The 114,092-nt window shown below is 65.5% G+C and carries 102 protein-coding genes, 1 tRNA gene, 1 other RNA gene and 11 pseudogenes (1 of these 115 running past the window's edge); 53 read left to right on the top strand and 62 right to left on the bottom strand.

All coding sequences use genetic code 11. The features are described from left to right. Positions 1-119: 119 nt before the first annotated feature. The 3 genes and pseudogenes from lpqS to AWC07_RS28785 all read left to right on the top strand — a co-directional run. On the top strand, positions 120-653 hold the full coding sequence (gene lpqS / locus AWC07_RS30020; RefSeq protein WP_482805312.1) for a putative copper homeostasis (lipo)protein LpqS: 534 nt from the start codon (positions 120-122) through the stop codon (positions 651-653). A gap of 243 nt (positions 654-896) precedes the next feature. After that, positions 897-1,925, top strand: coding sequence for a PLP-dependent cysteine synthase family protein (locus AWC07_RS14880; protein ID WP_244187596.1), 1,029 nt, complete (start codon positions 897-899; stop codon positions 1,923-1,925). A 44-nt stretch (positions 1,926-1,969) separates the two neighbouring features. Continuing rightward, a pseudogene (locus AWC07_RS28785) lies at positions 1,970-2,598 on the top strand (MFS transporter); the annotation flags it as partial. 108 nt (positions 2,599-2,706) lie between these two features. Here the strand turns inward: AWC07_RS28785 and nrdE are convergent. The 6 genes and pseudogenes from nrdE to AWC07_RS14905 form a co-directional block, all read right to left on the bottom strand. Further along, positions 2,707-4,323: pseudogene (gene nrdE, locus AWC07_RS29555) on the bottom strand (class 1b ribonucleoside-diphosphate reductase subunit alpha); the annotation flags it as partial. Positions 4,324-4,347: 24 nt separating this feature from the next. Continuing rightward, positions 4,348-5,553: pseudogene (locus AWC07_RS29560) on the bottom strand (LAGLIDADG family homing endonuclease); the annotation flags it as partial. Beyond that, positions 5,542-6,111, bottom strand: a pseudogene (locus AWC07_RS29565) (ribonucleotide reductase N-terminal alpha domain-containing protein); the annotation flags it as partial. The pseudogenes AWC07_RS29565 and AWC07_RS29560, both read right to left, overlap by 12 nt. After that, complete coding sequence (nrdI, locus tag AWC07_RS14895; protein WP_036410911.1) at positions 6,081-6,533, bottom strand: class Ib ribonucleoside-diphosphate reductase assembly flavoprotein NrdI; 453 nt, start codon at positions 6,531-6,533, stop codon at positions 6,081-6,083. The pseudogene AWC07_RS29565 and the gene nrdI, both read right to left, overlap by 31 nt. 35 nt (positions 6,534-6,568) lie before the next feature. Beyond that, entirely contained in the window at positions 6,569-6,808 is a 240-nt protein-coding gene (locus AWC07_RS14900; protein WP_036410909.1) for a redoxin NrdH, read from the bottom strand. Between the two features lie 487 nt (positions 6,809-7,295). After that, positions 7,296-7,877 (bottom strand): NAD(P)H-dependent oxidoreductase, encoded by a 582-nt coding sequence (locus tag AWC07_RS14905; RefSeq protein WP_084293392.1) that lies wholly within the window; start codon positions 7,875-7,877, stop codon positions 7,296-7,298. Between the two features lie 85 nt (positions 7,878-7,962). Between AWC07_RS14905 and AWC07_RS14910 the strand changes: the two genes are divergently transcribed. The 3 genes from AWC07_RS14910 to AWC07_RS14920 all read left to right on the top strand — a co-directional run bounded on the left by AWC07_RS14910 (position 7,963) and on the right by AWC07_RS14920 (position 13,317). Further along, positions 7,963-8,550, top strand: coding sequence for a TetR/AcrR family transcriptional regulator (locus AWC07_RS14910; protein ID WP_036410908.1), 588 nt, complete (start codon positions 7,963-7,965; stop codon positions 8,548-8,550). A gap of 9 nt (positions 8,551-8,559) precedes the next feature. Further along, positions 8,560-9,591, top strand: a complete 1,032-nt coding sequence (locus AWC07_RS14915) for a DNA polymerase IV (protein ID WP_036410906.1) — start codon at positions 8,560-8,562, stop codon at positions 9,589-9,591. Between the two features lie 342 nt (positions 9,592-9,933). Next, positions 9,934-13,317: a PPE family protein gene (locus AWC07_RS14920; protein ID WP_051507858.1), complete on the top strand. Its 3,384-nt coding sequence runs from the start codon at positions 9,934-9,936 to the stop codon at positions 13,315-13,317. 5 nt (positions 13,318-13,322) lie between these two features. On the opposite strand, the gene AWC07_RS14925 is transcribed toward AWC07_RS14920, so the two are convergent. Beyond that, the gene (locus AWC07_RS14925; protein ID WP_036410904.1) at positions 13,323-14,186 is read right to left on the bottom strand and encodes an SDR family oxidoreductase; all 864 of its coding nucleotides are present in this window, start codon (positions 14,184-14,186) and stop codon (positions 13,323-13,325) included. Positions 14,187-14,207: 21 nt separating this feature from the next. Beyond that, positions 14,208-14,855 (bottom strand): TetR/AcrR family transcriptional regulator, encoded by a 648-nt coding sequence (locus AWC07_RS14930; RefSeq protein WP_036410901.1) that lies wholly within the window; start codon positions 14,853-14,855, stop codon positions 14,208-14,210. 107 nt (positions 14,856-14,962) lie between these two features. On the opposite strand from AWC07_RS14930, the gene AWC07_RS14935 reads away from it, so the two are divergent. Then, positions 14,963-16,453, top strand: coding sequence for a cytochrome P450 (locus tag AWC07_RS14935; RefSeq protein WP_036410900.1), 1,491 nt, complete (start codon positions 14,963-14,965; stop codon positions 16,451-16,453). A gap of 272 nt (positions 16,454-16,725) precedes the next feature. After that, a complete protein-coding gene (locus AWC07_RS27625) occupies positions 16,726-16,881 on the top strand; it encodes a hypothetical protein (protein WP_167380080.1) in 156 nt (51 codons plus the stop codon). Positions 16,882-17,440: 559 nt separating this feature from the next. Here AWC07_RS27625 and AWC07_RS14950 read toward each other — a convergent pair. The 3 genes from AWC07_RS14950 to AWC07_RS14960 all read right to left on the bottom strand — a co-directional run bounded on the left by AWC07_RS14950 (position 17,441) and on the right by AWC07_RS14960 (position 21,193). Continuing rightward, complete coding sequence (locus tag AWC07_RS14950; protein ID WP_036410897.1) at positions 17,441-18,409, bottom strand: sensor histidine kinase; 969 nt, start codon at positions 18,407-18,409, stop codon at positions 17,441-17,443. Positions 18,410-18,519: 110 nt separating this feature from the next. Further along, entirely contained in the window at positions 18,520-19,977 is a 1,458-nt protein-coding gene (locus tag AWC07_RS14955) for a FadR/GntR family transcriptional regulator (RefSeq protein WP_036410895.1), read from the bottom strand. Positions 19,978-19,999: 22 nt separating this feature from the next. Next, entirely contained in the window at positions 20,000-21,193 is a 1,194-nt protein-coding gene (locus tag AWC07_RS14960; RefSeq protein WP_036410894.1) for a thiolase family protein, read from the bottom strand. A gap of 55 nt (positions 21,194-21,248) precedes the next feature. Between AWC07_RS14960 and AWC07_RS14965 the strand changes: the two genes are divergently transcribed. Beyond that, complete coding sequence (locus AWC07_RS14965; RefSeq protein WP_036410917.1) at positions 21,249-21,584, top strand: Zn-ribbon domain-containing OB-fold protein; 336 nt, start codon at positions 21,249-21,251, stop codon at positions 21,582-21,584. Between the two features lie 15 nt (positions 21,585-21,599). Here the strand turns inward: AWC07_RS14965 and AWC07_RS14970 are convergent, their stop codons facing one another. Both AWC07_RS14970 and AWC07_RS14975 read right to left on the bottom strand, forming a co-directional pair. Further along, on the bottom strand, positions 21,600-23,765 hold the full coding sequence (locus AWC07_RS14970) for an acyl-CoA dehydrogenase family protein (protein ID WP_085105126.1): 2,166 nt from the start codon (positions 23,763-23,765) through the stop codon (positions 21,600-21,602). A gap of 102 nt (positions 23,766-23,867) precedes the next feature. Beyond that, on the bottom strand, positions 23,868-24,638 hold the full coding sequence (locus AWC07_RS14975) for an SDR family NAD(P)-dependent oxidoreductase (protein WP_036420290.1): 771 nt from the start codon (positions 24,636-24,638) through the stop codon (positions 23,868-23,870). 110 nt (positions 24,639-24,748) lie between these two features. Here AWC07_RS14975 and AWC07_RS14980 point away from each other — a divergent pair, with 110 nt between their 5' ends. Then, complete coding sequence (locus AWC07_RS14980; RefSeq protein ID WP_036420287.1) at positions 24,749-26,278, top strand: ATP-dependent DNA ligase; 1,530 nt, start codon at positions 24,749-24,751, stop codon at positions 26,276-26,278. A 53-nt stretch (positions 26,279-26,331) separates the two neighbouring features. Here AWC07_RS14980 and AWC07_RS14985 read toward each other — a convergent pair whose 3' ends face one another. Beyond that, a complete protein-coding gene (locus AWC07_RS14985) occupies positions 26,332-27,609 on the bottom strand; it encodes an ATP-binding protein (RefSeq protein ID WP_036420285.1) in 1,278 nt (425 codons plus the stop codon). Between the two features lie 96 nt (positions 27,610-27,705). Between AWC07_RS14985 and AWC07_RS14990 the strand changes: the two genes are divergently transcribed. The 3 genes from AWC07_RS14990 to AWC07_RS15000 all read left to right on the top strand — a co-directional run bounded on the left by AWC07_RS14990 (position 27,706) and on the right by AWC07_RS15000 (position 32,280). Then, entirely contained in the window at positions 27,706-29,949 is a 2,244-nt protein-coding gene (locus tag AWC07_RS14990) for a carbon starvation CstA family protein (protein ID WP_036420282.1), read from the top strand. 130 nt (positions 29,950-30,079) lie between these two features. Continuing rightward, positions 30,080-31,606, top strand: coding sequence for an Hsp70 family protein (locus AWC07_RS14995; protein WP_036420280.1), 1,527 nt, complete (start codon positions 30,080-30,082; stop codon positions 31,604-31,606). An 8-nt stretch (positions 31,607-31,614) separates the two neighbouring features. Continuing rightward, on the top strand, positions 31,615-32,280 hold the full coding sequence (locus AWC07_RS15000; RefSeq protein WP_036420277.1) for a nitroreductase family protein: 666 nt from the start codon (positions 31,615-31,617) through the stop codon (positions 32,278-32,280). An 18-nt stretch (positions 32,281-32,298) separates the two neighbouring features. On the opposite strand, the gene AWC07_RS15005 is transcribed toward AWC07_RS15000, so the two are convergent. Then, entirely contained in the window at positions 32,299-32,763 is a 465-nt protein-coding gene (locus tag AWC07_RS15005) for a cyclic nucleotide-binding domain-containing protein (RefSeq protein WP_036418083.1), read from the bottom strand. 27 nt (positions 32,764-32,790) lie between these two features. Further along, positions 32,791-34,173 (bottom strand): WS/DGAT/MGAT family O-acyltransferase, encoded by a 1,383-nt coding sequence (locus AWC07_RS15010; RefSeq protein WP_036418085.1) that lies wholly within the window; start codon positions 34,171-34,173, stop codon positions 32,791-32,793. 419 nt (positions 34,174-34,592) lie between these two features. On the opposite strand from AWC07_RS15010, the gene AWC07_RS15015 reads away from it, so the two are divergent. Beyond that, the gene (locus tag AWC07_RS15015) at positions 34,593-35,423 is read left to right on the top strand and encodes an oxidoreductase (protein ID WP_085105127.1); all 831 of its coding nucleotides are present in this window, start codon (positions 34,593-34,595) and stop codon (positions 35,421-35,423) included. A 138-nt stretch (positions 35,424-35,561) separates the two neighbouring features. Here the strand turns inward: AWC07_RS15015 and AWC07_RS29370 are convergent. Beyond that, positions 35,562-35,921 (bottom strand): annotated as a pseudogene (locus AWC07_RS29370) (adenylate cyclase regulatory domain-containing protein); the annotation flags it as partial. Positions 35,922-36,038: 117 nt separating this feature from the next. Here AWC07_RS29370 and adhE point away from each other — a divergent pair. Together adhE and AWC07_RS27630 are read left to right on the top strand one after the other, a co-directional pair. Beyond that, positions 36,039-38,672: a bifunctional acetaldehyde-CoA/alcohol dehydrogenase gene (gene adhE / locus AWC07_RS15025; protein WP_036416375.1), complete on the top strand. Its 2,634-nt coding sequence runs from the start codon at positions 36,039-36,041 to the stop codon at positions 38,670-38,672. Positions 38,673-38,757: 85 nt separating this feature from the next. Then, positions 38,758-39,510 (top strand): LppU/SCO3897 family protein, encoded by a 753-nt coding sequence (locus AWC07_RS27630; RefSeq protein ID WP_036416377.1) that lies wholly within the window; start codon positions 38,758-38,760, stop codon positions 39,508-39,510. Between the two features lie 183 nt (positions 39,511-39,693). Here the strand turns inward: AWC07_RS27630 and AWC07_RS28795 are convergent. Further along, positions 39,694-39,928: pseudogene (locus AWC07_RS28795) on the bottom strand (MFS transporter); the annotation flags it as partial. Between the two features lie 234 nt (positions 39,929-40,162). Between AWC07_RS28795 and AWC07_RS15040 the strand changes: the two are divergent. From AWC07_RS15040 to AWC07_RS28800, 7 genes and pseudogenes are all read left to right on the top strand, one after another. Further along, a complete protein-coding gene (locus AWC07_RS15040; protein ID WP_036416378.1) occupies positions 40,163-40,486 on the top strand; it encodes a DMT family transporter in 324 nt (107 codons plus the stop codon). Then, positions 40,483-41,040 carry a TetR/AcrR family transcriptional regulator gene (locus AWC07_RS15045; RefSeq protein ID WP_036416380.1) on the top strand — a complete coding sequence of 186 codons (558 nt, stop codon included), beginning with the start codon at positions 40,483-40,485 and terminating at the stop codon, positions 41,038-41,040. The genes AWC07_RS15040 and AWC07_RS15045 overlap by 4 nt, the downstream gene beginning before the upstream one ends. Before the next feature lie 172 nt (positions 41,041-41,212). Further along, a complete protein-coding gene (locus AWC07_RS15050) occupies positions 41,213-41,461 on the top strand; it encodes a hypothetical protein (RefSeq protein WP_084293640.1) in 249 nt (82 codons plus the stop codon). A gap of 150 nt (positions 41,462-41,611) precedes the next feature. Next, positions 41,612-42,541 (top strand): 3-hydroxyacyl-CoA dehydrogenase family protein, encoded by a 930-nt coding sequence (locus tag AWC07_RS15055; RefSeq protein WP_051508131.1) that lies wholly within the window; start codon positions 41,612-41,614, stop codon positions 42,539-42,541. Between the two features lie 276 nt (positions 42,542-42,817). Next, the gene (locus AWC07_RS15060) at positions 42,818-44,062 is read left to right on the top strand and encodes a phytanoyl-CoA dioxygenase family protein (RefSeq protein ID WP_036416382.1); all 1,245 of its coding nucleotides are present in this window, start codon (positions 42,818-42,820) and stop codon (positions 44,060-44,062) included. 1 nt (position 44,063) lies between these two features. Continuing rightward, a pseudogene (locus AWC07_RS15065) lies at positions 44,064-44,870 on the top strand (enoyl-CoA hydratase/isomerase family protein); the annotation flags it as partial. 18 nt (positions 44,871-44,888) lie between these two features. Further along, positions 44,889-45,254, top strand: coding sequence for a PaaI family thioesterase (locus AWC07_RS28800; RefSeq protein ID WP_244187597.1), 366 nt, complete (start codon positions 44,889-44,891; stop codon positions 45,252-45,254). A 183-nt stretch (positions 45,255-45,437) separates the two neighbouring features. Here the strand turns inward: AWC07_RS28800 and AWC07_RS15070 are convergent, their stop codons facing one another. Further along, a complete protein-coding gene (locus tag AWC07_RS15070; RefSeq protein ID WP_036416384.1) occupies positions 45,438-45,758 on the bottom strand; it encodes a type II toxin-antitoxin system RelE/ParE family toxin in 321 nt (106 codons plus the stop codon). Then, entirely contained in the window at positions 45,755-45,982 is a 228-nt protein-coding gene (locus tag AWC07_RS15075) for a ribbon-helix-helix domain-containing protein (protein WP_244187594.1), read from the bottom strand. The genes AWC07_RS15070 and AWC07_RS15075 overlap by 4 nt, the downstream gene beginning before the upstream one ends. 578 nt (positions 45,983-46,560) lie before the next feature. On the opposite strand from AWC07_RS15075, the gene AWC07_RS15080 reads away from it, so the two are divergent. Together AWC07_RS15080 and AWC07_RS15085 are read left to right on the top strand one after the other, a co-directional pair. Next, positions 46,561-46,779 (top strand): antitoxin MazE-like protein, encoded by a 219-nt coding sequence (locus tag AWC07_RS15080; protein ID WP_036416298.1) that lies wholly within the window; start codon positions 46,561-46,563, stop codon positions 46,777-46,779. After that, complete coding sequence (locus tag AWC07_RS15085) at positions 46,776-47,102, top strand: type II toxin-antitoxin system PemK/MazF family toxin (protein WP_036416300.1); 327 nt, start codon at positions 46,776-46,778, stop codon at positions 47,100-47,102. Before AWC07_RS15080 ends, AWC07_RS15085 begins: the two co-directional genes overlap by 4 nt. 324 nt (positions 47,103-47,426) lie before the next feature. On the opposite strand, the gene AWC07_RS15090 is transcribed toward AWC07_RS15085, so the two are convergent. The 4 genes from AWC07_RS15090 to pgm form a co-directional block, all read right to left on the bottom strand. Further along, entirely contained in the window at positions 47,427-48,689 is a 1,263-nt protein-coding gene (locus tag AWC07_RS15090) for an ATP-binding protein (RefSeq protein WP_036416302.1), read from the bottom strand. A 487-nt stretch (positions 48,690-49,176) separates the two neighbouring features. Next, entirely contained in the window at positions 49,177-50,448 is a 1,272-nt protein-coding gene (locus AWC07_RS15095; protein ID WP_036416303.1) for an ATP-binding protein, read from the bottom strand. Positions 50,449-50,778: 330 nt separating this feature from the next. Then, positions 50,779-50,851: transfer RNA gene (locus tag AWC07_RS15100), tRNA-Ala, on the bottom strand. 65 nt (positions 50,852-50,916) lie between these two features. Beyond that, complete coding sequence (pgm, locus tag AWC07_RS15105; protein WP_036416318.1) at positions 50,917-52,563, bottom strand: phosphoglucomutase (alpha-D-glucose-1,6-bisphosphate-dependent); 1,647 nt, start codon at positions 52,561-52,563, stop codon at positions 50,917-50,919. A gap of 91 nt (positions 52,564-52,654) precedes the next feature. Between pgm and crcB (AWC07_RS15110) the strand changes: the two genes are divergently transcribed. Genes crcB (AWC07_RS15110) through AWC07_RS15120 form a run of 3 tightly spaced genes read left to right on the top strand, consistent with a single transcriptional unit; the run spans position 52,655 to position 54,518 of the window. Beyond that, on the top strand, positions 52,655-53,053 hold the full coding sequence (gene crcB, locus AWC07_RS15110) for a fluoride efflux transporter CrcB (protein WP_036416304.1): 399 nt from the start codon (positions 52,655-52,657) through the stop codon (positions 53,051-53,053). After that, complete coding sequence (crcB, locus tag AWC07_RS15115) at positions 53,050-53,418, top strand: fluoride efflux transporter CrcB (RefSeq protein ID WP_036416305.1); 369 nt, start codon at positions 53,050-53,052, stop codon at positions 53,416-53,418. The genes crcB (AWC07_RS15110) and crcB (AWC07_RS15115) overlap by 4 nt, the downstream gene beginning before the upstream one ends. After that, a complete protein-coding gene (locus AWC07_RS15120) occupies positions 53,415-54,518 on the top strand; it encodes a DUF190 domain-containing protein (protein ID WP_036416306.1) in 1,104 nt (367 codons plus the stop codon). Before crcB (AWC07_RS15115) ends, AWC07_RS15120 begins: the two co-directional genes overlap by 4 nt. Positions 54,519-54,528: 10 nt before the next feature. Here the strand turns inward: AWC07_RS15120 and AWC07_RS15125 are convergent, their stop codons facing one another. The 6 genes from AWC07_RS15125 to AWC07_RS15150 all read right to left on the bottom strand — a co-directional run bounded on the left by AWC07_RS15125 (position 54,529) and on the right by AWC07_RS15150 (position 58,618). Beyond that, positions 54,529-55,155 (bottom strand): GNAT family N-acetyltransferase, encoded by a 627-nt coding sequence (locus AWC07_RS15125; protein WP_036416307.1) that lies wholly within the window; start codon positions 55,153-55,155, stop codon positions 54,529-54,531. A 1-nt stretch (position 55,156) separates the two neighbouring features. Continuing rightward, positions 55,157-56,050 carry an LLM class F420-dependent oxidoreductase gene (locus tag AWC07_RS15130; protein WP_036416308.1) on the bottom strand — a complete coding sequence of 298 codons (894 nt, stop codon included), beginning with the start codon at positions 56,048-56,050 and terminating at the stop codon, positions 55,157-55,159. Between the two features lie 21 nt (positions 56,051-56,071). After that, entirely contained in the window at positions 56,072-56,428 is a 357-nt protein-coding gene (locus AWC07_RS15135) for a DUF488 domain-containing protein (RefSeq protein WP_036416310.1), read from the bottom strand. A 4-nt stretch (positions 56,429-56,432) separates the two neighbouring features. Further along, entirely contained in the window at positions 56,433-56,777 is a 345-nt protein-coding gene (locus tag AWC07_RS15140) for a DUF732 domain-containing protein (protein WP_084293632.1), read from the bottom strand. Between the two features lie 216 nt (positions 56,778-56,993). Next, a complete protein-coding gene (locus tag AWC07_RS15145) occupies positions 56,994-57,911 on the bottom strand; it encodes an HpcH/HpaI aldolase/citrate lyase family protein (RefSeq protein WP_036416319.1) in 918 nt (305 codons plus the stop codon). A 95-nt stretch (positions 57,912-58,006) separates the two neighbouring features. Further along, entirely contained in the window at positions 58,007-58,618 is a 612-nt protein-coding gene (locus AWC07_RS15150; RefSeq protein WP_425271251.1) for a TetR/AcrR family transcriptional regulator, read from the bottom strand. Positions 58,619-58,692: 74 nt separating this feature from the next. On the opposite strand from AWC07_RS15150, the gene AWC07_RS15155 reads away from it, so the two are divergent. The 4 genes from AWC07_RS15155 to AWC07_RS15170 are packed head-to-tail and all read left to right on the top strand — an operon-like array spanning position 58,693 to position 63,059. Further along, positions 58,693-59,520, top strand: coding sequence for a mycofactocin-coupled SDR family oxidoreductase (locus AWC07_RS15155; RefSeq protein WP_085105128.1), 828 nt, complete (start codon positions 58,693-58,695; stop codon positions 59,518-59,520). Positions 59,521-59,531: 11 nt separating this feature from the next. Then, entirely contained in the window at positions 59,532-60,722 is a 1,191-nt protein-coding gene (locus AWC07_RS15160; protein WP_036416980.1) for a cytochrome P450, read from the top strand. A gap of 47 nt (positions 60,723-60,769) precedes the next feature. After that, on the top strand, positions 60,770-61,246 hold the full coding sequence (locus AWC07_RS15165; RefSeq protein ID WP_051508150.1) for an SRPBCC family protein: 477 nt from the start codon (positions 60,770-60,772) through the stop codon (positions 61,244-61,246). Next, positions 61,239-63,059, top strand: coding sequence for a sulfatase-like hydrolase/transferase (locus tag AWC07_RS15170; protein WP_036416978.1), 1,821 nt, complete (start codon positions 61,239-61,241; stop codon positions 63,057-63,059). Before AWC07_RS15165 ends, AWC07_RS15170 begins: the two co-directional genes overlap by 8 nt. A gap of 300 nt (positions 63,060-63,359) precedes the next feature. On the opposite strand, the gene AWC07_RS15180 is transcribed toward AWC07_RS15170, so the two are convergent. Then, positions 63,360-64,187 carry an LLM class F420-dependent oxidoreductase gene (locus AWC07_RS15180; protein ID WP_036416974.1) on the bottom strand — a complete coding sequence of 276 codons (828 nt, stop codon included), beginning with the start codon at positions 64,185-64,187 and terminating at the stop codon, positions 63,360-63,362. Positions 64,188-64,337: 150 nt separating this feature from the next. After that, complete coding sequence (locus AWC07_RS15185; RefSeq protein WP_036416972.1) at positions 64,338-65,195, bottom strand: oxidoreductase; 858 nt, start codon at positions 65,193-65,195, stop codon at positions 64,338-64,340. A gap of 92 nt (positions 65,196-65,287) precedes the next feature. Here AWC07_RS15185 and AWC07_RS15190 point away from each other — a divergent pair, with 92 nt between their 5' ends. The 7 genes and pseudogenes from AWC07_RS15190 to AWC07_RS15220 all read left to right on the top strand — a co-directional run bounded on the left by AWC07_RS15190 (position 65,288) and on the right by AWC07_RS15220 (position 72,132). Next, positions 65,288-65,875 carry a TetR/AcrR family transcriptional regulator gene (locus AWC07_RS15190; protein WP_036416970.1) on the top strand — a complete coding sequence of 196 codons (588 nt, stop codon included), beginning with the start codon at positions 65,288-65,290 and terminating at the stop codon, positions 65,873-65,875. A 57-nt stretch (positions 65,876-65,932) separates the two neighbouring features. Further along, positions 65,933-67,363 carry a protein adenylyltransferase SelO gene (locus tag AWC07_RS15195; protein WP_208622425.1) on the top strand — a complete coding sequence of 477 codons (1,431 nt, stop codon included), beginning with the start codon at positions 65,933-65,935 and terminating at the stop codon, positions 67,361-67,363. 51 nt (positions 67,364-67,414) lie between these two features. Beyond that, complete coding sequence (locus AWC07_RS15200; protein WP_036416965.1) at positions 67,415-68,302, top strand: Rv3090 family protease; 888 nt, start codon at positions 67,415-67,417, stop codon at positions 68,300-68,302. Between the two features lie 37 nt (positions 68,303-68,339). Continuing rightward, complete coding sequence (locus AWC07_RS15205) at positions 68,340-70,040, top strand: patatin-like phospholipase family protein (protein WP_036416962.1); 1,701 nt, start codon at positions 68,340-68,342, stop codon at positions 70,038-70,040. Positions 70,041-70,079: 39 nt separating this feature from the next. Next, positions 70,080-70,712 carry a DUF732 domain-containing protein gene (locus AWC07_RS15210; protein WP_244187595.1) on the top strand — a complete coding sequence of 211 codons (633 nt, stop codon included), beginning with the start codon at positions 70,080-70,082 and terminating at the stop codon, positions 70,710-70,712. 51 nt (positions 70,713-70,763) lie between these two features. After that, positions 70,764-71,459: a TetR family transcriptional regulator gene (locus AWC07_RS15215; protein WP_084293659.1), complete on the top strand. Its 696-nt coding sequence runs from the start codon at positions 70,764-70,766 to the stop codon at positions 71,457-71,459. A gap of 21 nt (positions 71,460-71,480) precedes the next feature. After that, a pseudogene (locus AWC07_RS15220) lies at positions 71,481-72,132 on the top strand (SDR family NAD(P)-dependent oxidoreductase). Here AWC07_RS15220 and AWC07_RS15225 read toward each other — a convergent pair. Then, on the bottom strand, positions 72,129-73,031 hold the full coding sequence (locus tag AWC07_RS15225) for a DUF808 domain-containing protein (protein ID WP_036416951.1): 903 nt from the start codon (positions 73,029-73,031) through the stop codon (positions 72,129-72,131). The pseudogene AWC07_RS15220 and the gene AWC07_RS15225 sit on opposite strands and share 4 nt — an antisense overlap. A gap of 279 nt (positions 73,032-73,310) precedes the next feature. Here AWC07_RS15225 and AWC07_RS15230 point away from each other — a divergent pair, with 279 nt between their 5' ends. Continuing rightward, positions 73,311-73,985, top strand: coding sequence for a lycopene cyclase domain-containing protein (locus tag AWC07_RS15230; RefSeq protein ID WP_051508149.1), 675 nt, complete (start codon positions 73,311-73,313; stop codon positions 73,983-73,985). 239 nt (positions 73,986-74,224) lie between these two features. On the opposite strand, the gene AWC07_RS15235 is transcribed toward AWC07_RS15230, so the two are convergent. The 4 genes from AWC07_RS15235 to AWC07_RS15250 form a co-directional block, all read right to left on the bottom strand. Beyond that, positions 74,225-75,640 carry a cytochrome P450 gene (locus AWC07_RS15235; RefSeq protein ID WP_084293657.1) on the bottom strand — a complete coding sequence of 472 codons (1,416 nt, stop codon included), beginning with the start codon at positions 75,638-75,640 and terminating at the stop codon, positions 74,225-74,227. Between the two features lie 159 nt (positions 75,641-75,799). After that, positions 75,800-76,828 (bottom strand): IS3 family transposase, encoded by a 1,029-nt coding sequence (locus AWC07_RS15240; RefSeq protein WP_084293656.1) that lies wholly within the window; start codon positions 76,826-76,828, stop codon positions 75,800-75,802. A 78-nt stretch (positions 76,829-76,906) separates the two neighbouring features. Further along, positions 76,907-77,695: a DUF5995 family protein gene (locus AWC07_RS15245; protein WP_208622424.1), complete on the bottom strand. Its 789-nt coding sequence runs from the start codon at positions 77,693-77,695 to the stop codon at positions 76,907-76,909. Between the two features lie 91 nt (positions 77,696-77,786). After that, the gene (locus AWC07_RS15250) at positions 77,787-78,926 is read right to left on the bottom strand and encodes an acyl-CoA dehydrogenase family protein (protein ID WP_036416948.1); all 1,140 of its coding nucleotides are present in this window, start codon (positions 78,924-78,926) and stop codon (positions 77,787-77,789) included. A 79-nt stretch (positions 78,927-79,005) separates the two neighbouring features. Between AWC07_RS15250 and AWC07_RS15255 the strand changes: the two genes are divergently transcribed. Next, positions 79,006-79,473 (top strand): winged helix-turn-helix transcriptional regulator, encoded by a 468-nt coding sequence (locus tag AWC07_RS15255; RefSeq protein ID WP_036416946.1) that lies wholly within the window; start codon positions 79,006-79,008, stop codon positions 79,471-79,473. Positions 79,474-79,590: 117 nt separating this feature from the next. Next, positions 79,591-80,724: a cellulase family glycosylhydrolase gene (locus tag AWC07_RS15260; RefSeq protein ID WP_036416944.1), complete on the top strand. Its 1,134-nt coding sequence runs from the start codon at positions 79,591-79,593 to the stop codon at positions 80,722-80,724. 86 nt (positions 80,725-80,810) lie between these two features. On the opposite strand, the gene AWC07_RS15265 is transcribed toward AWC07_RS15260, so the two are convergent. Further along, the gene (locus tag AWC07_RS15265; RefSeq protein ID WP_036416942.1) at positions 80,811-82,013 is read right to left on the bottom strand and encodes a cytochrome P450; all 1,203 of its coding nucleotides are present in this window, start codon (positions 82,011-82,013) and stop codon (positions 80,811-80,813) included. Continuing rightward, entirely contained in the window at positions 82,014-82,808 is a 795-nt protein-coding gene (locus tag AWC07_RS15270) for a spirocyclase AveC family protein (RefSeq protein ID WP_036416939.1), read from the bottom strand. Positions 82,809-83,024: 216 nt separating this feature from the next. Between AWC07_RS15270 and AWC07_RS15275 the strand changes: the two genes are divergently transcribed. Further along, on the top strand, positions 83,025-83,696 hold the full coding sequence (locus tag AWC07_RS15275) for a TetR/AcrR family transcriptional regulator (protein ID WP_036415395.1): 672 nt from the start codon (positions 83,025-83,027) through the stop codon (positions 83,694-83,696). A gap of 18 nt (positions 83,697-83,714) precedes the next feature. Here AWC07_RS15275 and lipY (AWC07_RS15280) read toward each other — a convergent pair whose 3' ends face one another. The 3 genes from lipY (AWC07_RS15280) to AWC07_RS27635 form a co-directional block, all read right to left on the bottom strand. Further along, positions 83,715-85,361 (bottom strand): triacylglycerol lipase LipY, encoded by a 1,647-nt coding sequence (gene lipY, locus AWC07_RS15280; RefSeq protein ID WP_139829716.1) that lies wholly within the window; start codon positions 85,359-85,361, stop codon positions 83,715-83,717. Between the two features lie 225 nt (positions 85,362-85,586). Then, a complete protein-coding gene (locus AWC07_RS15285; protein ID WP_084293598.1) occupies positions 85,587-86,285 on the bottom strand; it encodes an MspA family porin in 699 nt (232 codons plus the stop codon). A gap of 246 nt (positions 86,286-86,531) precedes the next feature. Beyond that, the gene (locus tag AWC07_RS27635) at positions 86,532-86,795 is read right to left on the bottom strand and encodes a hypothetical protein (RefSeq protein ID WP_167380082.1); all 264 of its coding nucleotides are present in this window, start codon (positions 86,793-86,795) and stop codon (positions 86,532-86,534) included. A 92-nt stretch (positions 86,796-86,887) separates the two neighbouring features. On the opposite strand from AWC07_RS27635, the pseudogene AWC07_RS15295 reads away from it, so the two are divergent. The 3 genes and pseudogenes from AWC07_RS15295 to AWC07_RS26965 form a co-directional block, all read left to right on the top strand. Beyond that, positions 86,888-87,202, top strand: a pseudogene (locus AWC07_RS15295) (phytanoyl-CoA dioxygenase family protein); the annotation flags it as partial. A gap of 101 nt (positions 87,203-87,303) precedes the next feature. After that, positions 87,304-89,094: a serine/threonine-protein kinase gene (locus AWC07_RS15300; RefSeq protein WP_036415398.1), complete on the top strand. Its 1,791-nt coding sequence runs from the start codon at positions 87,304-87,306 to the stop codon at positions 89,092-89,094. Next, positions 89,095-89,217: pseudogene (locus tag AWC07_RS26965) on the top strand (universal stress protein); the annotation flags it as partial. 24 nt (positions 89,218-89,241) lie between these two features. On the opposite strand, the gene lipY (AWC07_RS15310) reads toward AWC07_RS26965, so the two are convergent. Then, entirely contained in the window at positions 89,242-90,426 is a 1,185-nt protein-coding gene (lipY, locus tag AWC07_RS15310) for a triacylglycerol lipase LipY (protein WP_084293599.1), read from the bottom strand. A 198-nt stretch (positions 90,427-90,624) separates the two neighbouring features. After that, a pseudogene (locus AWC07_RS26970) lies at positions 90,625-90,961 on the bottom strand (hypothetical protein); the annotation flags it as partial. Between AWC07_RS26970 and AWC07_RS15320 the strand changes: the two are divergent. Further along, positions 90,905-91,225, top strand: coding sequence for a type II toxin-antitoxin system PemK/MazF family toxin (locus AWC07_RS15320; RefSeq protein WP_036415401.1), 321 nt, complete (start codon positions 90,905-90,907; stop codon positions 91,223-91,225). The pseudogene AWC07_RS26970 and the gene AWC07_RS15320 overlap by 57 nt on opposite strands. A gap of 44 nt (positions 91,226-91,269) precedes the next feature. On the opposite strand, the gene ssrA is transcribed toward AWC07_RS15320, so the two are convergent. The 10 genes from ssrA to prfB all read right to left on the bottom strand — a co-directional run bounded on the left by ssrA (position 91,270) and on the right by prfB (position 99,562). After that, positions 91,270-91,637: a transfer-messenger RNA gene (ssrA, locus tag AWC07_RS15325) on the bottom strand. 86 nt (positions 91,638-91,723) lie between these two features. Beyond that, positions 91,724-92,569: a maleylpyruvate isomerase family mycothiol-dependent enzyme gene (locus AWC07_RS15330; protein ID WP_036415403.1), complete on the bottom strand. Its 846-nt coding sequence runs from the start codon at positions 92,567-92,569 to the stop codon at positions 91,724-91,726. A gap of 18 nt (positions 92,570-92,587) precedes the next feature. Then, positions 92,588-93,622, bottom strand: coding sequence for a tetratricopeptide repeat protein (locus tag AWC07_RS15335; RefSeq protein WP_036415410.1), 1,035 nt, complete (start codon positions 93,620-93,622; stop codon positions 92,588-92,590). Then, positions 93,622-94,842, bottom strand: a complete 1,221-nt coding sequence (locus tag AWC07_RS15340; protein WP_167380083.1) for an AAA family ATPase — start codon at positions 94,840-94,842, stop codon at positions 93,622-93,624. The genes AWC07_RS15335 and AWC07_RS15340 overlap by 1 nt, the downstream gene beginning before the upstream one ends. 42 nt (positions 94,843-94,884) lie before the next feature. Next, positions 94,885-95,376, bottom strand: coding sequence for an SsrA-binding protein SmpB (smpB, locus tag AWC07_RS15345; RefSeq protein ID WP_036415415.1), 492 nt, complete (start codon positions 95,374-95,376; stop codon positions 94,885-94,887). Between the two features lie 2 nt (positions 95,377-95,378). Further along, positions 95,379-96,272 carry a permease-like cell division protein FtsX gene (gene ftsX / locus AWC07_RS15350; protein WP_036415417.1) on the bottom strand — a complete coding sequence of 298 codons (894 nt, stop codon included), beginning with the start codon at positions 96,270-96,272 and terminating at the stop codon, positions 95,379-95,381. Further along, complete coding sequence (ftsE, locus tag AWC07_RS15355; RefSeq protein ID WP_036415449.1) at positions 96,273-96,962, bottom strand: cell division ATP-binding protein FtsE; 690 nt, start codon at positions 96,960-96,962, stop codon at positions 96,273-96,275. 44 nt (positions 96,963-97,006) lie between these two features. Further along, positions 97,007-97,456 carry an Rv3103c family proline-rich protein gene (locus AWC07_RS27640; protein WP_084293600.1) on the bottom strand — a complete coding sequence of 150 codons (450 nt, stop codon included), beginning with the start codon at positions 97,454-97,456 and terminating at the stop codon, positions 97,007-97,009. Positions 97,457-97,458: 2 nt separating this feature from the next. Further along, positions 97,459-98,445, bottom strand: a complete 987-nt coding sequence (locus tag AWC07_RS15365; RefSeq protein WP_036415419.1) for a mechanosensitive ion channel family protein — start codon at positions 98,443-98,445, stop codon at positions 97,459-97,461. Further along, positions 98,432-99,562 (bottom strand): peptide chain release factor 2, encoded by a 1,131-nt coding sequence (gene prfB, locus AWC07_RS15370; RefSeq protein ID WP_036415420.1) that lies wholly within the window; start codon positions 99,560-99,562, stop codon positions 98,432-98,434. Before prfB ends, AWC07_RS15365 begins: the two co-directional genes overlap by 14 nt. 109 nt (positions 99,563-99,671) lie before the next feature. On the opposite strand from prfB, the gene AWC07_RS15375 reads away from it, so the two are divergent. Then, positions 99,672-101,045, top strand: a complete 1,374-nt coding sequence (locus AWC07_RS15375; protein ID WP_036415422.1) for an FAD-dependent oxidoreductase — start codon at positions 99,672-99,674, stop codon at positions 101,043-101,045. Here the strand turns inward: AWC07_RS15375 and AWC07_RS15380 are convergent, their stop codons facing one another. The 3 genes from AWC07_RS15380 to AWC07_RS15390 all read right to left on the bottom strand — a co-directional run bounded on the left by AWC07_RS15380 (position 101,046) and on the right by AWC07_RS15390 (position 103,457). Next, positions 101,046-102,629 (bottom strand): FAD-binding oxidoreductase, encoded by a 1,584-nt coding sequence (locus AWC07_RS15380; protein WP_036415424.1) that lies wholly within the window; start codon positions 102,627-102,629, stop codon positions 101,046-101,048. Between the two features lie 9 nt (positions 102,630-102,638). Next, the gene (locus AWC07_RS15385) at positions 102,639-102,842 is read right to left on the bottom strand and encodes a hypothetical protein (protein WP_036415425.1); all 204 of its coding nucleotides are present in this window, start codon (positions 102,840-102,842) and stop codon (positions 102,639-102,641) included. 111 nt (positions 102,843-102,953) lie between these two features. Beyond that, a complete protein-coding gene (locus tag AWC07_RS15390; RefSeq protein WP_139829717.1) occupies positions 102,954-103,457 on the bottom strand; it encodes a hypothetical protein in 504 nt (167 codons plus the stop codon). Positions 103,458-103,906: 449 nt separating this feature from the next. On the opposite strand from AWC07_RS15390, the gene AWC07_RS15395 reads away from it, so the two are divergent. From AWC07_RS15395 to AWC07_RS15405, 3 genes are all read left to right on the top strand, one after another. Next, positions 103,907-105,271 (top strand): HNH endonuclease signature motif containing protein, encoded by a 1,365-nt coding sequence (locus tag AWC07_RS15395; protein ID WP_036415427.1) that lies wholly within the window; start codon positions 103,907-103,909, stop codon positions 105,269-105,271. Positions 105,272-105,547: 276 nt separating this feature from the next. Further along, entirely contained in the window at positions 105,548-106,531 is a 984-nt protein-coding gene (locus tag AWC07_RS15400) for an Acg family FMN-binding oxidoreductase (RefSeq protein WP_036415451.1), read from the top strand. Positions 106,532-106,535: 4 nt separating this feature from the next. Continuing rightward, entirely contained in the window at positions 106,536-106,964 is a 429-nt protein-coding gene (locus AWC07_RS15405) for a pyridoxamine 5'-phosphate oxidase family protein (RefSeq protein WP_036415429.1), read from the top strand. A gap of 7 nt (positions 106,965-106,971) precedes the next feature. Here the strand turns inward: AWC07_RS15405 and AWC07_RS15410 are convergent, their stop codons facing one another. Further along, positions 106,972-107,382 carry a group III truncated hemoglobin gene (locus tag AWC07_RS15410; protein WP_036415431.1) on the bottom strand — a complete coding sequence of 137 codons (411 nt, stop codon included), beginning with the start codon at positions 107,380-107,382 and terminating at the stop codon, positions 106,972-106,974. A 2-nt stretch (positions 107,383-107,384) separates the two neighbouring features. Further along, positions 107,385-108,776 (bottom strand): WS/DGAT/MGAT family O-acyltransferase, encoded by a 1,392-nt coding sequence (locus AWC07_RS15415; protein WP_036415433.1) that lies wholly within the window; start codon positions 108,774-108,776, stop codon positions 107,385-107,387. Positions 108,777-108,961: 185 nt separating this feature from the next. Here AWC07_RS15415 and AWC07_RS15420 point away from each other — a divergent pair, with 185 nt between their 5' ends. Next, the gene (locus tag AWC07_RS15420) at positions 108,962-109,960 is read left to right on the top strand and encodes an Acg family FMN-binding oxidoreductase (protein WP_085105129.1); all 999 of its coding nucleotides are present in this window, start codon (positions 108,962-108,964) and stop codon (positions 109,958-109,960) included. Here AWC07_RS15420 and AWC07_RS15425 read toward each other — a convergent pair. Genes AWC07_RS15425 through AWC07_RS15435 form a run of 3 tightly spaced genes read right to left on the bottom strand, consistent with a single transcriptional unit; the run spans position 109,940 to position 113,158 of the window. Beyond that, complete coding sequence (locus AWC07_RS15425) at positions 109,940-111,664, bottom strand: sensor histidine kinase (protein ID WP_036411239.1); 1,725 nt, start codon at positions 111,662-111,664, stop codon at positions 109,940-109,942. The genes AWC07_RS15420 and AWC07_RS15425 overlap by 21 nt on opposite strands. A gap of 9 nt (positions 111,665-111,673) precedes the next feature. Then, entirely contained in the window at positions 111,674-112,321 is a 648-nt protein-coding gene (gene dosR / locus AWC07_RS15430; RefSeq protein ID WP_036411237.1) for a hypoxia response regulator transcription factor DosR/DevR, read from the bottom strand. A 36-nt stretch (positions 112,322-112,357) separates the two neighbouring features. Beyond that, positions 112,358-113,158, bottom strand: a complete 801-nt coding sequence (locus AWC07_RS15435; RefSeq protein ID WP_036411235.1) for a universal stress protein — start codon at positions 113,156-113,158, stop codon at positions 112,358-112,360. Positions 113,159-113,395: 237 nt separating this feature from the next. Here AWC07_RS15435 and AWC07_RS15440 point away from each other — a divergent pair, with 237 nt between their 5' ends. After that, positions 113,396-114,092: the start of a nitric-oxide reductase large subunit gene (locus AWC07_RS15440; RefSeq protein WP_036411233.1), read on the top strand. The gene runs 1,646 nt beyond the window's last position; only the first 697 of its 2,343 coding nucleotides appear in the window; it begins with the start codon at positions 113,396-113,398; its stop codon lies beyond the right edge, outside the window.

Consider the following 114,092-nt stretch of genomic DNA (forward strand, 5'->3'; position numbering starts at 1 on the left):
GAGGATCAACCATTTCGCGGGCATTCTTAAGTGATGCACCGAGGGCGTTTCGCGGGCACTTTTCGTGATGCTTGCCGCTCAGTTGTCAGCAGCGATTGATGGCACTACCCTGTACGGGTATGAGGCATGGGGGCCCGGGGACGGTTATCCGTCTTGTACCGCCTCATGTCCCGCTGCTTCGGCTGGGCCGTGCACCCTCGGCGGCGCAATCGGGTCCAAGTCGGACGCACCGGACGGGAATTCAGCCGCCAAGCGATCGGTTCGGGCCACCGCGAAGGCGAGCGGTGATCGCCGCCGCAGTTGTGGCGGGACTGATTGCTCTGCTGGGTCACTCAGCCATGATGCATTCGGAGCCTCATAGGCCGCATCAACCACATGCGTTGTTGTCGTCGGTGGGTGGTGAGTTCGCTGTCAACATCGACCATGCGCACCTGATCGACGGCTCGTTGACCGAATGCCACGACGTGTTCGCGACCGCGATATTGCCACGGTCGGCCGCCGCGTTGGTCGGATTAGGAGTCGTGGCGACCGTTGTGGCGATCACCGCTAGCTTGGCCGATGTTGTCAGGCCTGCCGGACGGGGCCCGCCACCACTTGGCCCTGCCGACACCGGTCGGGGTCTCTTGACGCGATTCTGCCAGTTGCGTCGCTGATCGGTCAGCCTCAGGTCGTTGTGCCATGCACACGGCCGGTGAGCGTCGACCCATATCCCATGCCGCCGTTTGCGGCGCATATGCGAAAGCAACGATCACATGAGCAATTTGTTGTATCTAGAATCCTGTGAGCGTTTTGAGCTGCCCGGGTTCGGGAGCTCGATCCCCAAGCCGGATTCCTTGCGGCAACTGACTTCTGTTGCCTGCAGCGTCACCGCCGGTCGCCATCGTGGGCCACGCACCATGGTGGGTAACACGCCGGTGTTATGGGTTTCGGAGCCCTTTGGCAGCGGAGATCGTGGCTTTTGGGCGAAGCTGGAAGGGGCTAACCCGGGTGGGATGAAGGATCGCCCAGCCCTACATATGGTGGAATGCGCCCGAGCGCGCGGTGAATTGCGGCCAGGTGCTCAGATCGTCGAATCCACCAGCGGCACCTTGGGATTGGCGCTGGGCTTGGCGGGCCAGGTATACGGCCATCCGGTGACCTTGGTCACCGATCCCGGGATGGAACCCATCGTGCAACGAATGTTGACCGCGTACGGGGTTCGAGTCGACGTGGTCACCGAACCGCATCCCACCGGGGGATGGCAACAGGCCCGCAAAGACCGGGTTGCCCACTTAATGGCCGCCGATCCCCACGCCTGGAACCCCGACCAGTACAACAACCCGGACAACGCCGATGGCTACCGATCGCTGGCACTGGAACTGCTCGACCAACTTGGGCCCATTGACGTGTTGGTGTGCTCAGTGGGCACCGGAGGCCATTCAGCAGGCATAGCGCGCGTGCTGCACCGAGTCAATCCTGACCTGAAGTTGATCGGCGTGGACACCATCGGATCGACGATCTTCGGGCAGCCCGCTGCGGCTAAGCGGTTGATGCGCGGCCTGGGATCGAGCATTTATCCCCGCAATGTCGACTACCCGGCGTTCGCTGAAGTGCACTGGGTGGCCCCGGCCGAAGCGGTGTGGGCATGCCGCGCCCTGGCGAACACCTACTATGCCAGCGGCGGATGGAGCGTAGGAGCAGTGGCGCTGGTTGCCGGCTGGGCAGCGCGCACTCATCAACCCGGCACCAAGATCGCCACGGTCTTTCCCGATGGCCCGCTGCGCTACTTCGACACTGTCTACAACGACGACTACTGCCGCCAACACGACCTGCTCGATGCTGCCCCGCCGGTGGAACCTGCCGTCATCGATGACCCGACTGAACAGGTGGTGCAGTCCTGGACTCGATGCACCAAGGTAGTCGACCCAGCCCTGGTTAAGCAGTAAGGCCGTTCCTGGCACAGTTTGGCAGCTTCGACGGGCCCAACCGGATGCTGCTGGTCAACCAGTTCGGGATCAACGTCGCCTTTGCATGCTGATGCCCTACCCGACTATCTGGCCGGACCACCTGGGCTGTCGGGCTGGTTCTCGGGGTACGCAACTTCTCCCAACAGGACATGTTCGTCCTAGGCGGCACGCTGGCCGACCGCCTGGGCTACAAGCCTGGCCGGCTGCCTGCTGCGCACCGGCGGGTTCGCCTTGCTGGTTGTGGCTCATTCGCTGAGCGCGGCGCTCATCGCCTCAGCGGTCGCCGGTTTGCCGGGGCCCTGTTCAATCCGGCGGTACGCGCCTAGCTGGCCGCCGAAACCGGCGATCGAAGCATCGATGCTTTCGCGATGTTCGACATCTTCTGCCAGGCCGGGATCCTGCTGGGCCCCCTAATCGGACTTGTGTTGGCCGCCATCGACTTTCGGGTCACCGCCGCCGTCTTCGCCGTCCTCACCGTAGCCCAACTTTGGCGCTCCCTCAAACACAGCATCGACCCTGCACCAGAAAAACGCCCATCCTCGACGACTGGCGGGTAGTCCTTGGCAACCGGGTCTTTCCTCTTGCCGCCGCGATGATTGGGTCCTACGTATTGTCTTTCCAGGTCTATCTCGCCCTGCCACTGTACGCGACGACAGCGGGATTTCGTCAATTGAGCCAACGGAAGAACAGGTTGTTCGCCTGCAGTGATCCCAGTGCGCGAGAACGCACCCAACCAGACGACTGATCGGCAAAGGTGGCCCTACAGCATGCAGGACACGCAGCCCTCCACTTCGGTTCCTTCCAGCGCCATCTGCCGCAACCGGATGTAGTAGAGCGTCTTGATCCCTTTGCGCCAGGCATAGATCTGCGCCTTGTTCACGTCACGGGTGGTGGCGGTGTCCATGAAGAACAACGTCAGCGAAAGCCCTTGATCCACATGCTGGGTCGCCGCGGCATAGGTGTCGATGATCTTTTCGTAGCCGATCTCGTAGGCGTCCTGGTAGTACTCCAGGTTGTCGTTGGTCATATAGGGCGCCGGGTAGTAGACCCGGCCGATCTTGCCTTCCTTGCGGATCTCGACCTTGGACACGATCGGGTGGATCGACGACGTCGAGTGGTTGATGTAGGAAATTGACCCGGTGGGTGGCACCGCTTGCAGGTTCTGGTTGTAGATGCCGTGCGTCTGCACCGATTCCTTGAGCCGCCGCCAGTCGTCCTGAGTCGGGATGTGAATGTTGGCGTCGGCGAACAGCCGGCGCACCTTCTCAGTTTTCGGCTCCCAAATCTGCTCGGTGTACTTGTCGAAGAACTCCCCCGACGCGTACTTGGACCGCTCGAAACCCTTGAAGTGCGTGCCACGTTCGATCGCGATCCGATTCGACGCCCGCAGCGCGTGATACAGCACCGTATAGAAGTAGATGTTGGTGAAGTCGATGCCTTCTTCGGATCCGTAGAAGACCCGCTCACGCGCCAGGTAGCCGTGCAGGTTCATCTGCCCCAGCCCGATGGCGTGGGAGTCGTTGTTGCCCTGCTCAATTGAGGGCACCGACGTGATGTGCGTCTGGTCGCTCACCGCGGTCAGCGCGCGGATGGCCACCTCGATGGTCTGGGCGAAGTTCGGCGAATCCATCGCCTTGGCGATGTTGAGCGAACCCAGGTTGCACGAAATATCTTTGCCCACTTTGGCGTACGACAAGTCTTCGTTGAAGTATGACGGTGTGGACACCTGCAGGATCTCCGAGCACAGATTCGAGTGGGTGATCTTGCCCTCGATGGGGTTGGCCCGGTTCACCGTGTCTTCGAACATGATGTAGGGATAGCCGGACTCGAACTGCAACTCGGCCAACGTCTGGAAAAACTCCCGTGCCTTGATCTTGGTCTTGCGGATACGCGGGTTGTCGACCATCTCGTAGTACTTCTCGGTCACTGAGATGTCGGCGAACGGCACTCCGTAGACCCGCTCGACGTCGTAGGGCGAGAACAGGTACATGTCATCGTTGCGCTTGGCCAACTCGAAGGTGATGTCGGGGATCACCACGCCCAGGCTCAGCGTCTTGATGCGGATCTTCTCGTCGGCGTTCTCCCGCTTGGTGTCCAGGAAGCGGTAGATGTCGGGGTGATGCGCATGCAGGTACACCGCCCCAGCACCCTGGCGCGCGCCCAGCTGGTTGGCATAAGAGAACGAATCCTCGAGCAGCTTCATGATCGGGATGACGCCCGAGCTCTGGTTCTCGATGTTCTTGATCGGCGCGCCGTGCTCGCGAATGTTGGTCAGCAGCAACGCAACTCCGCCGCCGCGCTTGGACAGCTGCAGTGCGGAGTTGATCGATCGCCCGATTGACTCCATGTTGTCCTCGATGCGCAAAAGAAAACAATTGTGCACGACCGTGCCCCGAATCGTGTACGTGCGCGTGTCCTCGACGTGGAGGTTGTACACCTTCTCCGGAACTTGCTGCGTGCGCTTCAGCTCGCGAATTCCGTACACGTGCCGCCCGTGTACGACCTGATAGATCTTGCGCGACGTTCCTTTTTGGCCCACGTAGTTGTGCAGGTTCTTGCCGACTTCGAAGATGAACTCTTCATTGGTGCCGGGCAGTCCGGGGACGAACAACTGCCCCGTCACATTGCCTACTTGATTGACGTACTGACGCACTCTGGACACAACTCCCAATCGGCGCGCAATGAGCTGCACCTGATCAATCAACTCCGGATTCACCAGGTCGAGCGCCACGCCGCCCGTGGTACTGCAACCGTCGCCGCGGAACAACCCGGCGAGCAAACCACGCTGAAACTCTTCATCGGCCGTTAAGACATCGTGGGACAACCGCTTCGAACGATATCCTGTGCCGACCAGAGAGAGGAACAGCGACGAAACAACCTTGCTGTTGCACACCATGCGCACCGACTGGTCCGACACACTCTGGTGTACGGCGAGGTCCGCGGCGAACACTCGCTTGAATGCCGCCGCCAACTCCTGCTGGTACTCGAGTTCGTGTGTGCCGATCGTAAAGTGGATGCCATTGGGCGCAGGGCCCGCGAGTCCCGATCGCTTGGAGATATGGCCTTCGGCGACGTACCAGCCGAGAATAAGGCCAAGGTCATACGACTCTTCCACGTAGCGATTCACCGATATGAAGCTCATGTGGTGGCGCTGCTTGTTGCGATGCTTCCGATCAGACTTGACTTTGCGTATAAGACCGTCGACCTCTTCGTACTCGCCCTCCCCGACATACTCCATCAGGTCGTAGACGCGCCGCGACCGTCCCTCCAGCGGTGCTGCCGTCACTATGAAGTCGGTGGGACGGATGTCTTTGGCAGCCAACCAGACGAACCCGTTGAAGGGGTCGGCACCGTCACCGTCGATAAGCGTCTGCACATCTCGCGTGGTCCACACCAGGATCGGATGCTCGGGAGTGCACAGGATTGGCTCTCCGTGCCCGAAATGTGAGATCGACAGGAGGGCTTGGTCGTTGGAATTCTCGACGACGGACTCGACGACGGAGAAGGACCCGTCGTGCGATAGCACCCGGTCACCTGCCCGAAGAGCCTCGATCGCCTTCGGACCTTCAGCTGTATCCACCGGCGTTCCAGCCGGAAAGCAGCTCACCGGCTCGCCGCGCTGCTTCTTGCCCGAGTTCAAAAACGTCGGCGTGGCCGGCTGGAAGCGGCCTTCGATGATCTCGTCGACCAGCTGCTCGGCCAGCGTGGTGTCACCGCCCGCCAACGTGAGCGAAACCATGACCACCCGGTCCTCGAAGCGCTCCAGATACCGCTTCCCGTCGAAAGTCTTCAGGGTGTAGGAGGTGTAGTACTTGAAGGCGCCCAAAAACGTCGGGAACCGGAACTTCTTGGCGTAGGCACGGTCCAGCAGCGACTTGACGAAGTTACGGGAGTACTGGTCGAGAACCTCACGCTCGTAATAGTTCTCGCGGATCAGGTAGTCGAGCTTCTCGTCCTGGTTGTGGAAGAAGACGGTGTTCTGGTTGACGTGCTGCAGGAAGTACTGGCGCGCCGCGAGCACGTCCTTGTCGAACTGGATCTTGCCGTCCGCGTCGTACAGGTTCAGCATCGCGTTCAGCGCGTGATAATCCAGTTCCGCCTGGCCCCCCGAAAGGTGCGAGTGCGCGCCGGAGGTTACAGGCTCTGCAGTGACGGTTGGTGACACGTCTGCTCCTTCCAAAATTCAGCCAGACCCGCACGGACGGCGGCCACGTCGTCCTCGGTGCCCATCAATTCGAAGCGGTAAAGGTAGGGAACGCCGCATTTGCGCGCGACAACGTCACCGGCGTAGCCGAACTCCGGACCGAAGTTGGTGTTGCCGGCCGCGATGACCCCGCGCAGCAGTGCTCGATTGTGCTCGTTGTTCAAAAAGGCGATGACCTGTTTGGGGACATAGCCGCCGGCATTCAGTTTGGGTGTGACCCGGCCGCCGCCGTAGGTGGGCAGTATCAGTACGTAGGGCTCGTCGACCTCGATGCTGCCGTGCAGCGGTATCCGCGTGGCGGGCAGACCCAGCTTCTGCACGAAGCGGTGGGTGTTCTCCGACACGCTGGAGAAGTAGACCAGGTTGCACGGCCTGATATCCATGGCACCGCTGTCTCCTTACCTAGCGCCTGCCCGTGTTATGCGCTCAGCGCAGCCAGGGCGAGCGCCTTGATGCGGTCGGGCCGGAAGCCGGACCAGTGGTCGTCCCCGGCCACCACAACCGGTGCCTGCAGATAGCCCAACGCCATCACGTAGTCCCGCGCCTCGGAATCCAGACTGATGTCGACCTTCTGGTAGGCGATGCCGTTCTTGTCCAGCGCCTTGTAGGTGGCGCTGCACTGCACGCATGCGGGCTTGGTGTAGACGGTGATGGTCATGGGCGTACCGCTCCTTTGCGGGAATCGGGGAACAGGAACTGGCAACGACTCAGGTGGTGCATCTTCGCTATGTTCAGCGGCCCGGCATGCCCCCAGATTCCCGTCGTGGCCACCATGTTGATCGGACATGGCGATGCCGATTCCGGGAAGTTCAGCGGGCCCCGTGAACCTGGTGGGAGCCGGTGAACCTGGGATCTGCCGGTGCCCGAAACACTACACCTAGGGGGTCGGGACGAGAAGAGATACAAGATGTTCTGAATGACATTCTTGAAATTCGCAGGTCGTGGGCGTGTGTTCGAGCCGGTGTCGGCGTGTCGCAGATCACACAACCCGGCGGTGGTACCCATGTCGCCCGGTATATCACCGACCACCGACAGGCTCGTGGTTCGTCGTCCGGCAAGCCGGGCCCAGCAAAGGCGCCGTTGGGGCCCGGCGAGGGCCGTCGGGATTGGCGGAGCGGCGTGCCGGCCCGCCCGCGGTAGCCGGGTCAGCCCACTTCGGCGGCCAGCTTGCCGACGATGTCTCGTAGATTGGCCGACATCTCGGAGCTGTCCGCGGGGGTCTTGCCCGCCAGGGACTGGAACGGAACCGACAGCTTGATCGCGTCGATCACCCGCGCGCCGGCGATGGCGAACGACTTGCGGGTCTCATCGTGGGCCCATACTCCGCCGTATCGGCCCACGGACCCGCCGATGACGGCCAGCGGCTTGGCTTTCAATGCGCCGTCGCCGAACGGGCGTGACAGCCAGTCGATCGCGTTCTTGATGACAGCGGGGATGGTGCCGTTGTATTCGGGGGTGACCACCAGAGCCGCATCCGCTTGCGCCGCGGCCTGTCGCAACGCGATCACCGCCCCGGGAACGCCATCGGGGGTATCGATGTCCTCGTTGTAGAACGGCAACTCCGCCAGCCCTTCGAACACCGTCACGCTGACGCCGTCGGGCGCAACGGCGGCCGCAAGCTCGGCGATCTGGCGGTTGACCGAACCCGTGCGCAGGCTTCCCACCAGCGCCAAAACTCTGATGCCGGAGATGCCGGAGAAATCGGAGACGTCGGAGACATCGGACATATTGCTTCCCTTCGCGTTGGCCTCATCTTTGCACGGCTCAACCGGACTATGGTCCGATTTATTCCATCCGCGTTACTGTGCAGGTATGAGTGACGAGTTGCCGGCGTCGACTCGGCCAGAGCGCGGTGACGCGGCGCGCAATCGCGCCCTGCTGCTGGACGCGGCGCGCCGCCTGGTCGCCAACCGTGGCGCCGATGCGATCACCATGGACGACGTCGCCGCCGCGGCCGGTGTCGGCAAGGGCACGCTGTTCCGCCGGTTCGGCAGCCGGGCCGGTCTGATGACGGTATTGCTCGACGAAGACGAGCGGGCCAGTCAGCAGGCATTTCTGTTCGGCCCGCCGCCGCTGGGCCCCGATGCCCCGCCGCTGGAACGCCTGGTCGCGTTCGGCCGGGAGCGGATCTGCTTCGTCCATGCCCACCGGGAGCTGCTGTCGCAGGCCAACCGGGACCCGAAGACCCGTTACAGCGCGGCGGCGTCGGTGCACCGCACGCATGTGCGGGTGCTGTTGCGCTCGGCTCACACGACCGGCGACCTCGATGTCCAGACCGATGCCCTGCTGGCCCTGCTCGACGTCGACTACGTCGAGCACCAGCTCAACGACCACGGTCACAGCCTGCAAACGTTGGGCGACGCGTGGGAAGGCCTGGCGCGCAAGCTCTGCGGGCGGTGACCGATCCCGATGCCGCGATGGATACTGCATGTCGACCTCGACCAGTTTCAGGCGTCGGTGGAGCGGCGCCGCCATCCCGAACTGGCCGGGCTGCCGCTCATCATCGGCGGCAACGGCGATCCCACCGAAGCTCGCAAGGTGGTCACCTGCGCTTCCTATGAGGCTCGCGACTTCGGCGTGCGGGCCGGAATGCCGTTACGTGCGGCCGCCCGCCGCTGCCCCGGCGCCGTATTTCTGGCGTCGGATCCGCCCGCCTATGACGCGGCCTCCGACCAGGTGATGGCGTTGTTGCGCGACCTGGGGCATCCGGTCGAGGTGTGGGGCTGGGACGAGGCGTATGTCGGTGTGGCCGCCGGGGATCCCACCGAAGTCGCCGAACAGATCCGTGCTGTGGTCTTCTCCGAGACCCAACTGTCCTGCTCGATCGGCATCAGCGACAACAAACAACGCGCCAAGGTCGCCACCGGCTTCGCGAAACCGGCCGGCATCTTTGCGCTCACCGACACCAACTGGATGGCACTGATGGCCGACCGCTCGGTCGACGCGCTCTGGGGCGTGGGTCCGAAGACGGCGAAAAAGCTTGCGGTCCTTGACATCACTACGGTCAGAGAACTAACGAACGCCGACGCCGAGGAGCTGACGTCGGCGTTCGGCCCGAGAACGGGGCTGTGGCTGCTGCTGCTCGCCAAGGGCGGGGGCGACACCGACGTCAGCGCGACCCCCTGGATCCCGCGCTCCCGCAGCCACGTCGTCACCTTTCCGGAAGACCTCACCGAGCGAACCGAAATGGAGTCAGCGGTAAGGGAATTGGCCCGTAAGGCACTCGACGAAGTGGTGGCCTCGCGGCGGCTCGTCACCCGGGTGGCCGTTGTCGTACGCACCTCGACGTTCTATACCCGCACCAAAGTCCGCAAGCTCGATGCGCCGACCACCGACGCCGACGTCGTCATCGCCGCCGCCCTGCGGGTCCTGAACTTGTTCGAGCTGGACCGCCCGGTACGGCTTCTCGGCGTGCGCCTCGAACTCCAGATGCCCGCCTAACCCCCGCCTACCCCAATGCCGGGGCGGGCATCTGGAGTTCGAGGTGCGCGCGTCAGATCCGGCATTGAATGCACGCCGCGCTCGGCGCCGATACAAGCGACCGCGAACTGGGCATTTCACGATTCGCGAAGTCTTGCCGAAGCATGGCCGGGCACAGTCGGTCGTGACAACACGCTGCTCACGAGTGGACAACCTCGCCCGACGGGTCCTCATGGTCCGCGGTTCTCCATGGGGTGAACGTCACGGCCGGTCGCGGATGCGGCTGGGGCTTGGCCTGGGCAGCCCGACGGCGCCCGTTCTCAAGGGCGCACGAAGAAACACTGCTTGACGAAGGACGGCCGCATGAATTTCTTGGTACTGCCACCGGAGATCAATTCCGCGCGGATCTTCGCCGGTGCCGGTGCGGGCCCGATGCTGCAGGCGGCGACGGCCTGGGACGGGCTGGCCGCGGAGTTGCGCGTAGCGGCGGCGTCGTTCGGGTCGGTGGCGTCTGGTCTGGCGCATGGGTCGTGGCAAGGTGCGGCCTCGGCGGCGATGGCTGCCGCCGCGGCGCCCTATTTGGCGTGGCTGCAGTCAGCGGCGGCCCAAGCCGAGCAAGCGGCCGGACACGCGAAAATCGCAGTCGACGTCTACGAGGCAGTGCGCACCGAGATGGTGCATCCGGCATTCGTCGCAGCCAACCGTTCTTCACTGCTGCGGCTGGTGTGGTCGAACCTCTTCGGCCAGAATGCCCCGGCAATCGCCACAGCCGAGGCCCAATACGAAGAGATGTGGGCGCAAGACGTCGCCGCGATGCTTGGCTACCATTCCACGGCTTCCACGGTCGCCACCGCATTGAGGCCTTTCGCTCGCCCGCTGCAGAGCCTGGCGGGCCAGGCTCTGGGCCTGGTAAACGTTGGCAACTCGATAGCTGCCGGCGTGAGCGCGGCCCCGGCGGCAGCCGTTGCCGCGCCTGCCGGGTTGCTTCCATCCGGCGTGTCGAGCATCTTCAATATCGGCTTCGCCAACTTCGGCAGCCTGAATTTCGGAAACGCCAACCTCGGCGATCTCAACCAGGGCAACGGCAACGTCGGCAACCTCAACGTCGGCTCGGGCAACCTGGGCAGCTTCAACCTGGGCTCGGGCAACCTGGGCAGCTTCAACGTCGGCCTCGGCAATATGGGCAGCAACAACTTCGGCTTCGGCAACAGCGGCAGCTTCAACATCGGCTTCGGCAACACCGGCAGCGGCAACATCGGAATCGGCAACACCGGCAACGGCAACATCGGCTTCGGAAACGGCGGGTTCGGGGGCGACAACAACATCGGGATCGGGCTGGGCGGCAGCAACCAGCTGGGCTTCGGCGGGCTCAACTCCGGCACGGGCAACACCGGCCTGTTCAACTCGGGTAGCGGCAACACCGGCTTCGGAAACTCCGGGACCGGAAACTTCGGCCTCGGCAACTCGGGTTCGTTCAACACGGGCTTCGGCAATTCCGGCACGGCTAACACTGGTTTCTTCAATGCCGGCATCGTCAACACCGGCACCGGCAACGTCGGCAACTACAACACCGGGAACTACAACGTCGGCAACTTCAACACGGGCGAGTTCAACCCGGGCGACACCAACACCGGGTTCTACAACACCGGCAACATCAACACCGGCTGGGCCAACACCGGCGATCTCAACACCGGAGCCTTCAACGTCGGCGACATGAACAACGGCTTTTTCGCGCGGGGTAGTGGTGCGGGAACTGCCGGCCTTTCGTATGCCCTGACGATCCCGGAAATCCCGATAAATCTGCCATTGAGTATTCCGTTGAATATTCCTGTCAAGGGCGGCACCACCGACATTTCCCTAGTGCCGTTCACAATTCCCGCAATCGCTTTGAACTTCCCCGCCTTGAGCGGTACTATCGGGCCAATAGAAGTGCCTTCCATCACGGTGACCGGCCCTTTCATCTCCATTAATGTGGGAAGTCCTGAAACGGCTTTGGGCGTTTTCGTTGCCGGGGGTGTCGGACCTATCAACATCCCGATCTTCAATATTCCGGCTGCGCCTGGTTTCGGAAATTCGACCGACGCGCCCTCGTCGGGCTTTTTCAATAGTGGCCGAGGGGGCACTTCGGGATTCGGCAACTTCGGGCCCGACACCTCGGGCTTCTTCAACTTCACCCGCAAGCTCGGCAGTTCAGGCTTCTTGAACGCCGGCCTGCTGCAATCGGGCATCCACAACTTCGGCAACTCCATCTCGGGCTTCGAGAACACCAGCAATCTCGACCTGGAATTTGAGGCCTTGAATTCGGGATTGGGCAATGTCGGCAGCCACCTTTCGGGCATGTTCCATAACAGCGCGGGCGCATCGACGTTCAACTTCGGCTCCGCCAACGGAGGTGGCCTTAATTTCGGCAGCGCGAATCTCGGCAGCTTCAACCTGGGCAACGGAAACATCGGCGGCTTCAACATCGGCGACGCAAATCATGGCAGCTCAAACTTCGGTTTCGCCAACTTTGGGGACAACAACTTCGGTTTCGGCAACCTAGGCGATTTCAACCTGGGTTTCGGCAATACCGGCGTCGGTAACATCGGCTTCGGCAACACTGGGGACTACAACATCGGGTTGGGCAACACCGGCAGCGGAAACATCGGCTTGGCCAACACCGGAAACGGAAACTGGGGTGTCGGGTTCACCGGCAGCAACCTGTTCGGCTTTGGTGGGCTGAATTCGGGATCCAACAATACCGGGCTGTTCAACTCGGGCGACGGCAACACCGGCTTCTTCAATTCCGGTAACGGCAATTTCGGCATCGGCAACACAGGCAGCTACAACACCGGTGTCGGCAATACCAGCAGCACCAGCACCGGCATCGGCAACACCGGCTCGTTCAACACCGGCCTGTTCAACTCCGGCAACCTGAACACCGGGCTGTCCAACGCCGGCAGCCTCAATACCGGTAATCTCAACACCGGCGGGCTCAACACTGGTGATTTCAACACCGGAAGTGGTAATACCGGCTACTACAATAATGGCAACCTGAACACCGGCTCGTTCAACTCCGGAAACCGCAACAACGGGTATTTCTGGCGCGGTGACAACCGGGGACAATTCGGCTTCGACTTTGGTATCACCATGCCCGGGATCCCGTTGAATATCGGCGTTGACGTCCAACTTCAGATACCCGTGACGGGCTTTATAGATGGCATAGCGATCCAGCCGTTCAGCTTGGATGTTCCGATAGACCTCAATCTATTTATAAATTTACCCAATCCTATTCCAAACGTGACCATCCCGCTGGGCTCCGGCGAGTCAATCACCGTCGATATCCCCAAGATTGTCATAAACCGTATCGACCTAGAGAATTTGAACGTCGGCCCCACGGTGATGCACATAGAAATCGTCAACAGCGTCGGCCCCGTCTCGATCCCGGTCATCAACATTCCGGCGACACCAGGCATCGGCAACTCCACCACTTCCCCCTCCTCGGGCTTCTTCAACACCGGCCCGGGCGGCGGCTCGGGATTCTTCAACGCGGGTCAATTCTTTTCCGGGTTCTCCAACGAAGGTGGGCGCTTTCTCTCCGGGTTCGAAAACATCGGCCAACTGACCTCGGGCATCGGAAACATCGGCACTATCGTCACCGGCTGGTACAACACCAGCACCGCAGGGTTGACCGGCGCGTTCCTCTCCGGCATCGGCAATGTCGGCAGCAGACTCGCCGGCTCCTTGCTCAGCGGCACCGGCCAGTAACCAGGTCAGCGCGGCGCCGGGCGGGGCCGCAGCGCGCGGGTGAAGATCGCGTTGACCTGGCGCATCACCACGCTGTAGGGCCACCACGCCAGCCGCTTGAACGCGTACAGCGCACGGATATCCGGCGACGTGTAGATCAGGTACCGGTTCTTCGCCACCCCGGCCAGGATCTTTTCGGCAGCCCTTTCCGGCGAGATGGCGTGGCCGCTGAAGCGGTCGACCCAACGCTTGACCTGTGGGTCGTCGCGGTCCACGCCGGTGATCTCGACCGTGTTGACCAGTGGTGTCCGCACCGCGCCCGGCACCACGACCGACACCCCGATGCGATGTCGTGCGAGATCGAAGCGCAGCACCTCCGAAAGCCCGCGCAGGCCGAACTTGCTCGCGCTGTACGCCGCATGCCAGGGCAGCGCGACCAGCCCGGCCGCCGAGGACACGTTGACCAGATGTCCGCCCCGGCCGGCTGCGACCATCGGCGGAACGAATGTCTCGATCACGTGGATGGGACCCATCAGGTTGATCGCGACCATCCTGCTCCACTGGTCGTGGGTCAGCCGGTCGACAGTCCCCCACGCCGAGACGCCGGCGACGTTGAGCACGACGTCCATGCTGGGGTGACCGGCATGGACGTCCGCCGCGAACGCGGCCACCTGGGCGTAGTCGGAGATATCGAGAACCCGATGCTCGGGCACCTGCGCGCCGAGCGCACCCGCATCGGACACGGTCTGCGCCAAGCCGTCGGCGTCGCGGTCAGTCAGATAGAGTTCGGCACCCTGCGCCGCGAGCCGCAATGCGGTGGCACGGCCGATGCCGCTGGCCGCACCGGTGACCAGGCACCGTTTCCCTGCGTAATACCGCGGTTGCGCCATGGCGGTGACGATACCGGCGGGTCAGGCCTTGGGGGCGCCGCCCCAGAGCGCGTTGAGCCACATCTGTTCGAGCACCCGCACCCGGCGGTCGGGGTCGCTGTCACGGCTGACAAGCAGCGGGTCGCCGGTCAACACGAGCGCGGTGGTGCCCGCCAGGGTACGAATCAGCGTCGGCAGGTCGTCACTGATCGGGTTGGCGGTGCCGGCTCGCATTTCGGCATCGACGACGCCGACGATCTCGCGCAGCACCACCTCGAACTGTCGCTCGAGGATCTCGCGGATCTCGATGTCGGTGTGGCGGGCGGCATTACAGGCCATCATCACCGGGTCGTTGTGCGCATACACAATGGCGGCGCTGCCCACCATCCGTTTGGCGAACTGCTGCGGCGACTCGCCCGGCTGGCGGGGGGCGAAATACTGGGTGAGTTCTTCGAGTTCTTCGGCTGCCTCCGCCAGTATCTGGGCGAGCACTGCGTATTTGGAGTCGAAGTAGAAGTAGAACCCGGAGCGGGCTACCCCGGCCCGGTTGCTGATGGTGCTGACCGACAGTTCCGCAAACGGCCGCTCCTGCAGTAGTTCCCGTACCGCCTGCAGGATCGCCTGCCGATGCTTGTCGCCACGCCGCCGCAATGCCGGCACAGCTTGCTGGTCGGGGGCGTACTCACTCACATGCTGACCATGCACCAAGCCGGGCGAAAAGAAAACTTGACAGCCGTCAAGTTCATTCGAAGGATGGATTTACGTAGTGATGGCCGCCACAACCGGTAAGGAGCGTCATGGCCACGAGCAGGGCGACGATCAGCACCCCGGCATATCTCCTTGCCCAAGCCGAGCGCCGGCTGACCCCGTCGTTCAACAACTTTCCCGGTATGGGGCTGGTGGAGCGTTGGCTGCTGAACACGCAATTTCCGGAGAAGAAGCTGGCCGACCCGCCGCCGGGCAGCGGGCTCAAGCCGGTCGTGGGTGACGCTGGGCTGCCGATCATCGGACACATGATCGAGATGCTGCGCGGCGGACCGGACTATCTGATGTTCCTGTACAACACCAAGGGTCCCGTCATCTACGGGGACTCGCCAGTTTTGCCCTTCGTTGCGGCATTGGGCCCGGACGCCGCTCAGGTCATCTATTCCAACCGCAACAAGGACTACTCGCAGCAGGGCTGGGTCCCGGTGATCGGGCCGTTCTTTCGGCGCGGGCTGATGCTGCTCGACTTCGAGGAGCACATGTTTCACCGGCGGATCATGCAAGAGGCGTTCGTCCGGTCCCGGTTGGTCGGTTACGTCGAGCAGATGGACCAGGTGGTGTCGCAGGTGATCGCCGAGGACTGGGTGATCAACGATGCACGCTTCCTTCTTTATCCGGCGATGAAGGAGCTCACCCTCAACATCGCCTCGATGGTGTTCATGGGCCACGAACCCGGCACCGACCATGAGCTGGTCACCAAGGTGAACAAGGCGTTCACGACGACGACCCGCGCCGGCAACGCCGTCATCCGTGCCAGCGTGCCGCCGTTCACCTGGTGGCGGGGACTCAAGGCCCGGGAACTGCTCGAGCACTATTTCGCCGAACGGGTCAAGGAACGCCGCGGCCAGGAGGGCAACGACCTGCTGACGGTGTTGTGTCAGACCGAGGACGAGGACGGCAACCGGTTCTCCGACGAGGACATCGTCAACCACATGATCTTTTTGATGATGGCCGCCCACGACACCTCGACATCGACGGCCACCACGATGGCCTATCACCTGGCGGCTCACCCGCAGTGGCAGCAGCGCTGCCGCGATGAATCGGACCGCCTCGGCGACGGGCCGCTGGGCATCGAATCGCTGGAGAAGCTGGAGTCCCTCGATCTGGTGATGAACGAGTCGATCCGGTTGGTGACGCCGGTCCAGTGGGCGATGCGGCAGACCGTTCGCGATGCCGAATTGCTGGGCTACTACCTGCCCAAGGGCACCAACGTCATCGCGTTTCCCGGCTTGAATCACCGCCTGCCTGAATTCTGGACCGAGCCAATGACATTCGACCCGGAGCGATTCACCGAGCCACGCAACGAGCACAAGCGACACCGCTACGCGTTCACGCCCTTCGGCGGCGGCGCCCACAAGTGCCTTGGAATGGTGTTCGGCCAATTGGAGATCAAGACGATCCTGCACCGGTTGCTGCGCCGCTACCGGCTGGAGCTGCCGCGGCCGGATTACCACGCGAGCTGGGACTACGGCGGTATGCCGGTCCCCAAGGACGGCATGCCCATAGTCCTGCGCCCGCTGTGATCGCCCGAGGCCGGCGAGCAGCCTGTCGACGCGGGCACGCCGACTCCCCGGGGTGGCCGTGAGCGACCGGGCGCTGCGCAGTCGCGTCGAAGCCTCTCTACGCCAATAATGCCGGGCTGAGTCGCGGCCTTGCCGCACGCTTTGCGCATCAAGCGCACCCCGCAAGCTCAACGTCGCAAAACACCGCACTGTTCGGCCAGTTGGCGATAGCATCTGATGCGGGCGGAATCGCCAAACTACGGGTGCGGTCCAGCAAACGAAAGGCACGGTCGATGAGCGCAAAAGAGACCAGCAGGACGGTGCAGGCGGTCAAGACGGTGGTGGTAGTGCTGGCCGCGGCATTCGCGGTGGTAGCGGCCGGGTGCGCCGCTCAACGCGAGCCTTCCAACCCCATTACGAGCGTCATTACGAGCGTGGTGCCAGAGTAGGGGTTGGCCCGCGCCGGGGTTTCGATCACACCGCCACGCGCACCGGCAATTACAGATTTCGACCTTCGGAAACCAGGACTGCGGCTACAGATTGCGCCATGTGCCCGGTAGGGCACTTCGCGTTCGGACCAGCTGCATTGTCGGCTCGCCGCATCGGACGAAAGTAAGCCACCGGACACTTTCCCCGGCCCATATCCCGCAGGGTCGCTCCGGGTGGGTTTGATTTGCGGCAGGTCAGAACCATTAGGGCAAAACAGCCCGCCGCGCGCAGCGACGGCATAACATCTGCAGACAGTCATCGTCGGAATTCACATAAATCTGCACAGCAGCAATTGAAAGGCACGGCCGATGAGTGCAAAAAGTAAAGGGTCCCGGGCAGTTCGGATAGTCGTCGCGGCCCTGATCGCGGCGTTTGCAGCCACCGCGGCGGTGAGCTGCAACAGCTCCGATAACTGCAAGACCACCACATGTACGATTCCGTCGGTGCCATCGCCGAGCGGGTCGCTGGGGTAAGTTCGACGCCCGATCGCTGCGGTCGTAACGCCGCCGACGGACCTCGCTAGCATCCGGAAGCCGCCGACGGCTTGAGCCGAAGGTATGCCTGAATGGTGGTGCCGTTTGCCGTGGTGTAGGTACGCACCAAATCCGCCATGGCGTTGACCAAAAACAGCCCGCGGCTGGCGGTTGCGCAGGTGCTCGGGAGTTGACGTCCGACGAGCGGCTGATCGAACCGTCCGCTGTCGCGCGCCTCACAGACCAGATGCTCATCGTGCCGCCAGAAGGCAAGCTGGCATTCCCCGTCGGCGTATTGCAGGCTGTTGGTGGCCAGCTCGGTGGTGATCAAACGCAGATCTTCCAGGCTGTCCTGCGCCAAGCCGACCCATTCGGCGTAATCGACCGCGAACGAACGCGCGGGCCGCAGGTCTGTGCTATCGCGCACCAAGTAGGTCACAGCGCCCGGGTTAGGGGGTAGCGGCTGATTGCAGCGCACCAGCGTCGTTTCCGGGGCGTAATCGGCATTGTGATAGGCCGACCCGCACTTCCACAACAACGGATGGGTAGCGCGGGCATCCGCCAGCAATTCGTCGTCGAGCCGCTCGGCGTCGTAGAGACACAACCCCATCACGCTGTGCGGTGCCAACGCCCGGTTGACCAACGCCTCATGCTGCATACACGCCACACACTCGTCCGCGGTGCGGCCGGGCCAGACTAGTTGGCTGACGATCCGCACCCGCCGATCGGCGTATTTGGCCGCGAAGGAACTCGCTACGGCCAGGAATCGGCCCGGATTGTGTGCGACACGGGCGATGTCGATCATTTGCAGCTCGGCTGTAGCGGTACCGCGGGCACCCAGTTCGGTGCGCAGCGATGCCAGCCAGTCCGCCGGTACCGCGACCAGAACCGGTTCGCCCAGCGCCACCCCGTCGGACACGAAGCGTCCGACGACGTCGAGATACTCCCGCTGGGAGTGATACAGCAGCGCGGAATGGACGAAGCCTCGTCGCTCGGTTTTCGTGCTCATCGTCATATCAGCGCTCCTGCCCTGCGCCGGCACCCATGCTGGACCGGGCTCGTTATCCGGGTAAGCATGTACCCAACATGGGCGTTCGTTATGCGCGAACCTGGCTCGACCGAGTTCTACAGCCACCAAGACGCCGCCGCGTCGAGATGGCGACGGATGCGGTAGCGAGCCAGGCTGTCGTCGCCGGCGCGGATCGCCTGCAGAATCCGCAGGTGAGCGTGTTCGACGGCGACGACGTCCGCTGCGGTCGGTGGCTGCGCTCCGGTGCTGGACCAGTGCCGGCGAAAGAGTTCGGCGATTATCCGGAGAAACAGCTCCAGCAGCGCATTGCCGGCCAGCTGAGCCAGGCCGATATGGAACCGGAATTCCTCGACCGCGGCCTTACGCATTTCGCCTGCTGCCTCGTCGGCGGCGAAATCCGTGGACGGGTCCAGCGTGTCGAGCATGGCCGCCACCTCGGGCTCGTTACGAAGCTGCACGACTTTCGCCACGTTGGCGATCTCGATCGCATCCCCCACGCAGCGTAGGTCTTCGCGACTTGGCTTGCGGTACTGCAGGTACAGCGCGATGGTGTCGATGCAGGCCTGCGCCTGGGGCCGGGTGACGACCAGCCCACCGCCGGGCCCCCGGCGCATGTGGGCGATCGTGTGGTATTCCAGCAGCCGCACCGCCTCCCGCAGCACCGCGCGGCTCACGCGATAACGCTCCAGCAGCGCGGCCTCGGTTCCGAAAACCGAGTCGACCTGCCAACCGGTGGCGGCGATATCGTCGGCGATCGTGGCGGCCAGCACTTCGGCGAGCTTGCCGCGGGGCGCTTCGAGGTCCAGCCGCCGTACCTGCCGGGGCGGTGCCCCTGACCTATCACCGCGCTGATGCCGCTGCAGCCAGGCGGTCACCGCTTGCACGTGCCGCTCGCTGAGCGCCTTGGCGCGCGCGGAATCTCCGGCGGTGACTGCCGCGGCGATACCCGAATGGTCGTGGTGCAGCCGGTCCAGCGCCTCCAGCGCCTCGGTCGCCGAGTCGGTCCGCGAGGACAGCGCATAGCGTCTGGTCAGTCGCATCGAGACTTCGATAAACAGCTGTAGGACAGGGTTTTTCGATTGCCGTGCAAGCGCCACATGGAACTCGTCGCGCGCGGCGGGCAATCCCGGCTGCTGCTGCTCCGCACCCAACACCGCCCGCAGCCGCTCGATTCCGGCTTCGTCGATCTGTTCGGCGGCAAGAGCAGCAGCCAGCGGCTCGAGCACCAGGCGCGCGTCTAGCAGGTCATCCAGGGTGGTGCCCCGGTATTCGAGATAGATGACGACGGCGCGGGTCGCCGGTCCGGCATCGGGTGCGCAGACGAGCAGCCCGCCATTGGGTCCGCGACGCATCCGCGCCACCTGATGGTGCTCGACGAGCCGAACGGCTTCGCGCAGCACCGACCGGCTGGCGCCGTATCGCTTCTGCAGAGCGCCTTCCGAGCCCAGCGACGCCCCGACGGGCCAGCCGCGGCGGACGACCTCGGCCTCGATGCAGCGGGCAATCTGCACAGCTCGCTTGTCGGTCCGGACTGCCTGTGGCTCTACACTCAATTAAGCTGCCCCACAACGAGATTCAGCAAGTCAGCAGCATGCATCCGGCCACCGGACCGCCGCCCACCGACACCACGCCGACCTCCGGGCGCTGAGCCACCTGCCGCTCCCCCGCCTCGCCGCGCAACTGCAGACACCCTTCGTGCAACGCCCAGTAGCCGTGCATGCGCCCCGCCGAAAGTTGGCCTCCGTAGGTGTTCAATGGCAGTTCGCCGTCACGGGCGATCCGCGCCCCGCCCTCGACGAACGGGCCGGCATCGCCGTCGGCGCAGATACCCAGGGCCTCCAACCAGGCGATGGTCAGGAACGTAAAGCCGTCGTACAGCTGGGCGACGTTCAGGTCGGCCGGTGTCAGTTCGGTCCGTGACCACATCTGGGCCGCCGCGTCCGACATCGCCATCTTGGGGTAGTCGTCGCGATGAAACCACCCGCCGGCGCCGTCGGATCCCCCGATCGCCTCGACTGCCACGGCGCGGTGCGGGCAATCGCGGGCATACCCGGCGCTCGAGACCACCACCGCGATGGAACCGTCAATGGGCACATCGCAATCCAGCAGCCCGAATGGCGTCGACACCGGCCGCGCGCCCAGATAGTCGGCCATCGTCATCGGTTCGCGGTAGACCGCCAGCGGATTCAACGCCGCGTTGCGCCGGCCGTTGAGGGCAACCCAGCCCAACTGCTCCTTGGTGGTTCCGTAGAGCTCCATGTGCCGACGGCAATTCAGCGCCAGCCAGTTCGCCGCCGAATAGGCTTGTGCGGCAATCAGATCGGTGATGTCGTCCATCGGCCCGACGACGGGCCGCGGGGCACCCTCGGGTAGGTCCAGCATCCGCGCCAACGGCGGGGCCGGCGCATCGTCTTGCGGTTTCACCGGTACGGTTCCGCCCAGCATCTGGATGGTCCGGTAGACCACCACATGCCGGGCGCGCCGCTCGGCCACCGCCCGGCACGCTGACATCACCGGACTCAGCAACCCGCCTGTGCCGAAGCCGGATCCGCAATCCCCGGCGTCGATCCGCAGCTCGGCGTTGACCTCGGCAGCGGGGGTGTCGCCCAGGGTCGCGATGCCGTCGATGTCGGCGGCGACCAGGCCGGCGTCGTCGATGGCGGCCCGCACTGCTTGCATGGTCAACTCGAGCCCCGGGATGCCGGTGCGCCGGCCGATGCGCGAGATGCCCAGGCCGGACAGGATCGCGTCCTTCTCGAAATACTTCACCTGCGCCGTCCGGTAGCCGCGTGTACACGAATCAATAGAGTGTACTGTATTGGTCGTGTTCGCCCAGCCGCTGCTCATCGAGCACTGTGACCACTGCGCGCGGTGGGTGCATCCGGCCACCGGCGAATGCCGCGACTGCGGCGGGCCACTGGTGGCCCGGCCGGTGTCCGGGCGCGGCACGGTGTTCACCTACACGGTCAACTATCACCCGTACAACCCGGACATCCCGACCCCCTATGTGATTGCCTTGGTGGAACTCAGCGAACAGAGGGGGCTACGTGTTGCCGCCAATATCGTTGGGTGTGAACCGGATTCGGTGACCTGCGGAATGCCCGTCGAGATCCGGCCGGAGCGGGGTTCCGGCGGCGCCCCGCTGTTCGCCCCGGTGTAGTGGCGCCAGCCGGCGTCAGTTGATCAACGGATCGCGCGGCATGCCCAGAATCCGCTCAGCGATCTGGTTGCGGGTCACCTCGGAGGTACCCCCCGCGATCGCCATGCCACGCGCGCCCATGACCATCCGGCCGACCACCGCACCGGGACCGTCGAGCAGCGCGATCTCGGGTCCCAGCAACGCCGCCGAGATGGCAGCGCCTTCGATCATGTGCTCGGCCAGCTTGAGTTTGGTGACATTGCCTTCCGGTCCCGGGCCCGCACCTTCGACGCTGCGTGCGGCACGGCGCAGGTTCAGCAGCCGTAGCGCGTGATCTTCGGCCAGGAAGTACCCGACCCGAACCTCGGCTCCCGCCAACCGATCTGCTCTCCGCTGGGCCAGCTGCACCAGTTTGGCTGCCAGCCCTTCGTACAAGGACCCACTGCCGCCGATGCTGACTCGCTCGTTGCCCAGCGTCGCCCGTGCGACCGTCCACCCGGAGTTGGGCGCTCCGACGACGTCCTCGTCGGGAACGAACACGTCGTTGAAGAACACCTCGTTGAATTCCGAGCCGCCGGTGATCTGTCGCAGCGGACGCACCTCGACGCCGGGCGATTTCATGTCGATGATCACCGTGGTGATGCCGGCGTGCTTGGGGACGTCGGGGTCGGTGCGCACGGTGGCCAGGCCACGGGCGCAATACTGGGCCCCGCTGGTCCACACCTTCTGCCCGTTGATCTTCCAGCCGCCGTCCACCCGGGTGGCGCGGGTCTTGACCGACGCCGCGTCCGAGCCGGCGTCGGGCTCGGAGAACAACTGGCACCAGATTTCTTCCTGCCGCAGCGCCTTCTCCACGAATCTTTCGATTTGCCAAGGTGTTCCATGCTGGATCAGGGTCAGGATCACCCAGCCGGTGATCGAGTAGTCCGGGCGTTTAATGCCGGCCTTGCCGAACTCCTCCTCGATCACCAACTGCTCCACCGCATCCGCGGCGCGGCCCCACGGTCTGGGCCAGTGCGGCATCACGTACCCGGTCTCGATCAGCTTGTCCAGTTGCGCCTTCTTGTCCAGAGCCGCGATCTCGGCGGCGTCGGCGCGGATCCGGGTGCGCAACTCTTCGGCCTCGGGCGGCAGGTCCAGACTGTTGGCGCGGGTGGCCCCGGCCGCGGTGCGAGCGAAAACATCGCGGGCCGGCGCGTCTCCGCCCAGCAATCCCGCGGTCACCAGCGCCCGGCGCAGGTGCAGATGGGCGTCGTGCTCCCAGGTGAACCCGATGCCGCCGTGCACCTGGATGTTGAGCTCGGCATTGCGCGCATAGGCCGGAAACGCCAGCGCCGCCGCCACCGCCGCGATCAGGCGAAACTGTTCTTCATCTTCGGATGCCGCGCGGGCGGCATCCCACACCGCGGCGATGCCGGACTCCACCGCCACCAACATGTTGGCGCAATGATGTTTGACCGCTTGGAAAGTCGCGATGGTGCGGCCGAATTGCTGACGCACCTTGGCGTAGGCGACGGCGGCGTCGACACAGTCGGCCGCGCCGCCGACCGCCTCGGCGGCCAGCAACGTCCGGGCCCGCGCCAGCGCCGATTCGCACGCCCCCGACAGGATGTCGTCGGCGCTGATGCTCACTTGGGTCAGCCGAACCCGCCCGGAACGCCGGGTGGGATCGAGGTTTTCCGGCACGTCTATCGACACACCCGCCCGGCCGCGGTCGAGCACCAGCACGTCGTCGCCGGCCGTGACCAGCAGCAGATCAGCCAGCCCGGCACCCAGGACCACGCCCGCCTCGCCGTCGGCGACGCCATCGGTGACCTGCACCCGGCTGTCGAGACCCACGCCCGCGGTAACGGTTCCGTCGATCAGGCCCGGCAGCAGCCGGGCCTTCTGCTCGGCGGTGCCCTCTTTGGCGATCACCGCCGATGCGATGACGGTGGGCACGAACGGTCCCGGCGCCACCGCGCGGCCGAGTTCTTCGATCACCACCACGAGTTCGGGCAGCCCGTAGCCGGAGCCGCCGTGCTCTTCGTCGATGTGTAGACCCAGCCAGCCGAGTTCGACCAGCTGCGGCCAGAAGGGCGGTCGCTGTTCCTCGGCCGCGTCGAGTGTTGACCGCGCTGCCCAGCGGGCCTTCTGGGCCGTCAGAAACCCGCGGGCTACCTCGGCGAGTTCGCGGTGGTCGTCGGTGAGTGCGATACCCATCAGGGCCTCCTCGCGGCACTGCGCGGCCCGCGCCGTCGCGGGTCCTGCTGATTTTCTAAAGAGTGTACTCAATCCAGGCGCGCGCCCGGCCGACTCGGTCGGTTACTTGGGCGCGAACCGCTGGCCGGCGTCCAGGCGGATGCACTGACCGTTGAGCATCGGGTTGTCCACGATGGCCGCCGCCAGCTTTGCGTACTCGATAGGCCGGCCCATCCGCTTCGGGAAGGCCGCGTCTTTGACCAGCTGGGCCGCCATCTCGTGGGGAACCATGGCGGTCAGCCCGGTCAGGAACAGGCTCGGCGCGATGGCCAGCACCCGGATTCCCATCGACCCGAGGTCACGGGCCATGGTCAGGCACATGCCGGCGATCGCGGCCTTGGCGGCGGTGTAGGCGACCTGCCCGATCTGGCCCTCGAAGGCCGCGATGGATGCGGTGTTGATGATGACGCCGCGCTCTCCGGTCGATTCGGGGTCTTCCGGGTCGTTCTTGGCCATGTGCGCGGCCGCCAGCCGGCTGATGTTGAAGGTGGCGATGAGGTTGAGATCGATGACCGACTGGAAGGATTGGAGGTCGTGGGGGCCGGATTTGGTCAGGGTCCGCTTGGCGATGCCGCCGCCCGCGGTCGTCACCGCGACATGTAGTCCGCCGAGGTTGTCGACCGCCGTTTGCAAGGTCTCTTCGGTTCCGGTGAAGTCGGTGACGTCGACCGGGTAGAACGCGCCGCCGAGCCCCTCGGCGACGGCCTTGCCGTCGGAGTTCTCGCGGTCGAGCACCGCGACGTGCGCGCCACGTTGGGCCAGCAACTCAGCGGTCGCGCGACCCATCCCCGACGCACCGCCGATGACGACGACCTTCTTGCCGCTGATCTCCATCCGGACCTCCCTGCATTGGCTTGTCAGAATTCTGGCAATCTGTAACGTTATCTAGGCACGCTAGCGTGTCGGCCCGCAACGGTTGCCGGCGAGTCATGCCAAGCTGAACCGTGCTCCTTCTCGACGTGGCCACTACCTCACTCGACGTGGGCGCCACCTCGTCGCGGCTGAGCAAGGTCGAACGCATCGCCGACCTGCTGCACCGTGCCGCACCCGACCCCGAGCTGGTGGCGGTCCTCGTGGCGTGGCTCTCCGGCGAACTGCCACAGCGACGCATCGGTGTCGGCTGGGCGTCGTTGCGGTCACTACCGCCGCCGGCTGGGCATGCGACGCTGACCGTCGCGGGCGTCGACGCGGCTTTCTCCGAGATCGGCGCCACCTCGGGTAGCGGCTCGCAGGCACGCCGTGCGCAGTTGGTCTTCGAGTTATTCTCGGCCGCAACCGAATCCGAGCAGACCTTGCTGCTGCGGCTGCTAAGCGGAGAGCTGCGCCAGGGTGCGCTGACCGGGATTATGACCGACGCCGTCGCCAAGGCGGCGGCGATCCCCACTGGCGTGGTGCAGCGCGCCGCCATGCTGGGCGGCGATCTGCCGGCCGTCGCCGCCGCGGGTCTGACCGGCGGGGCGGCGGCGCTGGACGCGTTCACCCTACGGGTGGGCCGGCCGGTGGGCCCGATGCTGGCGCAGACCGCGACCGGTGTGACCGACGCGCTCGAACGTCACGACGGCACAACGATATTCGAGGCAAAGCTGGACGGCGCCCGAGTACAGATTCACCGCGCCGGCGACGACGTCACCGTCTACACCCGAAGCCTCGACGACGTCACCGCCCGGCTGCCGGAAGTGGTGGAGGCAACGCTGGCGCTGCCGGTGCGCGAGCTGGTCGCCGACGGTGAGGCGATCGCGTTGCGACCCGACCACCGTCCGCATCGCTTCCAGGTCACCGCGTCCCGGTTCGGCCGATCGGTCGATGTAGCGGCCGCCCTTGCAACCCAGCCGCTTTCGGTGTTTTTCTTCGACATCTTGCATCGTGACGGCGACGACCTGCTCGACGCGCCGACCACCGAACGGCTAGCCGTCCTGGACGCCGTCGTGCCCGCGAGGCACCGGGTGGACCGGCTGATCACGTCCGATGCGGCCGCCGCGGCCGCCTTTCTGGACGCGACACTGGCCGCCGGTCATGAAGGCGTGATGGCCAAGGCGCCGGGAGCGCCGTACCAGGCCGGGCGTCGCGGCGCGGGATGGCTCAAGGTCAAGCCGGTGCACACGCTGGATCTGGTGGTGCTGGCCGTGGAGTGGGGTTCGGGTCGCCGTCGCGGAAAACTGTCCAACATTCACCTGGGCGCACGGGATCCGGCCAGCGGCAAATGCGTCATGGTGGGCAAGACGTTCAAGGGGATGACCGACGCCATGCTGGACTGGCAGACCGCCCGGTTCACCGAGCTGGCCATCGGTGGCACGGACGGGTATGTCGTCCAGCTGCGCCCCGAGCAGGTGGTCGAGGTGGCGGTGGACGGGGTGCAGGGGTCGTCACGTTATCCAGGCGGAGTCGCGTTGCGGTTTGCCCGCGTGCTGCGTTATCGAGACGACAAGAGCCCCCACGACGCCGACACCATCGACACGGTGCGCGCGCTGTACTGAGCGAGCCGCAACAGCCACGCCGGCGACGCGTCGCCGGATTCACACTCTCCCAGCTATAGCCGGGCGAATTGCGCTCTGTCTTCGGTGAATTCGGCCAGCATCCCCGTCGTCAGCGTCGGGCGGACCTCACCGATCGCGGTGAGGTAGTCCTCGGTGGTCGCCGGCTCCCCGCGGCCGTGCGCCATCTCACGATCGAAGGCCACCTGCGCTCCCTTGCGGGCCGCAAACTCGATGTCGGCCGGGGTGAACAGCTCGGTGGCCGCGACCAGCCGGTCGATGTCGATGCCCGAGTTGGCTTGGCCCAGATAGCGTTTCCATACCGCCATGCGCGCTGGCCGATCCGGTGGGCCGACCGGTATGACGTAGTCGAAGCGTCCGGGCCGCAAGAACGCCGAGTCCAGCGAGTGCACGGAATTGGTGGCGCAGACCAGCAGCCGCCCGTCGTGCTCGCGGAACGACGGGATGAGTTTCAGCAGTTCGTTGGTGACACCGGTTTCGACGGTGCTGGCACCGGCCCGCGCCACCGCGATCTCCTCGACCTCGTCGATGAACAGCACCAGTTCGTCGAGTTCGTCGAGTTCTGCGAACACTTCCCGAAGGGATGCCGCCAGACCGCCCGGTGCCGCGGCAGCCAGCCGCGACGGGAACAGCTCGACGAAGGGCCAGCCCAGCCTCGACGAAATCCCTTTGGCGAAACTGGTTTTCCCTGTCCCCGGTGGCCCGAAGAGGATCACCGCCTTGGGTGGGCGCACGCCGTAGCGGTCGGCGACCTCGGGGTAGGCCAGCGGGGCGATGATCCGCTGCTCGATGATCTGTTTCTCCTGTTCCATCCCGGCCAGGTCCTGCCACAACCCCGGCGGCAGCAGCCGCCCGCCCAGCTCGGCGAGCACATTGGCCTGGTCCGGCCGCAGAAGTTCAACCGTCTCGTAGTACACCAAACCGTCGCGACGGGTATAGCCGGAGTTGTCCAGCGCCGCCGATCCCGTCGCCCCCGCGGGCAGCACCGTGCAGATCTTGCGCACCCCGGCCGACCGCAGCCGGCGCTCCAGATCGGCCAGCAGCGCGCTGCCGATACCTCGCTGCCGCCAGCGTGCTGCCAGCGCGATCAGCAGGATCCAGGCCCGCTCACCGTCGGTCCGCGCAACGGCCATACCGACCACCTCGTCACCGACCTCGGCGACGACCGCGGGCTGGCCTGCCCGAGCGGCCGCCATCACCTCGGCGACAGTGAAAACCGGCTCCGGGGACCCGGGAGTACGGCTTTGATCCCATACCTGGATCGCCTGGTCCAGGTCGTCGTCGTCGTAGTCACGCAATCGCCACAACGGCATCACCCAACGGTATGCCTGTTGCCAGGCTGCGCACAGCACCGTGGTAATGCAAGGATCACCGGGAACACCCGAGCGTGCGCCAAAGAGGGAGGGCCGGTGGCCGGCGACGTCAGCTACATCCGCACCGACGCCGACCTGCCGCCCGTCGCCGTCGTCGACCGCTCCCCGATCACCCTGAAGCACAAGATCTTCATCGCCGTCGTCGCCGTAATCGGCGCGGTCGCCTGGGGGATCATCGCGTTCGCCCGCGGCGAAACGGTCAACGCGGTGTGGCTGGTGGTCGCCGCGGCCTGCACCTACGTCATCGCGTTTCGGTTCTATGCCCGGTTGATCGAGGCGAAGATCGTCGCGCCGCGCGACGATCATGCCACCCCGGCCGAATACCTCGACGACGGTATGGACTACGTGCCGACCGATCGGCGGGTGGTGTTCGGCCACCATTTCGCCGCCATCGCCGGGGCCGGGCCGCTGGTGGGTCCGGTGCTGGCGGCCCAGATGGGTTATCTGCCCAGCACGCTGTGGATCGTGCTCGGAGCGGTGTTCGCCGGCTGTGTGCACGACTACCTGGTGTTGTGGATCTCCACCCGGCGCCGCGGCCGTTCCCTGGGGCAGATGGTTCGCGACGAGCTCGGCGCCACCGCCGGCGTGGCCGCCCTCATCGGGGTACCGGTCATCATCGTGATCGTCATCGCCGTGCTGGCACTGGTGGTGGTGCGCGCTCTTGCGCAAAGCCCGTGGGGTGTCTTCTCGATTGCCATGACCATCCCCATCGCCCTGTTCATGGGCTGTTATCTGCGGTTCCTACGGCCCGGGCGGGTCGCGGAAGTGTCGATCATCGGGGTGGCGTTACTGTTGCTCGCCGTCGCCTCCGGCGATTGGGTCGCCCAGACTTCTTGGGGCGCGCGGTGGTTCAGCATGTCGCCGGTCACGCTGTCGTGGCTGCTGATCTGCTACGGCTTTGCGGCGTCGGTGCTGCCGGTGTGGTTGCTGCTCGCGCCGCGCGATTACCTGTCGACGTTCATGAAGGTGGGCACCATCGTGCTGCTGGCCGCGGCCGTGTGCGTGGTTCGCCCGGTCATCGTGGCACCGGCCGTGTCGCGGTTCGCCGGCGCCGGCGACGGGCCGGTGTTCGCGGGTTCGCTGTTCCCCTTTTTGTTCGTCACCATCGCGTGCGGGGCACTGTCCGGATTCCACTCGCTGATCTGCTCGGGAACAACGCCGAAAATGCTGGAGAAGGAAGGCCAGATGCGCCTGATCGGCTACGGCGGCATGATCACCGAGTCGTTCGTGGCGGTCATCGCGCTGCTCACCGCATCGATTCTGGATCAGCATCTGTACTTCGTGCTCAACGCCCCGGCCGCCCAGACCGGCGGCACCGCGGCCGGCGCCGCGCACTACGTCAACGGGCTAGGGTTGGGCGGGAACCCGGTCACCGCGGATCAGGTCAGCGGCGCCGCGGCCAGCGTGGGCGAGCGCTCGATCGTGTCCCGCACCGGCGGGGCGCCGACGCTGGCCTTCGGCATGTCCGAAATGCTGCACCACGTGTTCGCCGGCGCGAATCTCAAGGCATTCTGGTACCACTTCGCGATCATGTTCGAGGCGCTGTTCATCCTGACCACCGTCGACGCCGGCACCCGCGCCGCGCGTTTCATGGTCTCCGACGCGTTAAGCAACCTCGGTGGGCCGCTGCGCAGGCTGCAGAATCCGAGCTGGCGCCCGGGCGTATGGGTGTGCAGCCTGGCGGTGGTCGCCGCCTGGGGCAGTACCCTGCTGCTCGGCGTCACCGATCCCTTGGGTGGTATCAACACGCTGTTCCCTTTGTTCGGCATCGCCAACCAGTTGCTGGCGGCCATCTCGCTGACGGTGATCACCGTCGTGGTCATCAAGAAGGGCCGCCTGAAGTGGGCCTGGATACCAGGGGTGCCGCTGCTGTGGGATCTGGCCGTCACGCTGACGGCGTCGTGGCAGAAGGTGTTTTCGGCCGACCCCGCTGTCGGCTACTGGACTCAGCATTACCAGTATCTTGCGGCCAGAAACGCCGGCAAGACGGCGTTCGGTTCGGCGGCCAATGCCGGCCAGCTCGATGACGTCATCAGAAACACGTTTGTCCAGGGCACTTTGTCGATCGTCTTCGCGACGGTCGTCGTGGTGGTGTTTGCCGCCGGGGTTATCGAGGCGCACAAGGCAATTCGTGGAGCGGGCCGGCCGTTGACCGAGGACGACCCGGTGCCGTCGAAGTTGTTCGCGCCCGCCGGCCTCATTCCGACGGCCGCGGAACGCGAACTGCAACGCAGATGGAACGAGCTGTCGGGACCTGCCAGATTTCCTGACGTTCGGTGACTCCGAGTCCGGACCGGATCAAAGCTGCCGCGTCCTCCCTATGGCGAGCAGCCCGCCGTCGTCACTGACGGCACGCCGGAGACCGCAGGTAGTGCCGAACTACCTGACATCGGGCCTAAAATTGGGCGCGATGAGAGTCGGTATCGACTTCGGCACCACGCACACCGTCGCTGCAGTCGTCGACAGAGGCAACTACCCCGTCGTTTCCTTCGACGGGGTGGAGGCATGGCCGTCGCTGATCGCGGCGAACGAGGCGGGAAAGATCCGGTTCGGGCTGGACGCCGCCGCCGTGCGCCGCGAGCCAGGATGGTCGGTGCTGCGCTCGTTCAAACGTCTGCTCAACGACGCCGGACCGCACACCGAGGTGAACCTGGCCGGCCACGATTACCCGCTGGCCGAGCTGCTCACCGGCTACCTTTCCCAGTTCAAAAATGATCTCTGCCATCGCTCCAACGCCGGCCTCGAGCCCGGTGAACCGATCGAGGCGGCGATCAGCGTCCCGGCCAATGCGTCCAGCGCACAACGCTTTATGACGCTGGACGCCTTTCTCGCGGCGGGTTTTCACGTCGTGGCAATGCTGAACGAACCGTCCGCGGCCAGCCTCGAGTATGCCCACCGGTACCGCTCCACCATCACCGCCAAACGCGAATACGTCCTGATCTACGACCTGGGCGGCGGCACCTTCGACGCCTCGCTGCTGAAAATGGCGGGACAGGTCAACGAAGTCGTCGTCAGCGAGGGCATCCAGCGGCTCGGTGGCGACGACTTCGACCAGGCGATCCTGACGCTAGTCGTGTCCGGGGCGAAGCTGCCGGCGGCGGCCGGAGCATCCGAGCTGCTGCGGGAGGAGTGCGCCGTCCGCAAGGAGGCCATCGGGCCGCAGACCCGCCGCTTCCTGGTGGACCTGACGGTGGTCGACGGGATCGACCGGCCGCCGTACGCCTGCGGCATTGACGACGTGTACGCGGCCTGCGCGCCGCTCGTCGACAAGACCATGGACGTGCTCTCGCGCGTGCTGCGCGACCCGGTGGCAACCGGAAGCGGCGTCGCCTGGTCCGAGGTGGCAGGCATCTACCTGGTGGGCGGGGCCGGCAGCTTCCCGCTGATTTCTCGGATGCTGCGCGCCACCTTCGGGGACAAACGCGTGAAACGCTCGCCGCACCCGTTTGCCGCGACGGCCATCGGACTGGCCGTCTTTCTCGACACGAAAGCGAATTTCCAGTTATCCGAACACTTTTCGCGGCATTTCGGCGTCTTCCGCGAGGCGCGGGCCGGCGCTGACGTGGTGTTCGACCCGATTGTGCCCAAGGACGCCTCGCTTCCCGCCGACGGGCATTCGCCGCTGGTCATCAGGCGAACCTATCGGGCGGCCCACAACATCGGACATTTCCGGTTCGTGGAGTGCAGCCGCCTGGTCGACGGCCGTCCCGACGGGGACGTGACGCCCTACGATCCCGTCTACTTCCCCTTCGACCCCGCCCTGCGTGACCACCACGACCTTGGGCGGCAACCCGTCGGCCGCTGCAATGACGGGCCCGACGTCGAGGAACGCTACGTCGTCGCCCCCGGCGGCGCGGTGGAAGTGACGCTGACGACCAAGCCCACCGGCTTCAAGCGCACCTTCCGGCTGGAACGACGCTTGCCGGCTGCGATCTGAGCGCGGCCATGGACCTGTACGAGGTCATGCGAACGACGTTCGCGGCGCGCGAGTTCACCGACGACCCGCTGCCCGACGAGGTGTTGGGCCGCATCTTCGACAATGCCCGGTTCGCGCCCAGCGGCGGCAACCGACAAGGCGCCCACGTCACCGTGGTGCGCGACGCCGACGTCCGTCGTCGGCTTGCCGAACTGGGCATCCCGGCCGCCCGCCGCTACCTCGCCCAACTGGCGGCCGGTGAAAACCCGTGGAACTCCATTCATCCCAGCGATGTGCCGCAGGAGGTTGTCGACAGCACCGAAGTTCCGCACGCATTCGTTGCCTCGGTTACGAAAGCGCCTGTGGTACTGGTGGTTTCCGTGGACCTGGAGGTGGTCGCGGCGCTGGATCGGGACCTGGACCGGGTCGGTATCGCCGCCGGCGCGTCGGTGTATCCATTGGTGTGCAACATCCTGCTGGCCGCTCGAAACGAGGGCTACGGCGGCACCATCACCACCATGGCGATCGCCGGGGAGGAGCAGGTCCGCGCATTGCTGGGCATTCCCGGCACCCACGCGGTCGCCGCGATCGTGCCGCTCGGCAGGCCCTCCCGCCAGCTGACGAAGCTGCGCCGCCGGCCGGTTGCCGAGTTCGTCACCCGGGAGCGCTTCGGCGGCCCGGCATTCGACAGCTAAGGGCTAAGTTACGGCGCCTCAGTCGATGGCGTCGCGATAGATGTCCAACAGCCGAAACCTGGTGGCATCGAGATACTCTCCGAGTACGGCAATGACACGCTTTTGCAGTTCGTAGCCGAGTTCGTGATCCTCTTCGCATTTCTGGCGCAGGCACTTGCCGTCGAAGACAATCGCCCGCGTCAGTTCCGCCGCGCGCGCATCGAATCGCCAGTGGTAGGGCGGCACCAACCACGACCATCCGAAAATGTCGCCGTCGCCGAGTGTCTGCACAACCAGGCTGCCGTGGCCGGGAGCAGACGTTTCGAGCGCGATCTTGCCGGCTCGAATCAGGTAGAAGTGATCAGCGTGCTCACCTTCGCGGCAGATCAGCTCGCCGGCGTTGAAGCGCACGTTCGCCGCACACCCGACCGCCAACTGCAGATAACGAGGGTCCATCCCGCTGAAGAACCGATGCCCGGCCAGCACGCCTTCGAGGGTCCGCACTGTGAATTCCTTTCGTTGGTGCCCAGTTCACGCCACGATCCCGGCGGCTTCCTCCAGTTGCGTCAGCGCGGGCTCGATCGCGTCGGCGAGTTCGTCGATATCGTCGGCGACCTCCGGGGTGGTGACGAAACCGAAATCAATGGACCCGCGGTAGCTGAAGCAGGTGACGTTCAGGCCCACCTCCATGGTCAGGGGGCCGATCGGTATCAGGCTTTCCACCACCGCGCCGGCCAGGTAGATCGGGAAGTCGGGCCCGGGAACGTTGGAGACGACGAGATTTATCGGGGCGACGCGGCCGCCGAGATGGCTGGCGGTGTATGCCCGGACGGCCAGAGCCAGCAGGCCCGGCGGCGTCGTATCGGTCAGGCCCATGATCTGATGGGCGGTGAGAGCCTTGGCCATCTCCTTGGCGCCCCGGGAATTTCGGTAGATGGTGTTCAGCCGCTCCGCGACATCGGCGACGTCGGTGGCCAGGCTCATCGTCATCGACGCGATCTGGTTGGCGGACTGCGAGTCGTCGCGGTGCGTCGAGATCGGAATCTGGGCGATCAGCGGCCGCTCGGGCAGCTCCCCACGCTCCTCGAGGTAGCCCCGGAGGGCACCCGAAACCATCGCCATCACAACGTCATTCAGCTTCACACCGAAGGCCTGCTTGACGGCCTTCACCCGCTCCAGCGGTACCCGGGTGAACGCGACCCGCCGCTCGGGCGTGAGGTCGGCGTTGAACCGGGTGGTCGGGGCCTGGAAGAAATGCGGCGGTTTGTTGGCCAGTCGCCGCACGGCCAGCTGCTGAACCAGCGTCTGCTGCAGGATCCGCGCCAACCGGTAGGGGGTCGCGACGGTGACGTTGAACATGGCGCCCAGCGCACGCCGCTCGAAACGCGGCATGCCGGCGCCCGACGACTCCTGGACCCCGACGGCCGGTGGCCGCGGTTCCGGCGTGACGTCCAGCATGATCTCACTCAGGCCGACGCCCGACACCCCGTCGATGAGGGCGTGATGGATCTTGGTCAGGGCCGCGGCACGACCGCCCTCCAGACCCTCGATGAACCACATTTCCCACAGGGGTCTGCTGCGCTCCAGCGGATAGGGCATGAGGCGGCCGACAAGCTCCTCCAACTCGCGGCGTCCGCCCGGCGAGGGCACCGCGACGCGCCGGATGTGATAGTCGATGTCGAGCTTGGTGTCCTCGACCCACCATGGCCGGTCCAGGCCAAGGGGCGCGCCGGCGACCCGGCACCGCAGCAACGGCAGCTCCGGAAGTCGGGCAGCCATGAGGTCTTTGACCACATCGAAACTGAAGTTGGGCGTCTCGGCGGGATTACAGATCGCCAGACCGCCGATGTGCATTGGGCAGGTATGGGTCTCGGCGAACCAGAACGCCGCGTCCAGAGCGGACAACCGCCTCACGACGACAGCGTAGAGCGTCGCGGGCCAGGCAACCTCGAAAACACCCCATCCGCCGACATTGGTTGACGTTGATCGGGACCGCGCACGCCTTGAACGCCCCGCAGAACGCGTCCACCCACTCGATGCAGTTCATCGTCGCGGCACCGCGTTACTCGCGGTCCCCGGTGACGGCAGTTGATCCCCGAGGGCGCGCTGGCGACCGGGAAGAAGGCGGCCGAGACGATCATTGACGATCTTGCGGGCGCACGCTAGCGCGAGGCGCCGCAGGAAGCGGCGGCGGCGCAGCGTCGAACGTGCAACTGCTGCGAGATTTCGCACGAAAATTCGCAGCAGCCTCACGCTCGGCGGAATACCCGCCGAAGCCGCCGCAGCCTGCCGCGTTATGCCAAGGTTGTCTCGATGGAAAGGAGACATTCTCAATGTCCACATGGCTTATCACCGGCTGCTCGAGCGGGCTCGGGCGGGCGCTCGCCGAAGTCGCTATCGACACCGGCCACAACGTCGTCGTCACCGCACGTGACGTCACCACGGTCGCCGAGCTGGCCGAGGCAACGCCCGACCGGGTGCTGGCCGTGGCTCTCGACGTCACCAAACCCGACCAGGTCAGCTCCGCGGTGCGCGCGGCCGAAAAGCGGTTCGGCGGTGTCGACGTGCTGGTCAACAACGCCGGCTACGGATACCGCTCCGCGGTCGAAGAGGGCGACGACGCCGACATCCGCGCCCTGTTCGAGACACATTTCTTCGGCAGCGTCGCGATGATCAAAGCCGTACTACCGGGCATGCGGGCCGCCCGCTCCGGTTCGATCGTGAACATCTCCTCGATCACCGTTCAGCTGACCCCGGTGGCCTCCGGCTACTACTCCGCGGCAAAGGCCGCCCTCGAGGGCATGAGCGGGGCGCTGCGCGGTGAGCTTGCGCCCCTTGGTATTTCGGTCATCGTCGTCGAACCCGGGGCATTTCGCACCGACTTCGCCGGCCGCTCGCTGACCCAGTCGGCCACGGTTATCGACGACTACGCCGCCACCGCCGGGCAACGCCGCATCGAAAACGACACCATGCACGGCAACCAACAGGGCGACCCCGCCAAGGCTGCGGCGGCGATCATCACGGCCGTCGAGTCACCCAAGCCGCCAGGGTTCTTGCTGCTCGGGCCCGACGCGCTGATGGCCTATCGCTACATCGCCGACACCCGTGCCAACGAGATCGCCGAGTGGGAAGAGCTCACCGCCGGTACCAATCTCGACTCCTGAAAGACGATCACTGCGACGTGGCCCGCCGCACGGCATACAGCCGAACCTCGCCGTGAATCCCCCTGAGATGGCGGGCCCCGACGAACGACCATCGAGGCCCGGCGCGTCGCCCATCGCCTCGGTCTCGAACGAATGTCGCAGCACCAGCCGCAACAAATCGTCGACCATCGGGCCAAGCAGCGGCTCGGCCTGTTGCGTCAGGTGTTCGAAGGCCTTCGCCAGGTCGAGCTCGGTGGCGCCCGGGCTCAGCGATGCCTGCAGGGCGGCCCGGCGCAGCGCCACCGCCGGGCCGGTGAGGCCCTCGACCAGTAGTCTCACGATCAATCCGACCCGTGCCGGATCCAAACCCAGGTCGACCAGCCGCACGGCGTTGAGCACCGCCTCCGCGTCGGCGCGTGACCGCAGCGGCGAATCGGCACGCTCCTGACGCGCCCGGCCGCCGAGGTGATCGAGCAACCCCAACGACTCGACGTCGGTGTTGTCCGGCTCTGCTGACACCGCGTCAACCTACAACAAGCTAGGGCCTTCCGACCCTCGTTATGCCCCCCCGCAGACCCCTAGCATCGGCTCATTCGGGAGACCCACAATGCGCTTCCCCGAGTCGAGGACCCGACCATGACCACTACGCAAACCGAAAAAGCTTCACCCGTCGACGCACCCGCGGTCAGCGAGGACCGCAGACGCGAGGTCGACGCGTTAGTCGACGCGGCGGCGCGGGCGGCCCAGGCATTCCGCACGCTCGACCAGCAGCAGGTCGATGCGATCGTGGAGGCGATGGTGCGCGCCGGAGTTCGCGCGGCGGGCGAACTGGCCGGTGTGGCGATCGAGGAGACCGGCTTCGGTGTCTTCGAGGACAAGGTCGTCAAGAACTACGTGGCAACCGAGTTCCTGCACGACTATCTGCGCGACAAGAAATCGGTCGGCGTCATCGACGCCGACGTCGAGCACAACATCTCCTACGTCGCCGAGCCGATCGGGGTGGTGCTGGCCATCACCCCGGTGACCAACCCGACCTCGACGGTGCTGTTCAAGGCGATCGTGGCCGCAAAGACCCGCAACGCCATCCTGTTTCGGCCGTCGCCCTATGCGGTGCGCTCCTGTGAACGCAGCCTCGAAGTCCTGCGCACGGCCGCCGAAGCGGCCGGAATGCCGCCGGGGGCGCTGCAGGTCATCCCCGACGCGGCCCACGAGGTCACGCACTATCTGTTCAAACATCCCCAGGTCGATTTCATCTGGGTGACCGGCGGCCCGAAGATCGTCGCGCTGGCGAACGCGGCCGGAAAACCGGGCCTGTCCGTCGGGCCCGGCAACGCGCCCATCTACATCCACAAGACCGCGGATCTCAAGGGCGCCGTCGTCGACATCCTGATCTCGAAAACCTTTGACTCCTCCGTCATTTGCCCGGCCGAGCAGACCTGCGTCATCGACGACGAGATCTACGACGAGGTGATCGCCGAGTTCGAGCGGATGGGCGCCCAGCTGCTCACCCCCGAGCAGGCCGAGGCGGTGGCCGAGTTCGCGTTCGGCTGCGGCGACAAGATCTCGCTGGCGGCGGTCGGACAGAAGGCGTCGGAACTGGCCGCACGAGCCGGGTTCAGCGTGTCACCGACGGTGAAGGTGCTGCTGGCCCAGCTGCCGGCCGATCTGGACGAATTGGCCGCGCACCCGTTGGTGCAGGAAAAGTTGATGCCCGTGCTCGGAGTGGTGCGCGCGCGCAGCGTCGCGCACGCCATTGACGTCGCCGTCCTGGTCACCGAGCACGGGGGTCTGGGTCACACCTCTGCGGTCTACGCCAACGACGAAAACGTCATCGAAGCATACGGTTTGGCGGTTCGCACCGGCCGCATCCTGGTCAACGCGCCCACATCGGTCGGAGCACTGGGCGGCGTCTACAACAACCTGACGCCCACGTTCTCGCTGGGCTGCGGCACCTGGGGCGGGTCGAGCACCACCGAGAACGTCAACTACCGGCAACTGCTCAACATCAAGACCGTCTCGCGCCGCCGTACTCCGCCGCAGTGGTTCCGGGTCCCGTCCAACACCTACTTCAACGAAGGCGCGTTGGATAACCTGCGCGAGCTGGACTGCGAAACCGTGGTGCTGGTGACCGATGCCCTGACCGAGGAGCGCGGCGTGGTCGACACGCTGCGCTCCAAGTTGCGCACCAACCACGTGCAGGTGTTCGCCGAGGTCACCCCGGAGCCCGACGAGTCGACCATCCGCCGTGGCGTCGCGCTGCTGGCGCGGGTGCAACCCGATCTGCTGATCGCCGTCGGCGGCGGCTCGGTGCTGGACGCCGGCAAGGCGATCCGGCTGTTCTACGAACACCCGGAGAAGAGCCTCGACGAGCTAACGATGCCGTTCCTCGATCCCCGCAAGCGGGTAGCCGACTATCCGGTGGACCGTCATCGCGTTCAATTGGTCGCCGTCCCAACGACATCGGGCACCGGATCGGAAGTGTCGCCGGCTGCGGTGTTGACGGTGCGCGGCAAGAAGGAGACGCTGGTCGACTACAGCCTGGTGCCCGACCTGGCGATCGTCGACCCGGTGCTGACCTCGTCGATGCCGCAACAGCTGACCGCCGACACCGGCATCGACGCGCTGACCCACGCGCTGGAGGCGGCTGTCTCGATCTTCGCCTCGCCGTACACCGATGCGTTGTGCGCCCAGGCGGCGCGGCTGATCTTCGACGCGCTGCCGCGAGCGTATGAGCATCCCAACGACCTGCCCGCGCGCACCGCCATGTCCAATGCGGCAACCCTTGCCGGGCTTGCGTTTTCGAACGCGTTCGTCGGGACGAATCATGCGCTCGCCCATGCCGTCGGCGCGAAATTCGGGATCTCGCACGGCCGGGCCAACGGGATCTTCCTTCCTCATGTGCTGCGGTACAACGCAAGCCTGCCAAGCAAATTCATGCCCGCACCCGGATATTCGGCCTACGTCGCCCCGGACAAGTATGCGCAGCTGGGCCAGCTGATCTTCGGCGGCCACGAGCCCGACGAGTGCCGCCGCCGGTTGTTCCAAGGGGTTGACGACCTGCTGGACCGGCTGAAGATGCCGCGGTCGTTGCGGGAGTTCGGCGTCGACGAAGAGGCTTTTTTGGAGGCGCTGCCGGCGTTGGCGATGACGGCCTTCGAGGATCTGAGCAACCGCACCAACCCGCGGATGCCGTTGGTCAGCGAGATCACCTCATTGCTTCGGCTGGGCTACTACGGTGACGGCGGCCTCGGGCAGTCACCCGGAAGCTGACCGGTTGCCGCGATTCCCCGGACGTTTCGACCGGCGTCGAGCATGATGATGCTGGCCAGCAGTCCTTTCCCGCGAAAGGAGCACCATGAACGCCGCGGCGTTGGCGGGGACAATCGTCGGTTCGCTCTTGTTGCCGGTCACGGGCCTGATCCTGCTGATCATCGGAATACGGAAACGTTCGGCGGCCCGTAAACAAGCCTCGATCGGGTACTCGCCGGGCTACCCGCCGCCTGGCTATCCGCCTGGCTATCCGTCGGGCTATCCGGCAGCCGGTCCGCCGGGCTACGGCGGGTACCCACCGGGTTATCCGATGCCGCCGCAGCCGACACCGCCGAAGTCGGCCGGCACCGGCTTCATCGTCGCTGGCATGGTGCTGGTTGCCGTAGGCGCGCTGGCACTGGTCGGGACCCTCGCCAATGCCGTACGACACTCCAGCCGCCTGGCGATCGGCGACTGCCTGACCAACGCGATCCTGACCGACAAACCCGATTGGCACCCGAGCAGTTGCTCGAACCCGGACGCGGTGCTCCAATACGCCGCCAACACCGACTCCAAAGGAAATTGTCCGGACGGCAAACGGAACGACAGCAGCTATCTGTCGGCGGAGCACAACGGCGTACGGATGTGCTTTGCAGCCAACCTTCTTCAGGGCCAGTGCTACGCCTCCGAGCACGACGACAAGACGGTCCGCCAAACAAGCTGCACCAGCGGCACCGTCAGGGTCGTCAAACGAATCGACGGCAGCACCGACGCGTCCGCCTGTCCCAAACGCACCCGTGCCCTGACGTATACACAACCGAAAAGGACCTACTGCACCGAACGCGTCGGCAGGAATTGAATCCCGCGCTTCGCGGTCGGTTTCGGCCGCCAACGGCCATCAACGGCGGCGTCACCTCGACGCCACTGCCCCGGTGCTGCCGGCCACGATATCCTGTTCCGCAATTCGCTTGATTAGACGCACTTTTCAACGCGTAACCACGATGCCGACGACGCCCAGCGCCCAGCGCCCAGCGCCCAGCGCCCAGCGCCCAGACGGGATATTGCACCGTCCAGGCCAGCCGGAACCAATCGAACGAGTAGTCGTCGGTGATCTCGAGGATCATTCCCATCGCCTGCATGACCAGCAGGGCAGCGAAGAAGCCGGCCATGTTGACGATGCCCTTGGCGGTACCCAGCGTCGCGCTGGAGTTGAACGTCCGCGCGAAGTCCAGTCCGCTCATCGACGCCGGTCCTCCGACGGAGATGACGACGACCAGGCAGCACCACGAACGTCGACAGCACTCCGGGGCTGGCCGAAAAGCGCTGTGCGGCTTCCATACCGGAGACGCCCAACGTGGTGCGGTCCAAGACGGCGACAATATATGCCGCCAGCCCGACAGCCCAGACAATCCAGGGACGCATCGACCCGGTGTCGCGTATTGGGGCCGGTACACCCAAGTCGGATCTGTAATGTACATTTGTACATGTACATTCGTACACGAGGAGGGGTCTTGGCTTATCTGTTTCTGTTCTGCGCGATTTTCGCCGAGGCGGTGGCGACCAGTCTGCTCAAGAGCACCGAAGGGTTCACCCGGCTGTGGCCGACCGTGGTCTGCCTGGCCGGTTACGCCGTCGCGTTCGTTCTGCTGGCGTTGTCGATCGCGCGCGGCATGCAGACCGACGTCGCCTATGCGTTGTGGTCGGCGATCGGCACGGCCGCCATCGTGCTGATCGCCGTGCTGTTCCTCGGCTCGCCGGTGTCGCTGGCCAAGGTCCTGGGCGTCGGGCTGATCATCGGCGGGGTACTCACGTTGAACCTTGCCGGTGCGCATTGACCGCGGAATCCCACCGCCGCCCCCGCGATCCGGTCGGGCGCCGACAGGCGATCATCGAGGCGGCGGTGCGGGTGATCGCCCGCCATGGCCTCGGGGAACTGACGCACCGCCGAGTCGCCGCGGAGGCCGATGTTCCGGTCGGGTCGACGACGTACTACTTCAGCGACCTCGGGACCCTGCGCGAAGCCGCACTCGCCCACGCCGCGACGAGCGCAGCCGATTGGCTGGAGCAGTGGCGGCGCGATCTCGACCGGGCCGCCGATCTTCCCGTCACCCTGGCGCGGCTCACCGCCGAATACCTGACCGACCCGGACCGGCACCGCACCCTGAGCGAGCTGTACGTCGCGGCAAGTCACCGGCCGGAGTTGCAGTCCCTGGCTCGGCTCTGGCCCGAGGGCCTGGTCGCGCTGCTCGAACCGCGCATCGGCCGACGGGCCGCCGAGGCAGTCACGGTGTTTCTCGACGGCGCCACGGTGCATTCGCTGATAACCGGCACGCCGCTCAGCGTCGAGGCGCTCACGGATGCGGTCGCCCGACTGGCGGCCGACACCTGAGCACGATGCCTCGGCGAACGTGACGCCAGTGTCACCCTCGGGGCCGAGCGTGACACTGGCGTCACGCTGAGTACCGGAACTGGGCGAGGGGTCCGGCGACGCGCGCGGGCGCGTCGAAGGATAGATCAGCGTCGCAGTTTTTCGCTCGTGCCTAATTGGGAACTCTCCATCCATGAGCACCCCACCGGACGTAAGGAGACTCATCGACGCCCTCGCCGAGGATGTCTACGACGCCTACTACGGCGTCGAATATTCCGGACCTCAGTACAGCAGGGGGCAGGGAATGCGGGCGGCACGGTATCTGGCGAGAAAGCTGATTCGCCAGGGCTGGCGAAAAAGCGCTGACCACAGCCTGCCCTATTGCCCGCATGGGATACCGACGTGTTACAGCCCTGCGCCGCACCAGCGCTGCGAGCCGTAAGCGACAACTGACTCTCGCCGGGCGCACGTGCCTCGGCGTCGCGGTCACCAGGCCCGCTTGCGACCATTGGATACAAAGAGTCGGGCGGTTGCTCGCCGCTGGCCGGCGCGGCGTCGCGGCGCAACCACTTCAACGGTAATGGGACAGGGCATGAACACTGACAAGATCGACGATGAGAATATCGGCGCGGCTACCCGGCATTCGACGACCTACGCGATTCCCGCCGACGTCGAACAACGGCCCGTTCTGGTCGTCGGAGCAGGTACGCTCGGCGCTCGTATCGCGCTGATGTTCGCTCTGGGCGGCAGCCGGGTACGCATCTACAACCGCACCCCGGATCGCGCCGAATCCGCCAAGCGCTTCGTGGCCGAGCAACTACCGCACGTGCGCGACATGCTCGCTGTGACCGGGCCGGCGGGAACCGTTGAGGTCGTCACACCGCTCGAGGATGCCGTTGCCGGGGCCTGGCTCATCATCGAGTCGGTGGCAGAAGATCTCGCGATCAAGCGGCCACTGCTGGCCGCTATCGACGAACTCGCCGACCAGGACGCGATCGTGGCGACCAACTCTTCGTCGTATCCGAGCAGCCAGATGGCCGGCGCCGTCAAGCACCCCGAGCGGCTGTTGAACATGCATTTCCTGATGCCCCCGCTTGCGAACAGTGTCGAATTGATGTCCTGCGGCACGACCGACAGCGCCATCATCGACACGCTGAAAAAACTTCTGCCCTGCTACCGGCTGGTGCCGTTCGAGGTGCGGGGGGAGAGCGTCGGCTTCATCTTCAACCGCATCTGGGCCGCCATCAAACGCGAGGCGCTGATGGTCGTGCAGGAGGGCGTGGCGACGCCCGAGGATGTCGACCGGATCTTTCAGGACGTCTTCCGCTCACCCGCCGGGCCGTTCCGCATGATGGATCAGATCGGTCTCGACGTGGTGCTCGACGTCGAGGAGCACTACGCGCAGGTCCGCGACGGCATACCCGAAGGCCCGCGCCTGCTGCTGCGCGAATACCTCGCTCGCGGGGACTTCGGAGTCAAGAGTGGCCGCGGGTTCTACTCCGACTATGACGCCGTGCTGTAGTCCTTTGTGCCGCAATGGTTTTCAGGGTACTTCGGTACGCCACTTTCGTCGCCATCGGCAGGCAGCCGACGACGGTGGTTATCCACCTTACGATTTCGTGGCCCAGTCGCAACGGTTCGCTGTCTCGGCGGGTGTGGTCTGATCGCGCGCGCCGTCGCCGACGGCGTCGGCGAGATCGTCCGGCGATTGCGTACCGATTGGATTTCCTTGACCGAAGACGCCATGCTCCGTAGTGCAAAGAGAAACATCTGTGTTGCCTAGTGACACGGAGGAGTGATGGGAACTGACCGGGCCGGCACCGGGCTGCCGTGGGTCGACGCAATCGCGGACTCGTTTGCGCCCTACTCGTTCACCGACTTCCACCTCACGAACCTGCCCGCCCTCAACCGCCAACACGGGTTCATGGTGGCCGACGACCTCGCGGGCGCGCCTCCCCTGGCCTTCCGCGTTCCCGACGGCACCACCTTCACCTGGAGAGCAACCCTGCGGGGAGTCGAAGCCGTCGCCGGTGAGGCTGAGGCCGCGACTCTGGTCCAGGTGGACGAGGCGACCTTCTCGGAGTTCCTACATGCCCTGCTGACCGCCAGCGGATCGGTGCGCACCGACCGGGCACGGGTCATCCGCGGCTCGGTGGACGGGTGGCGGCGCTGGGAGCCGGCAATCCGAACGCTGTTGAGCGGCTTGCCGATCTACACCGACGCGGTGTGGGACTCTCTCGTCGGCGCCGACGGCCGACCGCTGGACCTGTACCGCTCATTCGCCCCCGACGACGACCCGGACGAGATGCGCCACTTCTTCGAGGTTGCCGGTTACCTCCATATTCGCGGCGTCTACACGGCCTCCGAAGCCGAAACTCTGGGCATGGAGGTGGAGCAGGTGCGGGCCCGCGCCGAACCCGGCGATCCTTTCTCATGGTGGTCGGTCAACGCCGACGGTGCGGAGGTGGTGACCCGGATCAACTATCTCGGCCGGTATTCGGCTGCGCTGCAGCAACTCTGCTTCGACGAGCGCCTGACCCACTTCGCCCATTTGGCCAACCCGAACCTGAGAGTGTGCGACGACCGCCTCGACGGCCCGATGGTCTTCATCAAGAATTCCAACGTGGTCCAGGGCGACGGCGACCTGGGCTGGCACGTGGACGACGGCATCGGCGGCCACCCGGTGATATGCCCCCTGGTTCAGGCCGGCATACAACTCGACGTCGCCGACGCCGTCAACGGTCAGCTGATGGTGCTGGCCGGGTCGCACCGCCACACCAAGCACTGGATGCAGTGGGGCCAAGAGGGCACACTTCCCGTGGTCAGGCTTCAGACTCAGCCGGGCGACCTGACATTGCACTACGGCGACACCATGCACAGCACACCGCCGCCCACCGGCGCCAACGCCGGCCGGCGGGTGCTGTATTACAAGTTCGCCGAGGAGAAGACGTTTCACTTCGTGCCGGCGGGATGCCATTACAACGACGCCCTGTTCCGGACGGACTCCAGCGGCAAGGTGGCTACCCGCGCCGCCACCTACTGAGATGCACGACGTCCTCAGACAGGAAGTCCGCAACGGCGTGGCCCTGCTGACCCTCAACCGACCCGACACACTCAACGCCTACACCCCTGAGATGGGCCGCCGGCTCGGCGAGGCCTACCACTACTGCGACAGCGACGACTCCGTGCGCGTCATCGTGGTGACCGGATCGGGATCGGCGTTCTGTGCAGGCGCCGACATGAGCGACGCCGATCCGTTCGACGCGCCTGCGCCCAGCGACTTCTCCGCGTCTCCGGTCCAGCCGGCGGCGTTCGAGGTTCGCAAGCCGGTGATCGCGGCCATGAACGGCCACGCCATCGGCATCGGGTTCACCCTTGCGCTTCAGGCCGACATCCGCATCGTCGCCGAGGAAGCCAAGTACGGAGTCGTCCAATCGCGGCGTGGTGTGATCGGTGACTGCATGTCGCATTGGACGCTTCTGCGTCTCGCCGGGCTGGCCAGCGCGGCAGACCTGTTGTTGACCGGCCGCACAGTGCGCGGTACCGAAGTCGCCAGAATGGGCATCGCCACTGCCGCCGTGCCGGGTACCGAAGTCCTCACGCATGCCTTGACGATCGCGGCGGACATCGTCGAGAACGTGGCGCCCATGTCCGCCGCGCTGTCCAAGCGGCTGCTGTGGGACACCGCGATCAATGGCTATGCGCCACGGCAGGTGGCCGAGTTGGAGACCCACCTTCATCGACGACTGATGGGACGTGATGACAGCAGGGAGGCGGTCGCGGCCTACCGGACAAAGCGCGCGCCGATGTGGACGGCGTCGGTTCCGGCTGACTGGCAGGATCTTCCCGACCGGAAGGTTGACGCGCCGATGAAGCGTCACTTTGCCGAACTCCTCGGCTTCCGGTATGGGCGATCCGACGAGCAGCAGGCCGTCGTGGAGGCCATGCCGACGGCAGAGCACTGCAATGAACGCGGAAGGGTCCACGGCGGATTCCTCGCGGCCCTTCTGGACGCGGCCACCGGACTGGCGGTCCATTCGGCACTCGGTGAACAGCTGACGGCTCCGCATTTCGACCTGACGATTCAGTACCTGCGCCCCGCGGTTCCCGGGACACTTCTGACGTGCGTAGCGCGCACCACGAAGGCCGGTCGCCGCGTCGTCGCTTCGGAGGCGGAGGTTTTCCAGGACGGCAAGATGGTCGCCCGGGCGATCGGCAGTCACGCCGTCGCGTAGTGGGCGGTGACGCATCGGCGCGGCCGGCCCTTGTGGGGTAGTCGGGCCGCGGCGTAACCAGGCGGTTTACCAGCCCTTTAAGGCTGTGGGCGGCGACGTTGTAGGCGCAGCCGTCGTCGCGGTTGTCGTCAAAATTGTCGTCAGCCGGACAGTGGCGGTTGGTGGATTCTGTCGCCGGACCCGCTAGTCCGAAACAGTTTTTGGTCCACCCAGTACGGCCTCGTAATCCCGGCCTCCATAGAAGACGCCGACGATCACCACGTCTCGGTCGAGCACAGCAAAGGCAACGACGACTCGTCGCCTAAAGCCGACCGTCCGCAGACCCGGCCTGATGTCGTCGCGGGCCTTCCCGCGATGCGGGAACATCGCCAACTCTTCGCAGAACGCCACGATCGCTTCCGTATACCGCGCCGCGACTTCCGGCGACCCGGCTGCGGCGACATAGCGATAAAGCTCGCGGATCTGTTCTTCGGCCTCCGGCGTAAAGACGACGCTGAACGTCACACGTTTCCGGCCTGCTCCTCGGCCAAGCGCGCGCGCACTGCCTGCGCTGAAACCGCCCGAGAAGGGTCAGCGACCACAGCGTCGTAGGCCGCTGCCACCTCCCCCTGAAGCCAGGATTCAATCGCTTGATCGCGGGCGAACAACGCGCGCAAACCTTCGCGGACAACCTCACTCTCGCTGGCGTATTCGCCTTTGCGGACCCGGTCACGCAATGCGTCGGCCATATCGTTGGGAAGCGTAATGCTCAGTTGACGCGTCGTTCGCACAGTCGACCTCCAAAGCCTCAATAGGACTAAATCCTACGCTCACCAGTCTGTAGCACCCTCCTGCTCTAGGTGCGGCAAGACTTGGGGCGGTTCAAGTTGCGCGCTCAAGTCCGCGCCTGCCCATCCGCCAATCGGGCGGGACAGCACTACGTCCCCATACCCGAATATGAGGACACCAGAATCGCTGGTTGTCATCAAAAATCGACCCAGCCGACCAACACAGCTAATTCGAAAAACCCGCCCCTATACAGGTAGAAACAGATCCGCTGGTGGAGCTAAGGGGACTCGAACCCCTGACCCCCACACTGCCAGGCGCCGGCAAGCGCCCTGACCAGGCGCGATAGCGGGTATTTCAGGTTCTGGATGCTGTCGTTAGCGGCGTAATTGTCGTCACGGTTGTCGTCAAAGTTGTCGTCAACCAACGCCCGGCCGCACTCGCCGGCAATCGGTCCTGGGCATGGACTCGCTCGCGTGGTCAACGAGCAATAATAGTCTCAGTGTTGCATGCAACATCCGTTTCATGCAACACTGACAACGTGAGCACATCGACGCGGAGAGCCCGCCAATACCGCGAGCGCATGCGCCTGCGGGGGTACCGCCCCGTCCAGGTGTGGGTGCCGGATGTCCGCTCAGCCGCGTTCGCCGCTGAAGCACGCCGTGAGGCGCGGGCACTCGCGGCGGCTGACCGACACAGCGACGACATGGAGTTCGTCGAGGCGATCTCCGCTCTCGGTTCGCTGGACGACGACGCGTGAATCGTGGCGAGCTGTGGACCGTCTCCGGCGGTGTCTACGCAGCAAAGCCGCGCCCGGCGATCATCGTCCAGGACGACCTGTTTTCGGAGACAGACTCGGTCGTCGTCATCCCGCTGACCACGACCGTCACCGACACACCCATATCCAGGGTCGCCGTCCCGAACGACGAGACGACGAAAATCATCGAGCCCAGCTTCGCGATGATCGACAAGATCACGACCGTGCGCCGGTCGAACCTTGGCGCGCGTATCGGTCGGGCGCCGTCAGCACTAATGGCGGACATCGAACGGTCTTTGATGGTGTTCCTCGGCCTGGCTCGCTAGCGGGCACACAGCCCGCGGGAAGCCATGTTTCCAAGGTCGAGTCGGTCCAGGCGACGATTCCGCCGGTTGTCGCCGAGGTTGTCGTCGAACGCCCGAAAGTCGGACGCTGAAACCGCATTGCCAGCGGTGGAGCTAAGGGGACTCGAACCCCTGACCCCCACACTGCCAGGAACGTGGAGGAGCCTTGACCAGCCACGATACGTGCATTTTGGTGCTTTAGTGGTGGTGGTTGAGGTAGCCACTGTCGTCACGGTTGTCGTCACAACTGTCGTCAATCCGGCGGAGCCCGCCCGGATGCTGCCGCCGTTGGCCACGCGTTGACGGCTACGGCCCTAGTGCCGAGATTGGCACGACATGAACCCCATCGGTTCGTTTTCCACCACCGCCGGTCGCAGTCACTACAACGAGAGCGGACGGGCTACCATGCTTCAAGGCATCGACGTTGGCAGCGAAATCCAGGAGGCCCTTCGCCGCCGTGTCGATGACGCTTTGATCGCCGGTCAGTTTCACCTCGAATGCGGCCCAACCGTCCGGTGTGTCGACGATCGCGTCGACTTCCTTACGACCGTGAGACTCGCGCCAGGAGTACACCGCGCCGCCGAGCGGCTGCGAATAGATGCGAACGTCGCGGACTGCCATCGCCTCGAAGTGGAATCCGGCGGCCTCAAGGTCGGCGAGCAGATCCCGCGATCCGACCTTGAGCGCGGCGGTGCCCAGCGACGGGTCGACGAAGTAACGGACCGGCGCCTCGCGTAGTTCGGTGCGCGAGCGCATGTGCGGCTTCCACGCCGGCGAGTTCTCGGTCAGCTTGAGACGGTCAAGCGCGTCGAGGTAAGAGTTCACGGTCTCCTTTGCCGGAGCCCGCTGATCGTCGCCGGCGATGTCTGCGCCGAGTGCCGTGACTTTGATCGCTGTCCCGACGGATCGCCCGAGCGATGCGAGTGCGCGGCGTAGTCGGTCCGGAGTGCGCTTGCCTGTGCCGAGTTCAGGAATGTCGATGTCGACGATCTGGGCAAGGTAGTCGGCAAGCCACCCCCGGGCAGTGCGCTCGGACTGATCGAGCAACGCCGGCCAGCCGCCGATGACGATCCGCTCCAGGAGGCCCGGAACGGTCATCGCGGTTCTCTTTGCTTTCTGGTCTTCGCCGCGTAGGAGAGCAGCCAGCGAAACCTCACCCGTCGAATGCCCGGATTCGAACAGGCTCATCGGCCGCATCCGGAGCGTGCCGATCCGACCCGCGCCTGAGTGCAATTCGCGCTCATACCTCGGAGTCGCCGATCCGGTCAGGATGTACAGGCCACGTCGGCGCAGATCATCGACATGCCGGCGCACCTGGTCCCATATCTCCGGGGCGCGCTGCCATTCATCGAAAAGGATGGGCGTCTCTTGGTCGAACAGCTCGTCCGGGTTGAGTCCCAGGAGCGCCCGCGCGTTCGGGTCGGTGTCGAAGCGGACTGAACTCTTGGCCTGGCGGAGTGCGGTTTCCGTCTTCCCGGAGCCCTTCGGCCCATCGATGAGTACAGCACCGATCAAGGTCAGCCGCTCGGACAGCTCGGCGTCGACGACGCGTGCGCGATAGTCGAACATGACAGCAGTCTACGTTTCCGACCACTCTTACTCGTCGTTTTCGACAGTCTGTACTCGCTGTTTTCGACAGACTGAATTCGCCCGTTCCGGCAACCGCGGACGCCAGGACCGGACCATGCCCCAATACCTGAATGTGGCGACACCCGAACCGCTCGTTGTCGTCAAAAATCGACCCAGACGCCCCCCAGCAGCTAACCTCGAACGCAGGAATAAAGCGCGGTCACCGCAGTATGCTCTGGTGAGCTAAGGGGACTCGAACCCCTGACCCCCACACTGCCAGGAACGAGCAGGCTCCGCGACCAGGCACTTCATGGCCAATTCGACTTGTAGATAATGTCGTTAGCGTGCGTGACTGTCGTCAGGGTTGTCGTCAAACTGTCGTCAGCGTGCGACTGCCGCGACAGGCCAGCAAAGGCCCATCGCCGGTATCCGTCTGCGTCAGTATCAACTCATCGCAAACGACGGCCGCCGTTCGTGTTTCGACCCATTACGGACCCAGCAGCGCCAGCGGGACCACGCCGATGCCGTCGGGGCGACGGTAGGCGTTAGGCCCAGTGTTGATGATGATCGCGTCGAGCAGGTCCCCGCGGAGGTGATCGGCCAGCCAGCGCAAGTGCGCGGTGTCTCGATCTTCGACGGTTGCGGCGAGTTTCACCTCGACAGCGAGAATTCTGCCGTCGTCGCGCACCACCACCAGATCTATTTCGTGGTCACCGTTGCGTGTCCGGAGGTGACCGATCGTGGCCTCGGCGGCCTGCGCGGCAACCCGTACGCAAAGCGTGACCAAGGATTCGAAGAGATGCCCGAGCATGCCACCAGTCTGCGGTCCGATCGGCCTCCCTTTACCGCTGAGAAGCGTATCCACGGACAAGCCGAGGAGACGCGCCGCCAACCCGGGATCGGCCAAGTGATGCTTGGGCGATTGGGCCAAGCGCGCCAACGGGTTTGCCGCGGGACCCCAAGCGGGCACCGGGTCAAGCAGCCATAGCTGAGTGAGCACATCTCGGTACGCGATGGTCGTTGAACGCGCCGGCTTGTCACTGACACCGGCGGTGGCCGCATCGAGCACTGCGGTGTAGCTGGCCGTTGTGGATGTGGCCGCCGCGTAGGCGCGCAACCACGCCAACATGGCATCAGGCTTACGAACGGCGAGCCCCTGCTCGGGCACGTCTCGATCAACGGCATTACGCAGGTACGAATCAAGCTGAAACTTCAATGCCCGGGCACCGAGAGACCGCATACCCGGGAAACCTGAGGCCACGATCTCATGCGTGTAATCGGCCAACCGGACCTTCGCCACCCCGTCGAGCGGGAGCCTTCTCCCAGTGAGCAATTCGCCAAGACTGACCGTCGGCGACGCGACCCCCCGCTCCGTCAGGGTCATGGGACGCATCCGCAGCCGCCCGATACGCCCCGCGCCGGAGTGGGCCGTCGCCCCGCGGCGGGGTGAAGCACTCCCGGCGAGCAGAAACTGGCCACCAGTCGGATCGTCATCGACAGCACGCCGTACGACATCCCACACCTCGGGAACCTGCTGCCACTCGTCGATAAGCAGTGGCCGCGGCCGAGTCAACAGAAGACCCGGGTCGGCGTGCACCGCCTCACGGCTGGGCTTTGCATCGAGTCTTAGCAGGCCGACCACTCGCTGCTCGGCTGTCGTCGTCTTCCCCACTGCCTTCGGGCCGTCGATGGCGATCGCCGGTACTTGCCCGAACAACTCGTCCAGTTCGTCGTCGATGATGCGTCGGGCGTACCGCATAGGGCAATCATACAATTAGCAGGCACTGAATCAGTCAGATAGCATGAACTGAATCAGTCAATTAGCACTGCCGCCGCTCAACCGCACACCCGAAGATCGTTGGCCCGGCTCAACGATGTGCTCTTCCGCCTCCGACGTGAAGATAACGCTGAGCGTCCCCGTTTCCGGCCGGGCCGTACGGCGCCATGTCCAATACCCCAGTGTGGGGGCACCCTAGATCAACCGTTGTCATCAATGAGGCCACAGTTGTCGTCAAGATTCGAGTGGTCCGAGTAAAACAGCAAACGCGGAAACTAGCCCGGACCGAGGTCCAGGCTGGTTTGCTGTTTGTGGAGCTAAGGGGACTCGAACCCCTGACCCCCACACTGCCAGTGTGGTGCGCTACCAGCTGCGCCATAGCCCCGAGATGTCGTGCCCATCGAAGCTACACCACCGCCGGGAACCGTTCAAAGTCCCAGGCCACGACACCTACCCGATAACCTGATTGACGACCTCCCGCGCGGTCTTCTGCACTTCGGCCAGATGCTCGGGCCCGCGGAACGACTCCGCGTAGATCTTGTAGACATCTTCGGTGCCGGACGGTCGCGCGGCAAACCACGCGCTGGCAGTCGTCACCTTGAGGCCACCCAGCGGCGCGTGGTTTCCCGGGGCGTCGGTCAGCTTGGCGGTAATCGGCTCGCCCGCCAACTCGGTGGCGGTCACCTGGTCAGCCGACAGCTTGGCCAGGCGCGCTTTCTGCTCCCGATCGGCGGGCACGTCGACCCGGGCGTACGTCGGCGCACCATACTCGGACGTCAACGCCTGGTGCCGCTGCGATGGCGTGGCGCCGGTAACGGCCAGGATCTCGGCGGCCAGCAAAGCCATGATGATGCCGTCCTTGTCGGTGGTCCACACCGAGCCGTCCCGGCGCAGAAACGACGCCCCGGCCGACTCCTCACCACCGAACCCGATGGTGCCGCCGATCAAGCCGTCGACGAACCATTTGAAGCCCACCGGCACCTCGACCAGTCGGCGGCCCAGCCCGGCGACCACCCGGTCGATGATCGACGAGCTGACCGCGGTCTTGCCGACGGCGATGCCCGCCGGCCAGGTCGGCCGGTGGGTGTAGAGATAGTCGATCGCCACGGCCAGGTAATGGTTCGGGTTCAGCAACCCCTCGTCGGGGGTGACGATGCCGTGCCGGTCGGCGTCGGCGTCGTTACCGGTGGCGATCTGGTAGCGGTCCCGGTTGGCGGACATCTTTCGGAGGAGCCCTGCCATCGCATCCGGGGAGCTGCAGTCCATCCGGATCTTGCCGTCGTGGTCCAGCGTCATGAACCGCCACGTCGCATCGACCAGCGGATTGACCACGGTCAAGTCCAGGCCATGACGCTGCGCGATCTCGGCCCAGTAGTCCACGCTGGCCCCGCCGAGCGGGTCGGCGCCGATGCGGACTCCGGCCTCGCGGATCGCGGCGATGTCGACCACGTTGGGCAAGTCGTCGACATAGTTGCCCAGGTAGTCGTGGCGCTGGGCGGTGCGCAGCGCCCGCGTCACCGGCACCCGTTGCACCGCCGAGACGCCGGCACGCAGAATCTCGTTGGCGCGCTTGGCTATTGCGCTGGTAGCTGCCGTGTCGGCCGGCCCGCCATGGGGCGGGTTGTACTTGAAGCCGCCGTCGGGCGGCGGGTTGTGCGACGGCGTCACGACGATGCCGTCGGCCAGCGCCGTAGTGCGGCCCCGGTTGTAGGTCACGATGGCGTGACTGATGGCCGGAGTCGGCGTGTAGCGGTCGCGGCTGTCCACCACCGCTAGCACGTCGTTGGCAGCGAGCACCTCCAGGGCCGACACCCAGGCCGGTTCGGAAAGTCCGTGCGTGTCACGGCCGATGAACAGCGGCCCGGTGGTGCCTTGCTGCGCGCGGTACTCCACGATGGCCTGGGTGATCGCCAGAATGTGGGCCTCGTTGAAGGCGCCGTCAAGCGCCGAGCCGCGGTGTCCGGAGGTGCCGAACACCACCTGCTGTGCGACGTCGTGGGAATCGGGTTGGATCGAGTAGTACGCCGTCACCAGGTGCGGCAGATCGACGAGGTCTTCGGACTGGGCCGGCTGTCCGGCTCGCGGGTGGGCCACCATGGCACCAATTCTGCCCATTGGCACCTTCCCCGCCGTCGGTCAGGCTCTACGCTGCGAAGCGCACCCTTGGCACACCGGAAGGACTCGACCAGTGGCACGCCATGACTACCGGGAGTTGGCCGCGATCTTCGCCGGCGGAGCGCTGGGCGCGCTGGCACGTGCGGCGCTGGCCACCCTCGCGGTCCCCGACCCGGCCCGGTGGCCATGGCCGACGTTCACCGTCAACATCGTCGGCGCTTTCCTGGTGGGCTACTTCACCACCCGGCTGCTGGAGCGGCTGCCGTTGTCGAGTTATCGGCGCCCGCTGCTGGGCACCGGATTATGCGGTGGCCTCACCACTTTCTCGACCATGCAGGTGGAGACGGTCAGGATGCTCGAACACGGCCATTGGGTGCTGGCCGCCGCCTACACCGTCGTCAGCATCGTGCTCGGGCTGCTGGCAGTGCAGCTGGCCACGGTCTTGGTGCGCCGGGTGCGGGTGCGCGGATGATCTCGGTTGCCGTCTGGCTGGGCGTCATGGTCATCGGCGGGATCGGGTCGGTGTTGCGTTTCCTGGTCGATCGCGCCGTCGCGCGCCGGACGGCGCGGGCATTTCCCTACGGCACGCTGGCGGTGAACCTCAGCGGCGCCGCGCTGCTGGGGTTCCTCGGCGGCTTGACGTTACCCAAAGACGTTGCGCTGCTGGCGGGCGCGGCGTTCGTCGGGGCCTACACCACCTTCTCCACCTGGATGCTGGAAACCCAGCGGCTGGGCGAGGACCGCCAGCTTCGTGCGGCATTGGCCAATATCACCGTCAGCGTCATACTCGGACTGGCGGCGGCGCTGCTAGGCCAATGGATCGCGGAGCAGATATGAGTGAGCAAAGCCTGAAGTTGACGGCTTACTTCGGCGAGCGGCAACGCGCAGTCGACACCAAACGGTTTCTGGCCGACGCGATGCTGGATCTGTTCGGCCAAAACGGCGTCGCGACCAGCGTTTTGATGCGCGGTACCACGGGCTTCGGGCCCGAGCACGAGCTGCGCTGCGACCGGACGCTGAGTTTGTCCGAGGATCCTCCGGTCACCATTGTCGCCGTCGACGTCGCGTCGAAGATCCGCGGTCTGGTCGACGATGTCACGGCGATGACCGACCGCGGATTGGTGACGTTGGAACGCGCCCGACTGGTCACCCGACACAGCGGCGCCGAGGCGCTGGGCGAGATGGAAAGCCGAAACGGGGATGCCGCCAAGCTCACCGTCTACGTCGGCCGTCAGGTGCGAGTCGGTGGGACCGCCGCCAGCTACGCCGTCTGCGAACTACTGTATCGGCACGGATTCGCCGGTGCCACAGTGCTTCTCGGTGTCGACGGCACGGCATACGGCGAACGTTTCCGGGCGCGCTTCTTCGGCCGCAACGTCAATGTTCCGTTGATGATTATCGCTATCGGTTCGGTTCCGCAGGTGTCGGCCGCCGCCACCGACCTCGCCGGCCTACTGCCCAACCCACTGCTGACCATCGAACGGGTACGGCTGTGCAAACGCGACGGCGAGCTGTTGGCCCGCCCCCAACAGCTGCCGCCGACCGACAACCAGGGACGAAACCTGTGGCAGAAGCTGATGGTGCACACCGCCGAGGCGACCCATCACGAGGGCCTGCCGATCCACCGCGCGCTGGTGTACCGACTGATGCAGTCGCAGACAACCCGGGGCGCGACTGCCCTGCGTGGTGTCTGGGGTTTCCATGGCGCTCATAAACCGCACGGGGACAAGCTTTTTCAGCTTGCCCGTAAAGTACCGGTGATCACCATCATCGTCGATACGCCGGAGGCTATTGCGCGCAGCTTCGATATCGTCGACGAGCTGACTACCCGCCACGGGCTGGTCACCAGCGAGATGGTCCCGGCAGCGGTGTCCTTGACAGGATCGCCGGGATCGCCTAGAGCGGCTGAAACGCCGCTGGCACAGTACAACTACTGACGTTCGTTCGTCATTGCTTCCGGAGCGCAGGCACATCGTCGAGGGTGCGCGGCAGCACGTAGAGCGCTACCCGCCGATTCGCCAGTTCGTGTTCGCCGAGGAAGAAGCAGCCACCGCTCTCACAGAAGTGCCGTATCCCTTTGCTACGGTAGTCCGGGTCGAAAATGATCCGGCGACACTGTGGTTCGGCATTGAGCACGCTGGCCACGAAGTGCGGCAGCAGGAGCTGGGCGACGCCCAGAGTGATGATGTTCGGATCTGCGGTGGCGGCGTGGATGCCCAGATCATAGGGATCGGCCTCGTACAGAGTCGAGATCAAATCCTTTGCAGCCCAGTATAATTCGAGGTAGCCGTGATATCGGCCGTCCAGACTGCCGACGAACGGCCGCGAGTAGTTGCCGTCGAGCTGGGCCCGCAGATACCGCTGCCATCGCGACGCCGGCCACACGCATTCCCACGCTCTGGCCAAGTGCGGCCTGCTCATCCACTCGGCGATCATCTCCGCGTCGGTATCCGGATCGGCCAGCCGGAATGCGTACGGCGAAGGCACCGCCGGCGTGGGCGGCGGCGGGACGTTACGGACCTCGTCGGTGAGATCGGTCAGTTGGCGCGGGAAAAGCGCGTCGGCTTCGCTCATGTCAACCCGCAAGCCTACCTACCGCACCCGTTGCCGACAGCCATTTGTCGGCCAGCGCCGAAACCCAGCCGGCTACCGCGCCGGCATCCGCCGGCGGTGCCTGGACCAGCACCAGCTCGCCGACGCCCAGTTCGGCCAGAGCCTCGACGTCGCCGACCCGGGGGCTGCGCAGCGCCACCGCAAGTGACAGCTCACCAGGGTCGCGACCCGACTCGGCACACAGCTGCTCGAGCCTGCCGACCCGTTCGCGCACCTCGTTCACGCCGTCGAGGTTGAACCCGTACCAGCCGTCCGCCCATGCCGCGACTCGTCTCATCGCCGCATCGCTATTGCCCCCGACCACGATCGGGATGCGGCGCTCACGAGCAGGCTTGGGGTTGACCCGAACGCAGTCGAATGCGACGAAGTCTCCGCCGAACGACGCGACATCGTCGCGCCATAACGTGCGCATCGCGGCGACGTATTCGGCGGTGCGCGCCGCGCGGCGCTCGAACGGCACCCCGAGCGCTTCGAACTCCTCTCGCAACCACCCGACGCCGACACCAAGCACCAGTCGGCCGCCGCTCAGCCGATCCAGGCTCGCCGCCTGCTTGGCCACCACGACCGGGTTGTGTTCGGGCAGCAGCAACACACCGGTAGCGACCGCTATCCGCGACGACGCGGCGGCGGCGAACGCCAACGCGATCATCGGGTCCAGCCAATCCGCCTGGGCCGGAACCGCGATGACGCCGTCGTCGGAGTAGGGATACCGGGACGCGGGCCGGTCCACCATCACGACGTGTTCGCCGGCCCACAGGGTGGCGAAACCGGCGTTGTCCGCCGCGGATGCGACGGCGTCGATCACCGTCCGGTCAGCGCCGGATCCGATCCCCAGCGCATGCAATCCGAGCCGCATCCGACGATCGTCTCATGCGGGTCAGCGACTCTTGAGCAGCTTCGCCAGGACAGCCGCGTGACTGCCGTCGATTTCGCGCGTGGCGGTGACCAGAGTGATGGGCCCGCTCTCGGCGAGCTTCCGCAGTTCGGCCAGCGCCGGGCTGCCGGCCAGTTCCGCTTCGTAGCGCGCCTCGAATTCGTCGAACCGCTCCCGCCGGTGGTGGTACCACTCACGCAGTTCCTTCGACGGGGCGACGCCCTTGCACCAGATACCCGCCCGCGGGTCGTCTTTGCGGATTCCCCGCGGCCAGATGCCGTCGACCAGGATGCGCTGTCCGTCGTCGGGACCGGGCTCCTCATAGATCCGCGTCACTCGGATCTGGCGCTTGGCGACCATGGCGTCAGTGATAGAGCAGATTGGTGTGCTGGCTGCAGTAGCTGTTGACGGCAGCGAGCACGGTGGACTTCGCCTCCTGCTGGGTGAAGTTGCCGGGGCCGCCGACGAGTCTGTTGACCGTCGCCTGGTACGTCTGCGGGGTGGGGCTCTGGTCGAGCATGGCGCAGGTGGTGTGGGCCTCGGCGATCATCGTCTGCAGCGAGACCCGGCCCTGGTAGTTGACCCCGTTCTCGGAGAGCCACTTGGTGTAGTAGGAATCCTCGGTGCTCAGCGGATCGGCTTGGGCTTCCGGGCTGGTCAGCAGAGCCAGGCCCACCAGCGATACCGCGAGCATTTGTGCAGGCCTCATGATCCGCCTCCCGATGAGCGTCCTCAGCACCGAAGCAAGCAGGGCCAACGCTACGCCGGAACTTCCCGGTTGAGGGCAGCTGCGGCGTCTCGATGTCGATCACGTTCGGGGTGAACGCCAGTCGGGCAAGCGATACCGGTCCGGGGCCCCACCGCGGATACCGCCGATCACGGTCAGCGATGTCGAGGTCCGCATCGCGCTCGCTCGGCACGCCGCCTAGTAGTGGTAGGTGTCCGTCGGGGCGGGCATGTGAACCCGCTCGTCCTCGAACTCCGAGACTTCGATGCCGTAGGCGCGGGCCAGGTCGAGGATCTTGGTGGCCCGCGCAATGCGCGGCAGGTCGGAGCCGTTGCGGATCTCTCCGCCGTCGCGCTGGAACTCGGCGAAAAACTCTTTGGCCCAGCCGATTTCGTCTTGCGAAGGAGACAATCCCTCGTTTACCACGGCGCATTGTTCGGGCGACAGGCAGATCTTGCCGGTCATGCCGAATTCGACGGAGACCGCGGTGGCCTCGATGAGCTTGAGCGGGTTGGTGCCGATGGTCGGCCCGTCGATGGCACTGGGCAGGTTGGCGGCCTTGGCGGCGATGGTGAACCGTGACCGGGCGTAGGCCAGGGTGGTCGGCTCTTCGCCGAAACCGGTGTCGCGGCGGAAATCGCCGATGCCGAAGGCCAGCCGGAAGGTGCCTTTCGCCGCGGCGATCTCGGTGATGCGCTCCAGGCCCCGGGCCGTTTCGACCAGCGCCACGATCGGCACGTTCGGCAGTCGCAGCGCGGTCTCGGTGACATGGTCCACCGATTCGACCATCGCCAGCATCACGCCGCCGATCGATGTACCGGCCAGCGCAGCTATGTCGTCCGCCCACCACGGGGTGCCGAAGCCGTTGATGCGAACCCAGTCGCCGTTTCCGGCGCTGAGCCACCGCACCACATTGTCACGGGCGGTCGGCTTGTCTTTGGGCGCAACGGCATCCTCGATGTCGAGGACGACGATGTCGGCACGAGAGTGCGCCGCGGCCTGGAAACGCTCGGCGTGCGCGCCGTTGACCAACAGCCAGCTTCGCGCGAGCACCGGATCGATGCGTGAACCGATGTCATCGGGATCCGAAGCGGCGCCGTCGACCTGGTCATACATTGCGTGTTCAGTGGTCATCATCATTTCCGTGGGTATGTAGCGCGGTTCCCTAAACCGTAACCTCATCGCGAAACGGGCGGTCCGGCCGACCCGCCTCAGCGGCGCGAACGGCGAAGTTCGTGGCCGGCGGTCAGCCGGAACAGCGCGCGGTCCAGGGTCGGCAAGATCTCGGTGATGGCGATTTCGCCGGCGGTGAATCGGGCCACCAGACCGTAGGCCAGGTTGGACACGATCGGCGGCAGGTCCGCGACGAGGTCGGGGTCGGCCTCGCCGAGCACGGCCATCGCGGCGGGCACGACGGCGTCGACACCCCGGCTCACCAGCCGCTGACCACCGGGAGCAGACCGGGCACGGTAATAGGCCCGCAGCATGTCCGGGTGACGCTCCCAGGGTTCGAAAATCGTCCGGAACACGCGCATCAGGCCGTCGTAGATGGATTCGCCCGGGCCGGGTGTCTGCGCCGCCAAGCCGGCGTAGCGGTTCTCGTCCATCCAGCGCTCGAGCGCCGCCAGGATCAGCGCGTCTCGGGTCGGATAACGCTTGTAGATGGTGGCCAGCGACGTCCGCGCACGCCGGGCCACCTCCCGCAGCTGGACGGCGTCGTAGCCCCCGGTCTCCAGGATGTCGACGACCACTTCCAGGATGGGATCGGGAATCCGATCGTGCGGGCGCTCCGGGTCGCCGGTCACCACTTCAGCGCTAACCAACTTTCACCCTTGCTCTCGCTCAGTAACATCGTTACCCTACCGGGTGTAACACCGTTACTCAACGAGGAGCAGCGATGGCCGGCCGAGTCGACGGCAAGGTCGCGTTCATCACCGGCGCGGCCCGCGGCCAGGGCCGCAGTCACGCCGTGCGGCTGGCGCAGGAAGGCGCCGACATCATCGCGGTCGACATCTGCCAACCGATCGAGAACTCGGCGGCACCACCCGCGACACCCGAAGACCTCGCGGAGACGGCCGACCTCGTCAAGGCTCTGGACCGGCGTATCGTCACCGCCGAAGTCGACGTCCGCGATTACGACTCGCTCAAGGCCGCCGTCGACGGCGGGGTCGAGCAACTCGGCCGGCTGGACATCGTCGTCGCCAACGCCGGCATCGGCACCGTGGGAGTCCGGCTGGACCGCATGGACGAGGACTTGTGGCGGCAAATGATCGACATCAACCTCAGCGGCGTTTGGAAGTCGGTGAAAGCCGCAGTGCGCCATCTAGATTCGGGCGCATCGATCGTCTTGACCAGTTCGGTCGCCGGGCTCAAGGCATACCCTCATACCGGACACTACGTGGCGGCCAAACACGGGGTCGTCGGGCTGATGCGGTCCTTCGCCGTCGAGCTGGGTCCGCGCAACATCCGCGTCAACTCGGTACACCCGACACACGTGAACACGCCATTGTTGATCAACGACAACACTTTTCGGCTGTTTCGGCCCGATCTGGAAAATCCGGGCCTCGACGATTTTGCCCCGATCTGCCAGACCTTCCACGTCCTGCCGATCCCGTGGGTCACCGCCGAGGACATCAGCAACGCGGTCCTCTTCCTGGCCTCTGACGAATCGCGCTACATCACCGGCATTGCGCTTCCCATCGACGCCGGCAGCTGCCTTAAGTAAAGGACCAGCACATGAGAACCAAGCTCTACTACGACCCCTACGACGTCAACATCGCCGCCGACCCCTACCCCACCTACGCCCGCCTGCGCGACGAAGCGCCGATCTATTACAACGAGCGCCACAACTTCTGGGCACTGTCGCGACATGCCGACGTCGAGAAGGCGCTGGCGGATTGGGAGACGTTCTCCAACAGCCGCAGCGACATCCTCGAGCTGATCCAATCCAGGTTCGACATGCCCGCCGGCGTGATGATGTTCGAGGACCCGCCCGCACACACCAGGTTGCGCGGGGTCATGTCGCGGGTCTTCACGCCCCGCCGGATGGCCGCGCTCGAAGACCAGATCCGGGCGTACTGCGTGCGTTGCCTGGATCCGCTGGTCGGCTCCGACGGCTTCGACATCATCGCCGAGCTCGCCTCGATGATGCCGATGCGCGTCATCGGCATGCTGCTGGGCATCCCCGAAGGCGACCAGATCAGCGTGCGGGACGCCAACGACGCCAACCTGCGAACCAAACCCGGTACGCCGATGAAGGTGGCCGATCGCGACGCGATCGCCGACGGCCGCATCTACGCCGACTACGTCGACTGGCGCGCCGAGAACCCCTCCGACGACCTGATGACCGCGCTGCTCAACGTCGAATTCGAAGACGAAAACGGCGTCACCAGAAAGCTCACCCGCAACGAGGTGCTGCACTACACCCAAGTCGTCGCCGGGGCCGGCAACGAAACCACCGGACGGCTGATCGGCTGGCTGGCCAAGGTGCTCGCCGAGCATCCCGACCAGCGCCGCGAAGTCGCGCGGGACCGTTCGCTATTGACGCGCACGGTCGACGAGACGTTGCGCTACGAGCCCACCGGACCCCATGTCGCGCGCTATACCCTGCGCGAGTTCGAGTGTTACGGCACCACGGTGCCCGCCCACAGCGCCGTACTGCTGCTCTTCGGGGCCGCCAACCGAGACCCGTTGCGCTACCGGGATCCCGACACGTTCGACATCCACCGCGACAACATCTCGCACCTCACCTTCGGCAAAGGCGTGCACTACTGCCTCGGCGCGAACCTGGCACGGCTGGAGGGCAGGGTCGCCCTCGACGAATTGCTCAACCGGTGGCCCGAATGGGACATCGACTACCGCAGCCTCAAGCTCGCACCGACCTCCACCGTTCGCGGCTGGGAGCGACTGCGGATCGTCCTACCCTGAGCCCGCCTGAGCCGGGTCTGGGGCAACCGCATGAACCCCGGCCCGCGATGGTGTTGGATGGCGGAGTGGCAGGCATCAGTCGCAGCCGGACCATAACGGCCGAGCCGCAGGCGATTTGGGACATCCTGGCCGACTTCGGCGCCCTGAGTTCGTGGGCCGGCGGGGTCGACCATTCGTGTGTGTTGAACCACGGCCCGGGCGGCGGGCCGGTGGGCACCACCCGCCGGGTGCAGGTGGGCAGCAACGCGCTGGTGGAACGCATCACTGAGTTCGAGCCACCTACGACGCTGGCCTACGACATCGAGGGCCTGCCGCCGCGGTTACGCAAGGTCGCCAACTGCTGGACGCTGCGGCCCAGCGGCCCGAGGGGCGCCGCCACGGTGGTGAGCTTGACCAGCACGGTCGAGGTCGGCGACGGCAAGCCGGCGCGGATGGCGGAATGGGTCGCGCTGCGCGTCCTGGCCAAACAGTCCGAGGCGATGCTCGCCGGGCTGGCACACCGATTGGAGAACACCCATGTCTGATCGCCCCGACATCGTCATCGTGATGACCGACGAGGAGCGCGCGGTACCGCCCTACGAGTCGGCCGACGTCCTGGCCTGGCGGCAGCGCACCCTGACCGGGCGCCGCTGGTTCGACGAGCACGGGGTGAGTTTCACGCGGCACTACACCGGCTCGCTGGCCTGTGTGCCGAGCCGGCCGACGATGTTCACCGGTCACTACCCCGACCTGCACGGGGTCACCCAGACCGACGGCATCGGCAAACGATTCGACGACTCACGGCTGCGCTGGCTACGCACCGGCGAGGTGCCCACCCTGGGCAACTGGTTCCGCGCGGCCGGTTACGACACCCACTACGACGGCAAGTGGCACATCTCGCACGCCGACCTGCACGACCCGGCGACGGGTGGATCATTGGCCACCAACGATGACGACGGCGTCGTCGACCCGGCCGCGGTGCAGCGCTACCTCGACGCCGACCCGCTGGGCCCTTACGGTTTCTCCGGCTGGGTTGGCCCCGAGCCGCACGGGGCCGGCATGTCCGATTGCGGTCTGCGCCGCGACCCGCTGATCGCCGATCGGGTGGTCGCCTGGCTCAACGACCGCTACGCGCGGCGGCGCGCCGGTGACGCCGCGGCGCTGCGCCCGTTCCTGCTGGTGGCCAGCTTCGTCAACCCGCACGACATCGTGCTGTTCCCGGCGTGGGTGCGACGCAATCCGCTCAAGCCGTCCCCGCTAGATCCGCCGCCGGTGCCCCCCGCGCCCACCGCCGACGAAGATCTGCGGCCAAAGCCGGCCGCCCAGATCGCGTTCCGGGAGGCCTATTACTCCGGTTACGGTCCGGCGCGGGTGGTCAAACGCAACTACGGACGCAACGCGCAGCGCTACCGCGACCTCTACTACCGGCTGCACGCCGAGGTCGACGGGCCGATCGACCGAGTGCGCCGAGCAGTCACCGAGGGCGGCTCGGACAACGCCGTTCTGGTGCGCACCGCCGATCACGGCGACCTGCTGGGCGCTCACGGCGGACTGCACCAGAAGTGGTTCAACTTGTACGACGAGGCCACTCGGGTGCCGTTCGTCATCGCCCGCCTCGGCGCCAACGCGACCACGGCGCGCACCGTTTCGGCGCCGACATCGCACGTCGACCTGCTGCCCACGCTGCTCGGCGCGGCGGGCGTCGACGTCGACGTCGCGGCCGCGCAACTCGCCGAGTCGTTCACCGAAGTACACCCGCTGCCCGGCCGCAACCTGATGCCGGTGGTCGACGGGGGACCCGCTGACGAGTCCCGGGCCGTGTACGTGATGACGCGTGACAACGTGCTCGAAGGCGACACCGGCGCGTCGGCGTTTGCCCGGCAACTGGGCCGAACCGTGAATCCGCCCGCGCCGCTGCGGATCAAGGTGCCCGCGCACGTGGCCTCCAACTTCGAGGGGCTGGTGGTGCGCGTCGACGACTCCGACGCCGTGGGTGGTGCCGGGCATCTGTGGAAGTTGGTGCGCACCTTCGACGACCCGGCCACCTGGACCGAACCGGGCGTGCGTCACCTGGCCGGCAACGGCATCGGCGGCGAGGCGTACCGCACCGACCCGGTCGACGACCAGTGGGAGCTCTACGACCTGACCACCGACCCCATCGAGGCCGACAACCGATGGACCGACCCCGACCTGCACAGGCTGCGCCAACATCTGCGGATGCAGCTCAAGCAGCAACGGGCGGTGTCGGTGCCCGAGCGCAATCAGCCGTGGCCGTATGCCAAGCGTCAGCCGCCGGCCGACCCGTCCGGCGGCGTGGTACGTCGAGTGCTGGGGCGCGTCGCGTGCCGGCGCGCATAGGCCGCTGTGGAGTAGACCAGATGTACGCAGACCGGCTCGTCGTCTTCGGTCACGTAGTCATTCGAGTGCACCCACGCTCCCCGTAGGTCGGGGCTTAGCAGCACCCAGACTTCTCGGGTCGCGCGCACCCGGTCGATGAAGCGCTGATAGTTCGCCGCAAGGTCGGCGGTCAGGTGGAGAGCCACGCCCGACTCTAACCGCCGCAGCGCCCAGTGGCACGAGCTGCCGCGCTCGCGGCGGCCGTCGTGGTCGGCGTCATCATGGTCATCGTCGGGCTGTGACAGCGGCCGTGACCGCCGATCACGCCAGCTGGCCGAGCTCGGTCGCGAGCTTGTCCAGGTATCGAAGCGTCCGGTCGTAGGGCTCGGTGGGCAGGTCCAGCAAGACGCGCTCGACCCCCAGCGGCCGGTATCCCTCGAGATCCGTTGCCGTCGCGTCGCCCCAGTGGCAGACGGTTACCGGTACGTCGCTGCCGGCCAGGGCGCGCAGTCGCTCGAGTGGACGCGACAGTTGCTCCGGTGATGGGCTGATCGCGATCCATCCGGCTTTCAGCTCGGCGATCCGGGTGAAGCTAGCCGGCCCACCGCCGATATAGAGCGGCGGGCAGGGCTTGGTCACCGGCTTCGGCCAGCAGTAGATCGGGTCGAAATCGACGTATTTCCCGTGGAATTCGGCTTGCTCCTGCGTCCAGATCTCGATCATGGCGCGCAGCCGCTCGTCGGTCACGCGTCCGCGAACCGCGGGATCGACACCGTGGTTGGCCACTTCTTCGCGCAGCCAGCCCACGCCGACGCCGAACCGAAACCGGCCCTGCGACACCAGGTCCAGCGAGGCAACCTCTTTGGCCGTCAGGATCGGATCGCGCTCCGGGACCAGCGCGATGCCAGTACCCAACACCAGCGTCTCGGTGGCAACCGCCGCCGCCGCCAACGCCACGAACGGATCCAATGTCCGGTAGTACTTGTGCGGAATGGGCCCACCGGCCGGGTAGGGGCTGCGCGTGTCGACCGGGATATGGGTGTGTTCGGCGAGAAACAGCGACTCGAATCCGCGCTGTTCCAGGGCCGTCCCCAGCTGCGCCGGGCCAATGCCCTCGTCGGTAACAAACGTCAAGACACCGAAGCGCATGCTTGCTCCTATCGTCTTATACGCGATGGCCTTCGGCCGGTGGGCGAAGCGATGCGGCCACCGGCCGAGCGTAGTACCGATGTCCGGGCGCGACCAGCGACAGCCTCGGGCGCCGCGCGTGCGGGTGGCCGGCGCGGATGAGGTACTTAGCTACCCCACTGCGCTGGGCAACCGGTTGGCGACCAGTTTCGGTTTCGACGTCAGCTTGTTTGCTTTACGAATTCCCTTGTCCATCAGCGCTTCAGGGGCGAACTTGCGCAGCAGCGACAGTCCGTGCGCCAGGCTGCCGGCCGGATAGCGCACTTTCGGCCTTCGGCTGGTCGCCGCCTTGAGCACGACCCGAGCCACCACCGCGGGATCGTCCCCGTGGTGCACTCCCTCGGCGATGACGCGTCGGGCGTTCTCGCGAGCGGTCACGTAACCGTCGATCAGTGAATCGGCATCGACCGCATTGGCGCCGAACGAGGTCTTGGTGAAACCGGGTTCGACGACTGACACCCGCACACCGAATTCCCGGGTTTCATGATCCAGGGACTCCGAGTAGCCCTCGACGGCATGCTTCGACGCCGAGTAGATCGCGGCGTAGGGCGCAGGCAACAAACCCAACACCGAGCCGATGTTGATGATGCGGCCGCCGCCCTGCGCGCGCAGATACGGCAGCACCTCACGAGTCATTCGCGCCATGCCGAAGAAGTTGGTGTCGAAGAGCTGCTGCGCCTGGGCAACCGAGCTCTCCTCCGCGGCGCCGATGATGCCCATGCCGGCATTGTTGACCAGGATGTCGATCCGACCGGCCCGCCGAATCACCGAAGCGACGGCCGTGCTGACCGACGCGGCGTCGGTGACGTCCAACTGCACCAATTCCACCCCGGGCGTTGGTTGCGTTCTACTCGGGTTGCGACTGGTGCCGAAGACCTCAAAGCCTTTCGCCGCGAAAGCGTTCGCCACGGCGAGGCCGATTCCCGAGGAAACGCCGGTAACCAATACCACTGGCGATCGTCCGTTCATCTCCACTCCTAGTAAACCGACTGGTGTACTTTTGCCTACGCAACGCTACACCGCATGGTGCGAGATGTAAACCGTTCGGTATACTTGTGCCCATGGCTACGCAGCACGCGACACGCAGGGGCGGCCGTGGCGCACGTCAGCGCATCCTGGACGCGGCTGCCGAGTTGTTCTACCGGGAAGGCATCAACGCCACCGGCGTCGAACGCCTGGCCAACGCATCGTCGGTGTCCAAACGGACTCTGTACCAACACTTTCCGAGCAAGTCAGCGGTGGTCGAAGAGTACCTGCGCAGCATTGAAGACGTTGCCGCCAAGCCGCTGCGGGTCAGCGGCAAGGCCGCAGAGCAGACGCCGCGAAACCGACTACTGGCGTTGTTCGACAGTCCCCGTGCCGGAACAGCACCGCTGCGGGGCTGTCCCTTTCACAACGCCGCCGTAGAGGCAGCAGGAGCGATGCCAGGAGTTCAGAGAATAGTCCGGGCAGCCAAGCAGAATTTCATCGATGGGCTCACCGAGCTGTCCCGGGAGGCGGGCGCCGGCGACCCACGCTCACTGGGCAATCAACTCGCCGTTCTCTACGAAGGTGCGGCCGCGCTGGCTACCTCGCTCAACGACGCATCGACGTGGGAGCAGGCCCGCGCCGCAGCTGAGACGCTGATCGACCAAGCGCTCGCCTCATAACGCGCGGGCCGGAAGCCGCAGCTCCGTAGTCTGGATCAGGTGAGCGTTGCACCGGATATGACAATCGCGCTGCAGGACCGCTTCTTCCGCGCGTTACCGGAACTGGCGGTCCGCTGGCAAGCCGATGCGCCGCCGGACGCGCGGCTGCTCGTGCTCAACGAGCCGCTAAGCGGCGAGCTTGACCTCGACGCCGGCTGGCTGCGCAGCCCCGAAGGGGTGCGGTTCCTGGTCGGCACCCTGCTGCCGGACGGCGCGGCCGCGGTGGCGCAGGCCTATGCCGGCCATCAGTTCGGCGGCTACGTCCCGCGGTTGGGCGACGGGCGGGCGCTGCTGTTGGGTGAGCTCGCCAGCGCCGACGGTCGGCTGCGCGACATCCATCTGAAGGGCTCCGGGCCCACCCCGTTCGCCCGCGCCGGCGACGGCTGGGCGGTCGTCGGCCCGATGCTGCGCGAATACGTCGTCAGCGAGGCGATGCACGCCCTGGGCATCCCGACGACGCGGTCCCTGGCGGTCGTGGGTACCGGTCGCCCGGTACAGCGCGAGACCGTGCTGCCCGGTGCCCTGTTGGTGCGTGTCGCCAGCAGCCACCTGCGCGTCGGCAGCTTCCAGTACGCGGCATTCACCGGCGACCTCGGCCTATTGCGGCGGCTGGCTGACCATGCGATCGCCCGCCACCACCCCGCCGCCGCGGACGCCGAGCGCCCTTATCTGGCCCTGTTCGAAGCGGTGGTTGCGGCGCAGGCGTCGCTGATCGCCCAATGGATGCTGGTCGGGTTCGTCCACGGGGTGATGAACACCGACAACATGACCATCTCCGGCGAAACCATCGACTACGGGCCGTGCGCGTTCATGGAGGCCTACGATCCCGAGACGGTGTTCAGTTCGATCGACCACTGGGGCCGCTATGCCTACGGCAATCAGCCGGGGATCGCGGGCTGGAACCTCGCCCGCTTCGCCGAGGCGCTGCTGCCGCTGCTCGCCGAGGACTCCCAGGAGGCGATCGCGCTCGCCGAGCAGGCGTTCGGGGTGTTCCGCGCCCGCTATGACGCGGTGTGGTCGTCGGGGATGCAAGCCAAGCTGGGTTTGAGCACAGCCGCCCCCACGCTGGTCGACGAGTTGCTGCCGCTGCTGCAGGAAAGCCGCGTCGACTACACCTCGTTCTTCCGTCACCTCGGCCGAGCCGCTCGCGGCGACGGCGAGCCGGTGCGCGGACTGTTCGTCGACCTCGCCAGGTTCGACGGCTGGCTGTCGCGCTGGCAGGCCCTGGGACCGGACGCCGAGCTGATGGACCGCGTCAACCCGATCTACATCCCCCGCAATCACCTCGTCGAGGAGGCACTGACGGCGGCGACGGACGGCGATCTCGGTCCCGTCGAACGGCTCCTCGACGCCGTCACACACCCTTATGCCGAACGGCCGGGCCTGCAGCGCTACGCAAGTCCCGCGCCGCAGGATTTCGGCGCCTACCGAACCTTCTGCGGCACTTGAGCTCATACCCGTAACCTGCTGAACCACACCACCAGCAGAAGGAGCTAAGGGATGACGTGGCAGATCGTGCTGTTCACCATGGGTTTGATCGTGGCCGGAGTCGCGCTATTGCTATGGGTGTTCTCCGCCGGCGACAAAGCCCGTGCCCGCGGTAAGACGGTGACCATCGGCGCCCTGGCCGCGGCGGTGCTGTTTTTCCTGCTGGGTTGCTTCACCATCGTCGGAACCCGCCAAATCGCCATCGTCACCGCCTTCGGACGCCCCAACGGAGTCAGCCTGAACAACGGCTTCCACGGCAAGTGGCCATGGCAGATGACCCACCAGATGGACGGCGCGGTGCAGATCGACAAGTACGTCAAAGAGGGCAACAACGACCAGCGGATCATGGTGCGGTTGGGTAATCAGTCCACCGCCCTGGCCGACGTCAGCATCCGCTGGCAGCTCAAGCAGCCCGCCGCCCCGGAACTGTTCCAGCAGTACAAGACCTTCGACAACGTGCGGGTCAACCTGATCGAGCGGAATCTGTCGGTCGCCCTCAACGAGGTTTTCGCCGCCTTCAATCCGCTGGACCCGCAGAACCTCGACGTCTCCCCGCTGCCGAAGCTCGCCAAGCGCGCCGCCGACATCATGCGCCAGGATGTCAGCGGCCAGGTCGACATCTTCGACGTCAACGTGCCCACCATCCAGTACGACCAGGGCACCGAGGACAAGATCAACCAGCTCAACCAGCAACGCGCCCAGACCTCGATCGCGGTCGAGGCTCAGCGGACCGCCGAGGCCCAGGCCAAGGCCAACGAGATCCTGTCCCGCTCGATCAGCAATGACCCCAATGTCGTGGTGCAGAACTGCATTACGGCCGCCATCAACAAGGGGATCAGCCCGCTGGGTTGCTGGCCGGGCAGCTCGGCACTGCCCACGGTTTCCGTGCCCGGACGCTAGCCGACCCCACCTGATCGACATGAGAGGGTTGGTGCCCATGGACATTCCGTTCGCCGACGCCGTGCGCGGCCGCTTCGGCCGCCGCGACGCCGAGTTCGACTTCATCGAGGAGTTCGAACACGAGGCCTTCGACGGTGAGGCGGCCGAGGCGGTACCCGACACCGTCGACCTGCCCTCGGCAGAGCCGGCCCTGCTGCTGCAGAAGATGGAGAACCGGCTGATCCGCCAGCACGTCGCCAACCCGGACGTGTTGAGCGACGAGGAACTGCGCAGGTTGCGCTACATCCTCAATTTCGCCAGGCTCGCCGACTTCGAGCCGGGTGCCGCCGGCCCGGGCGGCAGCCGGGGGCGCGGCGACGTTTCGGTCGGCGCCGAAGTGGCGCCGTGGCGCTCTAGGGTCACCGACGCGCTGTACGGACCGCTGCGCGAAGAGGCGGATCCGGTCACGGCGTTGAAAACGGCACGCGAGGCGCTACAGGGCCTGGCCGCCGACCAGGACGATCAGCGACGGGTGCTGATCGAGCGCCACGGCAACGACTTCTCCCCCGCCGAGCTGGATTCCGAGGTCGGCTACAAGAAGCTGGTCACGATCCTCGGCGGCGGCGGCGGGGCGGGCTTCGTCTACATCGGCGGACTGCAGCGGCTGCTGGAGGCCGGCCAACTGCCCGACTACATGATCGGCTCGTCGTTCGGCTCCATCATCGGCAGCCTGGTGGCCCGATCCCTGCCGGTGCCGATCGAAGAGTACGTGGAGTGGGCCAAGACGGTGTCGTACCGGGCCATTCTCGGACCCGAGCGGCTGCGCCGCCGGCACGGCCTGGCCGGGGTCTTCGCGCTGCGCTTCGACCAGTTCGCCCTGGCCCTGCTCAGCCGGGAAGACGGCGTGCGAATGCGGATGTCGGACTTGGCCATTCCGTTCGACATCGTGGTCGCCGGGGTGCGACGGCAGCCCTATGCGGCGCTGCCGTCACGGTTTCGCCGTCCGGAATTGGCGGCGCTGCAGATGCGGTCGCTTCCGTTCCGCCCGATCGGCATCGGACCGCTGGTAGCGGCCCGGATGTGGCAGGTGTCGGCCTTCATCGACCTGCGGGTGGTCAAGCCCATCGTGATCAGCGGCGACGACTCGGACCGTGACTTCGACGTCGTCGACGCCGCGTCGTTCTCGTCGGCCATCCCCGGCGTGCTGCACCACGAAAGCCGCGACCATCGCATGATCGGAATCCTCGACGAGCTCTGCGCCGAGAAGGACATCGCGGCGCTCGTCGACGGCGGCGCGGCCAGCAATGTGCCCGTCGAACTGGCCTGGAAGCGGGTGCGCGACGGCAAGCTCGGCACCCGCAATGCGTGCTATCTGGCCTTCGATTGCTTTCATCCGCAATGGGATTCGCGGCACATGTGGCTGGCGCCGATCACCCAGGCGATCCAGTTGCAGATGGTGCGCAACCTGCCCTATCTCGATCACCTCGTCAAGTTCCAGCCGACGCTGTCGCCGATCAACCTGGCGCCCTCCGTCGCCGCCATCGACCGCGCGTGCGAATGGGGCCGCGACAGCGTCGAAGAGGCCATTCCGGTGACCACCGCGCTGTTGCAGCCGACGTGGTGGGAAGGCGGCGGCCCGCCGGTCGCCGAGCCCGCGGCACGCGCGAAGTCGGTGGCCTCGTCGATGAGCTCGGTGCTGGCCGCGATTCAATCGCCGACCGGACGCTGGGCACGCTGGCGAAACCGCCACCTGACGTGAGGCCGCCGGTGAATCCCGCGGGTGGCTACCATGGCCCTCATGGCCGAGCCGGTCCCGGCTTCCGAGGAAACCGCCGCACTCGATGGCGGCGAGACTGCCGCCGTGCCGAATTCGGCGCCTACCGACGCGGTTCATACGGCGTGGTCGCGCAATGAGGCCCCCGAGGATAGCCAGGACTACCACGGCGACGGCCGAGACGACTACCGCGACAACGACTACGAGGGCCGCCCGGACGCTGCGATCGCACCGGCCGTCCAGTCCTGGGGCACGACGTGGGGCCGCGCCGCGGCACTCCTGCTGCTCGGCCTCGGCGTCGCGACGCTCATCGTCGTCGCCGGTTGGGCGCTGACCACGGCCAAGTCCCCTCACCCAGGTGCCGAGCCGTCGCCTCAAGGGACGACGGCCGCTTCGACAGGAACGTCTGCGCCGGCCCCCACGACCATCGCCTCGACCCCGGAGCAGGACAGCAGCTATATTAGGGCCCTCAACGACCGCGGCATCACGTTCGCCAATCCCGATGCGGCGGTCTACAACGGCAAGCTGGTCTGCATGAACTTCCGTCGAGGCATGACGGTGGACCAGATAGTGGCGGCGTTTCGGGCCAGCAATCCGGCGCTGAGCAGCAACGCCGAAGATTACGTGGCTATTTCGATGCGCACCTATTGTCCGTAACGCGCCAACGTCCGGGTGTTCGCGGACCACGCCGTGGGTATCTACGGATCTATGACGGATCCGAGGAGCCGGAACTCCCGCGAGCCGGTAAACCTCAACGGCCGGCTGACGCGGCGCCGCCACAAGCTGGCTCCGGATCCCGGCATTCGGCGCGCCATCCTGGTGGCCGCGTCAATGTCGGTGCGCGAGCATGGGGTACGGGGACTCAACATCGCCACGGTCCTGGACCGTGCACAGCTGAGCACGCGCGCCTTCTACCGGCATTTCGAATCCAAAGACCAACTGGTTGCGGCGGTTTTCCTGGAAGTGGCCCAAGTCGAAGCAACGCGGCTGAGAACCTATATGGCCCAAGCCAGCAACCCGGTCCAGGCGGTCACGGCCTGGATCGACGCGCGGCTCGATCTGGCCTTCGACGAGAACGTGAAGGCCGATCTGCGCCATCTGGCCGTCGATGCCCAATCACATATGCTCAACACCCCGGAGCTGGTCGCGCCGGCGTACGCCGAAACCCTTGAGCCCCTTGTCGAACAGCTCCATCTGGGCTTGCAGCAGGAGGTGTTCCGCGATATTCATCCGGTGAGCGAGGCGCAATCCATCCAGGGCGTGGTATGGGCGAGCACCGAGCAGCAGTGGGCATCGGGTGATGGTCAACGCGATGGCGTTCGCCAGCGCACCGTTCGGTTCTGCCTGCGTGGGCTGGGCGTGGCGGCGGACACCATCGCCGAAGTTGTTGGCGCCGACTGTTAAGCCGCCTGCTAAGAAGGTGCGATGGACCTCGGCTTCACCGGATCGAAGGCTGTCGTCACCGGCGGAGCAAGGGTATGGGGCGCCGTCACCGATGCCTTCGCCGCCGTCTCCGAGCGCTGGGGGCAGCTGAATTGCCTGGTGCACACCATCGGGCCGGGCCACGGATATTTCGAAGAGACGGACGATGCGGCCTGGGATGCGGCCTTCACGCTGGGCACCATGTCCGGCGTGCGTTCGATCCGGGCCGCGTTGCCGTTGCTGCGCGCCGCCGACTGCTCGCATCGTGACGCTGTCCGCGCACTCTATTCAGCGGCAGAGTCCACGCCTGGTCGCCTACACCGCATCAAAGGCGGCGCTGGCCAGCGTCACCAAGAACTTGTCGAAAAGCCTTGCTAAGGACGGCATTTTGGTGAACTGCGTGTGCCCGGGAACCATCGTGACGGCCAGCTTCACCGAACAGCTCAACGACGTCTTGGCCGCCGACGGCCTCGATGCCGCCAACCCCTATGACGTTATGGCGTGGATTGACAAGCACTTTCACCAACCGTGCGATCTGGGTCGCGCCGGCCTGCCCGACGAGGTCGCTTCCCTCACCGCTTACCTGGTGTCCCGGCGCAACGGCTATGTCACCGGCGCAACGGTCAACGTCGACGGCGGCTCGGACTTCATCTAACCGGCGGCGCGACCGCCGCGCCGAAACGGCAGCGCATGTACCAACACCGCAACGACGGCGCCGACGGCCAGTCCGATGACGGCGGACACCCCGGTGTCGACCAGCCAGCCCAGCACCGCGCCAACGGGTCCCGCCCCGTGACGCACCTGCCCCTCCACGTGGTGCACCAGGTCGTAGGGCAGGTGCCAGCCGACCCGGTCGCTGCCCATCAACAGGATGTGGCCGCCCACCCATAGCATGGCCGCCGTCCCGACCAACGCGAGCGCTGAGAGCAGCTTCGGCATCCCGGCGACCAGCGCTCGGCCGACCCGCCGCCCGAACCGGGATCCGGTATCGGCAAGCCGCAGGCCCACGTCGTCCATCTTGACGATGGCGCCGACGACGCCGTACACCACGACGGTGATGATCAGGCCAACGACGATGAGGATGACCAGCCGGGGCATGAACGCCTGGCTGGCCACCTCGTTGAGGGCGATCACCATAATCTCCGCGGACAGGATCAGGTCGGTCCGGACTGCCCCGTTCACCACCTCGCGTTCGGTGGCCGGCGCCGCGTCGTACCCATGACCGCGGATGCTGCTCCACGCTTTCTCGGCGCCTTCATAGCAGAGGTAGGTGGCGCCCAGCATCAAGACCGGCATCAGCAGCCACGGCGCGAACTGACTCAACAACATCGCGACGGGCAGGATGATCAGCAGCTTGTTACGCAGCGATCCGATGGCGATGCGTTTGATGATCGGCAATTCGCGCTCGGCAGCGATCCCATGCACGTATTGCGGCGTGACCGCGGTGTCGTCGACCACCACCCCGGCCGCCTTGACGGTCGCGCGGCCGCTGGCCGCGGCCAGCCGGGCCAGGGCCGCGACATCATCCAGGAGGCCGAACAGCCCCGCGCTCATCGCGTCTCCCCCATGGCGACCGAGGTTACCGTTTGCCTGGGCTAGTAGCCGATCACCGGGCTGAGCCCGGAGTCCAGTGCACCACGCCGCGCGGTTCGGTGGTCATGAATTCCGTCGTCTCGGGCATCGTACTGCGAAAACAAGCGCGGTTGGCGAACGCTGCCCGCAGGTGGTCGCGCGCTGGTTAGCATGAGCGAGTTCGTCGCTTTGCGGTCGTCGAGGGTCCACCAAGAGAATCGACGATAAGGCGGGCCGAACAGCGAGAGAGCGAATTGGCTGGTGAACTGCGCCTATCTGATCGGTGTCGCGGGGTTGATGCTGATCTGGCTTGCTTTCTGGATCCGGGCGGATTCCGGCCGCCGGATGACGATGCTGCGCGTGAGTGGGATCACCGCCCTCACCGGACTTGCAGAGCCACTCTTTTTGTCCGCCTACTGGAATCCGCCAAGTCTGTTCGATTTGAACGACAGACTCGGCGTGGACATCGAAAGCGTTGCGTTCTCATTCGCCGCAGGCGGCATGATCGCCGCCATCTACACGGGGCTGCGCGCCAGAAGCCGGAAAAGTCTGCGGCAACCGCGCTGGGGGCGTCCAGTCCAGATTGTTGCCCTGGTAATCCCTATACCGGTGTTTGTTGCTCTCGTCGCGACGACGAATGTGAATCCGATCTACATCACGATCATCGCGCTGTCGGCCGGGGTTACCGCGACTTGCGCGTGCTGGCCTGCCCGGATACCGATGATCTGCGCGGCCGGATTTCTATTCATGGGGCTGTATTTCGGCTGTTTCGTGACGTTCACTGCGGTCTATCCGGATTATCTGTCGCGGGTGTGGAACCTCCCCGCTCTCTCCGGGGTAATGGTCGTAGGAGTGCCGGTGGAGGAGTTGCTGTTCGCGCTGTCCTACGGGTTCATGTATTCCGGTGTCGCAGAGTATTTCGCTAACTATAAGTAGCCTGATCGCGCCACGTCGGTATCTGATGCTACTGCCCTAGTTGGCTCAATTAAGTGTTCAAGTTTGACGCGGATTTGAGTGATCGCGTCCCGGAGGTCATCGGGTAGTGGGTCTCGCTCATTTGTCCGATTTCAATGGGGACCCCCCGGGTTGGCGACGCGGTGATCGTTGGGCAGTCGTCGCCGCCCACACCTGCCGGCGATCCACGTCCACCTTGGCCAACAGGCAGACGCGGACTGTTAACTTCCGGTCAGGAGCCGACGGTGGAGGCGCAACTGTAGACCTTCGGGTCTTTGCGCGATGGCGTCACGGACCTGCAGTTGGTAGCCGGGTTTTGGTTGGAGGTCGTATTGATGCAATATCACCGCGAGAGTCACAAGCATTTCGTGAAGGGCGAATTGGCGGCCGATGCAAGCACGGGCGCCAGTTCCGAACGGTTTGTATATGTGTGGTGGCAGTTTACGCAGGTTCTCGGGCAGGAATCGGTCTGGGATGAATTCGTCAGCGTCATGGCCCCAGACATTAGCGCGGTGGGCGGCGGTGAGCATGACCACCACCCATTCTCCTTTGCGGAACGGGTATTTGCCGTTTCCGAGCGCAGTGTCTTTCTTAGCTTGCCGGAAATATGCTGGCGCTACTGGCCACAGCCGCAGGGCTTCGTCGACGACGCGAAGCAGGTACCGCAACTTGGCGACATCTTCGAATGATATGTCGGGGAAGTCGCGGCCGGGCCAGCGCTGATCGATCTCGGCGCGTGCCGCAGCAGCGATGCCCGTGTTAGTCGAAAGGTAATGCAGTGCAAAGGCGATAGTGTTAGCCGACGTTTCACTGCCGGCCACCAGCAATGTGATGATCTGGTTGATGATGTTGTCGGTATCGAGATGCTCGCCAGTGTCCGGGTCGGCGCTGTGCTGCATAATGTCGAGGATGTCGTTGTGGGTCGCTGGTGTTTGGTTGTGCCGGCGAGATTCGATGACTTCGGTGACCCAGCGGCGGATGTAGGCCTTATCGGCCTCGTGTTGGCGTTTACGCTTGTACCCGAAGACGTTGTCGTAGAAGGGTATGGAGTCGGTTCGTCGGTTGGCGTAGCGGAGTTGGCGTTGGACAGCTTCGATGAACGGGTTGTCATTGGGCTCGGTGAGCTTAGTGAATTTGTGACCCAGTCCCGCTCGGCCGATGATTTCGATGGTGAGTCGGTTGGTTTCGGTGGGGATGTCGATCCAAGATTGGTCGGTGCTGGCGGCGTTCCAGGCGTCAACGAGTTCACGCACGGTGGCGGTCATGGTGTCGTGATAACGCGTCATGGCTGTTCTTGCGAAGGCCGGCACCAGGATGTTGTGGGCTTTTTGCCAGTTTGGTTCGTGGTTGTAGGCGGTGAACAGCCCGTCGCCGGCGAGCGTGCGTAGTTTGCCTAGCAAGCGTCCGGTGTGCTTTTCCCAAAGGGTTTCGTCGTTGACCTCATCGATCAGGGCTGTGTCGGCGAGCGCGATGATCGAAAAGTTGAATAGGCGTTCCTCGACTATCCCGCTGCCGAGCTTGCCGAACTCGGCGGTCAGTCCCTGAATTGGCTTAGCGAAGTCGATCGTGAGGAGATCACCGAGGAAAGGCAGCCGATACCGAGGATGCGGGATAGGCGCGGCGGTGGCGAGAGTCATACTTACGGGTTCACTTTCGTGTTGTCGGCGTCGGATTGCGTGGTGTGTTCGGTCGATGCGCATGCTGCCGGCCACCACTTTGCCAGCTTCAACAGTTCGGCTGTTTCCTCTTCAAGGGTCGCTGCACGGGACTCCACCATCGGTGCCGTGTTGAGCGATTCAGGTTTGACGCCAGCGGCTTTGGCTCTGGCCGCCTGAGCGCACTGAACGACATCGTCCCCGGATTATTTCACGGGAAGTAGGGGCTTGACCCCGTTTGGCGGACCCAGGGTCAGGCGGCTTGTGCGGTCTGAGTGAGTAGGCCAGGTTGTGCTCGCGGGCGAACCGCGCGAGCTGCACTGAGGTGTATTGGCAGCCGCGCTCTGCGTGCAGCACGACCTGTTCGGCCCGTTCGCCGCGCATCGCCACAGCCATCTGCACGGCCGCCTGGACCAGATCAGTGTGCAAGTAATCGTCGATGGCCCAACCGATTACCCGCCGTGAGCAGCCGTCTCGGACGGCGCACAGATAAAGCCAGCCCTCACCCGTGCCCGGATAGGTGATATCCAAGGTCCACACCCGGTTGAGGATCCCGGTGTCGAAACGACGCTTGACCAGACCTTTAGGCACCGCAGCAGCCAGGTCGACCACCGTGGTGGCCGGCGCGAAGCGACGCGGACAGATCCCGGCCAAACCTTGCCGGCGCAGCCAGGCCACCGTCTTTGCGCGACACCCGCTCACCGTCATCGCCCAGATCGGCCAGGATACGCGGGGCACCATAGACACCGTCGGAGGCCGCGTGAAACCTCGCGACCTGGCATCCAGCTCGGCGCGGCGCCGCTGGGCCAGCGTCGGCCCTCTGTCGCGGGATTTGCGCCACTTGTAGTACCCCGAGCGCGACACCTCCAGGCACTCGCACATCCGCTTAGACGAAGAAGGCCGCGGCTTTTTCAAAAATTCACGGTCCAAACGTAATTCGGTGTTCTCTTTGCGCAGGCGCTCCAAGTCGGCGCGCTCATCAGCATCTAGCACCGCGCCACTATCGCCAGCTTCGGCCACTTGGCGTTGCAGGCGTACCCAACGCCCCGGCACTGCTTCACCAACACCAATCTCGGCCGCCACGTGAGCCACGGGACGGCCGGTCTCAATCACCAGGCGGGCAGCCTGCTCCAGAAACTCCGGGGTGTACTTACGACGCTTGCCCGACAAACGGACATCCTTCCCGCGAGACCAGCAGTCCCACCAGTCAGGTGTCCACGATCAGGGGTCAACCCCAAGAGTATTTCGCTACTGCGAAGTCAGGCGCGGGACGGGGCCGCTCCTCGGCGCCATCCGGCTGAGCATGGTCAGGTTTCGGGCGACGTCGGCGCTTTCGCCCTTGGCGATCGTCCTGACCATTTTCGATATCGCCCACGGCGGGTTCAGGTATTTTTCAATCTCCGCGGCAACCAAGACGTCATAACGATCAATAATCTTGGCGCGGTTGGGCTCTGGCACGCCGATAAGGTCTCCCGCAACTGTCCAGGCGAGGTCACGAGAGCGTTTCAGTTCTGCCCCAACGAAGCTGATGTCCTTGCTGCCCAACAATTTACGGATACCGGCCATGACCGGTGAAACCTGACCGATGGCATCGAGCACTCCGGAGACCTGACTTGCGAGAATGGCATTGACAACGTCGAAGTCATTCTGCAGCGGCGCCAACGAGTCACCGGCCGTCGCCGCGGCGGCGATCCCGAGGTCGAACGTGTCGTGCGCGGTCATCGCGGTCAGTATGTGCTGCAAGATGATTGGGCTATCGCTGGCGTTCACGTCAAAGGCGACCTGCCACACGCGGGTCGGCTCTCGGCCGGTGCCGTCGAATCGGCTGTACAGGGCCTCGAAGTACCGGCGAGCGAAGGCGACGCCGAAACGGGTCATCCGCGGCCCGTCGTCGAACATCTCCTGGTTGATGGCATCGCGAACCGCGATGGTTGCCCGCTGGTACACAAGCGCGAAGTAACCGACCGCGCTGGCCGTCTCGATCGACCATTCGATGATCGATTGAATCCCGTCGATGACGTCGTCGATCGTGGACACGTCGAGCAGACGCGGCGGAGGCGGCGTCGTGACCATGCCGCTGAGTATCGTCCGCCGGCGCGGCGCTGTCCCCGGTTCGCCGCAACCCGGGTCACAGCATCGACACGTCGCTGGGCTGGTCGAGCAGGACGCGGCCGGGCAGCTCGCGCGAGGCCTCGTTCACCTGGAAGTGCGCGGTGGCGGTGAATGCGTCCCGGAACCGGCGCTGCAGCGGCGAGCTGTCATAGATGGCGCTCCCCCCGGCCAGGTCGTACATGTTGCGCACCACGTCGGCCGAGGTCCGCACCGCGTGCGTGGCCGCCAACCGTAGCCGGTTGCGCAATGCCACCGGCACCGGATCGGTATCGTGGCTGGCCTGCCAGGCGGCGTCGATCGCCTGGTAGTACAGCGCGCGGGCTGCGCCCAGCGCCGACTCGGCCGCCGCCACTGCCGCTTGGGTCGCCGGGCGTTCGGCCAGGGTGCGGGTGGAGCCCAGCCCCTTCTTCCCGCCGGCCAGCTCGACGAAGTCGTCGATCGCGGCGCGTGCGTTGCCCAACGCGGCTGCGCCGATCGACAGCGCAAAGAACCCGAACACCGGAAAGCGATACAGCGGCCGATCCACGACAGGTCCGTCGAACACCGAGAACACCCGGTCGGCGGGCACGAAAACCTCGTCGGCGACGCTGTCGTGGCTGCCGGTGCCGCGCAGGCCCAGGGTGTGCCAAGTGTCGAGGACCCGCAGGTCGTCTTTGGGCAACGCGACCACGGAGGGCACCCGCCGATCGTCGACGAAGCAACCGGCGAACATCATGTCCGCGTGGCTGATCCCGCTGCAGAACGGCCAGCGCCCGGACACCACGACACCGCCATCCACGGACTTCGCGGTGCCCCGCGGCGCCCATACCCCGGCCGCGACACCCCGTCCGCCGCCGAACATCTCCTCGCGGCTGGACGCCGGCAGGTAGGCGACCAGCAGGGCGCTGGTGATCGCGATCGATACGCACCATCCCGAAGAGGCGTCACCGCGGGCAATCGCTTCGGCGCACCGCAGCGCCGGTCCGGGCGCCAGCTCCAGCGCCGCAACCTCGTGCGGCATGGTGGCCCGCAGCAGGCCGGCCTCATTTAGGCTGGCCACCAGCTCGTCGGGCAGTCGGCGATCGTGGTCGATCTGCGTCGAGAACTCGCGAGCCGTGAGGGCGATCTTTTCGGCGACGCTCACGGTGTCGGTGTCGGTCAGGTTCGGCTCATGCATTGGGGCTCCTGTAGCGGTGACGGTTCAACCAACGTACTCTCGTCGGTTCAGTAGTTGAACCGGGTAAAGTTATTGAACTATGGGTGCCGCCGATCTGACCCACCGCTTCGACGGGGAGTCGGTCGGGCGGGCGCTCGAATTGGTCGGTGAGCGCTGGACACTGCTCATCCTGCGTGAGGCGTTCTTCGGCGTGCAGCGCTTTGGCCAGTTCGCGCGCAATCTCAATATTCCGCGGCCCACCCTGTCGTCGCGGCTACGGATGCTCGTCGTGGCCGGCCTGCTCGAACGCGTTCCGTACTCGCGGGACCCTGAGCGTCACGAGTACCGGCTCACCGACGCCGGCCGCGAACTCTTCGCGGCGATCGTCGTCCTGATGCGGTGGGGGGACGAGCACTTGCCGAGCCCCGACGGGGCGCCGATCGTGCTGCGCCATCACACGTGCGGCGAGTTGGTCGATCCGCGCCTGGTCTGCGTGCGTTGCGGCGACGAGATCACCGCGCGCAATGTGACACCCGAAGCCGGCCCGGGATTTCGCGACCAGGGCTAGCGACTTCGCCGGCCGGAAATAACAATCTCGGCCTCAACCTATTGCGAATTGATAAGCAACCCAAACACGTTGCTCAACAACGCTATACACCTCACCCGGCGAAATTATGGTCGGTCCGTGCGCCGTCGAACCGTGCTGAAGCTGCCGCTGCTGCTGGCAGCGGGCCCGGCGCTGGCCAAAGCGCCATGCGCCGGTGCCGAACCGGGCCGGTGGCCGGCCGAGCGCGCCAACGGCTGGTATCAGGCGCAAGGGTGGCTCGTCGGCGCCAACTACATCACGTCGACCGCGATCAACCAGCTCGAGATGTTCCAGCCGGGCACCTATGACCCGCGCCGCATCGCCGGCGAACTCGCCGCGGCGCGGTCACTCGGGTTCAACACCGTGCGGGTCTTTCTGCACGACCAACTGTGGGCCCAGGAGCGGCAAGACTTCCAAGGGCGTCTCGCGCAGTTCGTCGCCATCGCCGCGCGCCACGGGATCAAGCCACTTTTCGTCTTGTTCGACTCCTGCTGGGACCCGTTCCCCAGGCCGGGCCGTCAGCGACCGCCCAGGCCCGGGGTGCACAACTCCGGTTGGGTACAAAGCCCGGGTGCCGAACACCTCGGTGACCCCCACTACCGCAGCGTTCTTCAGGACTATGTCACCGGAGTCGTGGGCCAGTTCCGCAATGACGACCGGGTTTTGGGTTGGGACCTGTGGAACGAACCCGACAATCCCGCGCGCGTGTATCGCAAGGTGGAGCGCAACGACAAGCTGGCGCTGGTCGCCGACTTGCTGCCCCAGGTCTTCCGGTGGGCGCGGGCAGTCGATCCTGCGCAGCCGTTGACCAGCGGCGTCTGGCAAGGAAGCTGGGCCGATCCTGGGCAACGCAGCACAATCAGCGGCATCCAACTGGACAACTCGGACGTGATCACGTTCCACAGCTACGCCGCGCCGGCCGACTTCGAGGCCCGGATCGCCGAACTTACCCCGCTGGGGCGCCCGGTCGTCTGCACCGAATACCTGGCTCGCACCCGCGGCAGCACCGTCGAGGGAATTCTGCCAATTGCCAAGCGGCACAACGTTGGAGCATTCAACTGGGGTTTGGTCGCCGGAAAGACCCAGACGTACCTGCCGTGGGACTCGTGGGATCACCCGTACCCCAGGCCACCGAAGGTGTGGTTCAGCGATCTGCTGCGCCCGGACGGGCGGGCCTATCAGGACGGCGAACTCCAAACGATTCGCAAGCTGACCGGTGTCCAGCAGGAATAGCGCTGCGCCGCATCACCGACAGGGCGAGAAAGCAAGATGTCGAGGTGCCTCCGGCCGTTATGATTCGCTGACGCGCTTCGTATTGATCAGGGCTTGGCCCCAACGGTCTTGACGGGCAGTCGCGCCCAGCCCCGCACACTGGAGGTCCGTGCCCTGCTGGCGTTGTCGTAGTCGACCTCCCAGTCCGTCCATCGCTTGAGGACCTCTTCGAATGCGACCCGGGCCTCGAGCCGCGCCAAGGCTGAGCCGAGGCAGAAATGCAGTCCCTGCCCGAAGCTCAAATGGCCACCCTTGCGGCGGATGTCGTAGCGATCCGGTTCGCTGAATCTCTTCTCGTCCCGATTCGCCGAACCGTTGAGCAACAGCATGTAGGAGCCCTGGGTCACGGTGTGCCCGTACAGCTCGACGTTGCGAGCGACGTAGCGCGCCTGCACCGGCGACGGCGGCTCGTAGCGCAGGGTCTCCTCGACCGCCGAGTCGATCAGGTGCGGATCCGCGACGAGTTCGCGTCGTTGGTCGGGGTGCTCGCCGAGAAGTTGGCCCATGAAACCGATGAGCCGCGTGGTGGTTTCGTTGCCGGCGCCGGCGATCATCGCGGTGTAGGCCAAGACTTCGTTGCGTTCGAGGCGTCGCCGGGATCCGTCTGGCTCGTCGACTTCCGCGTTGAGCAGATCTGTCATCAGGTCGTCTGAGGGATGCATCGCCCGCCACTCGATGTACTCGGCGAACATCGCCATCGAATCCTCGAAGATCGTCGGGCTGACCCCCGCTTGTCGCGGTCCAACCGCAAGATTGTTGTCGTTGCGGTCACGGATCAGCCGTTGCGCCTCCGCGGGAATGCCCAGCAGGTAGCCGATGGTGCGCATCGGCATGACCGCCCCCAGATCGGCGACGAAATCGAACCCGTCCGAATCACGAAGCGGATCCAATGCGCGACAACAGAATTCACGCACCAGCCCGTCGACGGCCAGCATCCGCCGGGGGGTGAAAACCCGCGACAACAAGCGCCGGTGCAGATCGTGCAGCGGCGGATCCTCGAACAGCAGAATTCCCGGCGGAACGTCGATGCCGCTGAACAAGATGTCGGCCGTGGTGCCCCGTCCCGACCGATAGGTCTGCCAATCATGCAGCGCCGCAGCCACGTCGTCGTAGCGGCTCAGCGCATAGAAGTTGTACTTGTCGTTGAAATACAGTGGGGCCTCTGCCCGCATCCGCTTCCACACCGGATACGGATCGTCGTCGATGTCGAAGTCGAACGGGTCGTAGTAAAGCTCCTCTCGGATGGCCACTCATCCGCCCTGCCGGGGTTGGTTCGGTACGCCGGGGAATAGCTGCTCCGTCGGCCCAGCGGTCACCCACCCGCCCAGCTTGGTGACGAGGTGGGGCGCAAAGACCGCCCCGTAGAGCAGGTTTCCGATGACGACGACGGCAACGACGGACAGCACTGCCGACTGCAGCCGGCCCGTCGACCGCTTGTCGGCCCACATCTCGATGACGTTTCGTCCCTCGAAATCCGTGCGGCCGAGCAGGTAGGTGAAGACCATCATCTGCACGCCCAATGCCAGGGAGTCGTAGACCGGGTACTGATGCTTGCTGCCCTCGAAGATCGCCAGGCCGGGAATCACGTAGCCGTAATGGAAGACGCCGAGCCGGGCCCCGACGAACGCGTTGAAGACGAAGGCCCAGCAGAAGCCGACCACGAGCCCGACAATCAGCAGCGTGATCGGCCGGCACCAGCCGAACCGCGCGCTCAACCGTCGCCCCAGCGGCGCGCCGATCACCGCGGGCAGCACGAAGTAGCCGATGTAGCCGACCGGCACGGACGAGGGCAGCCCACCCCATGTCATGTTCAACGGCCACCACGACGGCACCCGCGGTAGGGCGGGCGGGAACTGCGCGTACATCGCCCAGTCGTAGGGCGCCTCGATCCACGAAAACGAGATCGCCGAGATGCACAGCAGCAGCAACGGGTGCAGGCGACGGCGGCGAAAACTCAGATACACGCCCGTCGCGGTGAACACGATGCCGCTACCCCAGCCGAAGACGACGGCCGCTGTCAGCAACGGCGTCAACTGGCTACTCATCGTGAGCGCCCGTCACGCGCTTCCGGGTCGAGGTAGATCACCAGGCCGAAGATGACGGCGATCAGCCCGAACAGGGTTCCGAGCATGATGACCGCGCCCACAACACGCCCTTCCGGCAGGCTGCCCAGGTTTGTGATAGTGGATACTATTCTAAGTCGGAGGTCAAGGCCGACCATCGTGAAGTGCCGTCAACCGCTGAATGCGGTTCAGGAGTAGATGACCGTGTCACAGCGACTTTCGCCCAGGAACGCGCCGGTGGCCCGAGCGCCGGTTCAGCCATTGCGCCGGCCCCGCGGCGAGCCGCGCAGACTCCTGCTCGATGCCGCGCGCGAGTTGTTCGCCCGCCAGGACTACCGCAGCACCACGACGCGTGAAATCGCGCAGGCCGCCGGAGTCAGCGAATACCTGCTCTTCCGGCACTTCGGCTCGAAGGCCGGGCTGTTCCGGGAAGCTCTGGTTCTTCCGTTCACCAGTTTCGTCGACGAGTTCAGCCGGACATGGCAGTCGGTGGTCCCGGGGGAGACCGACGAAGAGGAGCTGGCCCGCCATTTCGTCGAGCAGCTCTACGACGTGCTCGTGGAGCATCGGGGCCTGCTCCTGACGCTCGCGGCATCGGAGGCGTTCAGTGAGGAGGAAACCATGGGCACCGGCATCGCCGACATGCGGCGGGCCATCGCGGTGCTCGGTCAGATCAGCGCCGAGGGCATGCGGTTACGCGGGATTCGGTCGAGTCAGCCGGACCTGCCGGCGCACTCGACGGTGGCGATGATCGTCGGCATGGTCGCACTGCGGTCGACCTTCTTCGGGCCGGTGCCGCCCCCGCGGGAGGCGATCGTCGACGAACTCGTCCAGGCGATTCTGCACGGCTTCCTGCATCGCCACGACTGAGCGGCGCTTGACCCGCAATCAGGCGGCGATACCGAGTTCCCGGTTGATCTGCGGCCAGTATTGGAAACCGTCCGGAGTAAGCAGAATCCAGTCGTGAATTTGACCGTTGGCCAGGACGAAGCTGACCGGGGCCCCTTGGGTGACGGCCGCTTGCTGCAGGACAAACACGTCGGGTGCGAGTATGTCCAGGTTGCCCGAGTAGACATACGTCGGCGGCAGTCCGCTCAGTGAGCCATTCAGCGGACTCACCATGGGGTCGGTCACGGCAAGATTACCGGCCCACACCTTGCCGATCTGTTGCGCGGGCCCGACAGGAAGCAACGGATCCTGGACCAGCCCAATATTCGGATTGGTCATTCCCACGTCCAGCCAGGGAGACACCAGAACCATCGATTCCGGTACGGGATCGCCGTGGGTCACCAGGTATTGGGTAGCCGCCAGTGCGAGGTTGCCGCCCGCCGAGTCGCCGATCACGCTGACGTTGGACGGCCCGTGTTGAGCGATTTGCGTGGAGATGAAGCCAGCCATCGCGGGTACCACCGTGCCGGCGGTACCACCTTCTTGCAGCAGCGGGTAAATCGGGACCTGAACGGTCGCACCGGTCTGCTGGGCCATTACCGAGTAATTGATCCAGTGCAAAAACGAGGGCGGAAAGATAAACGCGCCACCGTGAATGGCGACCACGTATTCGCCGGTCGGATTAGCCGGCGTGATCTGCACGACGCTCATCCCGTTATACGTTGTGTACTGCACCGTCTCCCCCAGCAGCAAATTCAAGAACGGTGGCGGGGAGTTACCGAGGAACCACGACAGTGGCGGGATGTCGCTGGCGAACAACGCCAAAAGCGGGTTGCCGGGCACCGCAAGTTGAGTTTCGAGGCCGGACAAACCGAGGAGGGGTTTTACCGGCCACAGCGCGGCTTCTTCAAGCCTGGTCGCCAGCGACGGGGCACCGGTGAAGTTCCCCGTCTGCGTTGCCGCGAAGGGCGGATCAGCCGGCGACCCGAAGATGCCGGTGATGAGGGTGTCCGACACCCGGGTGAATCCGGCGGCCAGTGCCGTGGGGGTCTGCTGAATTTCCTGCTCTACCAAGGCGAAACCGTTTCCGATCGCTTTGGCGAATTCGCCTGGCAGTCCGGGCAGATTTTGCAGCGCTTGTTCCCACGGGGCCAACTGCGCGACCGCCGCGGCGGCACTGCCGTGATATCCGCTCATCGCGGCGACGTCCTGAGCCCACATCTGCTCGTATGCAGCTTCGGCGGCCGCGATCGCCGGTGCGTTTTGACCGAACAGGTTAGAGATCACCAGCGACACCAACCGACCACGGTTGGCGGTGATCAATTCAGGGTGCACGATGCCGGCCAGCGCTGCTTCATAGGCGACGGCCGCCGCCCGGGCTTGGGCTGCTGACCGTTCGGCTTGAGCGGCCGCCCTTCCCAGCCAGTCCACGTAGCGGGCTGCCGCGGTCGTCATGGACGCCGACGCCGCGCCTTGCCAGGCCTGAGCCCCCAGGTCCGAGGTTATCGAGCCGAATGCGTTGGCCGCTGAGCTCAATTCACCGCCGATCCCGTCCCAGGCCGCCGCCGCCTCCAGCATCGGCCCCGATCCCGGTCCAGCAAGCAGCAGCACCGAATTGACCTCGGGCGGCCACAGCGAAAAGCTCATTACCCTTCCCCCTCGATTCCCCCTCGATCAGCCTTATGCCAGGAACGTACCTCGTCCACGTCTTGGCGGAAGAGTTTCCGTGCAGTCATTCCCGCTGTCACCAAATCCCCGGTGCTGTCGCAGACGTGGCGCCGCCGGAGCTGAGTGCTGATTCCTCCCGCCTCAAAGCCGCGGTTGCAAAGGCGGCGGATTTCGGCCCGTTCTGCTCGCCTTCGACAATCGCGATCAGACGGCCTTGGTGGAGCCGACGTAGGACAGCACCACGTCGGATTCATCGGTAATGCGGGTCATGGTCGCGTACGAGCGGATGAAGGACTCGCCGACGCACCCGTCGATCTTGATATGGAAGTCGCTGATCATGATCCAGGGATTTGGTCCCTTGAACTCTTTGCGGACCACCGGCACGATGACGACGAATCCGGGCTTGAGGCCCACGCTGACCACGTTGTTGTACTGCCCACTGGCCAGCGGGATGACGAGCGGTGGCTGGCCGGGTCCCAGTGGCAGCTCCGCGGCGAGCGAGGGAGAGACTGCGCTGCCATTTGCCATGACAAAGCCGTTGGAGGTGCTCTGGTCGATCCCGCAACCGATTTCGTACCCGACCTCGAGAACGCCTCGGGGGGTTTCCGGCCCGGTTAGCGAAGCGCCGAAGATTCCGCTGGAGAGATATTCGCGAGACGACAGCGCGGTGGTCAGCGGAGACACCGGAACGTGTCTCTCGTCCTTCGCGCCGAGGGCCAGGACCCAGCCGTCAGGAGTGTTCACCCTAGCCGGTGTGCCGGGAGGTACCGACCCGTCGGCCGGTGGCACAGCACCGGGAGGGGGTTCGGCATCGGGTTGAGCACCTGCCGACGGCCCGGTCATTGATACGACGAGGCTCACAGCCAGCACCGCAGCGCGACGAACTACCGCGGGAATCGGCATCACAGCCGATACGCTAAGCACCGCCCCATACCCTCATGGCTTTGCTGGTTGACTAAGTCAGAGTTGTTGTGCCTTTGCAGCTGGTTTGTGACACAAAACAGGCAGTCTGGCAAGACCTGTTTAGCTCAGCGCTCGTGGCCGAGCGGGTTGCGGTACTCACGTGCTTTGCCGGAAGGCTCGCCTGTGCGCTCTGCGAGTAGGCTTCAGGCATAGCCATGGATTCGTGGCGGATGGCAGAGAGGGCGATCAATGACCCTGCGAAGGTTCGCCCGCACAGTGCTTGCCATCCTTATGGCCAGCACCGGAATAGGGCTGACGGCTCTGGTGGGCAGCAGCGGCATCGCTCGCGCAGACCCAGACGATGACACGCCTGTCATAATCGACGATTTTCTCTTCACCCCGATATTCACACAGGATCCGCATACCCAGCGTCCGAGCAACATGGGAGCCGCCGAACCAGACTGGGGGCGTATCGGAATGATCTGTCAGAACCGAACTGTCAAGTGCCAAAAGAACGGATTTTAGCGCCGAGTCTGACACGCCGTCGCGACCGCCCCGTCGGTCATTTCCGGGCCGTGCAAGCCCATTTGTCGCCATCCAACCGTCGGCCCGGCGCAGCCGATCACGCGATGCCGGTCGTCATGCCGGCCGGCTCGTGCGTCTTCTTCGTCGGCACCCTTTGGCATGGCGGGGGCGCCAACACGACCAGCCGCGGGCGTCTTGCCGTCACCGCCCAATACTGCCAACCGTGGCTGCGGCCGATGGAGGCCTTCACCTTGTCGGTATCGCGCGAGATCGCCCGAACGGTCTCCGAGGACATTCGCCGCATGCTCGGCTACAGCATCCACCCGCCGTTCGTCGGCGCGGTCGACGGCCTGCATCCGCTACGGCTGTTGGAAAGTGCGCCGGATTTTTAGGCCGTCACGGCGCCGAAACAGCTGCGTGTCGTGCTGACGCGGGCCGGCACCTGATCGGCGGGATTCGCTACCCGGCCGTGCCGGTTTGTAGGCTTTCGGGCATGCCGTTCGACAACGGTGAGGTATTCGCTGGCTACGTGATTGAGCGCCTGCTCGGCACCGGCGGGATGGGCGAGGTGTACCTCGCCCAGCATCCCCGGCTGCCGCGACACGACGCGCTGAAGGTCTTGTCCTTGGCCGCCACAGCCGACGAGGAGTTTCGGGCGAGATTCAAACGCGAAGCCGAATTGGCGGCGACGCTGTGGCACCCCCATATCGTCGGCGTTCTCGATCGCGGTGAGTTCAACGGCCGGCTCTGGATCTCGATGGAGTACGTCGACGGCACCGACGCGGGCCGGTTGGTCCGCGAGCACTACCCGGACGGCATGCCCGAGCAAGACGTCGCGGAAATCGTGACGGCGGTGGCCGATGCGCTCGACTTCGGTCATGATCGCCGGCTGCTGCATCGTGACGTCAAGCCCGAGAACATCCTGGTGACCGCGCCCGACGGCCACCGGCGCAGGGTGCTGTTAACCGATTTCGGCATCGCTCGCCGAATCGACGACGTCAGCAACCTCACCGACGTCAACGTCGCCATCGGAACTATCAGTTACGTGGCCCCCGAGCAACTGCTGGGCAAGCCACTTGACGGCCGCGCGGATCAATATGCGCTGGCTGCGACGACGTTTTACCTGTTAACCGGTGCCCCGCCGTTTCACGACTCGAATCGCGCCGTCGTCGTCAGCAACCATCTCAACACGCCGCCGCCGCGGATATCGGAGCGCCGGCCCGAGCTCGCGCACCTCGACGCCGTTCTGGCGAGGGCGTTGGCCAAAAACCCCAACGAGCGATACCCGACTTGCGCTGAGTTCGCCCTAGCTCTCACGCAGCAGGGCGCCCCGGCGCGCTTGCAAACGTCGGGGCCGGGTCCCGCCGAGGACCTCGCTTCGGGCGGACGTCCGGCCACGCAGCGTCTCGAGCGTCTGGTTGTTCACGGAACGGCGCGCGCCGTAGCGCACAGCGCGGTCGGAGCCCAATCTCAGGTCGGGATCTTGTCGTTCCAAGTAGTCCCCTATGAGCCGCTCGGCAACCGGCGCGCTCCGCTTCCCGTCGAGATCCAAACTGACCTCGTCGCGGGTCAGCTCGCGGACGGGGACGAGGTCGAGATCACCGGCCTGTGGGACGGCGAAACCCTCGACGCCGACAAAATCGTCAACTTGTCAGCCGGAGCTCGTCCGAGGCGACGCCGGTCGGAGGTCGGCGCCACACCGCCGCGAGAAAAGGCGCCGAAAGGCAGAAAACTCCGGCTCGCCGCGCTCGTCGCCGTCGTCGGTGTCATCGTGTTGACCGCGGCGGCGGTTCTGTACTTCACGGACGTTGTCGGCACCCGGACCCGCCCCGGACCAATCGTCAAGCCGGCGAGCGCAACGGTTTTTTCACCGGACGGCGCCCCCGACAATCCGCAGCAGGCGAACTTGGCGATCGACGGCAACCCAAACACGGCGTGGTCCACCGTTACCTATCGGGACGCGGTCCCGTTCCCGAAATTCATCGAGGGAATGGGGCTGTTGCTGCACCTATCCCAACCGACCGCGCTGAGCGCCGTGACGATCGACGTGTCCAGCACGGGAACCCAGGTGCAGATCCGCTCGTCGCCCACCCAAACCCCGGCCAAATTGGCCGACACCACCGCGCTGACCCCGAACACGCCACTGCAGCCGGGACACAACCGCATCACGGTGGATAACCGGACCAAGACCTCCAATGTGCTGGTGTGGATCTCCGCCTTGGGCACCACTAATGGCGAAAGCCGGACGGAAATCTCCGAGATCACCCTGCGGGCGGCCGGGTAGGCGCAACTGCTGGTCGTCGGCAGCCACGGCCGCGCCGGATTCGCAGGCATGTTGCTGGGTTCGGTCGGGGCGGCGGTGGTCGACCGGGCAAAGGTCTCGGTGATCGTGGCGCGTCAGTTCTGACGGCGGGCCGTTCAGCACCTGCGATCAGGCCGCGATACCGAGTTGCTGGTTGATCTGCGGCCAGTACGGCAAACCGCCCGGAGTCAGCAGAACCCAGTCGTGAATTCCGCCGGGATTCAAAACGAAGCTCATCGGGGCCCCTTGGGCTAATGCTGCTTGCTGGAGGACGGCCGCTTGTTGTGCAAGTGGATCCAGTGAGCCGGAGTAGACATACGTCGGCGGAAGACCGTCAAGTGACCCATACAACGGGCTGACCAGATAGTTGTTCGCAGGAAGATTGCCTGCCCACACCGCGCCGAGTCCCCCAGTCCCCACATCCAGCCACGGAGACAGCAACACCATCGACGACGGTACGGGTTCGGATTGGCTGACCAAGTATTGGATGGCCCCCAGTGCGAGGTTGCCGCCCGCGGAGTCACCGACCACGCTGACATTCTGGGCTCCGTGTTGCGCGATCTGCGACGAGATGAAGCCGGCTGTTTGCGGTACGACCGTGGCGGCGGTACCACCTTGCTGGAGCAACGGGTAAATCGGCACTTCGAAAGTCGCGCCGGTCTGGTAGGCCGTCACCGAGTAATTGATCCAGTGGAATAACGAGGCCGGGAGAATGTACGCGCCACCGTGCAGGGCAACCACGTATTCGCCGGTTGGAGCGGCCGGCGTGATCTGCACCACGCTCATCCCCTGATACGTGGTGTACTGCACCGTTTGCCCCAGCAGCAAATTCAACAGTGGTGGCGGGGAGTTGCCCAAGACCCACGACAGCGGCGGGATGTCGCTGGCAAGCAGCATCAGGAGGGGATTACCTGGCACTGAAGTCAAAGATGCGAGCCCGGAGCTGAATCCGGCGGCAATCGTCGTGGGGATCTGCTGGATTTGCAGCTGAACGCCGAGCACCGCCTGCTCAAAGGTCGCAAGAGGCGCAGCGCCGGCCGCTTCGGCGGTGGCATACGCCCCGGCAGCGCCGGCCAATGCCTGCACGAACCGCTCATGGAAAGCCGCCGCGTGTGCGCTGAGAGCTAGATAGCCCTGGCCGTGGGCGGAAAACAAGGCCGCGATCGCCTCTGACACCTCATCCTCGGCCGCGGCCAATACCTCAGTGGTGGCGGCGGCCATGCCCTGGTTTGCGGTCGCGACCGCCGAACCAATCGAAGCCACGTCTGTGGCCGCGCCGGACATCAGCTCGGGAAGCGCAAGAACATACGACACTGTGCCGCTCCACCCTTAGGGGCAACCCGTCGAGTTGCCCAGCCGATACCGATCACCGAGTAGCCGGAGCTTATGCCGAGGCCGGGTAATCACGTAGCGGTTTGCCGGAAACCGGCTTTCAGCTGGACCTCATGTAATAGACCCCCCAGCGGTGGGTATCTGGTAGCGATCGCCCTGCTGTTCGCTTCAGGCGGTTAGGGAGACGACGAACGCGGCCGTCGGGTGCCGATTGCGTGTTGAACAATTGCTCGACGATTGTGCAACATCGACGTATCCTCGTACCCATGACGGCGACCATCGGCTTCCGACCTACTGAAAAAGATGAAGCGATCATCAAGGCCGCAATGCGCAGCGGCGAGCGCAAGAGCGACGTCATCCGGCGGGCACTGCAGCTGCTCGAACGGGAAGTGTGGATCAAGCAGGCTCGCACCGACGCCGAGCGGCTTCGAGACGAGGACGTCTCCACCGAGCCGGACGCGTGGTGATTCGGGGAGCGGTATACCGGGTCGACTTCGGTGATGCGAAGCGAGGGCACGAGCAACGCGGGCGGCGCTACGCCGTGGTCATCAGTCCCGGCTCGATGCCGTGGAGTGTCGTAACTGTAGTACCGACGTCGACAAAGGCCCAATCTGCGGTCTTCCGCCCAGAGCTGGAAATCATGGGAACAAAGACACGGTTGCTGGTCGACCAGATCCGAACGATCGACGTCGTCTATGTGCACGGCGATCCGGTCGACTACCTGGACCGTGACGAAATGGCCAAGGTGGAACACGCCGTGGCGCGCTACCTCGGTCTGTGATAGCTGTCGTAGCCCGCAAACGGGGCCGCCAACCGGCCCATCAAAAGTGGAGCTGCCGGGAATCGAACCCGGGTCCTACGGCATTCCCTCAAGGCTTCTCCGTGCGCAGTTCGCTATGCCTCTGCTCGGATCTCCTGGTCACGCGAACTAGCCAGGATGACGATCCCAGTCGCTGTTGGTGTCCCGATGAGTCCCGCGACCGAACTCATCGGTTGATCCCTCTAGCTGATGCCAGGGTCCGGGTCGAGGGCGGTCCCGGTCTGACAGACTAGCCGTCGCTTAGGCAGCGAGAGCGTAGTCGCGCTGATGTGAATCGGCGCTTATTTGGTTGCAACGACGCTTACGGTGGTCTCTTGCCTGCACCGGCACGCTTCCCTTGATTCGATGCGCGAAGTCGAAACCGTTCAGCCCCATGTCTTCGAGCACCCTTGCCGGCTTCCGGCAAGACAATCAATGGTACGCGTCTACCAACAACGGGCAACGGGATTATCTTCCCGATCAGATCACGAAGTTCAGACGTTCGACGATCCGGCCCGCGAGATCCTTGTCACCGCCGAGTTCCACGTGCTGGCTGCGGGCGGGGCTCATTGGACGACCGCCGGCGAGCCTGGTGAACTGCAGTCCATCGAGCCGGATGGTGGCGGTCGGTTCTTGTCCGCCGAAGTCCTCGACCAGCTGCGCCCGGCCATTGACGCTGACCCGGATGGTGCGGGCCAATGGGCCGGTCAGCTCGAACAGCACCCGGGAGCCGTCGGGCGCTTTGGCCAGCTTTCCGACGACGAATCCCATGCTGGAAGACATTTCGTCGAGGGACAGCTCGGCAGTCCGACCGCCCAACTCGTCGTCGGACGACGGCCGCCGCAGCGCCTGACGGATGTCCTGTTCGTGCATCCAGCAGTCGAAGGTACGGATCCGCATGAAGCGCCCGTAGGTGTCGGGCCCTGCCGGCGTCGTGGTCGCCGCGTTCCAGTCGGCCTCCGGCATGCTCTCCAATGCCTTGCGGCGCTTGGTGGTCACCTCGCGGAACCGCTCCAGCAGGCTGGTGCCCGACTCTCCGCTGAGATAAACCACCCAGCTCTCGTTCATCACTCCGATGGGATTGCGGACATGCTCGAGTGCGGAAACGTCGATATCGGCCTCCGGTGCGCCGATGCCGAGCAGGAAGGACTCGGTACCGATGATGTGCGACACCACCGCCTTGACGTTCCAGCCGGGCAGCGGGCTCGCCGCCTGCCAGTCCGCCTCGGGCAGTCCGTCCAGCAGCGCGTCGAGGGAGTCCCACACGGCGAAAAGCGCGGCCAGGACCTCGGACTTGTCGAGTTGGGTCAGCGGACGATCGGCCATGGACGGATAGTAGGCCGGTCAGCTGAACAAGCGGAGGCCGACCCGGAACAAGATGAGACCGCTGATCACCAGCATGCCGCAAACCGGAACGATCCCCACGGGCCAGGCAAAGATGGTGGCCCACGCCCCGACGACTACGGCCAGTAGCGCATGAAGGACGCGGAGGGACACCAGGCGGTGCTGTCGCAACACCGAACCCAATACCTGACGCGGCACAGACCGAAGCACCCAAACAAACACGACGATCAGCGCCGCGGTGAGCAACCCGGCGAGCAGGCGCAGCGGCGCCGTCGACTTGCCCTCGGCGTGCATCCCCACCACGGCGCCGGCGATGAATCCGAGGACTCCGGCGGCCACCGTCACTCCTTGGAACACCCTCTCCAGCACCGCGGCAATATTCCGGCGGGCCAGAGCTCCCATCTCCGGGTTGCCGCCTGCGGCAGCGAGGAATCCCCGCAGCGCGTGCGCAAACCTTCGCCGCTGAAGTCCGTTGACGGCCAGGTTGTTCAGGGCTTCGCAATTGCCGGGGTCTAGCGCCAACGCCGCCCGATACGACTGGGTAGATTCGGGGATGCGGCGCAAGTCGTGCAGGATGGAGCCGCGCAGTACGTGAGCGTCGGCATCATTGGGAGCAAGCCGTATCGCTTGGTCTGCTGCGTACAGGGCGTTGGGCAATTGCCACGACTTCTGCAGCAGCCGCGCGTACGTCAGGTGCACCAGTGGTTCATTGGGATGGGTGAGCACGGCCTGCCATGCCACGCATAGAGCGTCCCAGCTTCGGCCAAGCTGATCCAGCGATGACGCGTAGAGCCGCATGGCGAATTCGTTTTCCGGCGCAACGGCCAGAGCGCCATGGGCACTCCACGCCGCGCCCGCATAGTTGCCCAGCGCATGTTCGGCTTGCGCGTGGCGCACCAGCAGCCTCGAGTCATGTGGATCTGTTGCCAACGCACGACGCAGGACATCCCGGGCCCGCTCATAATTTCCCGTGTCGGCGTAGGCGCTGGCGATGTGGACAGCTTCGGCCACATGGTCGGTGTCCGTGTCCGACATCACCGACTCTTCCTGCGCCGCAAGTACTTTGCCAGCTCGTCGTAGGTGCCGTCGTTGTTGGCGAATTCCACGACGTTACGCGCGGTTTCGAACCAAGGTCCGGCGCTGGGCCGGATCTGCGCCACGGCCGCGTGCACATCGGCCATCATCACCGGACGAACCTGCCCACTGCGCATCGAGTCGGCCATCGCCAATTGCGTGGCGCTGTCGCAAACATGCGCCAGATCGGCACCGGAGAACCCCTCGGTGCGGCCCGCGATCGCGGCGGGGTCGATCCCGGCGATCGGCCGATCCTTCAAGTGGAACCGGACTATCCCCGCCCTGGCCTCGGCGTCAGGCAACCCCACGAAAATCATCCGATCGAATCGCCCGGGCCGCCGCAATGCCGGATCGACGTCCCAGGGCGCATTGGTGGCACCGAGCACATAGACCCCGTCGTTGGCGGATGTCGCGGTGTCGAGTTCTTCCAGCAACGTGTTGACGATGGTGCGGATGCCCGAGCTGCCGCTCAGCGCGGAACGCCGGTGCCCCAACGCGTCGACCTCGTCGAAGAACAGCACGCAGGGAGCGTTGCGGCGGGCATTGTCGAAGGCCGAACGGATGCTGCGCTCGCTGTCGCCCTGGTAACGATGCAGCACGTCAGCGATTCCCAGCTGGTAGAAGCTGGCGCCCAACTCGCCCGAAACCGCCTTGGCGATATAGGTTTTGCCGCACCCGGGTGGTCCGTAGAGCAACAGCCCGCCGCGGGCGGACACCTTGTATGCCTTCATCAGGTCGGGATTGCGCAGCGGCCCGAGCAACGACAGTTCCAGTTGCTGTTTGACGTCGGCCATGCCCGCGACGGCGGCCAGCCGCACCTGGGGGCGCTGCAGCACGTCGAAATCCCCCTCGGCCAGGACGTCGGGGGCCGCCTCGACGAAGGCGGGCTCGATGATGTCGGCAACTTCCTTTTCGGCGCTGGACCAGTCGAAGCCGGCTTCGGCAGGAGCCTGCGGCTGAGCCGGGACCGGCTCAGCCAGTGCGGCACTGCACCGCTGCAGCAGGCTCAGCGCGGCGGCATTGCCGGCGTCCTGGCTCAATGCCGCGCTGCAGTGTCCCAACGCCTCGGCGTAGCGGCCCCTGTCCGCCAACAAGGTGGCCAAATGCACACGCAGCTCGACGACTTCGGGGCTGCGCTGCACCGCCGCGGACAACTCGCGAATAACAGGGTCTTCAGTCACGGCCATCTCCTGTAAATACCGCAACCCGCCACCGTGCGCCAGTCAGCCCATGCCTTTGGCGCGGCGGCCCAGCTCCCGGATCACCTCGCGCTGGGCGTCGCGGCGCGCCAAGTCCTGGCGTTTGTCGTGGGCGTGCTTGCCGCGGGCCAGCGCGATCTCGACCTTGACCTTGCCGTCGGTGAAATACAGCGACAACGGCACCAGCGCGTAGTTGCCTTCGCGCAGCTTTCCGATCAGCGTGTCGATCTGACGCCGGTGCAATAGCAACTTACGGTTGCGCCGCGGTTCGTGGTTGGTCCAGCTGCCGTGCTGGTACTCGGGGATGTGCAAGTTGCGCAGCCATATTTCGCCGTCGTCGATGGTGGCGAACGCGTCCACCAACGACGCATGCCCCTCGCGCAGGCTCTTCACCTCGGTGCCTTGCAACGCCATGCCGGCCTCGAAGACCTCGATGATCGAATAGTTGTGCCGCGCCTTGCGATTGGTGGCAATGATTTTTTTGCCGATCGTCTTGCCCGGCGGCTTGGTGGCCATCGTTACCGCCGCACGTAGATGCGCAACGTCGCGTACGCCGTCAGCCCGGACATCGCCACACCCAACAGCAGCAGCCATGGCGCGATGTAGAGGATGTCGGCGTAGTCCACCCGGGCGATCAGATTGGCTTGGTAGAACTGGTTCAGCGCATTCTCCAAGAACATCGCCCGCACCAGGATCAGGCCACCGATGGCGATCAGGACGCCGACCGTCGCGGCCAACATCGCCTCCACCAGGAACGGCAGCTGGGTATACCAGCGGCTGGCCCCCACCAATCGCATGATGCCGATCTCGGTGCGCCGGGTATAGGCGGCGACCTGGACCATGTTGGCAATCAACAACACCGCACCGATGGCCTGGACAAGTGCGACCGCAAACGCGGCGTTACTCAACCCGTCGAGCACAGCGAACAGCCGGTCGATCAGATCCTTCTGGTTGAGCACCGAAAGCACGCCGGGCTGGCCCTGCATCGCGGTGTCGAAGTCCTTGTGCTGCTCGGGGTTTTCCAGTTTGACGATGAACGACGCCGGGAAGGAATCCTTTCCGGCCACGTCCTTGTACTGCGGGAATTTCCGGATGGCGTCGTCATAGGCCTGCTGCCGGTTGAGGAAACGCACCGCCTTGACGTCGGATCGCTTTTCGATCTTCTCGCGCAGCGCTTTACACGGGTCGCTGTCGCAGGCGGGGTCGTTGGCCGAGACGTCGTCGGTAAGGAAGACCTGAGTTTCCACCCGGTCGAGGTAGATGGCTCGGGAGTTGTCGGCCAGCCGGACCACCAGCAGTCCGCCGCCGAACAGGCCGATCGAGATCGCGGTCGTCAGGATCATCGCGATCGTCATGGTGACGTTGCGACGAAGACCGGTCAGAACCTCGTTGAGCAGGAAGCCGAATCGCACTTAGCGATCCATCCCATAGACGCCGCGCTGTTCGTCACGAACCAGCCGGCCCAGCGACAACTCGACGACCCGCTGCCGCATCGAATCGACGATGTGGTGGTCGTGGGTGGCCATCACCACCGTGGTCCCGGTTCGGTTGATCCGCTCCAACAAATCCATGATGTCCTTACTGGTGTCTGGGTCGAGGTTGCCGGTGGGCTCGTCGGCCAGCAGTACCAGCGGCCGGTTCACAATGGCGCGGGCGATCGCGACCCGCTGTTGTTCGCCGCCCGACAATTCGTCCGGCAGCCGGTTGGCTTTGCCCGACAATCCCACCGTCTCGAGCACCTCGGGCACCACCCGGTTGATGGCGTCGGTGCGTTTGCCGATCACCTCCAGCGCAAAGGCGACGTTTTCGTACACGGTCTTTTGCTGCAACAGCCGAAAGTCCTGAAAGACGCAGCCGATCACCTGACGCAGCTTTGGGACGGTGCGACCACGCAGCTTGTTGACGTGAAACTTCGACACCCGCACATCTCCGGAGGTCGGCGTCTCGGCCGCCAGCAACAACCGCATGAAGGTCGACTTGCCCGAACCCGAAGGGCCGATGAGGAAAACGAACTCACCCTTGTCGATCTTGACGTTGATGTCATCCAGCGCCGGACGTGCCGACGATTTGTACTGCTTGGTGACATGGTCCAGGGTGATCATCACGGCACGCCAGTGTAGCGGTGAGTTTCGCTGCGAAGCGAAATTCACCTGGCCGGGGGGGTCGAACTGGGCGACGGGCCCGGCCCAGGTGGGGGTGACGGCTCCGGTGTGGTCGGTGTCGTGGTCGCCGGGCAGAAGGGCGGCGGCAGCAGACATGGCGGCGGAGGGGCGGTGGTGGTGGTTGCGGGTTCCGTCGTCGTCGGCGTCGTGGTGGTGGGGGTCGGGCGCACCGTGACGGTGGCCGGCGGCTGCTGGACCCGGCTGCGCGGAACCCAGGTGTAGTCGGGATCGGGCACAAAGCCTGGCGGAATCACTTGGGCGGGGGGCGCCTTTGCTGCCGGTTCCGGGCGGTAGGTGTCGTAGATCCACCACACGGCCAGGAACGCGATGATCAACACCACCGTCGACGTGCGCACCCCGCCGAACAGGTGGCTCGGGGCATGCCGTGGGCCCCCTTCGTCGCGCTTACCCAGCACGTTCAGCCAGAAGTTCATTGCTACCGCACCGCACCTTCAGCCTCGGCCGCGTCGGCGGCTTGGGCGGCGGGAACCGCGGGGTCTTCAGCCAGGCCCCCCGTCGCGTCGGCGGCGGTCACGATGCCCGCGCGAGCAAGAGCCCTGATGACCAGCGCCCGCAATTGCCGACCGGCTTCGAATTGCTTGCCGGGCAGGGTGCGGGCAACCAGTCGCAGAGTGACCGTGTCGAGTTCGATGCTCTCCACGCCCATCACCGTGGGCGCGTCCAGCAACAACTCTTGCAGCGCCGCGTCGTCACGCGCGTGCTCGCACACCTGATGCAAAACCTCATTGACCCGACCGAGGTCGACGTTGGTCGAGACCGGGATGTCGACGACCGCGCGTGCCCAGTCCTTGGAGAGGTTGACCGACTTGACGATCTGGCCGTTCGGAATGGTGAACACCTCACCCTCACTGGAGCGCAACCTGGTCACCCGCAGCGTGACGTCCTCGACGGTGCCACGCGCCTCGGTGGAGATCCCCGCGACGGTCAACGCGACCAGATCACCGAACCCGTACTGCTTCTCGATGATGATGAAGAACCCGCCCAGCAGGTCCTGGACCACCCGTTGGGCGCCGAAGCCCAGCGCGGCGCCCAGCACAGCGGCGGGTGCGACCAGCGAACCGACCGAGAAGTTCATGATGTCGGTGATCTGGACGGCAACGACGACGCAGATGATCGCGATCGACACCCAGGAGATCACCGACGCGACGGCCTGGCGGTGCTTGGTCGCCTCCGAACGCACCAACGCGTCGCTTTCGGCGAAGCCAACGTCGAGCTTGCGAGTCACCCGTCGGGCCACCCAGCTGACGAAGCGGGCCGCCAGCACCGCCCCGATCAGCAGCATGACGATCCGCAGGCCCCGGGTGATGATCCAGTCACCGATCTCGCCGCGCCAGAAGTCGTGCCAGCGCTGCGTCGCGGAGGCAGTGGCTAAGGCAAGAACGACGCTGTTAGTTGCTGTCATCTTTTCGGTTACGCCACCGGATTCCTGCTTCCAAGAACCCGTCGATGTCTCCGTCCAGGACGGCCGCCGGATTGCCTACCTCGTATTCGGTCCGTAGATCCTTGACCATCTGGTAGGGGTGCAGGACATAGGACCGCATCTGGTTACCCCAGGAACTGCCGCCCTCACCCTTCAATGCATCCAGCTCAGCGCGCTCTTCTAAACGCTTGCGTTCCAACAACTTTGCCTGAAGAACCCGCATCGCCGCCACTTTGTTCTGCAGTTGCGACTTCTCGTTCTGACAAGTGACGACAATACCCGTTGGGATGTGGGTTAAACGCACGGCGGAGTCTGTGGTGTTCACCGACTGGCCGCCGGGCCCGCTGGAGCGGTAGACATCGACCCGCACGTCGCCCTCCGGGATGTCGATATGGTCGGTGGTTTCCACCACCGGCAGCACCTCGACTTCGGCGAACGACGTCTGCCGGCGGCTCTGGTTGTCGAACGGGCTGATCCGTACCAGCCGGTGGGTGCCCTGTTCGACCGACAACGTGCCGTAGGCGAACGGCGTGTGCACGGCGAAGGTGGCGCTTTTGATGCCGGCTTCTTCGGCGTAGGAGGTGTCGAAGACCTCGACCGGATATTTGTGTTGCTCGGCCCAGCGGATGTACATGCGCATCAGCATTTCGGCCCAGTCGGCCGCGTCCACCCCGCCCGCGCCGGAACGGATTGTGACCAGCGCCTCACGCTCGTCGTATTCGCCCGACAGCAGGGTGCGCACCTCGGTGGCCTCGATGTCCGCGCGCAGCGCCTTGAGCTCGGCGTCGGCCTCGGCCAGGGCTTCGGCGGCGGCTTCCCCCTCTTCCTCGGCCGCGAGCTCGTAGAGCACCGGCAGGTCGTCAAGGCGGCTACGCAGCTGCTCGACCCGGCGCAGCTCCCCCTGGGCGTGCGACAACTCGCTGGTCACGCGCTGGGCGCGAGCCTGGTCGTCCCACAATTTGGGGTCGGACGCCTCGTGCTCGAGCTTGTCGATCTTGGCCCGCAAAGCGTCGACGTCGAGCACCCGCTCCACCGTGGTCAGGGTGGAGTCAAGGGCAGCTATCTCAGCTCGTCGGTCGGCTTGACGGTCGGGTTCCACATCCGACCACGTTACCGGGAGTTTCCGTGGTCAGCGTCTAGCATCATGGGACCAGTGCATCGCGCGACCGCGGCACATCCCATTCCGGGCACGAACAGAAAGCTCGAGCATGCGGCCACACCACCGTCCCTACCACGTCGCCATCGTCGGCTCCGGCCCGTCGGGATTCTTCGCCGCAGCCTCGCTGCTGAAGGCCGCCGACACCGCCGACCACATCGACGTGGCCGTCGACATGCTGGAGATGTTGCCGACGCCCTGGGGGCTGGTCCGCTCCGGGGTGGCGCCCGACCATCCCAAGATCAAGTCGATCAGCAAGACCTTCGAGAAGACGGCCGAGGATCCCCGCTTCCGCTTCTTCGGCAACATATTGGTGGGCGAACACGTCTCCCCCGCCGAACTCGCCGAGCGCTACGACGCGGTGGTCTATGCCGTCGGGGCGCAGTCCGACAAGCCGCTGAATATTCCCGGGGAGGATTTGCCGGGCAGCATCGCCGCCGTCGATTTCGTGGGCTGGTACAACGCACATCCCAACTTCGAACATGCCACGCCCGACCTGTCGGGTTCCCGGGCTGTGGTGGTCGGCAACGGCAACGTCGCGATCGACGTCGCGCGGATCCTGGTCACCGATCCCGAGGTGCTGGCGTGCACCGATATCGCCGATCACGCGCTGGAGTCGCTGCGCCCGTGCGGCGTCCGGGAAGTGGTGCTCGTCGGCCGGCGCGGTCCGCTGCAGGCGGCGTTCACCACGCTGGAGTTGCGGGAACTGGGTGAGCTGGAGGGGGTCGACGTGGTGGTCGACCCGGCCCAGCTGGAGGGCATCAGCGACGAGGACGCGGCGGCGGCCGGCAAGACCGCCAAGCAGAACATCAAGGTGCTGCGCGACTACGCCCAGCGCCCACCACGACCCGGTCACCGCAAGATTGTGTTCCGGTTCATGACCTCGCCGATCGAGATCAACGGCGACGGCAAGGTGGAGCAGATTGTGCTCGGACGCAACGAACTGGTCGCCGACGACAGCGGGTGGGTGTCGGCCAGGGACACCGGCGAGCGCGAGGAGTTGCCGGTGCAGCTGGTGGTACGTTCCGTCGGCTACCGCGGGGTGCCGACACCCGGACTGCCGTTCGACGAGAAGCGCGGGACCATTCCCAATACCGCCGGCCGGGTGGAAGGCAGCCGCAACGAATATGTGGTCGGGTGGATCAAGCGCGGGCCGACCGGAGTGATCGGCACCAACAAGAAGGACTCCCAGGACACCGTCGACACCCTGATCGCCGACCTGGCTGCTGCTGAAGCGCTGGCGGATTTCCCACCCGACCATGGCGAGCAGCTGGCCGCCTGGCTGACATCCCGGCAACCTCACCTGGTCACGACCGCGCAGTGGAAAATCATCGACCACTTCGAACGGGCGGCCGGCGAGCCGCACGGGCGTCCCCGCGTCAAGCTGCCCAATGTCGCGGAGTTGCTGCGTGTGGGGCGCGGCTGATCAGGGGTCGACAAGCACACCGGGGTTGAGGATTCCGGCCGGGTCGAGCGCGCACTTCGCCGCGCGCAGGGCCGCGGCGAACGGGTCGGGGCGCTGCCGGTCGTACCACGGGCGGTGGTCGCGGCCCACGGCGTGGTGGTGGGTGATGGTGCCGCCGGCGGCGCTGATCGCCTCGGACACGGCGGCTTTGATGTCGTCCCATTGCGCGTCCAGCGAACCCCAGCGTCCGCCCGCGTAGATGCCGTAGTACGGGGCCGGGCCGTCGGGATAGACATGGGTGAATCGGCAAGTCACCAGGCCGGTTCCGCAAACGTGTTCGATCGCGGTTCGGGCGGCATCGGTCACCGCGGCGTGCAGGGTGTCGAATCCTGCCCAGGTGCAAGCGGTTTCGAATGTTTCGGCGATGACGCCGCGGCGGGCCAGGGCGTCTCGTTGGTAGGGCATTCGCAGGAACGCCGAGCGCCAGTTCTTGGAAGCATCGTTTTCTGTTGTGCTGGTTGCTGTTTCGCGGGTACGCCGCGCGGCGACCCGGCCGCCGTGGTCGGCGGCTATCTCCACGGCCCGGGCCAGCCACGCGTCGATCGGATGGTCCGCCGATTCGAAAGCCAGCACCAGCAGCCCGCCGCCGACCGTGGTACCCGCGTTCAGGAACGCCTCGGCCGGGTCCAGCAGCCGGCAGTTCGCCGGGTAGAGGCCGGCCTGTGCGATCGTCCGGGTCGCCGTGACCGCCGCAGTCCAATCGTCGAAGACGACCGACGCGGTGAGCTGCCAGCGTGGCCGGTCCTGCAACCGCATCCAGGCCTCGGTGATGAGGCCGAGCGTGCCCTCGGAACCGAGGATTAGCCGATCGGGGGACGGCCCGGCACCCGATCCGGGCAACCGCCGCGACTCGCTGATACCGGCCGGGGTGACGACGCGCATCGACTCGGTCAGGTCCTCGATGTGGGTGTACAGGGTGGCGAAATGTCCGCCGGAGCGGGTGGCCAGCCAGCCGCCGAGGCTGGAGAAGCCGAAGGACTGCGGGAAGTGGCGCAGCGTGAGATCGTGTGGGCGAAGCTGATTTTCGATCGACGGACCCAGCGCGCCCGCCTGGATGCGGGCGGCCCGGCTGACCCGGTCGATGTCGAGCACTGCGTCCAGCGCGCCGATGTCCACCGTGACCGCCGGCTCGTCGAAGCGCGGTTCGACGCCGCCGACCACCGAACTGCCGCCGCCGTACGGGATGACGGCGACGTGTTCCCGCGTGCACCAATCCAGCACGTCGACCACGTCCTGCTCGTGGCGCGGCCGCACGACCAAGTCAGGCACATGGTCGAGGCGGCCCTGCAGGTTACGCGCGACGTCGCGAAACGCCTTGCCGCGCGCGTGCCCGGCACGATCGAGCGGGTCGGCCGAGCACAGCCCGGCCAGTGACGCCGGTGGGGCGATTCGCGGGGGCGCCAACCCGAGCGCCATCGGATCCGGGGGCTGGTGGTCGGTCAGGTCATGGCCGGGCAGCAGCGCTGCGACGCGTTCCGCCAGTGCCTGCGTCTCTGCCTGCGACAGCGCGTCCTCGACGTCACCCCAGCCCCACCACGAACGCATGCTGTGTGGTCAGCGTTTGACGACGACGACGGCTCCGCCCGCCACCAGCAGCACCAGCGCCGTGGCAATAGCCCAGCCGAGGCCCGCCAGCCACCAGATGACGGCCAGCAATGCCAGCACCGGTGACAACACGAACAGCACCATCCCGGGGTGCTGCTTGATCACCGCGAGCGCGCTGGTCGCCCGGACCCGATCGATTTCCTTGCCTGCCATGCGTTCAGCATGCCAGACCCACCCGCACGATCAGCCCCCTTCGTCGTCGTCGTCGCCGTCGTTGCCGTCGCGCAGGAGTTTCTCGCCGAACAGACGTGAGCCGAAAGCGATTCATTTCTGCCGAAGGTCGATGACCTGTTGGAGGTCGTCCGCGCAGGCCCGGACGACATCGGCGAGCACTATTTCCTTCGTGTTCCGGGCGACAGAAGCCAGGTCCGCCGCGCATCGGCGCGCGGCGGCCGCGTGCGCGGCCGCTACCGCGGGGTCCGCTTCGGCGACGGCCGCTCCGGTGGCCAGGTCGTCGATCGCCGCACACACCGGTTGCGAGAGCTGGCCACCGACGTCGTCAGGCGACGTGACGACGCGCACCAGGTGCAGCGCGGAGCCGGCAAAGAGCGCCACACATACGGTCTGCCGCTCTGCGCGTTGGGCCCGCTCGCGTACGCCCCATCGCCGCGGCGCTAGCAGGGTCTGGCGCGCGAAGATGCGGGCCTGGATGAGCCCGCCCAGTTGTTGGTCCACCGAATCGATGTCCGGCAGCGGCCACTCTGGCGCTGCCGCGCGGCCACCTATCACGCCCGCCGTGTGAACCAGAACGTCGTGCACGGCGGTCAACACCCCGGCACGGGGTTGCGGAGCACTTTCAACGGATTGCCCGGGAAGAGCAGGGCGGCGAACACGATGGCAAGCAGCGAAGCACTCATGGCCCTTACTTACCCCAAGCTTCCGCGAGAACAATGAGGCGTGCTGGCGCGCGAGCAAGGGTCGTGGCGGCTCGGATGAAGGTCGGCGGGTCCAGAGCAGCTGATCTTGTCGTCATCGCCACGAAGGACAGAAAGCTCGGCGACGGGATCGAGCGACTCTATGCCCGACGCAGACGCCACTCAGGTCAAGGCTTAGCTTGGTCGCCGAAACCACCTGCTGTTTCCGTTGTTGCGGCGCGGTGCCGCTTGTGGGCCGGGCAGAATCGAGCCATCAAATCTTCTGTAATCCCTTGTGTCACTGTGGTTTCAGTGGTCACATGGCGGGGATTGTTGTCGGTGGCCCTTCGTAAAATTTGGGGCATGGGTTCGAGCAGTCGTGAAGAGATCGTCGAGGTCTTCAACGCGCTCGAGGCGGACCTGGACCGCGTGTGCGAGTTGTCTTTTGACGTGCTCACCACCCCCGAACGATTACGTGCCCTGGAGCGCCTGGAGCGCGTGGCGCGCCGGCTGCGCACCCCCCAGCACACGCTGATCAATCAGCTCGGCGCACAGGCCAGCGAAGAAGAACTGGGCGCCAAGCTGCGCTCGGCGCTGGCCGACCGGTTGCGCATCACCAAGGCCGAGGCCGGCCGGCGCCTCGACGAAGCAGCCGATCTCGGGCAACGGCGGGCGCTCACCGGAGAGCCGTTGGCGCCGCAGTTGAGCGCCACCGCGGCCGCCCAACGCGACGGCCTGATCGGCGACGGGCACGTTCGGGTGATCCGCAGCTTCTTGGCCCACTTGCCTGCCGAGGTGGACCTGGCCACCCGGGAAGCCGCCGAGGCCGACCTGGCCCGCAAGGCCAGCGGGTATCGCCCCGATGAGTTGGCCATCTACGCCCAGCGGATCATGGACTGGCTCAACCCCGACGGGGAATTGCGCGAGCAGGAGCGGGCCCGCAAACGCGGAATCTCGATCGGCAAGCAGGAATTCGACGGCATGTCGCGCATCAGCGGCCACCTCACCCCTGAAGCGCGCGCAACCGTCGAACCCGTGCTGGCCAAACTGGCCGCCCCCGGCGCCTGCAACCCCGACGACCAAACACCCGTCATCGACGCCACACCCGACGAGGACGCGGTCCGCCGGGATACCCGCAGCCAAGCGCAACGCAATCATGACGGCCTGGTGGCCGGACTGCGGGCCCTGTTGGCCTCGGGCGATCTGGGCCGGCACAACGGGCTGCCGGTGTCGATCGTCGTCACCACCACTTTGCAGGATTTACAAGCCGCCGCAGGCAAGGGTCTGACCGGTGGGGGCTCGCGGCTGCCCATGTCGGATCTGATCCGTATGGCCAGCCACGCGCATCACTATCTGGCGCTGTTTGACCGCGGCAAGGCCTTGGCGCTGTATCACACCAAACGGCTGGCTTCCCCAGCTCAGCGAATCATGTTGTGCGCCAAGGATCGTGGGTGCACCAAGCCCGGCTGTGACGCGCCCGCCTACCACAGCCAAGTCCATCACGTCCGAGGCTGGGCCACCACCCGCCGCACCGATATCAACGAGCTCACCCTGGCCTGCGGTATCGATAACAGACTCGCCGAAAAAGGCTGGACCACCCGCAAGAACGCCCACGGCGACACCGAATGGATACCACCGGCGCACCTCGATCGCGGACAGCCCCGCACCAACCCATACCATCACCCCGAACGATTCCTCCGCGACACCGACGACGACGAACCCGTTTGACGCGTTAAAGCGTGTCTCACCCGTGACGCCTACGTGCTTCCAGGCGGCCTCACACAGCGCTGGCAGGCGGGAATGCCGCCGCCCCCGGCTTGGCCCGACGACGCGGTTTCAGCAAACGAAAGGCTGAAATTACGGCGCACCGGCCGGGGGTTTACCGTCGGCCAACGACGCCGATCACCGTGAACTCACAGTGACACAATACATTTCCCTGAAATGACGAATGACCCTATCGAACCACTCGAAATCGCCCGTAACGTCGTCCTGGTGGACGTAGAGGTGCTGAAAAACGCAGTGCTGCTGGCCTGCCGCGCCCCGTCGGTCCACAACAGTCAACCGTGGCGATGGGTCGTCGAGCACAGCGGCAACATCTACACTGCCCACCTGTTCGTGGATCGCCAGCGAACCGTCCCGGCCACCGATCATTCCGGCCGGCAGACGCTCATGAGCTGCGGCGCGGCACTCGACCACCTCCAAGTCGCGATGACGGCCGCTCATTGGCAGGCGAGCATCACCCGCCTGCCTAACCCGAACGACCCCGACCACTTGGCCATAGTCGAATTCAGCCCCATCGATCACGTCACCGCGGCCCAGCGACAGCGCGCCCAGGCAATTCTGCAGCGCCGAACCGATCGGCTTCCGTTTCACCGCCCCAGTTACTGGAACCTTTTCGAGCCGGTGCTGCGCGGCGCCGTCGACGACGACGTTGCGATGCTGGATGTCCTCACCGACGAGCAACGGCCGCTACTGGTGCAGGCATCACAATTCAGCGAAGCCCTGCGTCGTGACGATGCGTCCTATCATGCCGAACTTGATTGGTGGACTTCACCATTCGCGCTAGCAGAGGGTGTGCCACCAAGCGCACTGGCATCCGACACCGAACGCCTCCGGGTCGACGTGGGCCGGGATTTCCCGGTGCGAAGCCACCAGCAGCGCCGGGCGCAGATCACGGCCGACTGGTCGAAAATCCTGGTGCTGTCCACGCCGCACGACGCGCGGATCGACGTTTTGCGGTGCGGAGAAGTGCTGTCGACCATCCTGCTCGAATGCACCGTGGCCGGGATGGCGACCTGCACGCTATCCCATCTCATCGAATCGCGGGAAAGCCGCGACATCATCCGTGGCCTGATCGGCCAACGCGGCGAGCCGCAAGTCCTGGTCCGGGTCGGCATCACCCCACCCATCGACGACTTTCCGTCGCCGACCCCGCGCCGGCCGCTAGCGAGCGTCCTCGAAATTCGCCGCAAACCCGAGAAAGGTTGAGCTGATGCCCGATGAGCCAGTTACATTCCTGTCCGACGAGGAAAGTTGGAAACTGCTGAGCAGCGCCGCTCTGGGCCGGCTGGTGACAAGCATTGCCGGTGAGCCCGAGATCTTCCCGGTCAACTACGTCGTGCAGGATCGCACCGTGCTCTTCCGAACGGCCGAAGGCACGAAATTGTTTCTCGCCGTGACGAATAGCCCAGTCGCCTTCGAGGCCGACGATCACAACGCCGAGGAAGGCTGGAGTGTGATCGTCAAAGGCTACGCACGAGTTCTGCATACCGACGCGGAGGTCCAGAAAGCCGAGCAGGCCCAACTAAGGCCGTGGGTCGCGACGTTGAAGCTGCACTACGTGCGGGTTATCCCATCCGAAATCACCGGCCGGCGTTTCTTGTTCGGACCGGAGCCGGACCGTACCGAGACGTTTGCGTGACAGGGGTTCACCGCCCGACGAATGCGTCGAGTTCGGGGGCATCGTCACCGGTGAGCCGCCGATGCATGGCCCATGCCATCCGGGCGGCCTGAACTTTCGCACGGTCGGCCGCCAGTCCGTGATACATCGTGTCGACGGTGTCGTTCCACAGGGTCAGCCACCGGACGAAGTGACGATCCGACAGCGGGGTCTTCTGGTGTACATCTCGGTGAGCGGTCACCGCGCTCCCGCGGTATAGCCCAGCACCGAACAACACCGTCTCCCAGAAGTCGCACATGACCGGAAGGTGCGCGTCCAACCCGCTGGCCCGCAGCTCGGCGAACGGTTCGGCGAGGACTTCGTCGGTCAACGCCCGACCATAGAAACGGCGCAGCAGTGCCTCTACGTCGAAACGGTCGACGATATCGGGTCCACTCATCGTCACACGACGAGGGACAATGGTCCTCGGGTGCGACGGGCCTTGCGCCGCTTGCTGATTGCCACCAGCCGTGCTACCGCGGCTTCGATTCCCCGCGCCAGTTGGTCGACGTCGGCCACCGCGTCATAGTCGGTGAGAATGCCGAAGCACAGGTCGTCGGCGTAGCTGAGCATGGCAACGCCGGTTCGCAGGTGCATCGCCAGCGGCGGAACCGGGTACACCGCGACCACCCTTTTGCCCATGACCCGCAGCGAGTGACGCGGCCCGGGCACATTCGTCGCCACCATCACGATCCCCCGCTGCGGCAACCGCATCAGCAGGCCGACCGTCCAGGCCGTCACCGCGAACGGAATGCGATTCGCAAACGACATGAACACGTTTCCGGCTTGCGGCTGACCGCTGGTCTTGGCCCGGCTCAACCGTTCATGTACCCTGCGCAGCCGCTGCACCGGATCCTCCTCCTCCACGGGAAGATCCGGAAGCATCGCGGACACGCGATTGTCGATCTCGCCGAAGGCGTCCGTCGACCGGACCGAAACCGGCACCAAAGTGCGCAATGAACCCCGCCTGGGCCGTTGCCCGCGCGCAACCAGGACGTTACGGTAGCTCTCGGTAATCGCCGCCAGGGCAACGTCGTTGATGGTGACTCCGAACGTCTGGCACACCAGATCGAGGTCGGCCAGCGACACCCGCGCCCCGCCGAACCGACGCAAGTCGCTCAGCGGCCCGTTCAGCGTCGACTCGGCGGGGGTCAACACACCGGCGAGCAGTTCGCCGGCGCCCTGGACGACGCGGACGATACCCGACGTGATCGCGCCGGGGGCAGTCCATAGGCCACTCAGCAGGCTCAGTGGATTCGATGCGCCCAACTCTGGTTTCAGCGCGGCGTGGGTCTTCGCCGCGAAACTGTCCCGAGCGACATGACCGCTGGGGTCGCACAATCCGGCCAGGATGTGGGAAGCCGCGATTCCGTCGGCCATGCAGTGGTGGACCTTGGTCAGCATCGCCCACCTGTCGTCGGTGAGACCTTCGATGACCCAGAGCTCCCACAGCGGGCGGTCGCGGTCCAAACGCCGGGCCATTACATCGGCGACCAGCCGGTACAGCTCGCGGTCGTCGCCCGGATGCGGCACCGCAACCCGCCGCACGTGCCGGTCGATGTCGAAGTCCGGGTCGTCCACCCATTCCGGAGCGCCCAAGTCCAACGGGTGCAGCCGCAACCGTTGCCCGAACCGCGGACAGGTGCGAATACGTTCAGCAAACACCGATACCAACACATCCTGGTCGGGCGCCGGGCCTTCGATGACCGCGAGGCCGCCGATGGCCAGACTGACTCGCGGATCGACATCCTCGGCTTTGAGGAACCCGGCGTCCAGCGTGGTCAGGTGAGTCATTATCGGTATCTTTTCCCCAGTTATCTGCAACTCTCAGTAACACTATGCCCCGTGCACGGCCATCGCGGCAGGGCCAAAAGTCCCTGGTTGCCGGGGGCTTCCTCCTCTGCCACGATCGGGTGTTCCGTGTCGATCCTTGATGCATGACAGCGATGGGACGGCTTGTCTGAATCGGAAAGGCAGCCATGAATGCCCAATTCCCGGACGCGGGCGCCCTCCGAGCGGTCCTTACGCTGGCCACCCGTGCGCCCTCGGTCCACAACACCCAACCGTGGCGGTGGCGAGTGGGCGCGGCGAGTCTGGACCTGTTCTCCGAGCCTGACATGCAGCTGCACAGCACCGACCCGGACGGGCGCGATCTGATCATCAGCTGCGGTGTCGCGCTCCATCACTGTGTCGTCGCCTTGGCCTCGATGGGATGGCACGCCAAAGTAAACCGCTTGCCCGATCCGGATGACCCCTGCCACCTCGCGACCATCCAGGTCCAGCCGCATGATCCCGACCACGCCGAGATCGCGCTGGCCGCGGCTATCCCGCGGCGACGGACCGACCGTCGCGTCTACAGTTGTTGGCCGGTGGCCGGAGGTGACATCGCCCAGATGGCCGCGCGGGCGGCTCGCTGTGGGGTCATGCTCCGCCAGGTCGACGCGTTGGACAAGATGAGATCAATTGTCGCCCAGGCTGTGTGGCGCCATGCGGGCGACGACGAGTACATCCGCGAGCTCACGACCTGGAGTGGACGGTACGGCGGCGTGGCCGGGGTTCCGGCCCGGAACACTCCGCCCTCGGATCGCAGCGCGCCGATCCCCGGCCGGCTGTTCGCCGCACCGGCGCTGGCCCAACCCCCCGGCGTCTCACCCGCAGACGACGGCGGCGTCATCCTGGCCCTGCGCACCGACCAAGACGACCGGGTGTCTCGGCTGCGGGCCGGGGAGGCAACCAGCGCCGTCCTGTTGACCGCAACCGCTATGGGATTGGCGTCCTGCCCGATCACCGAACCATTGGAGATCCAGAGCACACGCGACGCCGTTCGCGCGGACGTGTTCGGCGACAGCGGCTACCCGCAGATGCTGCTCCGAGTCGGTTGGGCGCCGATCAATGCCGACCCGTTACCGGCCACGCCGCGGCGTAGTCTTTCGCAGGTCGTCGACGGACCCCGGGAGCTACTGGAGGAGCGGGGCTGACCAGCGCAACAATGTGCCGCCACTGGCGGTGGCTTCGATGGCGAATTCACCACCCGCCTCCTCAGCGCGCCGGCGCAGATTGGTCAGGCCGCTGGCGGTGAATTGGTCGGGCATTCCGCACCCGTTGTCGCTCACCTCGATGCACAAGTCGTCGGCGACTTTGACCCGGACCATCAATGTCGTGGCCCGCGCGTGGCGGACGGCGTTGCTGACCGCTTCCCTGACCACCGCCTCGGCGTGATCGGCCAACACGTTGTCGACCACCGACAGCGGGCCGATGAATTGGACGGAGGTCCGCAAGCCCGATCCGGCGAATTGGGCTACGGCGGCATCGATTCGCTGCCGGAGCCGGGTGATGCCCTGCGAGGCCCCGTGCAGGTCGAAAATCGTGGTGCGGATCTCCTGGATGACCCCCTGCAGATCGTCGATCGCCTCCGAAAGTCGTTGCTGCACTTCGGGGACCCGCGTCCGCGGAACGGCAGCCTGCAGCGCCAGGCCGACGGCGAAGAGGCGCTGGATCACGTGGTCGTGCAGGTCGCGTGCGATGCGGTCGCGCTCGGTCACGACGTCGAGCTCACGCATCCGGCGCTGCGAGCCGGCCAGCTGCAGCGCCAGTGCGGCCTGGTCGGAGAAGGCGGCCATCATCTCGAGTTGGTCCTCGGTGACCGGTCCAGAACTGCCGTGATGCAACAGCACAACGATGCCGGCGCACGTATCGGTAGCCCGCAGCGGCAACAGTAATGCAGGACCCGCGACGTCGACACCGTCCAGCGTAAACTTCTCGACCTGTTTCAGGCTGCTGTCGACGCAGACATCCGCGAGCGCCGTGTCTGCCAACGAAATGACTTGCCCCGCAATGGAAGTCACGGCGTCGCCCACCGTCTCGATCACCAGCAGCTCCGTCACGTCGGCGGCCGGCACGTTCTCGTCGAGCGGAATGGCCACCAGAGCCGCATCGGCCATTGTCAGCTTGAGCGCCTCTTCGGCAACAAGCCGAAACACCGCCGCGGGTTGGGTGCCGGCAAGCAATTCGGTGGCGATGTCACGGGTGGTCTCGATCCATGACTGGCGCACCGTGGCCTGTTGGTAAAGGCGGGCGTTCGCAATGGCGATACCCGCGGCCGCGGCCAGCGCCTGGACCAGCAACTCGTCGTCGTCGCTGAACGGCTGACCGTTGATCTTGTCGGTCAGGTACAACGTGCCCAACGACACGTCGTGCACCCGAACCGGCACCCCGAGGAACGTGCGCATCGGGGGATGGTTGGCTGGAAAGCCTACCGATGCCGGATGCAATGAAAGGTCTTCCAGCCGTAGCGGTTTGGGCTCGTCGATAAGCAGCCCGATGATGCCGAGGCCCTGGGGCAGGTGGCCGATCCGCTCAACGGTCTCTTCGTCGAAGCCCTCATAGACGAACTGCAGCACCCGCTTGTCCCGATCGTGTACCTCCAGGGCACCGTAGCGGGCGTCGACGAGATTGGTCGCCGAGTGCACGATGGTGCGCAGGGTGGTGTCCAAGTCCAGACCCGACGTGACGACGAGCATGGCCTCCACCAGCCCGTCGAGGCGGTCACGGCCCTCCACGATCTGCTCGACCCGCTCCTGCACTTCCACCAGCAGCTCACGCAGCCGCAGCTGGGAAAGCGTCTGGCGCAGCGGGCGCAGACCGGAGTCCGGGGTATCGGCGAGAAGCCTGTTGTCAACCATGGGTGCGCGTCATCCAGCGCCTGGCCGCGAGCGCTGCAACTGCGTTGCGAATACCGCGGCTTGCGTCCGGCGCTCCATTCCCAGCTTGGCCAACAGCCGCGATACGTAGTTCTTCACCGTCTTTTCGGCCAAGAACATCCGGTCGGCGATCTGCTTGTTGGTAAGACCCTCGCTCAACAGCCCCAGCAGTGTCCGCTCCTGCTCGGTCAGGCCCGACAACGGGTCCGGCTTCTCGACACCGCCCCGCAGTTTGGACATCAACGCGGCAGCGGCCCGATTGTCGAGCAGCGACCGTCCCGCGCCTACCTCTTTTACGGCGCGGGCCAATTCCATCCCCTTGATGTCCTTGACGACATATCCACTGGCACCGGCCAGGATCGCATCCAGCATCGCCTCATCGGAGGTGTACGACGTCAGGATCAGACAGCGCAGTTCCGGCATGCGCGACAACAGGTCTCGGCACAGCTCGATGCCATTGCCGTCGGGCAACCGGACGTCGAGCACCGCCACGTCGGGGTTAGCCGCCGGAATTCTGGCCATCGCTTCGCCAACCGAACCCGCCTCACCGACGACCTCGAGATGAGGGTCCGCGTCGAGCAGGTCGATCAGGCCGCGCCGTACCACCTCGTGGTCGTCGACCAAGAAGACTGTTACCAAGACATCACTCCTGAGATCGTCCCGAGATTGGCTGTTCTACAAGTTGCCACTGCGCACGGTCAGCACCGAGCATCCCGCGCTGTAGACGTTGCACACCTGCGCGGCATGGGAGTCGGTGACATACAGCTGGTCCGGCTTGGCATTGGCGGCAATGTAACGGCAGGCATGTCCGCGGATGACCGTCGACTCGACCTTGACGTCGGGGTACAGCCGCGTCCACCGGGCCAGCCGGCGGGTCAGTTGCGCTTGCGCCAAACGGCTTCCGTCGCCGGCGTCGCCCGATGTCTCGGCCGCGCGTGCCGAAAGAGCCCGCAGCGCAACCCCCCTCAGCCTTGCCTCCTCGAACGCATGTCGCAGCACCGAACCGTTGTTCAGCTCCGCGACCACCGTGCTGACCTTGGGCACCGGCACTCCGCCGGGGGGCAGCTGGATGACCGCCACCGGGCATAGCGCCGCTCCGGCCAGGGTCGCCGCGACCGAGCCCTCGCCGCGGCGCGCGTGGTTGAGCCCGATGGACCCGACACAGACCATCACCGCCGACCTGGACTCCTCCATCAGCTTGGTGAGCGGCCTGCCCCACAGGACTTCGGTTTCCACCTTGATCGGACGCCCGGTTGCTTCAACGGCACGGCACACATCGAACAGTGCCGCGTGCGCCGTGCCTTGCCGACCATCACGACCGCCGCCGCCCGACGGTTCCAGCGGATCGATGACGTACACCAGGCGCAGCGGAATGTCTCGGCTGACCGCCTCGTCGATCGCCCACAGCGCTGCCTGGGTTGCCGCCTTCGATCCGTCGATACCGACGACCACCGCCGGAGCTGACGGGTTGCTCATCGTGCTCTCCTCTGCTGAGCCGTTGGCTACTCGCACGTTATCGATGAGGCACCCGGCTTACCCAGGGGCGTTGGTCCCGATATCGGTGCCATTGGTCCCTACAGAACAGCGGCCGGTCAAACGCACTATTGCCAGGGCCGCGTTAGACGAATTGGATGTTTACGAGCCGTCGTTGCATGTGAACAAGGAGTTGAATCCGCGGCGATACAGCCCATCATCCAGACAGGAGATCTCGGAATGGCTGCTCAACAGACATCGTCATCGCCAATTCCCAGCCGGCAATCGTCGCGTCCCTTGATCGGGAAGGGCTGGATTCAGGGTGTGGCCCTGGTGATGATCTTCGGCTTCCTGGTGATGGGAATCCTGGTCTACCGCACCTATACCGCGGCGATGCCGCTGCCGGACAAGGTCGTCACCGAATCGGGCAAGGTACTGTTCACCGGCGATGACATCACCCGCGGCCAAGAGCTCTACCAGGTGCGTGGCCTCATGCAATACGGATCGGTGCTCGGCCACGGCGCCTACCTGGGGCCCGACTACACCGCCGACTACCTGCGCATGGCCACCGACGACGTCGCCGATCAACTGCGGGCCGAAGGTGTGGCCGACCCACGCGATCGGGTGGTCACCGAATTCCGGACCAACCGCTACAACCCCGACACCAAGACGCTGGTGTTCACCGACCGCCAGGCTGCGGCGTTCGGTCGGATTCAAGACCATTACGCGGCCTACTTCGGGGAGAACTCGACGAAGTACGGGCTGCTGCCGCAGCTGATCACCGACAAGGCGCAAATCCGGGACCTGACCGCGTTCTACGCCTGGACGGCATGGGCGGCCGCCGCCGAGCGGCCCGGCCACAAGTACAGCTACACCAACAACTGGCCGGCCGAGCCGCGAGTCGACAACGGTCCGACCGCAGCGGTGATCTTGTGGT

Source organism: Mycobacterium gastri (assembly GCF_002102175.1).
GTDB classification, from domain to species: domain Bacteria; phylum Actinomycetota; class Actinomycetes; order Mycobacteriales; family Mycobacteriaceae; genus Mycobacterium; species Mycobacterium gastri.

Bases quoted from the DNA above. Each gene is read 5' to 3' on its own strand.
- lpqS (WP_482805312.1), top strand. From the start codon at position 120: ATGAGGCATGGGGGCCCGGGGACGGTTATCCGTCTTGTACCGCCTCAT.
- AWC07_RS14880 (WP_244187596.1), top strand. From the start codon at position 897: ATGGTGGGTAACACGCCGGTGTTATGGGTTTCGGAGCCCTTTGGCAGC.
- nrdI (WP_036410911.1), bottom strand. From the start codon at position 6,533: ATGGATATCAGGCCGTGCAACCTGGTCTACTTCTCCAGCGTGTCGGAG.
- AWC07_RS14900 (WP_036410909.1), bottom strand. From the start codon at position 6,808: ATGACCATCACCGTCTACACCAAGCCCGCATGCGTGCAGTGCAGCGCC.
- AWC07_RS14905 (WP_084293392.1), bottom strand. From the start codon at position 7,877: ATGTCCGATGTCTCCGACGTCTCCGATTTCTCCGGCATCTCCGGCATC.
- AWC07_RS14910 (WP_036410908.1), top strand. From the start codon at position 7,963: ATGAGTGACGAGTTGCCGGCGTCGACTCGGCCAGAGCGCGGTGACGCG.
- AWC07_RS14915 (WP_036410906.1), top strand. From the start codon at position 8,560: ATGCCGCGATGGATACTGCATGTCGACCTCGACCAGTTTCAGGCGTCG.
- AWC07_RS14920 (WP_051507858.1), top strand. From the start codon at position 9,934: ATGAATTTCTTGGTACTGCCACCGGAGATCAATTCCGCGCGGATCTTC.
- AWC07_RS14925 (WP_036410904.1), bottom strand. From the start codon at position 14,186: ATGGCGCAACCGCGGTATTACGCAGGGAAACGGTGCCTGGTCACCGGT.
- AWC07_RS14935 (WP_036410900.1), top strand. From the start codon at position 14,963: ATGGCCACGAGCAGGGCGACGATCAGCACCCCGGCATATCTCCTTGCC.
- AWC07_RS27625 (WP_167380080.1), top strand. From the start codon at position 16,726: ATGAGCGCAAAAGAGACCAGCAGGACGGTGCAGGCGGTCAAGACGGTG.
- AWC07_RS14950 (WP_036410897.1), bottom strand. From the start codon at position 18,409: ATGACGATGAGCACGAAAACCGAGCGACGAGGCTTCGTCCATTCCGCG.
- AWC07_RS14970 (WP_085105126.1), bottom strand. From the start codon at position 23,765: ATGGGTATCGCACTCACCGACGACCACCGCGAACTCGCCGAGGTAGCC.
- AWC07_RS14975 (WP_036420290.1), bottom strand. From the start codon at position 24,638: ATGGAGATCAGCGGCAAGAAGGTCGTCGTCATCGGCGGTGCGTCGGGG.
- AWC07_RS14985 (WP_036420285.1), bottom strand. From the start codon at position 27,609: ATGCCGTTGTGGCGATTGCGTGACTACGACGACGACGACCTGGACCAG.
- AWC07_RS14995 (WP_036420280.1), top strand. From the start codon at position 30,080: ATGAGAGTCGGTATCGACTTCGGCACCACGCACACCGTCGCTGCAGTC.
- AWC07_RS15000 (WP_036420277.1), top strand. From the start codon at position 31,615: ATGGACCTGTACGAGGTCATGCGAACGACGTTCGCGGCGCGCGAGTTC.
- AWC07_RS15015 (WP_085105127.1), top strand. From the start codon at position 34,593: ATGTCCACATGGCTTATCACCGGCTGCTCGAGCGGGCTCGGGCGGGCG.
- adhE (WP_036416375.1), top strand. From the start codon at position 36,039: ATGACCACTACGCAAACCGAAAAAGCTTCACCCGTCGACGCACCCGCG.
- AWC07_RS27630 (WP_036416377.1), top strand. From the start codon at position 38,758: ATGAACGCCGCGGCGTTGGCGGGGACAATCGTCGGTTCGCTCTTGTTG.
- AWC07_RS15050 (WP_084293640.1), top strand. From the start codon at position 41,213: ATGAGCACCCCACCGGACGTAAGGAGACTCATCGACGCCCTCGCCGAG.
- AWC07_RS15055 (WP_051508131.1), top strand. From the start codon at position 41,612: ATGAACACTGACAAGATCGACGATGAGAATATCGGCGCGGCTACCCGG.
- AWC07_RS15060 (WP_036416382.1), top strand. From the start codon at position 42,818: ATGGGAACTGACCGGGCCGGCACCGGGCTGCCGTGGGTCGACGCAATC.
- AWC07_RS28800 (WP_244187597.1), top strand. From the start codon at position 44,889: ATGAAGCGTCACTTTGCCGAACTCCTCGGCTTCCGGTATGGGCGATCC.
- AWC07_RS15075 (WP_244187594.1), bottom strand. From the start codon at position 45,982: ATGGCCGACGCATTGCGTGACCGGGTCCGCAAAGGCGAATACGCCAGC.
- AWC07_RS15090 (WP_036416302.1), bottom strand. From the start codon at position 48,689: ATGTTCGACTATCGCGCACGCGTCGTCGACGCCGAGCTGTCCGAGCGG.
- AWC07_RS15095 (WP_036416303.1), bottom strand. From the start codon at position 50,448: ATGCGGTACGCCCGACGCATCATCGACGACGAACTGGACGAGTTGTTC.
- pgm (WP_036416318.1), bottom strand. From the start codon at position 52,563: ATGGTGGCCCACCCGCGAGCCGGACAGCCGGCCCAGTCCGAAGACCTC.
- crcB (WP_036416305.1), top strand. From the start codon at position 53,050: ATGATCTCGGTTGCCGTCTGGCTGGGCGTCATGGTCATCGGCGGGATC.
- AWC07_RS15120 (WP_036416306.1), top strand. From the start codon at position 53,415: ATGAGTGAGCAAAGCCTGAAGTTGACGGCTTACTTCGGCGAGCGGCAA.
- AWC07_RS15125 (WP_036416307.1), bottom strand. From the start codon at position 55,155: ATGAGCGAAGCCGACGCGCTTTTCCCGCGCCAACTGACCGATCTCACC.
- AWC07_RS15130 (WP_036416308.1), bottom strand. From the start codon at position 56,050: ATGCGGCTCGGATTGCATGCGCTGGGGATCGGATCCGGCGCTGACCGG.
- AWC07_RS15135 (WP_036416310.1), bottom strand. From the start codon at position 56,428: ATGGTCGCCAAGCGCCAGATCCGAGTGACGCGGATCTATGAGGAGCCC.
- AWC07_RS15140 (WP_084293632.1), bottom strand. From the start codon at position 56,777: ATGAGGCCTGCACAAATGCTCGCGGTATCGCTGGTGGGCCTGGCTCTG.
- AWC07_RS15145 (WP_036416319.1), bottom strand. From the start codon at position 57,911: ATGTATGACCAGGTCGACGGCGCCGCTTCGGATCCCGATGACATCGGT.
- AWC07_RS15155 (WP_085105128.1), top strand. From the start codon at position 58,693: ATGGCCGGCCGAGTCGACGGCAAGGTCGCGTTCATCACCGGCGCGGCC.
- AWC07_RS15160 (WP_036416980.1), top strand. From the start codon at position 59,532: ATGAGAACCAAGCTCTACTACGACCCCTACGACGTCAACATCGCCGCC.
- AWC07_RS15165 (WP_051508150.1), top strand. From the start codon at position 60,770: ATGGTGTTGGATGGCGGAGTGGCAGGCATCAGTCGCAGCCGGACCATA.
- AWC07_RS15170 (WP_036416978.1), top strand. From the start codon at position 61,239: ATGTCTGATCGCCCCGACATCGTCATCGTGATGACCGACGAGGAGCGC.
- AWC07_RS15180 (WP_036416974.1), bottom strand. From the start codon at position 64,187: ATGCGCTTCGGTGTCTTGACGTTTGTTACCGACGAGGGCATTGGCCCG.
- AWC07_RS15185 (WP_036416972.1), bottom strand. From the start codon at position 65,195: ATGAACGGACGATCGCCAGTGGTATTGGTTACCGGCGTTTCCTCGGGA.
- AWC07_RS15190 (WP_036416970.1), top strand. From the start codon at position 65,288: ATGGCTACGCAGCACGCGACACGCAGGGGCGGCCGTGGCGCACGTCAG.
- AWC07_RS15195 (WP_208622425.1), top strand. From the start codon at position 65,933: ATGACAATCGCGCTGCAGGACCGCTTCTTCCGCGCGTTACCGGAACTG.
- AWC07_RS15200 (WP_036416965.1), top strand. From the start codon at position 67,415: ATGACGTGGCAGATCGTGCTGTTCACCATGGGTTTGATCGTGGCCGGA.
- AWC07_RS15205 (WP_036416962.1), top strand. From the start codon at position 68,340: ATGGACATTCCGTTCGCCGACGCCGTGCGCGGCCGCTTCGGCCGCCGC.
- AWC07_RS15210 (WP_244187595.1), top strand. From the start codon at position 70,080: ATGGCCGAGCCGGTCCCGGCTTCCGAGGAAACCGCCGCACTCGATGGC.
- AWC07_RS15215 (WP_084293659.1), top strand. From the start codon at position 70,764: ATGACGGATCCGAGGAGCCGGAACTCCCGCGAGCCGGTAAACCTCAAC.
- AWC07_RS15225 (WP_036416951.1), bottom strand. From the start codon at position 73,031: ATGAGCGCGGGGCTGTTCGGCCTCCTGGATGATGTCGCGGCCCTGGCC.
- AWC07_RS15235 (WP_084293657.1), bottom strand. From the start codon at position 75,640: ATGACTCTCGCCACCGCCGCGCCTATCCCGCATCCTCGGTATCGGCTG.
- AWC07_RS15250 (WP_036416948.1), bottom strand. From the start codon at position 78,926: ATGCATGAGCCGAACCTGACCGACACCGACACCGTGAGCGTCGCCGAA.
- AWC07_RS15255 (WP_036416946.1), top strand. From the start codon at position 79,006: ATGGGTGCCGCCGATCTGACCCACCGCTTCGACGGGGAGTCGGTCGGG.
- AWC07_RS15270 (WP_036416939.1), bottom strand. From the start codon at position 82,808: ATGAGTAGCCAGTTGACGCCGTTGCTGACAGCGGCCGTCGTCTTCGGC.
- AWC07_RS15275 (WP_036415395.1), top strand. From the start codon at position 83,025: ATGACCGTGTCACAGCGACTTTCGCCCAGGAACGCGCCGGTGGCCCGA.
- lipY (WP_139829716.1), bottom strand. From the start codon at position 85,361: ATGAGCTTTTCGCTGTGGCCGCCCGAGGTCAATTCGGTGCTGCTGCTT.
- AWC07_RS15285 (WP_084293598.1), bottom strand. From the start codon at position 86,285: ATGCCGATTCCCGCGGTAGTTCGTCGCGCTGCGGTGCTGGCTGTGAGC.
- AWC07_RS15300 (WP_036415398.1), top strand. From the start codon at position 87,304: ATGCCGTTCGACAACGGTGAGGTATTCGCTGGCTACGTGATTGAGCGC.
- AWC07_RS15330 (WP_036415403.1), bottom strand. From the start codon at position 92,569: ATGGCCGATCGTCCGCTGACCCAACTCGACAAGTCCGAGGTCCTGGCC.
- AWC07_RS15335 (WP_036415410.1), bottom strand. From the start codon at position 93,622: ATGTCGGACACGGACACCGACCATGTGGCCGAAGCTGTCCACATCGCC.
- smpB (WP_036415415.1), bottom strand. From the start codon at position 95,376: ATGGCCACCAAGCCGCCGGGCAAGACGATCGGCAAAAAAATCATTGCC.
- ftsE (WP_036415449.1), bottom strand. From the start codon at position 96,962: ATGATCACCCTGGACCATGTCACCAAGCAGTACAAATCGTCGGCACGT.
- AWC07_RS27640 (WP_084293600.1), bottom strand. From the start codon at position 97,456: ATGAACTTCTGGCTGAACGTGCTGGGTAAGCGCGACGAAGGGGGCCCA.
- AWC07_RS15365 (WP_036415419.1), bottom strand. From the start codon at position 98,445: ATGACAGCAACTAACAGCGTCGTTCTTGCCTTAGCCACTGCCTCCGCG.
- AWC07_RS15375 (WP_036415422.1), top strand. From the start codon at position 99,672: ATGCGGCCACACCACCGTCCCTACCACGTCGCCATCGTCGGCTCCGGC.
- AWC07_RS15380 (WP_036415424.1), bottom strand. From the start codon at position 102,629: ATGCGTTCGTGGTGGGGCTGGGGTGACGTCGAGGACGCGCTGTCGCAG.
- AWC07_RS15385 (WP_036415425.1), bottom strand. From the start codon at position 102,842: ATGGCAGGCAAGGAAATCGATCGGGTCCGGGCGACCAGCGCGCTCGCG.
- AWC07_RS15395 (WP_036415427.1), top strand. From the start codon at position 103,907: ATGGGTTCGAGCAGTCGTGAAGAGATCGTCGAGGTCTTCAACGCGCTC.
- AWC07_RS15405 (WP_036415429.1), top strand. From the start codon at position 106,536: ATGCCCGATGAGCCAGTTACATTCCTGTCCGACGAGGAAAGTTGGAAA.
- AWC07_RS15410 (WP_036415431.1), bottom strand. From the start codon at position 107,382: ATGAGTGGACCCGATATCGTCGACCGTTTCGACGTAGAGGCACTGCTG.
- AWC07_RS15415 (WP_036415433.1), bottom strand. From the start codon at position 108,776: ATGACTCACCTGACCACGCTGGACGCCGGGTTCCTCAAAGCCGAGGAT.
- AWC07_RS15420 (WP_085105129.1), top strand. From the start codon at position 108,962: ATGAATGCCCAATTCCCGGACGCGGGCGCCCTCCGAGCGGTCCTTACG.
- AWC07_RS15425 (WP_036411239.1), bottom strand. From the start codon at position 111,664: ATGGTTGACAACAGGCTTCTCGCCGATACCCCGGACTCCGGTCTGCGC.
- AWC07_RS15435 (WP_036411235.1), bottom strand. From the start codon at position 113,158: ATGAGCAACCCGTCAGCTCCGGCGGTGGTCGTCGGTATCGACGGATCG.